This window comes from Corynebacterium sp. HMSC056E09, from assembly GCF_001813425.1.
GTDB lineage: Bacteria > Actinomycetota > Actinomycetes > Mycobacteriales > Mycobacteriaceae > Corynebacterium > Corynebacterium hesseae.
On sequence record NZ_KV812482.1, the window covers coordinates 1 to 93,550 of the forward strand.

Consider the following 93,550-nt stretch of genomic DNA (forward strand, 5'->3'; position numbering starts at 1 on the left):
GACAAAATCAACGCACTCTAAAACCGGAAGGGCCACGAAACCAGGAACGGAGGACACCCACTCAGGTCCGTGGCCGCCGTCCAGCGCGGCATAGGCGTCGACATAGAAGTCTCTCATTCGCCCTCCCCAATAAGAAACGCGGCGGTTCCCAATGGATCGGCAAGGAACTCGCGCGCGGCGTGGACAGCTTCCGTCGCTTCGGGAGCGACGGGCGCAATCCCCTTGTCGCCGAACGCGTAGACGGTCGCGCCTTGCATGCTGAGGAAGACTGGCGAGTGCGTCGCGAGGATGACCTGCGCGCCCTGGGCGGCGAGGCGCTCGAGCTGCGTGACAACCTCGACCTGCCGGGGATAGGACAAGCCGTCTTCCGGCTCGTCGAGAATGATCATTCCGTCAGAATGGAAGCGTCTCTCGACGAGGGCGAGCAGACCCTGGCCGTGGCTGAGAAACGGCAGGTCACTGAGCGGATCGGGATTCTCCGGGCTGTGGATCTGGTGGTGATACTCGCTCAAGTTGAGGAAGGTCTCGCCGCGCAAGAAGTACACGTCGCGCGGGTTGTGCGCCCGCGAGCAGATGAGCCACTCGGGATAGTCCTCGTCGCCGGTGGCAAACCGGGCGTGGCGCGAGCCGCCCTCGGGATTGACGCCAAGCCCCACGGCGATGGCCTCGAGCAGCGTGGATTTTCCGGCGCCGTTATCCCCCACGACGACGGTCACGGGCGTAGGCAAACGCAAGGCGCCGCCGGGCAGCGCTGCGATGAGCACGCCCAGGCGGCGCATGTGTTCCGGCACGCCGGGCAGTCCCTCCCCAATAAGCTCCGGGGCGGGACGCACACTCGTGAGGAACATGGCGGCGAAAGCGTGAGCCTACTTCTGGGCCGCGCGGCGCTGGCGGGCGAACTCCGAAAGGACCGCACCTGCCGCCACGGAGGCGTTGAGGGATTCAACCCAGTCGGTCATGGGGATGGACATGATGGCATCGCAGTTCTCGCGGACGAGGCGCGAGATGCCCTTGCCCTCAGAGCCGATGACGATGACGACGGGGTCAGTGCCGCCGTTGTAGGTGTCGAGCGTGTGCTCGCCTCCCGCATCGAGGCCGACGACCTGGTAGCCAGCCTTCTGGAACTCCTGAACCGTGCGGGTCACGTTGGTCACGCGAGCTACTGGCAGGCGCGCGGCAGTGCCTGCCGAGGTACGCCAGGTCACCGCGGTAACGGAGGCCGAGCGACGCTCCGGAATGATGACGCCATGGCCGCCAAAAGCGGCAACGGAGCGGATGACCGCGCCGAGGTTGCGGGGGTCGGTGATGTTATCGAGGATGACGAACATGCCCGGTTCCTGGGCATCGCGTGCGCGATCCATCAGGTCATGGACGTCGGCATACTTATATGGCGGGATCTGCAGACCAATGCCCTGATGCATGCCGTTGCCGGTCATGCGGTCCATCTCGTGGCGCTGGACCTCAAGAATCGGGATGTTGCGGGTATTGCACATGGCTACGGCCTCAGACAGGCGGGCGTCGTTGCGCGTTCCCTGCACAATGTAGAGCGACGTTGCCGGAACCTTAGCGTGGAGGCACTCGATGACCGGGTTGCGGCCGACGACCATCTCCGCGGTCTCCTTGTGGTGGCGGCCCGAGTTGCGGCGTTCGCGCTCCAGCTTCGCCTTGTGCTTGGCGTGGTAGACGCGGTCCTCCGCCTTCGGCGTGGGCCCCTTGCCGGCTAGGCCCTTGCGGCGCTGACCGCCAGAGCCCTTCGTAGCGCCCTTCTTATTCGTCTTGCGGATACCTGCGCCGCCGCGGCCATGGGTACGTGCCATAATTCTTCTCCTTATGTTGTCCTCGGCTTCTGTGCTGTCCTAGGCCTTTGCCAAGGACGTTAATCCGCCAAGGACCAGGTGGGGCCGTCGGCGGTGTCGGTGATGGTAATACCCGCGGCTGCAAGGCGGTCGCGCACAGCGTCCGCAGTAGCCCAATCCTTTTCTGCGCGGGCGGTAGTGCGACGCTCCAACTCGGCTCGGACGAGGACGTCCAATGCCGCATCAGCGCCGCTTTCTTCGCCACTATCTTTCCACTGTTCATCGAGTGGATCAAAGCCAAGAACCGCAGCCATGACGCGCACCGCCCCGGCAAGGCGCTCGGCTTCCTCACGGTTGCCTTCTCCCAGCGCCTTATTGCCCGCGCGCACCGTGGTGTGGATTTCCGCCAGCGCCTTCGGGACAGCAATGTCATCGTTCATTGCGTCCTCGAAGGCCGCGGTCCACTGGCCCTTCTCGACGCCCTCGAACTTGCCCACAAAGTCCTCAATACGACGGTAGCCCGCCGCGGCCTCGGTCAGCGCTGCCTCAGAGTATTCGAGGACCGAACGGTAGTGCGCGGAACCCAGGTAGTAGCGCAGCTCCACCGGGCGGACGATCTCCAGCATGTTGGCAATGGAGAGTACGTTGCCCAAGGACTTCGACATCTTCTCACCGGCCATGGTGACCCAGTGGTTGTGCATCCAGTAGTTGGCGAACTTATCCCCCGCCGCATGGGACTGTGCGATCTCATTTTCGTGGTGCGGGAACTGCAGGTCCAAGCCACCGCAGTGGATATCGAACTCGCCGCCTAGGTAGTAAGTCGACATGGCCGAGCACTCAAGGTGCCAGCCCGGGCGGCCCTTGCCCCACGGTGTGGGCCAGGACGGTTCGCCCGGCTTAGCCGCCTTCCACAGCGCGAAGTCCTGCGGGCTGCGCTTGCCCACGGCATCGGACTCACCCTGCTCCATATCCTCGACGCGGTTGCCAGACAACGCGCCATAGTCCGAGCCTTCCGTGGCATTCCACGCGGCGACATCAAAGTAGACGGAACCAGCACCGTCCTCGCCAGGCACGGCATATGCGAAGCCGGCGTCGATAAGCCGTTGCATGTACTCCACCATCTGCGTCACAAAGCCCGTCGCTCGCGGCTCCACGGAGGGCGGCAAAACGCCCAGGGTGTTATAAGCCTTGGTGAACTCGCGCTCATAGGTGGATACCCACTCCCACCAAGGGCGGTTATTCTCGGCTGCCTTGGTGAGGATCTTGTCATCGATATCGGTGACGTTGCGCACCAAGGCCACGTCATAGCCCTGCGCAAGCAGCCAGCGGCGCAGGATATCGAAGGCAACGCCGGAGCGCAGGTGCCCAATGTGCGGCTGGGACTGCGGGGTGGCACCACACAGGTAGATCGACGCATGGCCGGGACGAACCGGCTCGAACTCACGTTGGCTGCGGGTGGCGGTATCAAAAATGCGCAAAGTACTCACCCGGCCTAGTCTAATTGACCCGCAAGTAGGAATTCACCACGGCCGATGGTCACGCGTATGAGAAACGGACGCAGTGCCTGTCCACTCAACGGAGTATCCCATCTGCCGCAAGACTTGCGCAGCTCGCTCAGGATTATCAGCTACTGCTCCGCGCAACTGTTCATCGAGCCACTTTTCCCGACTATCTGTGAGAACGCTTTTCCAGCCGGGCCGCGATCGGAAACCGCATTCCGCGAAAAGGAAGAAAAAGTAATCCTCCAAAGACACCCGAAACCGTCTGCCGCCTACAGGAAAATGTATGTCCTCAATCTTTCCCTTCTTCCGCCGATTCTTCACTCCGGAAAAATTTTTCATTAACGCAGGACTCAACAAGCCAGCCACTCCTGAATGATGAATATGGGCAGTCGGAGCGACACGATTGTCTCGCTCGTACTCGAAACGCACGCCCGGAGCAGTCCCCACCCGTAGCTCAAACTTGCTCGATTTTACGCTGAGGGACAATTCATCAGGTGAAAGGACCGTGTGAAAGCGAACCACAGATTCGAAAAGGTCACTGTAGGAAACACTATGGCTACTATCGCTTCCTACGCCGTAAACCAGCGGTGCGTGCAATTCCAATAGTGCAGATCCATCGTCTGGGTTGAGATCCGTCCATACCTGAATATCGGAGTCTTTATTGAGGGGCAACACTTTCAGGTGCAAGGCATGCACCCAATTAAAGAATTCCGCTGTCAGCTGTTGCCCGATTCCCCCCCCAAGCAGACCACCGCTTAACGTTCAAGCATAAGCTCGACGCGTCGGAGCTCGTCATATAAAGCGCGCTCCGCTTTCGAAAAGCGACCGGACTCTGCAAGCATCCGCAAATCTTCAGAGCTAAGGTTTTCACCAACCGCAGCTTCCAAGGCGTGCAGGAGTTCGTCGTGCCGAGCACGAAGTGCCTCGGTATTGGTAATTCGCATTGTCAAAGCCACAGCGTCCTCCTTTTCTGATGACTTTACGTTAGGAATTGGGAGCGCGCCAGACCACGGCGGTGGCCACGGCTGCGCGGCCCTCCTTACGGCCGGTGAAGCCGAGGTGATCCGTCGTCGTGGCCGAAACAGACACAGGGGCGCCGAGGATGTCACTCAGCACGGACTCGGCTTCCTTCCGCCGCGGTCCCATCTTGGGGCTCTGCCCAACCAACTGTGCGGCGGCGTTGCCGATAATGAAGCCTTCCTTCTCCAGCAGCTCGCGGCACTCGCGCAGCAGCTGGGCACCGGAGACCCCGTCGTACTCTGGCCGGCCCACGCCGACGAAGGAGCCGAGGTCGCCGAGGTTGGAGGCGGAGAGCAAGGCGTCGACAAGCGCGTGGCTCACCACATCACCATCGGAATGGCCCTCGCAGCCATCCACGTCCTCGAAGAGGAGACCTGCGATCCAACAGGGTTTTCCAGGCTCGATCTGGTGGGCGTCGGTGGCGATTCCCACGCGCGGGATAATCGGGTTAGTCACTAGGCACCTCGAAGATGGTCGGTTCGGCCTCATCCGTCACGGCCTTGGCCAGGACGAGGTCAATGGGGGTGGTGATCTTGAACGCGAAGGTATCTCCCTGCACGGTCTCCACGCGCTCGCCGTGCCATTCCATGAGGCTGGCGTCATCCGTGGCGACGAAGTCAGGGTCCTGCGCCCAATAGTCTAGGTTGGCGCGGCGCAGCGCGGCCAGGTTAAAACCCTGCGGCGTTTGCACAGCGCGCAGACGGAAACGGTCTGGGGTGGACAGGACCGTCTGGCCCTCCACCTCTTTGATGGTGTCTGCCACGGGAAGGACCGGGATGACTGCGGTGGCGCCGTCGAGCACGCGCTTGGCGACGCGCGCGATCATCCCCGGCGGCGTCAATGCCCGGGCGGCGTCGTGGATGAGCACCACGGCGTCCTCTTCCGGGATTGCTTGCAATCCCGCCCAGACGGAATCGGCGCGCTCGCCCCCGCCGTGGACGATGCGAATGGGTACGTCAGAGCCGATGCGGCCGAGAATGCTGGAGGCATAATCTTCCATGGCCGGGCTGACCAGCACGATGATCTCATCAACGAATTCGGAGGTGATCATCGCCCGGACGGAGCGCTCCAAGAGGGTGCGCCCGCGTAGCTCCACGTAGGCCTTGGGAACATCTGCGCCGAGGCGTGTGCCCTGCCCGGCAGCCGCGACGAGAGCAATGACGCGGGGGGTGGGCTGGTCCTTAGTCTTCGTCGTCGAAGGAGAGGTCATCGAGATCGACGTCATTGTCAATGTCGGTGGTAATGGACTTGTCATCCACCAGGCCAGCGGCGCGGTGACGCTCGATGGTGGCGTTGATTTCCTCCATCATGGTGTCAGCCTTCTTCTCATCAACCGGCTTGGCCAGGGAGAGCTCACCGACCAGAATCTGGCGGGCCTTGGCCAGCATGCGCTTCTCACCAGCGGACAGGCCGCGGTCCTGGTCGCGGCGCCACAGGTCACGCACAACCTCGGCCACCTTGTTGATGTCGCCGGAGGCGAGGCGCTCCTGGTTGGCCTTGTAGCGGCGGGACCAGTTGCCGGCTTCCTCAACGTCTACTTCGCGCAGAACGGAAAAGACCTTCTCGAGGCCTTCCTTGCCCACGACATCACGCACGCCGACCATCTCAACGTTCTTGGAAGGCACACGGACCACGAGGTCGGACTGGTTGATTTGGAGAACGAGGTATTCGAGCTCCTCGCCGCCCATCTCCCGGGTTTCAATCGCCGTAATCTTGGCGGCGCCGTGGTGGGGGTAGACGACGACCTCTCCGACCTTAAATTCCATTGCCACTCCTTGTGAAGCCTTTGAGACGGTGCCCATCGTGTGCTCTCGGCGTACTCTCGGTGGGCCGCATATACAGGGAATCTATCCTAGCACGCAGCCATCGTGCCCCGCTCCCCCGCCCGGGTACCGCCTGCCCGCCGCTTTACACCACGGTGACGCCCTATAGAAAGCTCGGCTACCCCCGGTCTACCCAAGGGGTTTGCTGGAAACTGTGTGCTTTCTCCCCAGAGGTACTAGGCTAAAGCGTTGATAAGCTTTGTGATCGCAATTCAATGGAGGACACTCACAGTGCAGTCCCTGAAGTCCGCCGCTCGCTGCGGTGCCATCATGTCAGTTACCGCCCTCTCCGCGCTGGCCTTGGCGTCCTGCTCGGCCGGTCATGTTGCTCAGACCGCGGAAAAGGTGATTGCTGTCGACGGCGCATCCGCAAGCTCCGAAGATGGAAAGGTGGCCGTACGTGACGTCACCATTCAGGTTGAGCCGGACACCGGTGAGACCTCCCTCAAGTTCGTCGCCGTCAACCAGGGCTACAAGGTCAACGACGTCGTCCTCGAGTCCGTCAGCGTCGACGGCCAGGATGTTCCTCTGGAGGGCGTCGAGCCGCTCCCCCGCGATCATTCCCTCTTTGCTGATTCCCAGACGAACCTGGACCGCCTCCCCAAGGACGGCAAGGATAAGAACATCACTTATGTGACCACCTCCCTGGAGAACGAGGACTACGCCTTCGGCGGCTCCCGCCCGGTGACCTTCACCTTCAACACCGGCACCATTGAGGTTGACGCCACAGTGTCCGCCTCCCCGCTGCAGTCCGGTGACTTCGACCGCGACCCGCAGTCCACCGAAGGCTACGCTGAGAACAAGTAAGCCTTTTCTTCAAAGCGCAACCGCCCCAGCTGCCAAAGTTTTCCCGGATCTTCGAATCGGGGGATTCAACTTCGTCAGTTGGGGCGGTTGCGTTTCGTATTAGTGCTTCCGTAGATGCGCAAAGGCCACCGCATGAGATACACGCGGTGGCTTAAAGTCTTAGCAAACTTCCTAGAAGCGGATCCTTTTACTTAGAGGAACCACTAGCAATCAGAGCGAAGGCAAGGAAGCCGTAGCTCAAAGAGGAAATGCCAAACGGTACCAGCAGAGCGTTCGGCGCCTGCGGGCCACCGACCTCAACCATCTTGTCGATGACTTGGTTGAGCGGCTCCGGGTAGGTAGCTGCTGAAGCAGCCGGAGCGCCAGCAACGGTAACAGCAGTTGCCGCGGCAAGAGCAACGAGGGAACGACGAATCTTCTTCATAGTGACTCCTTGAGAAAGTGTTGACGTGCGAGTTGATTTAGCGGAACAGCAGGTTTCCCAGGAAGCCCAGGGAAGAGGTGAGAGCTGGAACGAGAATGATGTTCTGAGCGTGGTATCCAGCAGTGTTAGCAATCTGGGTAAGGACAGTTGCGAGCGGCTCCGGAGCCTCCGCAGCGGAAGCAGCAGGGGTACCAGCCGTAGCGATAGCAATAGCAGCACCGACAGCAACGAGAGAACGACGGATCTTCATGAAATCACCTTTGGGTAGGGAGACGATAGAAACCGGAACACACTTCATCAAAAAGCTAAGTATGTTACCTGCCAAATAGCTTAACCTCTTCGAGGCATCAGCGCTGGGCAACTCGAAGCATTCCATTCATGCGGGGGTAAGCCACATCGTTGCTAATACAAAGCCTTGCGGTGAGCAATTTAAGCCTGACTGTCCGGTGCGATTACTAGAGTGTGAGACATGGCAAAAAAGGTTCGTCCCGTCCACACGTGTTCTGAGTGTGGCTTCGTCTCCCCCAAGTGGCTCGGCCGCTGCCCTGAGTGTGGCTCATGGGGGACGCTGCAGGAAACCGCGGCGGCTCAAAGCAGTACCGCCGCCCAAGCCGCCGTGTCTGGGCGGCGCCCCACAGGCTTGACTCCGACGAGCCCGGCGGTGCCGATAACGAAGGTCGGCGCATCAGCGACGAAGGCCATCAATACCGGCATCGGGGAGCTCGACCGCGTTCTCGGCCGCGGCATCGTCCCTGGTTCGGTCGTGCTCATGGCGGGAGAGCCGGGAGTCGGCAAATCCACCCTGCTGCTGGAGGTAGCCTCCCGCTGGGCACAGTTGGGCCGCACCGCCCTGTACGCCACCGCGGAGGAATCCGCCGGGCAGGTCCGCGCCCGCGCGGAGCGCACCGGCGCACTGCATGAGACGCTCTACCTTGCGGCCGAGTCAAACCTGGACGTCGTCTTTGGCCATGTAGAGCAGCTTAAGCCCAGCCTGCTCATCGTGGACTCCGTCCAAACCATGCACGCCGCCGGGGTCGAAGGAGTAGCCGGTGGTGTAGCGCAGTCACGCGCTGTGACCGCAGCGCTGACCACGCTAGCTAAAACCACCGGCATCCCTATCCTCCTCGTCGGGCACGTGACCAAGGACGGCAACGTCGCCGGACCACGCGTGCTCGAGCACCTCGTGGACGTTGTCTTGAACTTTGAAGGTGACCGCCAATCCTCACTGCGGCTGCTTCGCGGCCTGAAGAACCGCTTTGGCGCTACCGATGAGATGGGTTGCTTCGAACAGACAGCGGCCGGAATCAGGGAGGTCGCGGATCCTTCCGGGCTCTTTCTTTCCCACCGCGGCAGCACCCCGGATGGCTCCGCGGTGACCGTCGCCATGGATGGTGTGCGTCCCATCTTGGCCGAGGTACAAGCGTTGACTGTCGATCCCGTGGCCAAGAACCCGCGGCGCGTGGTGACGGGGCTCGACGCCAACCGCGTCCCCATGGTGCTCGCGGTGCTGCAGGCCCGCGCGGGCGAGCGCACCAACGATAAGGACGCCTACGTGGCCACGGTGGGAGGAATGAAGATTCAGGAACCAGCCACGGATCTTGCCGTAGCACTCGCCACGTGGTCCTCCTTGCATGAGCAACCACTTCCGCCGAAGACCGTTGTCATCGGGGAAGTCGGCCTCGCCGGCGAGGTGCGCCGTGTGCCGAACCTAGACCGCCGCTTGGCAGAAGCGTCCCGTTTGGGTTACCGCTACGCCATCGTCCCGCCCGGAAAGGTAGAGATCGGCGGCGGCATGCAGGTGCGCCAAGCCGCAACGCTGAGCGAGGCGATTGCAGCGCTTAAAGCAAGTTAAACGGCAACGCTGGGGAGTAGTTTTCCCCGATGACGGTATGCAGGAAGTAAGCACCCGGCTCGGCTTCCTCACGCTCGGTACACTTGCCCGGTTCGGAGCGCTTGCGGGACCAATCCGCCTGGAAGTAGCGGGTCTCACCGGACTTGAAGGTCTGCTTGCCGGTTTCTACAGAGGCATAGCAGTCAGTATCGGCCCACACGCGCTCGTTAGAGCCCATCTTGTAAACCTCAAAGCGCAGCTGCTCTTCATCGAGGTCGATGGAGCAATCCTTTGTCGTCGGGTTAAAAACCTCCAGGTAGAAGGTCGGCATCTTACCGGCCGGGACGCTGTCCTCATTGGTCTTAGCCAGCACCTTGAGGTCCTGGAGGGAGCACGTCGTCTTGGACGGGTCCACGGTCAGCTCATCCGGCTTCGCCTCTGACGTTGGTTCTTCCTTGCCGGACTCGCCCGCCTCGGATTTCGCCGGTTCCGTCGAACCCGTCGCTTCGGCGGATTCCTTGGCTGAGGTGGGCTCCGTCGTTTCCGCTGCGGAGGTTGTTTTTTCCGAAGGTGCCAAGGTATCCGAAACCGCTGCCTGCTGCGACTCGGCCGCCGAGTCCTCCTTCGAACCGCCAAAGAGCGCGGTAGCAGCGAAGATAAGAACAACCACGAGTACCAAGATCGCCACGAGTGCGGCGACGCGACGACGCACGTAGATCTCTCGCGGCAGCTGCTTCGGGGTACGGGATGGCTCAGTCACAGGTCTTAGTTTAAGGGGACTCGAGCCCAACCCGGGCCAGCCCCAAGCCGCGTGTCTTGAGCAGCGGCTTCTACGCGCTTGGGGCCCGCCCAGCGCCCAGGGCTAATGAACTCCGTGCAGGACGACGGTTTCCACGCTGGAATCCTCAAGGAGGTAGCGCAGGCCGACGATGCCGAGCGTTCCGGCGTCGAGAAGCCGGCGTGCAGCCGGAATATCGGAGATGATCTGGGAAACCACCTGCGCGGTGTTTTCGCGCTCGAAGTCAGCGCGCTCTTCGCAGCCATCACGCTTGGCCACCATCGAGGCCGCGGCAACTTGCTCGATGATCGGGCGCTGCAGGCCCGTGGGCAATTCGCCACCATCCAGGAAGTCCTTGGCCGCGCCCACTGCGCCGCAGGACTGATGTCCCATGACAACGAGCAGGTTGGCGTGGAGGTTTTCTAAGGCATAATCCAGCGAGGCCATCACCGCGCTGTCCAAAATGTGGCCCGCGGTACGGATGACGAAGGCATCGCCGAAACCAATGTTGAACACGTGCTCGATCGGCGCGCGGGAGTCCGAGCAGGCCAATACGATGACGCGCGGATCCTGGCCCTGGGTCAGGCCAGCGCGCAGCTTCGCGTCCTGGTTAACGGCGATGAGGTTGCCCGTAACGAGGCGTTGATTACCTTGCTGGAGGGCTTCCCACACTTTCTGTGGATTTTGAGGAACTTTTGCTAAAGGCATGTTTCTTAGCTTAGACCTCAGCGCCCTACACTGAGGTGCCTATGGATACCCAAGCTGTCGTGGAATGGTTCGATGCCCATGAGCGCCCCCTGCCGTGGCGCCGACCGGGTACCTCAGCGTGGGGTGTGCTCTTAAGCGAGGTCATGAGCCAACAGACCCCCGTCGCACGCGTGGCCCCACAGTGGGAGGAGTGGATGCGCCGCTGGCCCACCCCACACGACCTCGCGGCGGCGTCCAAAGCGGACGTACTGCGCGCTTGGGGAAAGCTGGGCTACCCGCGCCGCGCGCTGCGCTTGTGGGAGTGCGCGAAGGAGATTGGTGAGGGGGCGGTTCCGGGAGACGTCGACAAGCTCTTGGCGTTGCCCGGGATCGGTGAGTACACCGCGCGCGCCGTGGCGTGCTTCCATTTTGGCTACAACGTCCCGGTGGTGGATACCAACGTGCGCCGCGTCTATGCCCGTGCCGAGGAGGGCCGCTTCCTCGCGCCGCCTCCCACAAAACGCGAGCTGGCACAGGTGGAAGCATTGCTTCCGGAAGAAAATGGGCCACGTTTTTCCGCCGCGCTCATGGAGCTCGGTGCACTGGTGTGCACAGCCAAGAACCCCGACTGCGCCGCCTGCCCCATCAAGGCCTCGTGCGCGTGGCAGCTCGCGGGCTGTCCGGAACCCAGCGAGGAGGAAGCGGCGCGGGCAAAGAAGCGCGTGCAGAAGTTCACCGGCACGGACCGGCAGGTGCGCGGGCTGCTTCTCGACGTCCTCCGCGGCTCACCCCACCCAGTGAGCCAAGCCGACCTGGATGCGGTGTGGCCGGACGCGGCGCAGCGCTCGCGGGCGCAGGCCTCGCTTATCGAGGATGGCCTAATGGACATCAACGAGCAGGGCCTGTTTCACCTGCCGCACTAGGCACGTGCGAGAAATCGATGAGGTGACCGAAGGTCCAATCGCGGTCAGTCAGCAGGCGGGCGAGGATGAGCCCGCAACCAATGGCCGCCACGGCCATCGAGGCAGTGGCGAAGTTGTTCAACGCCTGGTCCATGTTGCCAACATTAAGGTGATAAACCGTGCGGAACATGGAGGTTCCCGGGATCATGATGACGGACGCCGGCACCGTCGTGGTGATGCGCGGTAGATGCGCGCGCTTGGAGGCCACCGCGCCCAAAAGCCCCACGATGAGACCGCCGGCGAACGCGCCGACGTAGCTTGTGGCCCCGACCCCGATAAGGATAAGGCGAACGAGGTTGGCCACCGTGCCCACCGCGGCCGCCACGAGCACCATGCGGCGCGAGGAATTAAAGAGGAACGCGAATCCGGAAATGCCCAAGAAGCTGGCCGCCGCGGCGGCGAGGTACCACACCGGCGCATAGTCGGGGATGCCCGGTTCCGGAGTGAGCTCCGTGGTCCAGCTGACTAGGGCCACGGTAAAGGTGGCGGCGGTGATCACCGTCAGCGCATAGGTCAGGCGGGATAGCCCGGCCTCGAAGTCGAAGCGCGCGAGGTCAATGAGCGCGGAGAACAGCGGGAAGCCGGGAATGAGGAAGAGCACCGCGGCCACGTAGCCCGAGGAAAACTCTGACGGGTCCGCCACCCCGGCGGCGGCCACGGCCTCGGTGGTGAAGAAGTACACGAGACTGGCCACCGTTCCGGCTGCCACGATGCACCCCAGTTGGTGGACGTGCTTGCTGTGCAGAACCGCGCGGGTGAGCTGACCACAAAAGGCAGCGAGGGCCACCAGCAGAATCGCCAGCGGCGTAAAGAAGTTCAGGACCGCGAAAGAGGCGCACGCAATGGACGCCGCCGCAGCTAGGAGCCAGCGGTTCCACCGCTTGACCACGTTGGCCTCGATGACGTCGAGCATCTTTGTGAGTTCTTCCGCCGTGATGCCCGCGTACAGCCGGTGGTGGGTCAGGTCCTCTAGGGCTTCGATCCGGGAAGCATCGACAGCCGGTGAATGCTGCTGCGCCACCACCGTGCGGAAGTCGCGGCCACGGTGGAACGTACAGGTGATCTGTGTGACGCCAACGTTGGCGTCGAGCCGATCAAAGCCGAGCGCGCGAGCGGCACGTTTCATGCCGCGCAGCACGCGGTAGCCGGACGTTCCCGCACCCATGAGCATCATGCCTAGGCGCAGGACGACGTCGGCCTCGTACCCCATACGGACATAGTCGCTGCTGGGGTGAGAAGTCATTAGCGCCAGCGCCCCCGGAAGTTCAGTCCACCTGGAAGATTGACCCACATGCCGCCGCGGGAGTTAAAGGTCACGGGACCGACCTTTGTTGACATCGAGGCACCGGAGCCGGAGAGATTGATCCAGCTATTTTTTCCGGTCTTCTTGCGCTTGCGAAAATAAATGCCCATGCGCGCTAGCTTAGCGCAGCGACGTCTCAGCGCAGCGAAGTCGCTGCGCACCGGCGACAGAGCGATTACCCTTACGGCATGAATCTAATCTCTCCTCGCGCACTCGTGGCGGCCCTTACGCTGGCGGCTTCTGCGCTGCTGCCCGTCACAGCATCGGCTACACCCGGCACGCCGACCTCCGCCCATCCGATTGACCACCTCGCAGGCGTCTCCGGCGTCACTGCGGAGAAGATCTCCTATGAGTCCACGCTCATGGACGGCTCCCCCACCACCGTCACCGGCGTCATCTACGAGCCTTCCGCTGCCTGGAGCGGCCCGGGTGAGCGCCCCACCATCATCTTCGCACCCGGCACCCGCGGCGCGGGCGACCAGTGCGCTCCGTCCAATGCCACGCAGTCGGTGGGCAACGTCGCGCTGGGTCCGGCCAATCAGGTCACGCTCAATATGAACTACGAGTACGCGCTGTACCAATACGCCGCGCAACAGGGCGTGCGCGTGGTCACGACCGACCTGGTTGGACTCGGCACACCAGGTCACCACACCTATGTCAACCACATCGAGGAAGCACACGCGGTTCTCGACGCCGCCCGCGCCGCCCTCCGCCACGCGAACGCGCCGGCCGATGCCCCCGTGGGTTTTGCTGGCTATTCCCAAGGAGGCGGTGCGGCCGCGGCCGCAGCCGAGTACGCGGAAACCTATGCACCGGAGCTCAACGTCAAGGGCACCTACGCCGGTGCCCCGCCGGCCGATCTTTTCGAGGTCATGAACGCGGTCGATGGCTCCTCCATCGTTCACGTGTTGGGCTATGCCATCAACGGCTATGCGGAGCGCAGCCCTGAGTTTTATAACGAGGTCGTCACCGAGATGAACCCGCGCGGCATGCACTTCCTTGCCAGCGCCGCCCACGCCTGCATTGGTGATTCGATTGCGACGTGGGGCTTTACCCGCACCAGCCAGCTGACCAAGACGGGCGAGTCCTTCGGCGAACTTGTGCGCCGCAAACCGGCTGCCGCCCAGATGCTTGCGGAGCAACGACTGGGCCAGCGTGCCCTCAACGCCCCGATGCTGGTCATGAACTCCCCCACCGATGACCTCATCCCCTACGAGCAAGCTCGCGCGATGGCCGGTAGCTACTGCTCACTCGGCGGCACCGTCCAGTTTGACGCCGCCGACCCCGTCGACGTTCTTCCCCACTCCGGGGCCAACCACGCCGTTGGCATCATCAACTCGGTTCCGCGCGGCGTGGACTATCTGATCGATCGCTTCAAGGATGTCCCCGCACCCTCTAACTGCCAAGCTTCCTAAGGGCTTAGTGCAGGGGCTCTAGTGCAAACCACCCAAGGACGAGAATGGCTCCTCGGCCTGGATGTCGTGCAAGGGCACGCGCACCCAAGGCGAATCATTGTGTGCGAGCAGCTCGGTGATCCGTTGCGATTGATCCTTCATCGCAGCGGTGACGTCGGGCTCACCATCACTCGCCCAGATCATTCGACCCCACCAGAAACTTGCGGCTACGTCAGCCCACGACACGAAGTAGCGCTGCAACGCCGCCACGGCCTTGTCTGAAATCTGAAGGAACTCTTCTGGAGAGATCCACCCCAGCTCCGTTGCCGGGCCACCAACGGCGTGAACACGGATTATGTCCCATGCGCGCGTAGTGGTGGGCAGTGCCGGGGCCGCTGCTTTGGCAAAGCCCTCCGAGCGCAACATCCTCACGAGGTAGCGGAACTTATGTTCTCCAAGGCGCGGATCCGCGCCTTGGGCAATAAAGAAGTCTTTGAGGAACTCGACCTTTTCCTCCACTTCCGCATCTAGCTCGCGCTCGGGGACGTTCTTCACGGCGTATGCGAGGGGTAAAACCAGGTCATTTTCCACGTGCTGGCCACCTTCGAGCAGAGCATCAATAACCTGATACGCTTCCTGTGCACCAGTGACCCCCCAGTTTTGCTCGAGAGATGTTTTGTAGTACTTGGCCGCCCTTGCGTTGATGGCCTCAACCCCTAGCGGGGTCGCAAACGCCTTATTGCTCTTGTACGTCATTCCCCAAGAGTGTCGGCGCACCTCATCTTTGCTCGGCGCCGGTTCCGGCCACGGGAACTTTGTAAGGCGGTAGATCCAAGTATCATCAAACTTTGCTGGCGTGAACGTTGAGCTCATACCCACACAACGTACCGAGGTTTCTGGCACGGTTCCGTGGTGCCCCATCCATCACCCCTATGCTGGGGGTGATCTACACCATAATTCAGCGCACCCAGTCACAGTTTTTGATGTGTTGTTAGTCTCGTGTGCATGACAGGACCCCAAATTGCATTGACAGACCGGCCAGATCTCGGTGCTGCGCTTAAACGTGCTGGTGATTCCGAGATTGTGCACGCTGCCGCCGCAGCCGTTGTAGAAGGCCTTGGTGTCGACGAGATTGTGCTGGAAGCCGCCGCTACGAAAGCTAGCGGGGTGGATGGTGCCGCGTTTGTCACCAACCGAAGGATCCTCGTGACCGCCGATAAGAAGGATCCATCTCATTTTGAGTTCCTTGAACTTGACAACCTGGGCAACGTCACAGTTCTGCCCTACCAGGATGGCTGGGCCGTCGTGGCTCAACTCTACAACACATACAAAGTGTGGAGCGGGTTCACGGAAAAGGCCGCGCGTCGCGTGCAGTTTGCCGCCCAGTGGGCCCTGACCGCAGGCCGGGAGGCACGAACGGAGGCCTCGCGCGCGGTGTCTTCGGAGGAGCTTTTTAAGCGGTGGAAAGAAAACAAGCACCGTCTCAATCGCGACAGCGTGGAAGCGCGCGTTGAGTCGATGCGTTCCCTGTATTCCGACATTGATTCACGGTGGTGGCCTGAATAATGAGCCGACTTGCATACCCGGGTTCGCCCGATCACCTTAACGGGGCGGAAGACACATCACACATCAAAGAAGGCCAGACAGTTGCGGATAATGGCTACCGCCATTTCATCAAGCATGGCGAACTACTAGACCCAGGCGCGGCTTCGAAGAATGCATCAGGCACCGCCTCCACGTCAAACCCCACCGCGGGCACGACAGGCACCCACGCCGATGGCTCGAAGCAAGGCCTCAGTGTAAAGAAGCAGCTGTTGCTCCTTCCGCTGGTAATCGCGGTCATCGTGGTGGTAGCGATTGGTTACGTCGCAGCTAAAGACGCCCTCTTTGGTGACAAGTCTGAGGATTCCGCCGCGCCTGCGCAGCCCGCCGCTGAAGCACCTGCCGATTCCGGGGCTTCCAACGGTGACACCGCCGGCGAGACCGGTGGCGATACTGCTGGCGACGCTCAAAGCGGCCTCACTCCTACCGACCATGCGCCCGAGCCGATTGCTGACTTCGTGGAAGTGTGCACAGATTATGAAGTGATGTTCAGCTACTACGGCGCGGATAACTCCCCTGCCCCAGAAGCGAAGGGCACCAACTGTTCCGTGGATACTACGAAGGCGCCTGAGGTTGGTTATGTAGTCTTCACCGATGATCCTGCTGCCACCGCCGCCGTTCGTGACGGCAAGCCCGTCTTGGACGCCGCTGAGATTCCGGCAGAATCAACGCGCGGTTCCACATTCAAGGCACAGCGATTGGAGGCCATCTTCACTGTTCAGGAGATCCTCGCGGATGATAAGGGAATCGTTGAGTACATGATCAAGAGTGATGACCCTGAAGTAGCAAAGAAAGCTCTGGTAGACCTCGGCGTGGCCAAGTAGAGCTAGAACGCACACTTTTGCCCGCCGCCATACGTTTTCATTTTATTGTCAATAAGCGTTGGTGGTGATAGGCTGAGTGCATGGCACACGAGCACCACGACCATGATCACTCCAGCACGCCGCTGCGCGCGCTCCTGATTGCGCTCAGTATTACCGGCATTGTCTTCTTCGCGGAGCTAATCGGCGGATGGTTGGCGGGCTCGATGGCACTGATGGCGGATGCGATGCACATGCTTTCCGACGCCGCGGGACTCATCATTGCGGTGATCGCAGTGTTGGTTGGGCGGCGCCAAGCATCAGCCCAGGCCACCTACGGCTACCGGCGAGTAGAGGTACTTGCGGCGCTAGCCAACGCAGTAATGGTGCTGGCAATCTCAGTGTGGATTGTCGTCGAGGCGGTGCGCCGCCTGCAGAGCCCGGCCGAGGTACAGGGCAAGGCGATGCTGATCATCGCGGTGATCGGCCTGGTAGCCAATGCGCTCTCGGCGTGGGTGCTGCACCGGCACCGCGAGTCCTCGATCAACGTGGAAGGCGCGTTCTTACACGTACTGGTGGACTTGCTCGGCTCGGTCGCGGTGATCGTAGCGGGCATCGTGGTGCTGACCACGGGATTTGTGGCGGCGGACGTGATCGCCTCTTTAGTCATCGCGGCGATGGTGCTCCCACGCGCGTGGCAGCTCATGCGGTTGTCGGCAAGCGTTCTGCTCGAGCAGGTTCCGGCGGGCTTCGACGCCAGCGTGATCGAACCCGTGCTGCGTCGGGTCGAAGGCGTTGCCGACATCCATGACCTGCACCTGTGGAGCCTGGACGGAGTCAACGTTCTCACGACCGTGCACATCGTGCGCGACGGCACCGTCGACACCGGTCCGCTGTTAGATGCCGCCCAGCACGTTCTGCGCGAACATGGCATCGAGCACTCCACCATCCAAATCGAGCCCCCAGAACACGAATCCCACGAGACAGTGTGCTGATTCTGTTCTAGTTGTGGGCACGCCGCCCACCGGGCCGTCCCGCCCACCGGTCACGCAAAGAAAGCCCCGAACCGCACGGAGTGTCACTCGCATGCGGTTCGGGGCTAATCCTTATAGGCCCAGCGCGGGGCCCAAGTCAGCGCTTAGAGCGGCTGGCCAGCACCGGCACCAGCCGGCGGCGGATTGCCGTCATCACCATCGTTGTTGTGGGATTCCTCGGCGGAGTCGCTACCAGACTCATCGAGGACATCCGGGGTGACGGTGTCAGGACCATCGGAATTCGGACCGTGGGATCCCTCATCGATCTCGGTAGCTAGTTCCTCATCGGCCTCGCGCACGGCGGTTTCCTCGAGCTCCTTGTCGAAGGTGTCCTCCGGCAGCGGGCGCGGACGCGGGGTGAAGGTAAAGGTTGCGGAAGAGTTGTCCTTGGACTCACCATCCCAGCCTTCAACATCCACGGTGATGATCTCACCGGCGCCAATTTCACCGAAGAGGATCTTCTCGGAGAGCTGGTCCTCAATCTCGCGCTGGATGGTGCGGCGCAACGGGCGAGCGCCCAAGACCGGATCGAAGCCACGCTTGGCAAGAAGATCCTTGGCCTTCTGGGTGAGCTCGATGCCCATGTCACGCTCGGAAAGCTGCTTCTCGACGCGTCCGATGAGCAGCTCCACCATCTCGACGATCTGCTCCTGGGTGAGCTGGTGGAAGACCACAATCTCATCGATACGGTTGAGGAACTCAGGGCGGAAGTGCTTCTTCAGCTCGTCGTTGACCTTGTTCTTCATGCGCTCATACTGCGCATCCGAATCATTCTCCGAGGAGCCGGTGAAGCCCAAGCCCACGGCCTTCGAGATGTCCTGGGTGCCCAGGTTGGAGGTGAAGATGAGCACCGTATTCTTGAAGTCCACGATGCGGCCCTGGCCATCGGTCAGGCGGCCGTCCTCCAGCACCTGCAGCAAGGTGTTGTAGATCTCCTTGTGGGCCTTCTCGATCTCGTCGAAGAGGACCACGGAGAACGGCTTACGGCGGACCTTCTCCGTCAGCTGGCCGCCTTCCTCGTAGCCGACGTATCCCGGAGGAGCACCGAAGAGACGGGAGGCGGTGAAGCGGTCGTGGAACTCACCCATATCGATCTGGATAAGGTCATCATCCGAACCGAAGAGGAAGTTAGCCAAGGACTTCGACAACTCCGTCTTACCCACACCGGACGGGCCGGCGAAGATGAAGGAACCGGAAGGACGGCGCGGATCCTTCAGACCAGCACGGGTGCGGCGAATGGCGCGGGACACAGCCTTGACGGCTTCGTCCTGGCCAATGATGCGCTTGTGCAGCTCCTCCTCCATGTTGAGGAGGCGGTTGGATTCCTTCTCCGTGAGCTTGAGAACCGGAATGCCAGTCCAGTGAGCCAGGACCTCTGCGATCTGTTCCTCACCGACCTCAGCGATCTCCTCTAGGTCACCGGAACGCCACTGCTTTTCCTTCTCCGCGCGCTCTTCACCCAGCTTGCGCTCCTTATCGCGCAAGCCAGCGGCCTTCTCAAAGTCCTGGGCGTCGATCGCAGCTTCCTTCTCCTTGCGGACCTCAGCGATGCGGTCATCGACCTCGCGCAGGCCCTCCGGAGCGGTCATGCGCTTGATACGCATGCGGGCACCGGCCTCATCGAGGAGGTCCACGGCCTTATCCGGCAGGAAGCGGTCGTTGATGTAGCGGTCAGACAGGGAGGCCGCCGCCTTCAGTGCCTCGTCGGTATAGGAGACACGGTGGTGTGCCTCGTACTTATCGCGCAGGCCTTTGAGGATGAGGATGGTGTCATCGAGAGAAGGCTCTTCCACCTTGACCGGCTGGAAGCGGCGCTCGAGAGCGGCGTCCTTCTCAATGTGCTTGCGGTACTCATCCAGCGTGGTGGCACCGATGGTCTGCAGCTCGCCACGGGCCAGCTTCGGCTTCAGCAGCGACGCGGCGTCGATAGCGCCCTCGGCGGCACCGGCGCCGACCAAGGTGTGGATCTCATCGATGAAGAGGATGATGTCACCGCGCTGGTTAATCTCCTTGAGCACCTTCTTCAGGCGTTCCTCAAAGTCACCGCGGTAGCGCGAACCGGCCACCAGGGAGCCCAGGTCCAGCGAGTAGAGCTGCTTATCCTTGAGGGTCTCCGGGACCTTGCCGTTGACGATATCGAGAGCCAAGCCTTCGACCACGGCGGTTTTACCCACGCCGGGCTCACCGATGAGCACCGGGTTATTCTTCGTGCGGCGGGACAGCACCTGCATAATGCGCTCGATCTCGGAATCGCGGCCCACCACTGGGTCCAGCTTGCCATCGCGCGCAGCCTGGGTGAGGTTGCGGCCGAACTGGTCCAGCACCAGAGAGTTGGAACGCTCACCGGAGCCGCCCGAGCCGCCACGGCCGCCCTGGCCAGCGCCAGCACCAGCGCCAACCGGGCCGGCACCGCCCTGGGACTGGTTGCCTTCGCCCTCGTTGCCCTCATATCCGGAGAGCAGCTGGATAACCTGCTGGCGAACGCGCGGCAAGTCAGCACCCAACTTGGTCAGCACCTGCGCAGCCACACCATCACCCTCACGGATGAGGCCGAGGAGCAGGAACTCGGTGCCAATGTATTTGTGCCCCATCTGGAGGCCCTCACGCAGCGAGAGCTCGAGGACCTTCTTGGCGCGCGGGGTAAATGGGATGTGGCCTGTGTGCGGCTGAGAACCTTGACCAATGATCTCTTCCACCTCACGGCGGACATCCTCCAGCGAGATGCCCATGGACTCCAAGGCCTTGGCTGCTACACCTTCACCTTCATGGATAAGCCCCAGGAGGATGTGCTCGGTGCCGATGTAATTGTGGTTGAGCATGCGTGCTTCCTCCTGCGCCAAAACGATGACGCGGCGAGCACGGTCAGTAAACCTCTCGAACATTACCTCTTACCTTTCGCTTTAAATGTGTCATCCACTCTAACGCGCGGGGCGGACACTCCATTCACGATTTTTCTCCCCACTTCCCCTAAATCCCCGTTTCCGCAGGCAACGGCACTGTACGCCGGTAGCGAACAGGCAGTAGAAAGCCCGCATCACGCACCAGCCTGCCATGGAGGCTTCATCCCCTTAGAATGAAGAGGATTCTATAAATCTCATCGTCGACTCTCCGCGAAGGATTTCCCCTCACCGTGTCTATGCTCCCAGAATTTTTCACCACCCAGCACCAGCTGCGCCAAAAGGCAGTCTTGGACCAAGGAGCCGACTCCACGCTCTTCCTCGTAGAAGATCCCTCACACGATGAGATGCTCGTGGAAGTCTACGCCCCGGAGCACCGCGGCGTACTCCGCCAGTCCGGCATTATGGGGCAGCTACAGCACAGCGCCATCGCACCCATCGTGGGCACAGGCACGATGAACAGCGGTCAGGAATTCTTTGTGCGCCGCAGTCTGCCGGGCGAGCAGCTTTCTAACTTCACCTCCTCCGGCGTTGGCGCGCACCACCTGTCCCGGGAGGAAGCCCTCGCCGTCTTTGCTCCATTGGCAGACGCCACCGATTTTCTGCTCAACAAGGGCCGCGCCAACTACGCCATCCGCGCGCTCAATCCGCGTCGCATCATCCTGACCGATAACCGCTCGAATGCCTTCTTCGCTGCGGTCGGACCAGCCTCAACTAACGAAGCTCCCAACGCAACAGCGAAAGAAGCAATCGACCGCCTCGCGCGCATCGTCGCCGCCGCCTGCCCTTCCTTCCGCGCAGCTGCCGCCTACCCCTCGGCTGCTGCCGTCGTTGATTCGCTGCGTAGCGCGGGCACGACCAGCACGAACACGGCTGGCGCGAATACCAGTGGCACGAACACCGCCGCAACGGGCACACCGCAGTGGCAGCCAGAACAGCCTTACTCCCCCGCCCCGCAGGAGGGGTGGGGAACGCAGCCCCAACCGCAGGTCGCAGCTCCCGCTCCCGCGAAAGGCTCCACCAAGCGCAAGTCGACCTCGAAGAAGAAAGTCTTCGCCGGGCTCGGCGTGGGGCTTCTCCTCTTAGCTCTGATCGGCGGCCTACTGTGGTTCTCCTTGGGGCGGCCGACGTGGTCCGAGGCGGAGCAGGCGCTTGTCGACGACCACCCGGGACTCATCAGCTCCCGTCCCGGCGGGGAAGGCTTCAGCGGTGCCACCTGCGATGCCCGCGAACCGGAAGATGGTCAGGACGCGAAAATCACCTGCGTTGGTGACGGTGTGGGCTACTCCGTGGCGCGGTACGGGGACGTCGCCAAGCGCGATGCAGCCGCCCCGACGCAGGATGCACAGGAACTGTCCAACGGACAGTGCACCGTGCGCAGCTACGACGTTTCCGACACCGAGCCGGTGTTCTACATGGGCGCCGAGGACTCGACCGACGCCGTTCTCGTGTGGGGCGAGGATGCAGAGGAGCTTCGCCTGAACATGCCGCTGTGCTAATTCACGCGCTTGAGCAGCGGCGCAATCACCGCAATGGCGGTGCCGGCCACGCCAGCGAAGAGGAAAGCCCAGTGCGTTCCCTGTGCCGTCGCTGCGGCTGGTCCCATCCCCGCCGCGACACCGGCCTGGGTGCCGCGCGTGAGGAAGACAACGAGGAAGGCCGTTCCCATCGCACCCGCCAGTTGCTGGAAGGTGTTCATGATGGCCGACCCGTGCGAATACAGCTTCTCCGGAAGCGAGGACAGCGCTGTTGTCATCAACGGCGTCATCATCAGGCACATGCCGAAGGAGAAGAGAACGTGCATGCCCACAACCATCCACACGGCTGAGTTCTCGCCCAAGGTGGCCAAGAGCCACAGGCTGGCCACCATAAACAGCGAGCCCGGAATCATGAGCGGGCGCGGGCCATAGGAATCGAAGAGTCGGCCCACAATCGGGGAAAGAAATGCTTGGAGAATACCACCCGGCATCACCGCCAATCCCGTGGCAAAGGCGGTGACGCCCAGGGTGGTCTGCAGGTAGATGGGCAAGACCGTAACCATTCCCAGCATCAGGCCGAAAGACAATACCAGGATGAGCACCGCGAGCGTGAAGTTGCGAACGCGGAAGGGGCGCATATCCATTAGTGCACGATCCTCGAGCGCCAGACGCCGCTGCCGGCGGATGAAGACAATGAGCGCGATGACACCCACCACAGTGACGGCGATGTCTACCCAGGCACCACCCTGCAGCATCTTTTCAATCGAAGACAAACCATAGACCAGACCGCCAAATGCACAAGCAGAAAGGAGTACGGAGGGACCGTCGAGTGGGGTATCGCGGTTCTCACCCACATCACTCAGGCGCCAGAGACCAGCCACCAGGATGAGAGCGATGAGCGGCACCATGGCCCAAAAAATGACGTGCCAGGTGAAGCGGTTGAGGATTGCCCCGCCGACCGTGGGGCCCAGCGCCGGGGCGACGGAAATAACCACAGAAATAATGCCCATCACCGTGCCGCGGCGCTGCGGTGGGACCAGAGTCATGGCCACGGTCATGAGAGTGGGGATCATCAACGCAGTCCCGCCTGCTTGCAGGACGCGCCCGAGGAGCAGAGCGACGAAGCTCGGCGCAAGGGCCGCCACCACGGTGCCTGCCAGGAAGAACCCGGCAGAGGCGAAGAAAATCTGGCGCGTGGTGAGCCTCTCCAGCAGGTAACCGGTGGTCGGAATGACGACGGCCATGGTGAGCATGAATCCCGTCAACAACCACTGTGCGCTCGTGGCGGGGATGCCATAGTCCGCCATGATGGCTGGTAGTGCGACGGACAGCGAGGTCTCGTTGAGAATCATGACCATCGCTCCCAGCACCAGGATGCTGAGGTTGATGACTACCTTGGAGGGAATCTCAGCGGACATGCGGCCAGCCACACCTTTCTTTTCTCTGCTCTGGGGATACTCGCGCCAACGCTTCCGATGTCAGCGCGCAAGGAGTTTAGAGTACTCGCAAGCTAGCCGGGGATGCCACATGAGCCAGGGCAGCGAGGTTTCCTCGCTCCCCGGCAGGTGGTGGGGTTTTAAGGAATCGTTTCCATGTTGCGGGACGTGATGACCACGACGCTGCCACCGCTATCCAGGCTGCAGCCCAGCAGCCGGTTTTCTGGGGTATCCTCCCACAGTTTCGGCGCACCGTATGCACAGTGTCCTAGGTCAGTCTCGAGGTGGCCACGGCTTCCGCCCTCGCCAGCCTGCCAATCATGGTTGGCGTATTCATCCAACAATTCCATGGCGTCATTGCAATTCGTGCCGTCCTCTTGCACGTAGACCAAACCGGTGTCTTCACCACGCGTGCCGCTCTCACCACACACCGCACCGGTGTTGGCAATGCCATCCGCGTCCGGTTTCGCCGGGAAGGTATCGGAGTAGTACTGTCCATCATCCTTGACGGTGAAGTGGTGCCCGTTCGACTTGACCACGAACTCATTGCCGCTGTGCGCCTCAAAGGTTCCACCGTCAAAGCTCACGGTCTCGCCCTCGTTGAGCGTTTCAACCTCGGTGGGCCTATAGAACTCGATGGCCCACACAGGGAAGAAGCCACGGTCACTGCGGTAGCTCACCGCGTTTGACCTCCAGCTTTGCATGACTGGCCCCGGATAGATTGGCGGATCAGCAAACTCCACCTTGCAGTTTGGGCCGTCAGTCTCTTCGTGAATGAGGCAGAGGACGCGCCCATCAGGGCTCTTGACGGCCGGGATGGGGTTCGGAATACTCGCCCGATCACCGCCGGCCATAAAGTCCTTCGGATCGCGTTCCTTCAATCCGCCGGGTTTGTCTTTATCGGGCTTGGCGCTGCTCGACGCCGCGGCCTCAGTAGAGCTACTGGAGGCAGACTCAGAGCTAGTGGAGCTGGCTGAGTTCTGTTGAAACTGTGGCTCATCGCCCGCCGGTTCGCTCGTGGAAGAACACGAAGCCACGGCGCAGGCCATGAGGGAGGCAGAAAGGATAGAGAGAAGCTTCTTCATAACAATCATCGTCCCACGAATTAGTGCTGCGCTAGTAGTTATATGTGTATTTCGGAACATCTGGGTGTACAGCGTCGAGAAGAATGACCCGACCATTACCGGACAAATCACCGCAGTGCAGACGGCGTGCATCCGGATCCGGCATGTCAATGTACTCCGGTTCTCGGTAGGAACACTTCCAGCCGTCAAGCTCCAGGATTCCCCGGGTGTTCATTTCTTTTATGTCCCACTCGTAGTTGACGTACTTGTCCACGATCTCCATTGCAGTCGTGCAATTCGTTCCGTCTGTCTGCACAAAGACTTTCTGGCGGCCAAAATTGGTGTCGACCTCGCCGCAGACGGTACCCACGGGCGCATAACCGTTGGAGTCCGGCTTCAGCGGATAGGTATCCGCCGAAAACTGGCCGCCGTCCTTCACCGTGAAATGATGGTCTTCGACCCGAACGGTGAATTCTTCTGCGCTGGGGGCTTCAAAAATCACGCCGTCTATTTCGACTTTCTCGCCTTCCCCCAGCTGCTGTGACGGCACCTGGTCCCCGGGATCTACCACGCCGTTGGGGAAGAAGCCTGCGCCATCTTTGAAGGAAACCATGTTCGCTTCCCATTGCGGGTTCTCTGGGTCAGGCAGGATAGGAGGGTTTTCAAATCCAACGGTGCACCACGGCCCTTGAGAGCCCTCATGCAGAGAACACGACACCCTGCCGTCTGGGCTCCTCACTCCCCAGGCAACCGTGGTCTCATACCTGAACCCAGTCGCGCGGAAGTCCTCAGCATCGCGTTCTTTGAGGCCCGAAGGTTGAGAGCCAAACTCCGGCTCGCGATCTGTGGATTCGCTTTCTTCGGCGCTTTCAGAGCTTTGCGCATTGCTTTGCGAACCGGAGGACTCCACAACTTCGAATCGATGAGCTTCCTCGGTTCCTTCATCAGAAGAACACGCAACCAAGCCAGCCGTTACAAGCGGCAGTGTGAGAAGAGAGAGTAGCTTTTTCATGTTTTGTATTGTTCCACGCAGGCAGGCCTCTCGCTGAGTGATGTGCGCTGCGGCGACAAACTGAAAGCACCACCAAAACACAGCAACGCACAAGCCTTCAGCTGTGGGGCTGGTGGCTTGTGCGTTGCGCGCGGAATGTGCCGCGGGGTGTGCTCTGTGTGAGTTGGCCTCGGGCCTACTTCTCCGGCTTCACAATGGGGAAGAGCACGGTCTCACGGATACCCAGGCCGGTCAGGGCCATGAGCAGACGGTCGATGCCCATGCCAGCACCGGCTGTCGGCGGCATGCCCTGCTCCATGGCAGCGAGGAAGTCCTCATCCAAGACCATGGCTTCCTCATCACCGCCGGCGGCCAAGCGCGCCTGATCCTCAAAGCGCTCGCGCTGGATAACGGGATCCACCAGCTCCGAGTATCCGGTAGCCAGCTCGAAGCCGCGCACGTAGAGATCCCACTTCTCGGTCACACCCGGCAGGGAGCGGTGCTGGCGGGTCAGCGGAGAGGTCTCGACCGGGAAGTTCTTCACAAAGATCGGGCCCTCGAGCTGGTCCTCGCAGAGCACCTCCCAGATCTCTTCCACCAGCTTGCCGTGGCCCCAGCCGCCGTCCTTCGGGACGTCGAGCCCGATGACGTCGGCAAGCGCCTTCAGCTCCTCGACGGTGGAGTCGATGGTGACCTCCGGCTGGCCCGGGAACTTGCGTTGCAGAGCCTCGTTGAGTGAGGGGTACATTTCAATCTCCGGCCACTCTTCACCACCGAAGTCATACTCAGTGCCATCCGCCAAGGTGACGGTGGTGGAACCGAAGACCGCACGTGCCACCGACTGGATGGACTCACGGGTGGTACGGGCGCAATCGTTGTAGTCGCCCCACGCGGCGTAGGTCTCCAGCATGGCGAATTCCGGGGAGTGGGAGCGGTCGACGCCCTCGTTGCGGAAGTTGCGGTTGATCTCAAAGACGCGATCGATGCCGCCGACGACGGCGCGCTTAAGGAAGAGCTCCGGCGCGATGCGCAGGTACAGGTCAATGTCCAAAGCATTGGAGTGCGTTACGAACGGGCGGGCTGCTGCACCGCCGTGGAGGGTCTGCAGCATCGGGGTTTCGATCTCTACGAAGCCCTCATCCTCCAGGTAGTTGCGCAGTGCACGCATGACCTTGACGCGGGTCATGGCATTCTTGCGGGCTTCCTCGCGCACGATGAGGTCGTTGTAGCGCTGGCGCACGCGGGTTTCCTCATTCATGTCAGCGAAGGACACCGGAAGCGGGCGCAAGGACTTCGCCGCCATGGTCCATTCGCTAGCCATGACGGAGAGCTCGCCGCGGCGCGAGGCAATAACTCGGCCGCGCACGGAGATGAAATCACCCAAGTCAACGTCGGACTTCCACGCGGCGAGGCGCTCCTCCCCTACCTCTGCAAGGGACAGCATGGCCTGCACCTGGGTTCCGTCGCCATCCTGCAGGGTGGCGAAGCACAGCTTGCCGGTATTGCGCATGAAGATGAGGCGGCCGGCGATGGCCACCTCAACGTCAGTCTCCTCACCAGCGCTGAGGTAGGTGACGCCCTCTTCCGCGGCTGGCTCCTCACCTTCGGCCACCACCTGGAACTGCTGGCGAAGATCCCGCAGGGAGATCGTGCGGTCTACGGTCACCGGATAGGGCTCGGTGCCGGACTCCAACAGTCGGGCACGCTTCTCGCGGCGAATGCGCAGCTGCTCGGGGACGTCAGTAACTTCAGTATTCTTCTTCTCGCTCACGGTTGTCTAGGGTAGTCGATCCCTATACGCTGGCGCGATCCCGGTTCACAGAGTGTTCATCTAGCGGTTAGACAGGATCAACCGCGCGGTCATCTCAACCGTATTAACTCATGACGTCCGTTGCGACACTTCGTTGCGACATCCCCTTGCGCAACCAACGATTTTCGATTTTTGGAGCATAACTTTCATGGCACTCAACGGCCGTAATCTCTTGGCTAACATGTTCACCTCGTCTCGTTCTTCTCTTACCTGCACCTACAAGTGCGGTAATGCCTGTTTCGGCGAATGCGAGAACACCTCCGACAACCCTTACTTCGGCGACCAGTTCTCCCGCCGTACCGCCCTGCGCGCCGGTGGCTTGGCTGTCGTCGCCGTTGGTGGTTCCTCTGCGCTGGCTGCATGCGCTGCTCCGGATGACAACGGGTCTGCGGCGGGCGGCTCCTCCAACAAGACCAGCGAAGTTAAGGGCTCCGACATCGAGCTCACCTCCGCCGAAGGCATGCACTTTGAAGCCGTTGAGGCCAATACCAAGGATGAGGTCGTCATCCCAAAGGGCTATGAGCAGTCCGTTCTGATTGCCTGGGGTGACCCAGTCATCGAGGGCGCTCCGGAATTCGACGTCAACAACCAGACCGCCGAAGCGGCGGAGAAGCAGTTCGGCTTCAACAATGACTTCGCCGGCCTCATCGAGCACCCGGATGACAAGAACCGCATGATCTACATGTGCTCGCACGAGTACACCACCGAGCCGATGATGTTCCCGGACTACGACCCGGAGAACCCCACCGAGGAGCAGGTAAAGATCGGCTGGGCCGGTCACGGCCACACCATCCTCGAGGTGTCCAAGGTCAAGGACTCCGGCGAGCTCAAGCGTGAGTTCGGCCCGCTCAACCGCCGCATCACCGCCACCACCCCGTTCACCCTGGTGGGCCCAGCTAAGGGCACTGACCTGGTGAAGACCTCCGCCGACCCGAAGGGTGAGAAGGTCCTGGGTACCCTCAACAACTGCTCCGGCGGCGTGACCCCGTGGAACACCATGCTCTCCGGCGAAGAGAACTTTGATCAATACTTCGCCGGCGGCGACATCAAGGATCAGAAGGCTGCTGAGTCCTTGAAGCGCTTCGGCATCGAGGAGGGCCCGTCCGACCGTAAGTGGGAAAAGTACGATGACCGCTTTGATGTGACCAAGGAGCCGAACGAGCCGAACCGCTTTGGCTGGCTCGTGGAGATCAACCCGCTGGACCCGAAGTCCACCCCGATCAAGCACACCGCAGTGGGCCGCTTCAAGCACGAGGCCGGCAACATCCACATCACCAAGGATGGCACCGTGGTGTGCTACTCCGGCGATGACTCCCGCTTCGAGTACGTCTACAAGTTCGTCTCCACCAAGAAGTACAAGGAAGGCGATCTCGAGCACAACATGACCATCCTGGACCACGGCACCTTGTACGTGGCCAAGATGGAGGGCAACTCCCCGGAGAAGGAAATCGACGGCTCTGGTGTCCTGCCGGAGGACGGCGCTTTCGATGGCAGCGGCGAGTGGGTCAAGCTGCTGACCTCCGATACTGAGAACAACAAGTTCGAGTCCCACGTGGACGGCATGTCCGCCGAAGAGGTCGCCGTCTTTACCCGTGAGGCCGCCGACAAGGTGGGCGCCACCAAGATGGACCGCCCGGAAGACGTCCAGGTTCACCCGGAGACCGAGAAGGTCTACATCGCGCTGACCAACAATAAGTACCGCGGCGCCACCGGCGAGAACGCTAAGAAGAACAAGGAAGACGCCAAGGAATGGGCTCCGGTCAAGGAGAACAAGAACGGCCTCGTCATGGAGCTCGAGGATGACCACGCCGGTGAGAAGTTCACCTGGAACCTCTTCCTAGTCTGCGGTGACCCGCGTGAGGCCAGCACCTACTTCGGTGGCTTCGACAAGGAGAAGGTCTCCCCGATTTCCTGCCCGGATAACCTGGCCTTCGACAACCACGGCAACCTGTGGATCTCCACTGACGGCAACGCGCTGGACTCTAACGACGGCCTCTACGCCGTGACCACCGAGGGCGAGACCCGCGGCGAGCTCAAGTGCTTCCTCACCGTCCCGGCGGGCGCGGAGACCTGTGGCCCGATCGTCGACGATGACCGCGTCATGGTCAACGTTCAGCACCCGGGCGAGTCTGATGACGCCACCTTCGACAAGGCCACCTCCCACTGGCCTGATGGCGGTAAGTCCACCCCGCGCCCGGCCGTGGTTGTGGTGTGGAAGAAGGGCGGCAAGATCGGTACCGAATAAGGCACCGACGCTGCGCAGTGCGCACTCTTAGGCGGTGCGCAGCTGCGCCTCCAGCACCTCCTGTGCGAAGTCCCACAACGGGGTTGCAACCCCAGCTTTGACGCCCATGCGTCGGATCGCTCCGACCTGGGCGTCTAATTCGTTGGGCAATCCTTCCTTGATATCGCGCTGCATTGAGGACGTGCTGTCCGGGTGCTGCTGGCGGGCAAACTCCATGGTCTGTTCCACCACGTTCTCTGGTAGCTCCACGCCGAGTGCGCGCCCGACGGCCTCAACTTCCCGCATGAAGGCCTCGAGCTGGCCGGGGATTTCCTGGCAGAGGTACCCAATCGGTTTGTCCACCAAGGTGCCTAGAGTGCCTGTCGGGGTGACGAACATGGCTTTCGACCAGACGTCGACAAGCGCGGCGTCGTGGAACTTGCTGGAGGCCCCAGACTTTTTCAACGCGGCCGCCAGCTCCTCGCCCGTACGGCGCAGCGACTCCGGCGCCTCAGCACTCAGCGGACCAAAAGCCAAAGCCAAGGGCCCTGGGTTGCGCTTGATCTGAGCCGGTCCCAGGCGGGTGGCGTAAACGCGGGCGACACCGGCAAGGATGTTTTCCTCCCCGAATTCCTCGGCCGCCAGGTAGGGAATCTCAACCGAGTTGTGCGTGGTCACCACCGGGATCCCCTGCAGGGCCTCTCGGTCCTCCGCGCTGCCAAAGGTCTCGTTGCCCGGCAGCGCCTTCGACGCAATAACCGCCACGTCCAGCCCACCCAAGAGTTCTTTGACCTCAGCAAAAGTTTGGGCAGCCGGGACCTTAATGACCTCGGTGGTGGTGGGTTCCGCGTGGGCGTCGATCAGCGTCACGCCCGTCTCCCCCAACACCCGCAAGGTCTCACCGCGAGCGACGAAGGCGACGTCGTGGCCCGCTGCTTTCAGTTTTCCGCCAAAGTATCCGCCGATGGCGCCGGCTCCCAGAATTCCAATCTTCATGCCTCCAACCTAACTGGTGGAGACCTGCGCCACAGACTTTTATCCGCGCTGTTCTAAGTTACGGAAGCCAATGCCCAACGGCACGCCCGCGTTATCGATGAGCCGCACCCCACCCACGGTAGCGGCGATAAAGAGGCGGGCATCGCCCTCTGCGGGGGCCTCACCCAGGTCGCGTCCGCGCAGCTCGACGTACTCCGACTCCACGTTTGCTGCGGCCAACACTTCACGTGCCACGCGCACAACCTCTTCGGCTCCGGACTCCGCCGCGTACGCACCGGCGGTGAGTGCCGCCGACAGCGCGCTGGCTTGCTCGCGGGCCTCCGGTGCGACGTCAGCGTTGCGCAGGCTCATCACCACTCCGTCCGGCATGCGCACCGAGGGCACGCCCTGCACGCGCGCTGTGATGTGGAGGTCCGTAAAGGCCTGCTGGGTGGCCACGAGCAGCTCGTAGTCCTTCTCCCCCATGAGCACATCGCTGGGCCCCAGCGCACAGGTCAGCGCCACAATGCGGGTCAGCTCCGCGCTCACGTCCTCCATGCCGTGATCGGGTGCGAGGACCCGCGTGCGCTGGCTCTGCTCGCTATAGCGCCACACCACATCAACACCGTCGAGGGCAGAGATGTCCGTCTCTGGGTCCACAGCCACGACGACGATGCCGCCGCGCACGCGCTGCGCCGCCTGCACCAAGGCCAAGTGCCCCGCATGGATATCGCGGCCCAGCGGCACGAGCACCACACGCTTGCCCGTCTTGCGGTAGGCGCTACCAACCATGCGGATGCGCTCAATGTCCTCCACTAGGAGTTGTTCTGCCACGGCGCTTCCTTTCTTACTGCCCACAGTTCCAGTTCTTCAATCTTCTCCTGCCCGCCCACCATGCGGGCGACGTCGCGGTAGTTGCGCGCCATGCCCAGCTCCACGGCGGCAGAATAAGCATCGATGATGTCCCCGGCGTCGAGGTCGAAGGCGCCGCCCATAAAGTTTTCGATAATCCCCGCCTTTATCGCCGCCCACACGCTGAGTGCACCGAGCATCTCCGCGTAGTACGACCGTGCGGCACGTTCGGCGCGCTGCTCCTCCGGCACCGTTTCTGCGGACTGGGAAATCTCCGATAGCAGCAGACCAATGACGGTTTCCGCTACCTCATCGGGCGTGCTCACCGCATAGGAGTCAGCCAATGGTGCTGCGGCAATCGTCACACAGCCTCGTATTTCCAGCTCATCGAGTGCTTCTACCCCAACCAGCAACGAGGTATGAATAATAATCTGCCTAGGGCGCACGTGCTTGGCCACATCCCCAACAGCCGCCTCCAGCTCTCTCGCCGTTGCAGCGATAATCAGTGCATCGAAGCGGTCCAACTCGGAGGGGTCCTCAAGGCTCTCGATGGTGTGGCCGGCCCACTCGAGGCGCCGTGCGAAGTTAAGGCCGGCCCGGGAGTTACCCCAGACCGCCACCCGCATGCGTGGTGCCTTCATCTACTTCTTGTCGCCCTTGTTCTGCTGTTCCTGCTGACGCTTGCGGCGTGCCATGAGCTCCGCCACGGAGACCGCGCCCTCGCGGTGCTCATCGCTGCGGCGGCGGCCACGGGTGCTGGTCTGTGCGGTGTCTGCCTCCGGCTTGCGGTGGCGGTGGTGCGGCTGGGCCGGGGCAGAGTTCTCCTTGATGTGCTGCCCGCCCGCAGCACCCTGGTTCCACTGCACGGCCTGGAAACTATCGGTCTTAAACTCCGGCGCCTTCTGCTGCGGCTTCGGCTGTGGCTGGGGTTTCTCGGCCTTCGGCTTCGGTTGCGGCTTCTGCTGCGCCGCCTGCGGCTTAGGCTGCGTTTCGGTCATTGGGCGAAATGCCGGGGGACGGTTCTGAGAAGGCTGCGGCGCGCCGAAGGGCGATGGGGCTGGGCGGGCGCCCTGCTGATCTGCGGGATTCCCGGCGGGTTTCGTGGCGGGCTGCTCGGCTGGCTTCTGAGTGGGGTGCTGAGCAGGCTTCGCGCCTGGCTCCGCAGCCGGCTGCTGGGCGTTGGCACGGGCATTATCCGCCAACAGGTTGTCCAGCGGGTTGCTCACTGGGTGGGTGGGCTGCGAGCCGAGGCGGCCTGCCACGGCGTCGGCAGAAGGCGCGCCACCGGACTTCTGAGTGAAGTTCACGTTGGTGGCATCGCCACGCTCATCCACGCTCGCGCCGCCGGCCTTGCGCTCCAGCTCCTGGATACGGCGGGCCTCCGCGTACAGGGCGGCAGGTTCGTAGACCCACTCGCGCCCGGAGATCTCCTCGATCTGGGCGCGGATGGCTTCTAGTTCAGAACGGATCTCCGCCAGAACCTCGCTATTGTCTGCTGTGGAAGATCCGGAGGCGGTCAGTGAGGAAGCGGCATGGGCGCGCTCCACCGCCAGAAGCTCGTTGGCCTCATGGGCCTGACGGCGGTAGCGCACCACCAGGAAGAAGCCCAGAACCGCGGCCCACAGGGAGGCGAGCAAAGCGATCTTCAGCGCATTCGCTGAGCCCGAAATCAACATAACCAGGCTGGCAATGACAGCGAGAATGACCAAGACGATGAGCCCGATGGAACCGGCGTCCGTCTTCGAACCGGACTGGGAAGACTCCACCGACGTTGGCGGCTGTGAGTCCGGCTGTACAGAAAACTGGGTCGTCGGGCGATCATCCGGGGCCGACTCGTGCTGGGGCTCAGGGGCGTGGTTCGGACTCGTCATGCCCACTAACTTACCGCTTGTGCACCATCAGATGGAGGTGGCACCTCGCAGTGTCGCTCCAGCACCACTCCGGCAACGCACATCGCGGCACCACCCAGCGCCGAGGTCACCACCCCGGTCAGGTCACCGGACGCAGCAACGAGCTCGCCGGCGCGCGGCACGACATAGACCGCCATTCCCGCATAGGCCCCACCCACGATGGCGCCGGTCCACGCGGAGGCTTTACCGACGAGCAGGAATTGCGCGATAGTCATGGGATTCAGCTGCGAGTTATCCAGGCCGATGCCATGCTCATCGTCCTTGGCGCCGCGCACCTTGAGGGTCAACAGCACACAGACCAGCGCCATGGCCCACAGGGAAATCGACACCGTTGCCGGAATGGCCAGCATTGAGCCATAAAAGCGGGTGGTGAGGATGGCGGCCGCTGCGGCCACGAAGAGGGCCACGCCGACGAGCGCGCTGATCGACGTCCTCTTCATCGCCTACCCCACTTCCTTCACCGCTGCGACCTCGTCCTCATCGAGGCCCGCGATGAGCTCGCGCACCGGGGTGCCGTTGAGCTCCGCGTGCTCATCCGCAGCCAACCACGGCACGAGCACGAAAGCGCGCTCGTGTGCATAGGGGTGCGGGAGGGTGAGCTCCGGATCATCGGAGGTAACGCCGTCTATCTGCACGATGTCCACGTCTAAGGTGCGCGGACCCCAGTGCCGCACGCGTACGCGCTCGGCGGCTTCTTCCAACTTCTGGCCACGGCGCAGCAGCTCCAGCGGAGTGCAGTCCACGTCCACGATAAGCACTGCGTTGAGGAATTCATCTTGGTCAGTCACACCCCACGGCGGGGTGGCATAGACCGGGGAGGCCGCAACGGTCTCGGCGGCGAATTCATCGAAAACGGTCTGTAGGAGCGCGCGGCGGTCCTCCATGTTGGAGCCGATGGACAAGACAGCGCGCATTAGCCTGCCATCCGCTTCCGGGAGCGGCGCGCTACGACGGCGACGTCTGCAAAGGTGCGCGGGATGGGTGCCTTCGGCTTGTGGATCGTCACCTCGATGGCGTGGAGGATCTCGAAGCGCTTCATCGCGGTCTCGGCGACTTCAGCGGCCACCGTTTCGATGAGATCGCGGGAGGGGCCTTCGACGATGTTTGCGGCGACGTCGGCAAGCTCGGCGTAATTCACCGTACGGGACAGGTCATCCTCGATGCCCGCGGTGTCCAACCAACATGTGACGTCCACGATGAAGGGCTGCCCCGTCTTCTTCTCTTCCTCGAAGACTCCGTGGTAGCCAAAGCATTCCAGACCGGTGAGCTCGATGCGATCCGCCATGGGCTTAAGCCCTCCCCAGCGAAGTCGAGACCACGGTTCCTCCATCGGCGCCGTTGGCATAGCTGCCGGAGGCATGCTCGCCGCCGGTATACGCCGCGCCCGCATTCCAGGCGGCGGCCACATCCACAGCATCGCGGGAGACGTCGACCTCGTGCACGCGCACGCCCCACGCTCCCATCTGCGCGGAGATGGCGGTCACGGCCGCGGTGGCCGGATCCGCGAGCAGCGGGCTGGACTCGGCACCGCGATCCTCCCGGATGGCGGCGAGGAAGCGCTTGCGGGAAGCGCCCACGAGCAGCGGGAACTCGCCCTGCAGGAACTCCGGCAGCGCCTTGAGCAAAGCCCAGTTATCCTGCGGGGACTTGGCAAAGCCCAGGCCCGGATCCACGACGATATTGTCGTGGCTGACACCTGCCTGCAGGGCGTTATCGGCGAGCTTCGCCAGGGACTCGTGGACATCGCGCACGACGTCCCCGCCGTGGTCGGCCACTCCGGCCGCGCTGCCGAACTGGACGGTGCGCCAGTGCATGAGGCACACCGGCAGGCCGGTGGCGGCCATGGTGCGGTACATGTCCGGGTCGGCCGCACCGCCGGAGACGTCGTTGATCATGTCGACACCGGCCTCCGCGGCCGCTGTGGCAACCGAGGCTCGCATCGTGTCCACCGAGGTCTTGATCCCCTCCTCGTGCAGCGCCTTGATGACGGGCACGACGCGGCGCTCTTCCTCTTCGGCCGCGACACGCACCGCACCTGGGCGGGTGGACTCGCCGCCCACATCGATCATGTCCGCGCCGGAGGCCACCAAGTGCCGGGCGTGCGCGATGGCGTCGTCGACATTAATCCAGCGTCCGCCGTCGGAGAAGGAATCTTCCGTGACGTTGACGATGCCCATGACCAGCGTGCGGCCGGGAACGGTAAGGTTGCTGACTGCCATGGAAACTAGCTCCTAATGAGGCTCATGACCTCCGCACGGGAGGCCGCATTCTTCTTGAAACCGCCGCGGACTGCGGACGTCGTCGTCGTGGCCCCTGGCTTGCGGATGCCGCGCATGGCCATGCACAGGTGCTCGCACTCGATGACCACGATGACGGACTGTGCGTGGAGGACGTCCACGAGGGCGTCTGCAATCTGAGAGGTCAGGCGTTCCTGGACCTGCGGGCGCTTGGCGTACATATCCGCCAGGCGGGCCAGCTTAGACAGTCCGGTGACGTGGCCGTCGGGGCCCGGGATGTAGCCGATGTGTGCCTTGCCGTAGAAGGGCACAAGGTGGTGCTCGCACGTGGAGTAGATGGGGATATCGCGCACGAGGACGAGTTCCTGGTGCTCCTCCGCGAAGGTCTTGTGGAGGACCTCGGTCGGGTCCTGGTGGAGACCGGCAAAGACCTCCGCGTAGGCGCGGGCCACGCGGGCCGGGGTTTCGCGCAGGCCCTCGCGGTCGGGGTCCTCGCCCACGGCGATGAGAAGCTCGCGGACAGCGGCTTCGGCGCGCTCGTGATCGAACTCGCGCTGCGCCGGGATGTTATCGCTCATTATTCTCGCCGTCCTTGTACGGGTTGTTGCGGTATTCGTTGTCTCCCCAGCCGGGCGCGCCCCAGGCGTGATCCTCCGGCTTGGCGTGGCGGCCGCGGCGCTCTTGCTCGCGTTCGCGTGGCTGTGCTTGAGGCTGTGCCTGTGCTTGCGGTTGCGATTCCGGCTGTGCTTGTTGCTGCGGTGCAGCGGACTCCGGCACGCGCGGAATCTCCTGGGTGACCTCGTTGCTGGGGCCCTTCTGCTCTTCAGCCGGTTGCTCCGCAGCCGGCTGGGCCTGCTCTGGGGCCACGGTCTCATCGTGTGCTCCATCGCTTTCGGCACGGTCCTCGCTGAGCTCGCGGCCGGTAGGTTCGGTGATCTCGGATTCACCGAAGAAGGTGTTGCCCTTCTCCGGATCCACGTAATCGCCGGCGTGCTGGCCAAAGCTGAAGCCGATCTCCTCGACCGGCGCCTCCGATGCAGCGCCAGCGAGCTCGCCGCCGTTCTCCTTTGCTCGCTCCAGCTCCGCGTGGCGGCGCTCGCGGGCGGCACGGGAGGCGTCGAGAAGCGTCATGCGTTTCGGCAGTTCCTCACCACGCTCCTGGGCCAGCTCCACCGGGGTCTTCACCGGCTCGCGACCAGCCTGGCGCGGGAAGCGGGCGTCCTCGTTCGGGAAGACGTCGAAGGCCTCGCGCGGCTCAATGCCCTCGAAGATGCCCTCGAGATCCGGGCGGCGCAGGGTTTCCTTCTCCAGCAGCATCTCGGCGAGCTTATCCAGGTAGTCGCGGTGCTCGGACAGGATGTCATAGGCCTGCTGGTGCGCGCGGTCCAAGAGGTACGCCATCTGCTCATCGATCTTGGTGGCCACGGAATCCGAGTAGTCAATGGTTCCACCGCCGCCGGCATAGCTGAAGGGATCGCCCTGTTCCTGGCCGTACTTGACGGTGCCCAGGTCCGGGCTGAAGCCGTATTCGGTCAGCATGGAACGCGCGATCTTGGTGGCGTGCTCGATATCGGAGGAGGCACCGGTGGTCGGTGCGCCGAACACGAGCTCTTCCGCGGCACGCCCGCCCATGGCGAAGACGAGGCGAGCGAAAAGCTCGTCGCGGGTGTACATGCCCTTGTCGTCTTCCTGCGCGGTCATGGCGTGGCCGCCGGTGCGGCCGCGGGCCAGGATGGTCACCTTGTAGACGCGCTCAATGTCCTTGAGCGCCCACGCCGACAAGGTATGGCCGCCCTCGTGGTAGGCGGTGACCTTCTTCTCATGCTCAGAGATGATCTTGCTCTGGCGGCGCGGGCCGCCGACGACGCGGTCGGTGGCCTCCTCCAGCGCGTCGTAGGTAATGACGTTGCCGCCAATGCGCGCGGTGAGCAGGGCAGCCTCGTTGAGAACGTTGGCCAGGTCCGCACCGGACATGCCGGCGGTGCGCTTGGCCAGCTGCGCCACGTCCACTTCCTTGGCCAGCGGCTTGTCCTTAGCGTGCACGCGCAGAATCTGCTCGCGGCCGGCCAGGTCCGGATTGGTCACCGGGATCTGGCGGTCGAAGCGGCCCGGGCGCAGAAGCGCCGGGTCCAAGATGTCGGGACGGTTGGTGGCGGCGATGAGGATGACGCCCTCACGGTCACCGAAGCCATCCATCTCCACGAGCAGCTGGTTCAGGGTCTGCTCGCGCTCATCGTGTCCACCGCCGGTGCCGGAGCCGCGCTGACGGCCCACGGCATCAATCTCGTCGACGAAGATGATGCACGGGCTATTTTGCTTGGCCTGCTTGAACAGGTCGCGCACGCGGGAGGCACCGACGCCGACGAACATCTCCACGAAGTCGGAACCAGAAATGGAATAGAAAGGCACGCCGGCCTCACCCGCAACGGCGCGGGCCAGCAGGGTCTTACCCGTGCCGGGAGGGCCGTACAACAGCACGCCGCGCGGGATCTTCGCGCCCAGCGCGTGGTAGCGCTCCGGATCATCCAGGAAGTCCTTGATCTCCTGGAGCTCATCCACCGCTTCATCCGCACCGGCAACATCCGCAAAGGTGTTGGTGGGCATGTCCTTGGTCAGCTCCTTGGCCTTAGAGCCACCAATGCCGAACATGCCGCCCGCGCCCTGCTGCATGCGGGTCATGAGCCAGAACAGCAGCGCGAAGAGGATCAGCATTGGCAGCAGGAAGCTGATCATGGAACCGATGAAGGAATCCTGCGTCACCTTGGTCTGGTACTTCTCCGCACCAGAGCCCTTCACCGCATTGAAGACCTGCTCGGAGGCGCGGGCCGGGTACTTGGCAATGACCTCCTCGATGCCCTCCTGCTCTTCCACCGTTACCGGCTTCTTGAGCTTGAGGCGCAGCTGTTGCTCGCGGTCATCGATCTGCGCTTCCTCGACGTTCTTATCCGCCAACTGCTGCATGGCCACGGAGGTGTCGACCTGCTTGAAGCTGCGGGCATCATTGCTAAAGAACGTAAAGGCGTACAGCAGAATGAGAACCAGGCCCGCAATCGAGCCATAGCGGATGATGTTCTTGTTTTTCATTAATTACCTTGCGAATTCGAGGCCTCAAACCAAAGAGGGCAAGAAAAGACTAGTCGTTGCTGTAGACCGCAGGCTCCAGCGTGCCCACATAGGGCAGGTCACGGTAGCGCTCCGCAAAATCCAGACCATAGCCCACGACGAACTCGTTGGGGATATCAAAGCCCACGTCGAAGAGATCCAGCTCCGCCTTGACCACCTCGGGCTTGCGCAGCAGCGTGACCACTTCCAGGGAACGCGGCTGGCGGCCCTGCAGGTTGCGGATGAGCCAGGACAAGGTCAGGCCGGAGTCGATGATATCTTCCACGATGACCACATCGCGGCCCTCGATATCGCGGTCCAGGTCCTTCAAAATACGCACCACGCCCGAAGAGGAGGCCGAGTTGCCATAGGAGGACACCGCCATGAACTCCAGTTGGGACGGAATGGTGAGCTTGCGGGCAAAGTCCGTCAAGAAGAAGACCGCACCCTTAAGCACGCACACCAGGATGAGGTCATCATCGGCGTTGCTGTATTTCTCGGAAACGCGGTCCGCCATCTCTTGGACGCGCGCCTGAAGATCGTCTTCGGCGACGAGTACGTTTCTAATGTCCTCTCCATAAGGATTGGCGGGGACGGCTGAATCATGGTTGTCGTGCACGTGAGCGCTCCTTTGCTGACCGAGGCAATAGTGACAGTTTGCCACCAACGCGTGCGACTTCCAACCTTGTACCTCTCTTTTCACCACGGACGGCGATTGGCCCCTGCCCGTGCCACCGCGTACACAGGGCATCGATGCCGCGCACCGCCTCGCGCGTAACCTCTACCCCTTCCTCGCGCAGCCACGCGGCAATCGCCCGGCGGCGCTTCGGCTCGGGAAGGGCGGCTAGCTCGGCGCAGTCGGGGGTGGGGTGGGTGGTGAGAAGGGCGTCGTCAAGCGCGGCGTCATGGGCGGCCTGGGCCAAAGCCGGCACGGGGTCACCGCCTAGGATCTCCTGCAGGCGCGGGAGGATCTCGCGGCGCAGCGCCACGCGGCGAAAGGCCGGGTCCTGGTTCTGGGGATCGTGCCAGACGTCCAGCCCTAGCTCCGCGCAGGCGGCCTCGGTCTGGGCGCGGCGCACGTTCAGCAAGGGGCGCAGCACGCGCACGCCCTCGACATCGGAACGCTCGCACATGCCCGCCACCTTCCCCCGCAGGGCGCTCAGCAGCAGGGTTTCGGCCTGGTCATCAGCGGTATGAGCCACCGCCACCTCGCCCCAGGGCGCGAAGGCACGGTACCGGGCGGCGCGGGCTTCGGCTTCAACGGAGCCTTGCTTGGCGACGTCCACCGGCAACACCTCCGCCCCCGCTCCCAATCCACGAGCCTGGTCGGCAGCCCGGCGCGCCTGTGCGGCCGAGCCTTCCTGTAGGCCATGGTCGACGCAGAGCGCTGTGACCTCGTGCCCCTCCGCAACGAGTGCGGCGGTCAAAGCGAGCGAGTCGGCCCCGCCGGACAAACCCACCGCGATGGCGCGGGGGTGCTGCCCCACCACGGCGCGGGCGGCCACCCGGCAGGCCAAGAAGTTGGGGCTTTTACGTGGCCAAAAAGGTTTCTTAGAAGTCATGGAGTGCGGCGGCGAGGGCGTCTTGGGCCTGGCGAGCGGAGGTGACTTCGCCGTCGTTGACCAGGAAGGCGAAGGCATAAACCCGGCCCGACTGGCCTTGGGCGGTGCCGGTCAGCGCGGAGGTTCCGGTGAGTGTGCCGGTCTTGGCGCGCACGAAGCCGCGGGCGGGCGAATCGGAATAGCGCTCATAGAGGGTTCCTTCGCCGCCGGCGAGGGGGAGGTAGCCCAACAGTGGGCGAAGCTCTTCGGTGGCCACGGCTTGGTCCGCGATGTGCGCGAGGAGGCCTGCCGGGATGCGATTATCGCGGGAGAGACCGGAACCGTCCTTTAAGGTGACGCCGTTGACGTCGATGCCGGCGCCGCTGAGCGTGTCGAGGGTGGCCTGCGCGGCACCGTCAAAACTTGCCTCCGCATCTTGGCTGATGGCCAGCTCGCGGACGATGGCCTCTGCCATGACGTTGTCGGAGTCCTTCGCCGCTTGCTGCGCGCGCAGGGCCAGCGGCTCGGACTCGCTGGAGGCGATGGCCTCCGCGTTGTCGGGTGCGGGGGCCATGTCGGCTTTATCGGTACCCAGGCGGTTGGCGAGCGCGCGGGCGACGTCGAGTGCCGGCTCATGGGAGCGCGGGACGTCCCCGGTCTTCTCCCCGATGCGCCCGCCGTAGAGCATGGCCGGCTGGATGGGGGCGACATAGCCGCCGTCGATATTGTCATCGTCCCAGCCGGGAGCCTGGTCGGGGCCGGCCCAGACGGAGGTATCAATGGATACTCGGTTGACGGTACTCATGTGCTTCTTGATCTGCTCCGCGAGCTCATCGAGGCGCTCGTCCGTCAGCCACACATCGCCGGAGGCTTTGATGACCACGTCGCCATCGTTATCGCCTTTGACCACTTCCGTGGTGAGGCGTTCTTCTTCATCGAGCGCGAGCGTTGCTGCGGCGAGGGTGAGGACCTTGGTTGAGGAGGCGGGCGTGAGCGGCTTTGCGGGTTCGCGCTCCCACAGCACCTCGTGGGTGGTGGTGTCGATGACCTGACCGCCGAAAGTGGCGAGAGCCTTGTCTTTGCCCAGCTCATCCAACTTCGCTTTAAGCGCGGCGGTGTCTATCTCACCAGGCTCGACGGGTTGGAGCAGCGTTTCGGGTTCTGCCTGCTTATAGGGCTGGCCGTGGTCCAGTTGATCGTAGGTGCGCTGGACTTCTACGCCCACTGCGGCCGTCGCCGCCACGACGCCGGCCGTGACGAGGGCCGCAGTACTCCACCAGACATGCTTAGCTTTCATCGCCCTTTAGACTAGCGCGGTAGACTATGCGGAGCACATGCCAACCTATTAGTTATGGAGGATTCAGCCGTGAGCGTTGAAGTAACCATCGAGATCCCGAAGGGCTCCCGCAACAAGTACGAGGTGGACCACGAGTCCGGCAAGGTTTACCTGGACCGCTACCTGTTCACCCCGATGGCTTACCCGGCTGACTACGGCTTCATCGACCACACCCTCGGCGAGGACGGCGACCCGCTCGACGCACTCGTCATCCTCCCGGAGCCGGTCTTCCCGGGCGTTGTCGTGGAAGCTCGCATCCTCGGCGTATTCAAGATGACCGACGAGGCCGGCGGCGACGACAAGCTGCTCGCCGTCATCGATGACCCGCGCTGGGAGCGCTACCAGGACATCAACGATGTGGAGCAGCACATCAAGGATGAGATCGAGCACTTCTTCGTCCACTACAAGGACCTGGAGCCGAACAAGGAAGTTACCGGCTCCGGCTGGGGCGACAAGGCTGAGGCAGAGAAGATCCTCGAAGAGGCTAAGGCTCGCTTCAAGTAATTCGCGTTTCTAGGGACGTTTCGATCAAATAAGACCCAAAATCCGAGGGTTTGAGAGGCCTTAGTTGATCGAAACGTCCTTTTTCTTTGTCACCGCGACAACTCCGCATTCGTGACGTACGATTCGATCAAATAGGGGGCCGAAAACAGCGGTTTCTGGGGGCTTATTTGCTAGAAACGTACTCATCGGGGGCACATGAAAATTTTCGAGGGACGCGCGGGCACTCGCCGTGCGGCTAATGGCCAGGCAATCAAGATTTGTCGCGGTCTGTATTTATCTGCGGTGCCAACGCCGCGCGAGCTCGCTGAAATCGTCTCACGACGCTGGCCGGATTCAGCTCTGGATGGCTACACCGCCGCCCAGCAGTATCTTGGCCAAGAACTGACTTTTCCGCTTCACTTCCTGCGCGCAGGAACGATGGCACCGAGCACGTACTTCCGGAGCCGACGGGCGCGGCCCAAAGCGCTGGGCAGCATGAATGGGGTAAACGTGTGTAGCCCGCTGCAATTCGTTGAGGCGATGGAGCACGAGGATGCCGTGGCCTTCATCGAGGCCTTCTTCGCTGGGCCGCATGGGCGCTCTCGCATCGAGACGGAACAGCTGGACTTTCGCCGCCTGCCCAAGCACACGCGTGAGGTGTTGGAAAAGGCCATCGTCGGGGCGGATAGCAAGCCGGAGCGCGACCTCACCCGGGGTCTCGATCCCCACGTCAAAGTCCGCAACAACGTGCGGATTGGCCCCTACCGCTGGGACTTGCTCCTAGAGGAACACAAGGTGGCCATCGAGGTGGACGGCTATGCCTATCACAAAGGCGAGAACCGGCAGCGTTTCGAGATCGACCGCCAGAAGCTTAACGACGCCATCCAGCGCGGCTACCGGCCCCTCCACTTCACCGCCGCCACAATTGAGCACCACCTCGACGTCGCGGTTCACCAGGTCCTCGCGGTCATAAAAGGGCGGGGCGAGCTCGTTCCTCCGCCGTGGAAGTGGCATCACTATTGGCGGTGGGAAGGCGAACGTTGCGGCTAGGTCGCCGCAGCTTACTTAGGAGCCGCAACGTGCCTAGGAGCCACAGTGGGAGGCGAGCCAGCCGTCGAGCTCCGATTCCGGGGCATCGGGGGCGATGGGGTCCTCGGCGAATTCCTCGCCCGTGCGGGCCTTGTCCTTGGCCGTGGTGAGCATGAGCGAGCGGCCGTCCGGGTAATCCAGAACCACGTTCGCAGAGGCGTAGCCGGCGGTCGGCTCGCCGAAGGTGCGCGCGTTATCCAGGCCGCGGAAGGCCAGGAGGGTGGCCTCGCCGGAGGACGCGGTTTCGTCGTCGGTGAGCACGGCGACGGGGACCTCAAGCTTGCCGCCCGACGTGGTGGTGGGTGTGCCGCCACCGGTGACGGAATTGCCATCGATGACCACATCAGATGTGCCCATGCGGCTAACGAAGGAGAGCGCGGTGCCATCCGGTAGCAGGGGGCTTAAGCCCGCGTACATCGGGCCCATGTCACCGCCGCCATTGCCGCGCAGGTCCACCACGGCAGCACAGGCCTCCGGGTGGGCGGTCAGACCTTGAGCGAGCGTGTCGGCGTAGGCCTGGCCATCATCGTGGCGGCCGATGGACGGGACGGTCGCGCGCAGGACGCCATCCTCAAAATCGACCAAGGGCTCAGTGCTTTCGATGGCCTTTTCCTTCTCGGTGCTAAAGACTTTGGAGTGCTTGCCGCCGGCGGCATCAATAGCGGCATCGAGGAGCTCGGCGTTCGTGGGGTCCTCCTTAAAGGCCTCACGGGCGCGCTGGAATTCTTCGCTCTCGCCATAGATTCCGGAGATCGCTGCGGTATCCACCATCGCGGTATTGATGCGCTTCTCGCTGGCGTTAAAGAGGAAGTAGGGCTTGCCCAGCAGCGCCCCGCCATAGGAGGGGCCGAAGAAGTACACGGCCGCGACCACGGCGATGAGAGCAACGACGAACAGGCCACCGAAGATTTTCAGTACCGTTTTCATTCTTTTCGCCGTCCCGTGCGCAACACGTAACCGCGGAGAGGCTCCACAATCACGATGGCAAGGAGCGTAACCAGCCAGCCCACTGCCAAGAAGCCGAAGGCCATGAGCAGGCGGGCGAGTACATTGACGTCGCTTGACTCGACGCTGGAGAAGAACATCAGCGAGGCAATCCCGCCGCCAAAGAGGAAGCCGAAGAAACTCAATCCCACGACGGGCCCCATGACCGCAAGCGCGCCGGACCGGAACTGGAAGCCACGCGGCACGCCCATGAGATCCAGGGAGCGGATGAGCTCCTTGTCTTCAAAGATTCCGGAGACCTGTCCCAGGATGATGGACATGGTGGTCAGCGTGAAGCCAAAGATGAGGGTTAACACGACACCGGTGGAGATGTCTTTGAACACCACGTTCGTTCCGGGGTCTTCCTTGAGCGACAGAGCCAGGGCATCGGAGCCCAAGGGCGCGGTAACGAGGAATCCCGCCAAGTAACCGAAGAAGCCGATGGCAGCACTCCGCCTCCACGCGGGGCGCGCATTACCCGCCACGCGCTGGCAGGCCACGAAGTGCGCGGTACCCGGGAAGAGGGACAAGATGTGCGCGCCGAGCTGCAGGATGAAGGGAGCGATGAGGTTGATGCTCATCAGCATGCCGAACATAACCACGATGACCATAGCGGTGGGCGGGCCCGCCTTGCCGAAGAGGAAAGCCCCGCCGACCGCCACGATGACAAGGAAGACGATGGCGCGCCACCAGCGGTAAGCCGCGGGCATCTGACGCTTAGCCACGCCCAGCGGGCTCACCCGCACCCGGCGCATGCCGACGAGTGCTGCGCCGATGGCCAGCAGGAAAAGTACGCCGGCCACGGCCAGATAACCCCACCAGGGCAGCAGAATCTCAGGCAAAGAAATGGAGCGCATCTGGAAGTCCAGCTGGGTGAAGACCGGCGCGATGAGCTGGCTGATCAGCCCGCCGAGCACGATGCCAATGATGGCTTGCAGGCCCGTCTCCACGATGGCCATGCGCTCCACCTGGCGGGAGCTCAATCCCAACAGGCGCAGGGTGGCCAGGCGCTGCTCCCTGCCTGAGGCGCCGAGGACAGCGGCTTGGGCTGTGAGGTTAAACAGCGCCGGAAGAATGAAGGCGCAGGCCAACAGGGCCAGAGCAAACCACGAATACAGGAAGAACTCAATCTCGTTGCCGAAGGGCTCCTTGAGAGCCGGGGCGGCGTCCTCGACGTGCTGGGCGCGCTCCCAGAACATCCAGGTGCCACCCGCAACGAGGAAGGCAATGGCGGAACCAATGGTCAGGCTCACAATCGCCAGCACCGAGACAATTCCAGTACCGGAGCGCGCGCGTATCGATTCGCGCTGCAGGTCAAAGACCAAGGTTGCGGTGTTCATCGAATCACCCCAAGGCGGCGGTCGTCGTGGATGATGCCATCGCGAATCTCCACGCGGCGCTGCATCCAGTCGGCCACCTTCGGGTCGTGCGTGACCATGACCAGGCTGGCACCCGACTGGCGCACGATGGTGGTCAGCATCTGCATCACCTCATGACCGGTGGACTGGTCCAGGGCACCGGTGGGCTCATCGGCGAAGACCACGCCCGGATTCGCCACCAGCGCACGCGCGATGGTCACGCGCTGCGCTTGACCACCGGAAACCTGCGCCGGGCGGCGGTCCGCCAAATCGCCCAGGCCCAGTTGGTCCAGCAGCTCCAGTGCTCGCTTGCGGGCGGCACTCCGCCCCATACCGTTGAGCATTGCGGGCAGCGCCACGTTGTCCACGTTGCTCAGCTCCGGCAGGAGCTGGCCATCTTGGAAGACGAAGCCGAAGTTGCGAAGGCGGAGGCGGGAGCGGTGGGCGTCGGAAAGCGCGGAGAGCTCCTCGTCCCCGTAGCGCACGCTGCCGTGCGTGGGGGTGAGCACGCCGGACATGCAGTGCAGCAGCGTGGACTTGCCGGAGCCGGACGGCCCCATGACGGCCACGAGCTCGCCCGGCGCGATGTCGAGGGAGATTCCAGCGAGCACCGGGCCGCCGCCGAAATCCTTGGTGATGTCTGTCAGGGAAAGTGTTTGTGCCATGTCTCTCATTTCACCGTCTCGAGCCCGCGTTCAGAACAGTCCTAGCGTTGCTTTTTAAGGTAGTGCCAGCACTACCCCTCGCGCGGCCACCGCCCGATATGCTGTGAGGCGTGTTCCGAAGAAAAGCCCAACCGACCACCCACGAGCAGCAGCAGGCGGAGAAAATCGCGCAGCTGACGGCCTCGCGCCGCGCCATCGCGGATGCCTACGAGGTGGAGCGCGCCCGCATCGAGCGCGACTTGCACGACGGCGCGCAGCAGTATCTCGTGGCCGCGAGTATGAAGCTGGGCGAGGCGCTTCTCGACGCCCCCTCTGACCTCACCGAGCTCCTCACCGCCGCCAAGCAGGACGTGGACCGCGGCCTGAATTCCCTGCGTACGACGGTGCACGGCATCCACCCACAGGTCCTGCAGGACCACGGTTTGGTGGCCGCGCTTGCCGACGTCTCCTCTTCCCATGGCCCCCACGTCAGCGTCTTCGCCCCGCATCCGCTGCCGGAGCTCTCCGCCTCCGTGCTGGCGTGTGGCTATTTCTTCGGCACGGAGGCGTTGACCAACGCGGCGAAGTACGCACCGGGTGCCCCGGTTTCTGTTTTGGTGACCGCAGATGCCTCCTTGAAGATTGCGGTGGTGGATGAGGGCCCCGGCGGTGCGCAGGTGGTGCAAGGCCATGGGCTGGCCGGGATGGCCGAGCGCCTCGCCGCTTTTGGCGGGGAGATGACTTTATCTTCTCCCCCGGGCGGGCCCACCAGGGTGGCGTGCTCGATTCCTCTTCTACTCGATCGCGGACAGTCAGGAGTTTAAAGAAATGAGTTTGAGAATTGTGGTGGCGGATGATTCCGCCATTCTGCGCGAGGGCCTCGCCGGCCTTCTGGAGCGCCGCGGGCATTCAATTGTGGGCCAGGCGGACTCTGCCCCTTCGCTCGAAGCGGTGGTGGATACACTCCGCGACGAGCTTCCGGACATCGTCATCACAGATGTGCGCATGCCGCCAGGCATGGGCGACGACGGTTTGAAGGCCGCCGTGAACTTAAGAAACGCATACCCGGGTCTGCCCGTTATGGTGCTCTCTCAGTATGTGGCCCCCGCATACGCGGTGGAGCTCTTCGATTCCCCCGATGCCGGCACCGGCTACCTTTTGAAGGACCGCGTATCTGAAGTGCGGGACTTCCTCTCCAGCCTGGACGTGGTGGCTCAGGGCGGCACCGTCATCGATCCCACCGTGGCGCAGGCGTTAATGAGCTCCGGGCGCAGCGGTCTGGGCGAGCTCACTCCACGCGAGCGCGAGGTTCTCGAATTAATGTCCCGCGGCAAGTCCAACAAGGACATCGCCGCCGAGCTCGTCCTGTCTTCCGCCGCGGTGGCCAAGCACGTTTCCAATATCTTCACCAAGCTGCGGCTGGACCCCAGCGAGGACAACCGCCGCGTGAAAGCCATTCTGGAATACCTCTCAGCACACCGCTAAAGCCCGCGCCCGCCCACCGTCCCACACGAGCGCCCTGACAGAGACCGTCCACAGGATCCCAAGGAAACTGTGACGCAAGACGCATAAGCTTGTCCGTGCCCTTACCCAACCCACTCTGGAAGGACCCCGCTTAATGGACGTGCAGCTCAACATCGTGCGCTTTAACCGAGAAAAGATTGCTGACCATGACTATTTTCTGGAGTTAATTCAGACGGAAGGGCTGGACTCCTTCCGGAAGCCGGATCCAGAAATGGAAGAAGCATCGGCCGCACTCTCCAAACTCTTCGGACAGGACGTGCCCGCGCATTCGGCCGTCACGGTCACGATGGATTCGAGCAATTTAGAACTCCAAGAAAAGCTAGCTTTGCTGGCGTATTACCACGGCTTGGTGGTCTTCATTGGAACCACGGACATCCTCTTTAATGCGACTGGAATCCCCACGAGCAGCAATGGCCTTTCCTCCATCAGGAACTGCATGGGAACTATGTGGCGACAGGTCAGCAGACCGATGCTTGATCGCGCCTTTGAGGACGCCCTGCGCCTGCCGGTGTCCGAGCAAACGTGGCTTCAGGTAGTCAACTATGGCTCGGAAGAACGCAGCTACGGCCTCGATATGTCCATGCACGTGCGCGCAAGCGGGCAGTTCGAACTGATATGGTCCAGCCTCCCTCCAGAGGCCACTGAACCAGTATTCCGCACGCTCACTGTCGATACTTATGAAGAAGCACGAGAGATTCTGCTTTCTTTCAGCGACCACAACCCGTTGATCGAAGAACTTGCGTGGGAACCGTTGCCTCAACGTGAATCTAAGCCAATCCTGGATGCTTCAGTCCGCCACGAAACACCCTGGCGCCGGCTGGACGCAGTGAAGGAGCTCCCCGCAGGCGTGATGGTCCACCTACACAAATGGCCAACGTTTTCCCTGGCCTACGGCCGCAATGCTCAAGGACAGTGGACCGCGAAGGTTTACGATAACCTCGGCACCGACAATGTGCAGACCTTCGACATCGCAGACGAAGTCATCGCAGTGGCGGAGCACTATTTGGACGGCAACGGCGAGATGATTTCCACAGTCTTCCCGGACTCTTCCTTGTCGGACCCGGCGCCGTACACCACGGTCACCGCAATGGAGCTTCCAGAGCGCGAGGAGCAGTGGACAGAAGCATCAGTATGCATGATGCACCGCATCCGTGCTGACCATAATGGCGAGCCCAGCCCTCGGATGCAGAAATATACTGAGAGGATTAACGCAAAGCTCGGAAGCGAAATCCTCCTCGCCGAGGAGCACGTGGAAGCACAAGCACTCACTCGGCTGCTCATCCCTGCTGATGTCAGGTCGGTCACGATAGAGAGGCTTACTCATCTGGCGCAGGATCATGGCATTTCGCTTGTTGTCGATGATTCCCTGGCACTGTACAACCCGTCGGGCAAGCCGCTTCCAGGGGCTGAGAGCTGCCAGTTGAAGCTACTCGCGGATAAGTTGTATGTGAACACCTGGGAGGTGGCCACATCCTCCTCCGTACTCGAAGCAGGGCTTCGCCTCTTCACAGGATGGAGGCTTGAGGTTCGATCCGGGAGTCAGGTGGACTTCCAGGAGCGTTATACCTTGGAAACAACCTATACGGGCGACAACGTTTCGCTTGACCTTGTCACCCCCGACGGGAACCTACACGAAATCCCATCCATCCCACTGCCCCTTGCTCTAGATTTGATGGTTGAATTCACCTACTCCCCGGCGCAGTTGGTGGACAAAGTGAATTGGCAAGATCAGAAGTCGTCCTCAGATATCCCTGAGGATGAGCGCTTCATGGTCAACGCCACGGTCTTCGGCTCAGCTGCGTATCTTTTCAACGATGACCTTCTCGAGGCAGTTCGCCAGGACGGCTTCCCCGAAGTGGGAGCGTGGGTAGCAGCCTTTGACCGAATAGTCCCGGGCGACTACTGCCAGGTCGACCGCGTGCAACCCTCAGAAACAGGAGCGGCACGCTACCTCGTCGAATGGGGCCACAACAACGGTGAGGAAGAAAACTTCCAGATGCTCCTAGAGGACATCGACGAAGCCTTGTCCCTCCTTGAACGGTTTGTGAACGGGGACCGCGCAGAGTTTGAAGCCCTTCCCTGGACGCGGCGAGTGGAGTAACAGCACTAGGCCCTATGCGTGACTAGGGTATGGGGCATGAGAAACGTAACGCCACAGGAAGTACCTGAGAACGCCCAGCTTATCGACGTCCGCGAGGACCACGAGTGGAACACCGAGCACGCCCAGGGCGCCACGCACATCCCGATGGGCGAACTAGTTGATCGCATCGACGAGATTGACCCGGACCAAGACATCTACGTCATCTGCCACCTAGGCGGGCGCAGCATGCAGGTCTGCCAGTACTTGGAGCACACCAAGGGCTGGGACGTCATCAACGTCGAGGGTGGAACGGATGGTTGGAAGGCCCAAGGCTGCCCTATGGTTTACCCAAACCACTAGTGGTACCATTTGCGGTACCATACAGGTGTGGTTTCCAAGATAGAAAAGATCCTCACAAAGATGCGGACCTCACGGACAAACGTCCGCTTCTCAGAGCTGCAACTTGTATGTGACTTCTATTTCGAACGCCAAGAAAGCGCCGGAAAGAAACGGCGTGGAACTTCGCACATCGTTTATAAAACCCCATGGCAGGGAGACCCCCGAGTCAATATCCAAGAGGGCCACAACGGGAAAGCGAAGCCCTTTCAGATTCGCCAAGTTTTAACCGCCATCGACCGCCTCCCCTAGGAGCAGATCATGAATCTCGCAGACAAATACACCTACCAAACCGCTTGGTCAGAAGAAGATGGCGAGTTCGTTGCCACAGTCCTAGAGTTCCCTTCCCTGTCATGGCTGGCCACAACCGCGGCCACCGCAGAAGCCGAATTGCGCAGCGTCGTCGAAGAAACTCTAGAAGATATGCAACGCAACAATGAACGCATCCCGGAACCATTCGGGCAGCGAAGCTTTTCGGGGAAGTTCAACCTCCGCATACCTCAGTCACTTCACCGAGACCTGACCATCGAAGCAGAACGGGAAGGCGTTTCCCTCAACACACTCATCGTGCAGAAGCTAGCCTCTGCCTAAAACTAGTGGGCCGTAACCCATAATTTAGGAATGCCACCGTAGGCGCGTTAGAATCATCGGCATGCCTTCATTGAATTCTGTTTCCATCCCTACCGCGCTCCTGGAGTCCCCTTCCTTCCAGCTGGAGCGCCTCCGCCGCCGCACCCGCGAAGGCGTCGAGGCCGCGCTGCAAACGCAGCGGACCACCCTGCGCGAATACTGGGTTCTCACCTGCCTCGTTGCGGAGACCGCGTCCTCCCAGTCCGCCCTGTCGGAGACCCTGGCCATTGATGCCTCCGACATGGTGCGCCTCCTCGATTCACTGGAGTCCCGCCACTGGGTCAAGCGTGAGCGTGACTCCAAGGACCGCCGCCGCCAGATCATTGCTTCCACCAAGAAAGGCACCAAGGCCCACAAGGAGCTTGCGGTCTTGGTGGCGAAAGCGGAGGACGAGGCCCTCGACGAGTCCACCAACAAGCAGCTCAAGCACCTGCGCAAGCTGGCCACCGCCATCATCGCGGCCGACGCGCCCGGTGATGCAGAAAGCAGTGATGCCTAAATGACGGAGCCCGATAATCTTCCTAGTACCGGAGGCCGCCACGCCCTCCAGGCGGACGAGCCCGAGACCCCAGCAACGCCCGAGGTTCCCGCGCACTACCTCCTAGGCTCCGAGGCCGCCCCCGCGCGCACTCTGTGGGACGTCGTGCGCACCACAGCAGAAAACTATCCAGAGGCTGCCGCCCTGGATGACGGCGAGATCCTGACCTACGCCGAGCTGCTTGCCGACGTCTCCGCCTGGGCCACCGAACTCCACGCCAGCGGTGTGCGGCGCGGGGACCGCATCGGCATCCGCATGACCTCCGGCAAGCGCGAGCTCTACCTGGCCATCCTGTCCACGCTCGCCGCCGGCGCGGCCTACGTACCCGTCGACGCCGACGACCCCGATGAACGCGCCGAGATGGTCTTCGGCGAGGCCGACATCGACGGTGTCTTCACCGACGAGGGCTTCCGCATGCTCCGGGAAACATCAGCCTCCCGTAGCGGCGAAGGCGACACCACCCCCTTCGACGAACCGCGTCCAGAAGACACCGCGTGGATCATCTTTACCTCCGGTTCTACGGGCAAGCCCAAGGGCGTGGCGGTGAGCCACCGTTCCGCGGCCGCCTTCGTTGACGCCGAGGCAGCCCTCTTCCTGGCGGATAACCCGCATGGCCCGCTCGGCCCGGACGACCGCGTTCTCGCGGGACTCTCCGTAGCTTTCGACGCCTCCTGCGAGGAAATGTGGCTGGCCTGGGGCCACGGTGCTTGCCTGGTCCCGGCCCCGCGCTCCCTAGTGCGCTCCGGCATGGACCTAGGCCCCTGGCTCATTCGCCGTGACATCACGGTGGTCTCCACCGTGCCAACCCTGGCTGGCCTGTGGCCCGCCGAGGCCCTGGATAATATCCGCCTCCTCATCGTCGGCGGCGAAGCCTGCTCCCAGGAGCTGGTGGACCGCTTAGCCACCGAGGACCGCGAGATGTGGAATACCTACGGCCCCACCGAGGCCACCGTCGTAGCCTGCGCGCAACGCATGCTGCCGGGCCAGCCCGTGTCGATCGGGCTGCCGTTGAAGGGCTGGGACCTGGTGGTCGTCGACAAGCACGGCGTCCCCGTGAACACCGGTGAGGTGGGCGAGCTCGTCATCGGTGGCGTGGGCCTGGCCGCCTACCTGGACCCGGTCAAGGACGCGGAGAAGTACGCGCCGCTGGAGTCCCTGGGCTGGGAGCGCGCCTACCGCACAGGTGACCACGTGCGTCTTGAAGAGGACGGCCTGTACTTCGTGGGCCGCGTTGATGATCAGGTGAAGATTGGCGGCCGCCGCATCGAGCTCGGTGAGGTGGAGGCCAACGTGGCGGCCCTTCCCAACGTGTATAACTCCGCCGTGGCCGTGCAGAAGACACCGGGCGGCGAGTCCGTGCTCGTCGGTTACGTCTCCCTGGATGACCCGGATGCAGGATTCGACCACGAGGCGGCGCACGTCCGTCTCGCGGAATCCATGCCGGCAGCGCTCGTCCCCCGCATCTGCGTCATGGATGAGCTGCCGATTCGCACCTCCGGCAAGGTAGATAAGAAGGCCCTGCCGTGGCCACTGCCCGGCGTGGGTGTGGAGGCATCCGGCCTCAACCCCACCGAGCAGTGGTTGGCGGAGCTGTGGGTGGACACCCTGGGCGTGTCCGTCGAGGACGTCAACGCCGACTTCTTCTCCCTCGGCGGCACCTCGCTGGCCGCGGCGACCCTGGTCGGCCGCATCCGCGAGCGCTTCCCCACCGTGGCCGTGCGTGACCTCTACGACCACCCTCGCCTGGGCTCGCTCGCGGAGCAGCTTGCCGACGCCGAATCCGTCGAGGACTCCGGCCCCGCCCGCGAGGTAGCGCCCGTGCGCGCCGGCACGCGCATCGCGCAAACGCTCATCCAGATCCCGGTGATGACCATGGCCGCCACGAGCTGGCTGGCGTGGTTGCTCTTGGGCTCCAACGTGGCGAACCTGCTGGGCGTGGACTGGGCCATGACCACCCCGTGGTGGCTGGTGGCCATCCTGCTCGTTGTGTTCGTCACCCCGGTTGGGCGCATCCCGCTGGGTGGTTATGGCGCGCGGCTTATCACCGCCGGCATCACGCCCGGCGAGTACCCGCGCGGCGGTTCAACACACCTTCGCATTTGGGCTGCTGAGCGCTGGGTTAATGCCATAGGCGCCAGCTCCCTGGCGGGCGCCACCCGCGTCAATAACTACGCCCGCACCTTGGGCGTGAAGATTGGCCGCGGCGTGGATCTCCACTCATTGCCACCCGTCACCGGCCTGCTGACCTTGGGCAAGCACGCCGCTATCGAACCGGAAGTGGACCTCACCGGCTACTGGCTGGACGGCGACATCCTCCGCGTCGGTGCCATTGAGGTCAAGGAAGGCGCGCGCGTGGGTGCGCGCTCCACGCTGCTGCCGGGCACCGTCGTGGGCAAGTACGCCCACGTAGAGGCCGGCTCCACCGTGACGGGGCGCAAGAAGGTCAAGGACGGTCAGCGCTGGTCCGGCTCCCCTGCAAAGAAGGTGGGCCGCTCCAAGCACCGCTTCCCGTCCCATGCCCCGAAGCGCCGTCCGCTATGGGTTCCTGTGTATGACTTCACGTCCGTCCTGCTAGCCGTGCAGCCCATTGTGGCGCTGGCGGTCGGCGCGGCTGTCGTCGTTAGCCTCATCGCGCTGACCGATGGCTCCGCCTTCGTCGGCTCCATCTTCTTCGCGCCGCTCGGCGCCCTGGTGGCATTTGCTACCTATATGCTGCAAACCTGGCTGGGCGTGCGCTTGCTTTCCATTGGCATCACGCCCGGTGTTGCACCGGTGCGCTCCGCCAAAGGTTGGCGCTTGTGGACCATCGAGAGGCTCATGGATGAAGCTCGCACTCAGCTCTTCCCCATCTATGCCTCGCAGCTCACCCCGGCGTGGCTGCGTTCGCTGGGTGCGACGATTGGCAAGGACGTGGAGATTTCCACGGCCGTCATGGTGCCCAAACTCACCGAGGTCAAAGACGGCGCCTTCCTGGCGGATGACACCATGATCGGCGGCTACGAGCTCGGCGGCGGTTGGATGCTCACGGGTGAGACCAAGGTGGGCAAGCGTTCCTTCGTGGGCAACTCCGGCATCACGGGTCCGGGCCGCAAGCTGTCGAAGAACTCGCTGGTTGCCGTTCTCTCGTCGACGCCGAAGAAGACTAAGTCCGGCGCCAACTGGTGGGGTTCCCCGCCGGAGCGCATGCGCCGCGTCGAGGCCCACGTGGAGGGCGTGCAGGGCGAGTCCCTCACCTACTCCCCGGGCTTTGGGGTCAAGGCCGCGCGCGGTGCGATTGAGACCATGCGCCTGTTGGCGCCGATGACCTCGGCCATGCTGCTGGCGGGGACCCTGGCATCGCTCTACGCGCTTGCCGACGCCCTCGGCGTCGCCGCCGCCTGGGCCCTCGGCGGCCTCATCCTCATGGTGGCGGGCGCTATCGCGATGACGGTCACAGTAGCCGCGAAGTGGATCTGCGTGGGCACGCAGACCGCCGGCGACCACCCGCTGTGGTCTGCCTTCGTGTGGCTCAACGAGCTGCAAGATACCTTCGTTGAGGCGGTTGCTGCGCCGTGGTTCTTTAGCCACACCTATGGCATGGGTGAGATCAACCTGGGCCTGCGCGCGCTGGGCGTCAGGATTGGCCGCGGCGCGTGGATCGACTCCTACTGGTTCCCGGAGACCGATCTCTGCGTCGTGGGTGACGGCGCGTCCGTCGGCCCGGGCACCGTGGTGCAGACCCACCTGTTCCAGGACCGCGTGATGAGCCTGGACACCGTGACCATTAAGGCCGGCGCGACACTTGCCTCGCATTCGGTGGCGCTGCCCGCCTCAGTCATTGGCAGCGTGGCGACGGTTGGCCCCGGCTCCTTGGTGATGCGCGGCGACCAGGTCCCGGGCAATTCCGTTTGGCAGGGCAACCCGATTGAGCCTTGGAAGAAATAGATAAACAGAAAGGAGGCGGCAGGTTTTCCTGCCGCCTCCTTTTATGCCTGACTCGCTAATGAGCGGTCGGGGTGCCGTGACTAGTCACCGATCTGGTCGCGTCCGCGCTTCACGATCTTGTCATCCACCTGACCAACGACCTCGTGGTCCTTGTTGGTGTATTCAAACTTCGAGAGCACGTAGCGCATAGCGTTGATGCGGGCGCGCTTCTTATCGTTGGACTTAATGGTGATCCACGGCGACTCTTCGGTATCCGTGTATCGGAACTGCTCTTCCTTCGCGCGGGTGTAGTCATCCCACTTATCCAGGGAGGCCAGGTCCATGGGTGACAGCTTCCACTGGCGGACCGGGTCGATCTGGCGGATGGCGAAGCGGGTGCGCTGCTCCTTGCGGGTCACGGAGAACCAAAGCTTGGTCAGCGAAATACCCGAGCCCAAGATCATGTTCTCCAGCATCGGCACCTCACGCAGGAACTCTGCGTGCTGGGACTCCGTGCAAAAGCCCATGACGCGCTCAACACCGGAGCGGTTGTACCAGGAGCGGTCGAAGAAGACGATTTCGCCGCCACACGGGAAGTGTTCGATGTAGCGCTGGAAGTACCACGAGGTGGACTCGCGCGGGGAGGGCTTCTCGAGTGCCACGGTGCGGGCGCCACGCGGGTTGAGGTGCTCGTTGAAGCGCTTGATGGTGCCGCCCTTACCAGCGGCATCGCGGCCTTCGAAGAGAATGATGTGGCGCTGGCCGGTTTCCTTGGTCCAGTTCTGCCACTTCAGCAGCTCAATCTGCAGGGAGCGCTTGATGGACTCGTACTCGTCACGCGTCATGCGCTCCTCGTACGGGTAGTTCTCGCGCCAGGTTTCAACCGGTGAGCCATCCGGCATGATGAGCGAGGGATCGTCCTCATCGGAGTCATCGACGACGTAGCCGTCGGTCTGCGCAAGGTCGATCTCGGGGAGTTCGTCGTCTTTAATGTCAGCCATATCATTAATTCTATCTAGGAAGCAGGCTTCTGGCGCGATAAACGACTCGAGGCCGCTCAATTTACCCCCGTAATGCCCGACAGGTGGCAGCAGCCGCCCAGGATGTACGTTTCTAACAAATAGTGCCCTCAGAATTCGACGATCTGGGGGCTTAAATGATCGTTCCGTACCACGCCACCGCTTCAGCCAGGCTGGGCGGGCGGATTCTGGAAATGAGAAACCCCGCTGCCCACAAGGGGGTCAGCGGGGTTAACGCTTAGTTCTGCGTGAGCAGCGTGCTGTTTAGAGCAGGCCGATCAGCTTGGAAGCGCCGCCAGCCATGTCGCCAAGGCCGTAAAGAATGTCGAGCAGAAGGCCGATGATGCCGGTGGAAGAAAGGGTACCCATTTGAAATCTCCTTGGGATTGAAAGTGTGTGTTTAGTGCTGCCCTAAAGGGAAGCTAGTTTACTTCTTGGAGGACAGGCCCTCGAGAACGGAGGTGTTCGGCTTGACGTCGAAGCTGTCAGAGGTAGCAGCGCCGGCGATCTTATCGAAGACGGTAGCGAAGCCACCGAAGAGCTTCTCGATGCCGCCAGCAAAGGTGGAGAAGTTACCGAGCTGCTCGCCGATGAAAGAAAGATCCATTGTGGTCTCCTCTTGTGAAGTCCGGGTCAAGAGATTGCCCGGAGGGGGTTTGCGGTTTTGCAGACACCCTCAGCGGGCGTCACACGAAACTATTTTGGCACACCACTAAAACATTGCAAGTGGATTCGCGGATGACTTTTCGATCACAGCGCTTCGAAAATCAGATTCACTTTTCAGGTTATTTATTCATCTTTTGTTAACGCAGCCAGCAACAACGCGCCTAACTGCAGAAATAGACAGCGCCCGAAACGAAGGCTCAGGAAATCTTCATTGGAACGTAACGTCAGCCCCCGAAACCACGATTCATAGGCTCGCTTTACAAAGTAAACCCGCGAAATATTTTTCGCAGGAGCGCTCCAAATTACCCCTATTTGGGGTGGCATAAGGACACAAAAGGGTCTCGAGACAAAGAAAGCTCCCCACGGTCAACCGTGGGGAGCTCGTAATTTGCTAGGGGCTGAGGCGACGAAACGCCTCAACCCGGGAAATCGCTTCAGGCTGGGAAGCTAAGGAAGCTAAGGACTAGAAGCCCATACCGCCCATTGCGTCAGCATCCGGCATACCAGCGCCTGCACCAGCCGGTTCCGGCTTATCAGCCACAACCGCCTCGGTGGTCAGGAACAGAGCCGCGATAGAAGCAGCGTTCTGCAGCGCGGAGCGGGTGACCTTAACTGGGTCATTGATGCCCGCAGCCATCAGGTCCACGTACTCGCCAGATGCGGCGTTGAGGCCCTGGCCAGCCGGCAGGGACGCAACCTTGTCGGCAACAACGCCCGGCTCCAGACCAGCGTTCTGAGCAATCTGCTTCAGCGGAGCAGACAGTGCCTCGCGGACAATCTTGACGCCGGTTGCCTCATCACCAGTGAGGTCGGAAAGGGAATCCAGTACCTCGGCTGCCTGCAGCAGAGCCACGCCGCCACCGGCGACGATGCCCTCCTCAACAGCAGCCTTAGCGTTGCGCACGGCATCCTCGATGCGGTGCTTGCGCTCCTTGAGCTCGACCTCGGTAGCGGCACCGACCTTGAGGACTGCCACGCCGCCGGCCAACTTGGCTAGGCGCTCCTGCAGCTTCTCGCGGTCGTAGTCGGAGTCGGAGTTCTCAATCTCGGCGCGGATCTGCTTGATGCGGCCGTCGATCTGCTCCTGGGAACCAGCACCCTGAACGATGGTGGTCTCATCCTTGGTCACAACAACCTTGCGTGCCTGGCCGAGGTACTCGAGCTCGGTGGTCTCCAGGGAGAGGCCGACCTCCTCGGAGATGACCTGGCCGCCGGTGAGGATAGCCACGTCCTGCAGGGTGGCCTTGCGGCGGTCACCGAAGCCCGGAGCCTTCACGGCAACAGACTTAAAGGTGCCGCGGATCTTGTTGACCACGAGGGTGGACAGGGCCTCGCCCTCAACGTCCTCAGCGATAATCAGCAGCGGCTTGCCGGTCTGCATGACCTTCTCCAGCAGCGGGACGAGGTCCTTGATGTTGGAGATCTTGGAGGAAACCAGCAGGATGTACGGATCCTCGAGGACTGCCTCCTGGCGCTCCATGTCGGTAGCGAAGTAACCGGAGATGTATCCCTTGTCGAAGCGCATACCTTCGGTGACCTCGAGGTCAACGCCGAAGGTGTTGGACTCCTCAACCGTGATAACGGAGTCCTTGTTCACGGAACCGTTGCCCACGGTGTACATGGCCTCGGCGATCTTCTCGCCGATTGCCGGGTCAGCGGCGGAGATACCTGCGGTGGTGGCAATCTCTTCCTGGGTCTCTACTTCCTTCGCGGAGGAGAGCAGGGAGTCGACAACCTTCTTGGTGGCGGCCTCGATGCCGCGCTTGATGCCCATTGGGTTGGAACCAGCGGCTACGTTGCGCAGGCCCTCACGCACGAGAGCCTGTGCCAGAACGGTAGCGGTGGTGGTGCCGTCACCGGCGACGTCATCGGTCTTCTTTGCAACTTCCTTGACCAGCTCAGCGCCGATCTTCTCGTACGGGTCCTCGAGTTCGATCTCGCGCGCGATGGAGACACCGTCGTTAGTAATGGTCGGGGCGCCCCAGGACTTCTCCAGGACGACGTTGCGGCCCTTGGGGCCGAGGGTGACCTTGACGGCGTCGGCAAGCGTGTTGAGACCACGCTCGAGGCCGCGACGTGCCTCTTCATCGAAGGCAATGATCTTTGCCATGTGTTTGTGCTCCTTAAGCTTTGTTGAGGACGACACTCACGTCTGATCTATGACGGACGCCCGCGACGGCACGGCTGGCGAGTGTTCTCCAGCCCCAACCACATAGATGACTCTGTTTATTTCTGGCACTTGCCATGTGGAAGTGCTAGCGACCATTCTGGCACTCAGACCTAGCGACTGCAAGGTTCAACACGAACGCTATAAGCGAACGGGCGGTGCTTTCGCACCGCCCGCTAGATCGAACCGTCCGCTAAACCAAAACCCTAGCTCCGCTTAAGCCTCGGCCTTCTTCGCCGTCCACTTGTACGCCGCAGCAATGCCGCCGACGAAGAGGATGACGCCGACGATCTTGGCAGCGGTTCCGCCCTCGAAGATCTCCAGCGGGGACTCGCCGCCCGACGCCGCGATAATGCCAGCGTTGACCACGCCGAAGAGGGACTCACCGACGATGAGGCCGGTGGCCAGCAGCGTGCCCATGCGCTTAGCAAAGTCCGGCTTGGACTGGCGCGCCGCCCAGCGGTTGTAGAAGGCACCCAAGATGGCGCCAATCGGCACCACAATCGTGATGGCCGCTGGCAGGTACATGCCCATGCCCACCGCCAGCGGGGACAGGGAGTACTTGTCGGTGAAGTGACGCAGGCACTCGTCGACGATGATGATGACGGCGCCGATCGCCGCGCCCAGGCCGATGAGATCCCACGGCAGCGAGTTATCAAAAATACCGGATGCCACCGAGGACATCAGCGCGGCCTGCGGTGCAGCCAGTGCGTCCTCACCGGCACCCTCCATGCCCTGAAAGCCAAAGCCGGTGAGCATGACCTGCAGAATCGGTGGAATCACCATGGAGCCGAAGAGGACACCGATGATGAGCGCTACCTGCTGCTTCCACGGCGTCGCGCCAACCAGCTGACCGGTCTTGAGGTCCTGCAAGTTGTCATTGGAAATGGTCGCGATACCGAAGACGATGGCCGCGGTAAACAGCGTGTAGGCCACCAGCGAGAGCGGCTCCGCTTCCGTACCGCGCGTCACGGCGGCAATCAGCAATGCGGCGGCGATGACCGCGATGATGCCGATAGATGAGATCGGCGAGTTGGACGCACCAATAAGGCCAGCCATGTAGCCGCAGACCGACGCGATAACGAGGCCCACAAGCAGAGTGAAGAGCACGGACACGGTGATGAGCACGCCCATGTGCTCATGGATGTCGGTGCCGCGCACGAAGTTCCACAGCAGCAGTCCAATCGGAACCATGAGCAGAAGGATGGTGCCAACGACATACGGTGCCGGAATATCGCGCTCCTCCACCGCCACCTGGTGGCCGTCCTTGCGGTTACGGGAGGACGCGAAGGACTCAGCCATGCCCTTGATAATCGGACCGGAAATCTTAATCAGCGTCCAAATAGCGGCGATGGCCATGGTGCCCACGCCGATGAAGCGGATCCTGTCGGAGAAGACCGTGTCGACGGTGTCCATGATCGTGGCCGGGTCACTCAGTGCCTCCCCACCGGTGAGGATGGGAAGCAGGATGAGGTAGGAAATGACCACGCCGACGAGCATGGCAATACCCACCGCCAAGCCCACGAGGTGGCCCACACCGACCAACGCCAGGGACAGGGAGGTGCCGAGAGTCGTCGCACCCGAGCCCAGCTTGAAATAGGTGGCCACCTCAGAGGCCGCAGCCTTCATCGCGGCAAGCAAAGCCATGACGGCGGAAAGGATGCCACCGAAGACGATGACGCGCAGGCCCTTCGCGTTTTCCTCGTGCGCGGCCTCGCCGTCCTCGCCGGAGCTATCGCCCACCTTGAGAACCTCGGCCGCGGCCACGCCCTCCGGGTAGGGCAGATCGGAGCCCGTCACCAGCGCACGGCGCAGCGGGATGGAGTACATCACGCCGAGCACGCCACCGATGGCGCAGACAGCGGCGGTATCGATGAAGGAGAAGCCCTGCCAGTAGCCCACCATGACCAGGCCGGGGAGCACGAAGATGATGGCGGACAGAGTGCCGGCTGCCGACGCGATGGTTTGCACAATGTTGTTCTCTTTGACGTTGTGCCCGGCGAAGCGGCGCAGCACCGCCATAGAAATCACGGCAGCGGGAATGGACGTGGCAAACGTCAGACCCACTTTGAGGCCCAGATACACGTTGGCGGCGGTAAAAATGAGAGTGATGAGCCCACCAATGATGATGCCCCGGAGCGTAAGCTCGCGGACCGTGGACTGGGAACCTTCGGCGGTGGTAGTCGCCATGTCAGGTCCTTTCTAAAAGAATTTGGACTAGAACCATGAATATATTACTACCTAACGCTCGGCAGGCCGATTCGAGGATGCGAGTAGGTTGGAGGGCATGAGCAACATTTCTGAGTTTGTCAGCAACGACCGCGATACCATTTTCCAGCAACTCAAGGAGCTCGTCTCCTTCAATTCCGTCCACAACGAGCCGGGCCTCGAGGACCAGCCCGCGAAGGCTGCCGAGTGGGTTCAGGCCGCGCTTGTCGACGCCAACTTCACCCCCGAAGCCATCACCACCGCTGATGGTTCCACGGCGATCGTCGCCAAGCGCCCCGGCAAGGAGGGCGCGAAGACGGTGCTGCTGTACTCGCACTACGACGTGGTTCCTGCCGGAAACCCCGACGCGTGGGACTCCGATCCTTTCACCCTGACTGAGCGCGAGGGCCGCTGGTACGGCCGCGGCGCCGCGGACTGCAAGGGCAACGTGGCCATGCACCTCGCCGCGCTGCGCGCGCTCGATGCTCACGGTGGAACCGATCTCAACCTCACCGTGCTCATCGAGGGCTCTGAGGAACGCGGCGGCGAGGGCCTGTCCGCGCTCATCGAGGAGCGCCCGGAGCTCTTCGCCGCCGACGCCATCCTCATCGCCGACGCCGGCAACGCCAAGGCAGGCGTGCCGACTTTGACCACCTCCCTGCGCGGCGGCTCCCAGATCAACGTCAAGGTCTCCACCCTCAACTCTGCTGTGCACTCCGGCCAGTTCGGCGGCGCGACTCCCGACGCCGTCAAGGCCCTCATGCGTGCGCTGGATTCCTTAACGGATGAGTACGGCCGCACGACTATCGACGGCGTCGATTGTGCGGGTTCCTGGCCGCTGGCCGAGGGCCAGGACACCGCCTACCGCGAGGAGAACTTCCGCGCCGACGCGCAGATGCTTGAGGGCACCGAGGTCATGGGCGCGAAGGATCCGGCCGGTGCCACCGCCATCGCGGATATGATTTGGGCCCGCCCCGCCGTGACCGTGACCGGCTTTACCTCCACCCCGGTGGCCGAGGCCGTCAATGCCGTGCCCGCTACCGCCGAGGCCAACATCAACCTGCGCACCCCCGCCACCATGGATCCCCGCACCACCGCGGAGGCCGTGGCCGAGCACCTAAAAAAGCACGTCCCGTGGGGCGCACACATCGAGGTCACCATCCTGGAGGCCAACCTGGGCTTCGAAACCGATCCGTCCAAGCCAGCCGTCGCCCTGCTCGGTGAGTGCCTGGGAGAGGCCTACGGTTCCGAGACCATCACCCAGGGCATGGGCGGCTCCATCCCGCTGACCGTGGAGCTGCAGGAGAAGCACCCGAACGCGGAAATTGCGCTCTTTGGTGTCGAGGAGCCGCAGTGCACCATCCACTCCGCTAACGAGTCGGTCGACCCGACTGAGATTGAGAACATTGCGATCGCTGAGGCCCTCTTCCTCCAGCGTTTCGCTTAAGCGGCACTATCCCGCCCGGCAGAGCCATCCGCCGGGCGCGGGCTCGCTTACTCCTGGATGCGTTGGTGACGACGTGGCGGAACGCCAACAGGAGACACAGATATAACTGTATGAAACGAAAATGTGAAAATTGGGATTTCAGACTGTATCGTGAGCACTAGTGAACGCCCGCCGCTGCGGTGGGGTTTGCCCAGTCCCCGACAAGGAAAGGACGCCACCGCAACCTCGTGCTCACTCTCTTCAGCGCCTTGGTACTTACTACCATCGTCGCTCCATTCCTCCTTTTCTATCTCGGCCGCCGCGCCTTCGGCCTCCTTGCCGTCGTGCCCGCGGTGGGATTCTTCTGGGTGCTCCAACAGCTCACCACCGGAACACTGCGCGACGGCAACCAGCTGGCATACGACCTCAACTGGATGCCCGCCGCGCACCTAACGATTAACCTGCGCATGGACGCGCTTTCCGCGCTGTTCAGCCTCATCATTTTGGGTGTGGGCGCGCTGGTCTTGCTGTATTGCTGGGGTTATTTCGACCACTCCCGGCGCCGCCTTGCCCTCTTCGGTAGCCAGATGGTGGGCTTTGCCACGGCCATGTATGGCCTGGTCATTTCCGATAATTTCCTGCTGCTCTACGTCTTCTGGGAAATCACCTCCCTGCTCTCCTTCCTCCTGGTGAGCTATTACGGCGAGCGCGCCTCATCCCGGCGATCAGCGCAGCAGGCACTCATGGTCACCGTCCTCGGCGGCCTGGCCATGCTCGTGGGCATTACCCTCCTCGGCCGCCAGACCGGTGCGTGGTCCTTCAGCGATATCGCCGCCACCGAGGATCTGGCCAACACGCCTTTCCTCACCGTGGCCATCGTGTTGATTCTCTGCGGTGCGCTCTCCAAATCCGCCATCGCCCCCGCCCACTTTTGGCTGCCCGGCGCCATGGCCGCGCCGACCCCGGTCTCTGCCTACCTACACTCCGCAGCAATGGTGAAGGCCGGCATCTACCTCGTCGCACGCCTAGCACCCTCGGTGCATGACATCCCCACCTGGCACCTCGTGGTCATCCCCTTGGGTGCCTTCACCATGCTGCTCGGCGGCTGGATGGCGCTCAAGCAGCGTGACCTAAAGCTGGTTCTGGCCTACGGCACCGTCTCGCAGCTGGGTTTTATCACCGCCATCATCGCCATCGGCTCCCGCGAGGCCATGCAGGCAGGCCTGGCGCTGACCTTTGCGCACTCCCTCTTCAAAGCAGCGCTCTTCATGATCGTCGGCGCCATTGACCACTCGGCGGGCACGAGGGACATCGACAAGCTGGCAGGCCTGGGCAAGAAGAAACCCGCGCTGTACATCCTGGCCATCCTCCCCGCGATGTCGATGGCCGGTATCCCGCCGCTGCTGGGCTTTGTGTCCAAGGAGGCCACGCTCGAGGCGATCATGCACGAGGAGCTCTTGGTCGGCATGCCACGCAACATGCTGCTCGTAACCGTCGTCGTCGGCTCCGCGCTGACCATGGCCTATGCGCTGCGCTTCCTATGGGGTGCGTTCTCCTCGAAGGGGCAGGAGGAGCCCTCTGAGGCAGTAGCGAATATGCACCACATCGGCCCCTTCCTCTGGGTTCCTCCGACGGCGCTGACTCTGCTGACCATCTTCTTTGGTCTGCTGCCGCTGCCTTTGTCCCACGGCATCACGCAGCACCTAGACAACACATTTGGGGCGGAGCAGACCTCCGAACTAGCGCTGTGGCATGGCTTCACCATCCCGTTGCTGCTCTCCGTGCTCATCATCGTGGCCGGTTCTCTCTTGCACTGGCAGCGCCAGACACTCACGAAGGCCCAGTTCACCTACCCGGCCTTGGGCTCGGCCGACGACTCCTACGACGCCGTCATCAACACCCTGCGCCAACTCTCTCTGCGCATCACCGCCTCCACGCAGCGCGGTTCGCTGCAGTTCAACCTCACGGTCATCTTTGCCACGCTCATGGTGCTGCCCATCGTCATGCTCATCAACGGCGATATCACCAACGTGCACATGATCGTTGCTGAGAACCCCTGGCAGGCTATCGCCGCGGCGATCATCATCATCGCCGCTGTCGCCGCCACGGTGCTGAATAACCGCCTCTCCGGCGTCATCCTGGTGGGCGTGACCGGCTACGCCTTGTCCTTCATCTTCGCGCTTCACGGTGCCCCGGACTTGGCGCTGACGCAGCTCCTCGTGGAGACCATCATCATGGTGCTCTTCATGCTGGTGCTGCGCCGCATGCCGGCGAATACCGAGTGGAAGCAGGACCCCAAATCCGGCCGCCTGCGCGCGTGGCTGGCGGTGGGCGTGGGCCTGGCCGTCACCGTGGTGGGCATGTTCGCCATCAACGCCCGGCGCGAGGAACCCATCTCGCAGTACATGCCGGAATTGGCCAAGGAGATCGGCCACGGCGCCAACACGGTCAACGTCTTGCTCGTGGACCTGCGCGCGTGGGATACCTTCGGCGAAATCACGGTGCTCATCATCGCGGCGACGGGAATCGCCTCACTGATCTACCGCACGCAGAGCTTCACCCGCTCCTCCCGCCGCCCGACTTTGCAGGTCACCGGCCGCCGCTGGCTGGCCGCGGGTGTGGAATCGGAGAAGGCGCTCAACCGCTCGCTCATGGTGGACGTGAGCACCCGCATCCTCTTCCCCTCGATGATGGTGCTCTCCCTCTACTTCTTCTTCGGCGGCCACAACGCCCCCGGCGGCGGTTTTGCCGGCGGCCTCGTGGCGGCCTTGGCGCTGATTCTGCGCTACCTGGCCGGCGGGCGCGCGGAGCTCGATGAGGCGCTGCCTCTCGACGGCGGCCGCACCATGGCGGTCGGCCTGCTGCTCTCCCTCAGCGCAGTCATCACCCCGATGCTCTTGGGCTACCCGCCGCTGACCACCGGGTACACGAAGGTCGGCGTGCCACTCATCGGTGATGTGTCCCTGCCTTCGGCGCTGATTTTCGACGCCGGCGTCTACCTCATCGTCGTCGGCCTCACACTCTACGTCCTGTCCTCCTTGGGCGCCAAGCTCGATGAGGAAGAAGAGATGCGTAAGCAACGCGCCCGCGACCGCGCTCGCTCCTTGGCACGCCGCACGAAAGAAAAAGAGAAAGAAAAAGAGAAAGAAAAAGCTGCCACCGCAGAGAAAGGACACGCCTAATGGATGCCAACCTCATGCTCCTGCTCGCTGCGGGCGTGCTCTGCGGCGCCGGGGCCTACTTGTTGCTGGACCGCGCGATGACCAAGATGCTGCTCGGCATCTTGTTGCTGGGCAATGGCGCGAACCTCTTCGTGCTCATGGCCGGCGGCAAGGCGGGCTCGCCGCCTATCGACGGCCGGACCTCCCTGCCTTATGGCGAAGAAATCGCCGATCCGCTGGCCCAGGCGATGATCCTCACCGCGATCGTCATTTCGATGGCGCTGACCGGCTTCATCCTCACCTTGGCCTACCGCCAATACCGCTACCGCACCGCGGACGTGATTGAGGATGACACCGAGGACACCGCCATCGCGGCGATTGCCTCGCGCCCGGGCAATGCCTCGGCCGCCCCCGACCACGACGCCTCCAATGATCCGACCACCGGCCGCACCACTAAGGAAGGCGATAAGTTTGGCCCCGAGTTCTTCGAGGCTCCCGTGAAGGAGGCCACCGATGAGTGAAACTATCTCACCCCTGGTGAACCTGCTGCTGCCCTACGTCAGCTTTCTGATCCCCCTTCCGATCATCATCCCCGCCCTGGCGGCCGCGCTGGCGATGCTCTTTGCGCGCAATGCTCATGCGCAGCGCCGCATCGCCTTCTTCTCCCTGCTCACGCTGGCCGCGGTCAACGCCGCACTGATCTTCATCGCGGATACCACCGGCATCCAGACCCTCCAGGTGGGCGGCTGGGACGCCCCGGTGGGTATCACGCTCGTGGCGGACCGTTTGTCCACGGTCATGCTCTTTACCTCCTCCGTCGTCCTGTTCTCCGTCATGTGGTACGCCATCTCGCAGGGCGTGCGCGACGGCACCAAGGACGAACCGGTGGCGGTATTCCTGCCTAACTACATGTTGCTGACCATGGGCGTGAACGTGTCCTTCCTGGCCGGTGACTTGTTCAACCTCTACGTAGGCTTCGAGATCTTCCTCGTGTCTTCCTACGTGCTGTTGACCCTCGGCGCATCGCCTGCGCGCGTGCGGGCGGGCGTGGGCTACGTCATGGTCTCCATGGCTTCCTCGCTCATCTTCGTGCTGGCCTTGGCCTATGTGTACGCCGCGGTGGGCACGATGAACATGGCCCAGATCGGCCTCCGGATGGAGGACATCCCGGCCGGTACCCGCTCCGCGGTCTTCTCCGTGTTGCTCATCGCCTTCGGCATCAAAGCGGCCATCTTCCCGCTCGATGCCTGGTTGCCGGACTCCTACCCCACCGCGCCCTCGCTCGTTACCGCGGTCTTCGCGGGCCTGCTCACCAAGGTCGGTGTCTACGCCATCATCCGCGCGCGTACCTCCATCTTCACCGGCGGCGGGCTCGACGGCCTGCTCATGTGGGTCGCACTGGCCACGATGCTCGTGGGTATCTTGGGCGCCATCGCGCAATCGGATATCAAGCGCTTGCTGTCCTTCACCTTGGTCAGCCACATCGGTTACATGGTCTTCGGCGTTGCCCTCGGTACCGCGCAGGGCTTGTCGGGCGCCATCTTCTACGCCGTGCACCACATTCTGGTGCAGACCGCACTCTTCCTGGTGGTAGGTCTCATCGAGCGCCAAGCCGGCACATCCTCGCTGCGGCGCTTGGGCTCGCTGATTTATTCCGCGCCACTCATCGCCATTTTGTACTTCATCCCGGCCATGAACCTGGGCGGCATCCCGCCCTTCTCCGGCTTCCTGGGCAAGATCATGTTGATCCAGGCCGGCGCGAACGAGGGTTCCTGGATGTCGTGGGTGCTCATCGGCGGCGCGGTGGTCACCTCACTGCTGACCCTTTACGTCATGATCCTCGTGTGGACCAAGGGCTTCCTGCGTGACCGCAGGGATGCCCCCGAAGGCAACCTCGCCATGGCGCGGCCCTCCCCGCTCGGGGAGGTCACCGAGTACGTCGAATTGGAGGAGCGCGCCGATGTCGGTCGCGTGCCCTTCGGCATGCTGGCCTCCACGTCCCTGCTCGTCATCGCGTCGGTATCGATGACCTTCCTCGCCGGCCCGATCTCCGGTGTCACCACCCGCGCGGCGACGTCCGCGCAGGATGACTCCATTTACCGCTACGCGGTACTGGGAGATTCCGCCGAGGACCCAACGCGGCACTTGGACCCCGCCGAACGCTACGAGGAGGGCGCCGATTCGCGGAAGAACCGCAGCGAGCCCCTCCCGGATCCGGAGCCGGTGGCGCCGACAACGAGGACGTCGCCAAGCGCCACGCCCACATTGCCCACCTCCGTGGATAAAGAAGAAGAGGAGGTGTCCCGATGAGATTCTCCGGAATTAAGCACCGTTTCCGCCCGTGGTTCATGGTGTGGATCATCGTCATGTGGTGCATGCTCATGGGTGAAGTCACCGTGGCGAACCTGGTGGGCGGGCTGATAGCCAGCCTGTTTATCGTCTTCGCGCTGCCGCTGCCGGCGATGCCCGTGGCGGGGATTTCGGTGAGCTGGGGCAAACTTTTCATCTTTATGGTGCAGTGGTTTGTGGAGCTGATGGAAGCTTCCGTCAAGGTGGGCTGGCTGGCGGTGCGCCCGCAGGAGGTGCCCAAGACGGCGATTGTCAGGCTCCCGATGCGCTTGGAGAATGAGTTTGTTCTGGCGCTGGCGGTCAGCCTGTACAACCTGCAGCCGGGCGGCACCGTGTCTGATATCGACATTGCGAACCGCATGCTCACCATCCACCTGCTCGACGCCGATTCTGAAGCCCACCTGGAGCGTGAGATCGCGGCGGTGCGCAAGCTGGAGGCCGATATGATTGCCATCTTCGAAAGGAGCCACCCCTGATGGATACTGACGTGTATAGCATCCTGCTCACCGTGGCCGCAGGCTTCCTCGTGGTGGCCTTCCTCATCACCACGTGGCGCATCGTCATCGGGCCCAACTCGCTCGACCGGCTCATCGCCATGGACGGGCTCGTGGCCATGTTCCAATGCGCCCTGGCCACCTATATCTGTTGGACGCTGGACACGACGGTCTCCAACGCGATGTTGGTGGTGGCGCTCCTCGGATTCATTTCGACGGTCTCCGTTACTCGCTTTAGGAAGAGGGACTCATGAGTTACGCAGTAGTTGCCGATATCCTCTCCATCATCCTCATCCTCCTTGGCTCAATACTCACCTTGGCGGCCGCGATTGGAGTGGCGCGTTTTAAGGACACGATGGCGCGCGTCCACGCCATTGCCAAACCTCAAACTACCGGGCTCATCTTCACGATTTTGGGTGCCATCATCAAGGTGACGGGTTCGGAGAGCTTCAGCGTGGCTGAGCGCGGCGACTTGGGTATCCTGGTGCTGCTCGTCCTTTTCGCCATGATTACCAGCCCGGTGACTGCACAAAGAACCACGCGTATCGCCCGCCGTGAGGGCCTGTACGGCCCGCCGGAGTCAATGCTGCGCAATGAGGCCCCTGCCGCGCGCTCCATGCGCCGAAAGTAGGGACACGGGCGCCTTCTCCCAGGAAATGAAGGGGAATTAATATAAGCTGCAAAAGGCAATAATTGGTGGTCATCCGAGGAGAGTCGACGTGAAGAAGCTGCAAGGCGTACCAACGATATGCGCTGTCCTCGCGCTGTGCATCGCCGTGATGGCGTACAAGTTCAGCCAGTTCGATGGGCCCCATGCCTTCATCAATATCCTCCCCTTCGACCTCTCCATCTACCGCATGGCGGGCGAAGACCTCAACGCGGGCGGCCTGCTTTACGACGCCCCCTATATCTTCGAGTTTCCCTTCACGTACCCGCCCTTTGCGGGTTTGCTGTTCAAGGTTTTGCCCTTCTTCAGCAAGGGTGCGCTGACCTTTATGTGGCCCTCGCTCATGTTCCTGGCGGTGTTGGCGATCATCATCATGATCTTCCGTGAGCGGGGCATGAAGGTGACCCCGGCGGCCGTCCTGGTAGCGGTGCTGCTCACCGCCCTGACCCCGGCGAATGAGGCGATGCACGGCTCGCTGTACTACGGGCAGGTCAACGTATTCTTGATGCTGCTCGTGGCCCTAGATTTCCTGCCGCTCAAGCGCCGCCTGCCGGGCGTTGGCATCGGCTTGGCCGCGGGAATCAAGCTGACCCCGGCTTATATGGGGTTGGCTTTGCTCTTTGAGAAGCGCTGGTGGGCAGCCCTGGGAGCGGTCATCACCTTCTTGGTGACCGTGGTGCTCGGTTTCCTCTTCGTGCCTGATGCGATGGTTTTTTGGACAGATGCCATGTTCAATTCTTCCCGCGTGGGCGAGCATGCCAACCCGGGGGCGAAGTCGCTGCGCTCGCTTATGTACCGCGTGCTCGGCGTGGACGGCGGCATCTGGTGGATCCTGGCGGTCATCGTGGTCTTTGTGCTGACCTGCCTGGCGCTGCGCACCGCATACCTGCGTGGCAACCGCTCGGCGGCTTTCGCGTTGACGGGACTGAGCACCTGCTTGGTCTCCCCCTTCTCGTGGTATCACCACTTCGTGTGGACCATCCCCTTCGTGGTCATGGTCTTCGTATCGGTCAACCAGGCGCTCAGCGCGCGCCTGTCCGGTAAGTTCGGCGAGCAGCTAGCCGGCCTCGCCTCCGTGGCGGCGCTGTTCGTGGTGTCGCTGCCGTTTATGTCGGTGCCGGTGTGGTTCACCATGTCCACGGCCAATCTCGATGCGATCGAGTCCTTCCAGCCGTGGGCGACCTCGCTGTGGACGCTGTCCTGCGTTGTCTTCATCGCCGTCTACGCGGTGTGGGGATTCGTCGCGCCACGCAAGCGCGCGGTGGCGGAGAGCTAGGGGACGTTTCGATCAAATAAGGGGGCAAAACCCGCCCGTTTTAGCGCACTATTTGATCGAAACGTCCTCGTCGAGGCGAGGCAGCTTCCCAAAAGGACGTTTCGATCAAGTAAGGCCCGGAAAACCATCAGTTTCCGGGCCTTGATTGATCGTTCGGTACTCAGGCTAGAGCGGCAAGAGCTGCTCCATCTCATCCGCGGTGGCCTTGACCACCTTCTGCCAGCTGCCGGTTTCCTCGTACAGGCGGCGCTGGCGCTCATAGCCCGCCCCGGAATCGATGATTTCCTGCACCAGCTGCAGCTCCCGGGCACAGCCCAGCTCCTCGGACAGCGGGGCCAGCTCCACTAAGAGATCCGTCAGCTCATCCTTGAGCCAGCGCTCATCGGTCTCGCGTGAGGTGATGACCAGCGCGTCCATGCCATAGCGCGCACCGCGCCACTTATTCTCCGCCACGTGCCACGGCTGGAGGGTCGGCAGCTTCTCCCCCGCATCGATCATGCGGTCATAGTGCACCACCAGGCAGTGCGTCAGCGCCACAATGGCGGAGAGCTCGCGAAGGTTGGAGGCGGCGTCGGAAATGCGCACCTCCACCGTGCCCCACTTGGAGGCCGGGCGAACATCAAAGTGCATCGATCCCGTGTGGTTGATGACACCCGAAATCGCCTGGTCCCGCATGTAGGATTTCCACTGCTCCCAGTTCTCAAACTGGTAGGGCATGCCCGCAGTGGGCAGCTGTTGGTAGAGCATCGTGCGGTTGGAGGCATAGCCGGTATCGAGCCCTTCCCACCCCGGCGAGCACGCGGAGATGGCCAGCAGGTGAGGGTACTTCGTCATCAGCGCATTAATGATGGGCCACACGCGTTCCTCGTGGCTGATGCCGACGTGCACGTGCGTGCCCCACAGCAGCATCTGCTGGCCCCAGTACTGGGTGCGGTTGATGATTTCGGAATAGCTCTCCTTCGCGGAGACGGGGTTCTTCCGGAAGTCCGTGAAGGGGTGCCCACCCGAGGCCCACAGGCGCACGTCCATGGAATCGGCCGCCTCACGCACTGCGCTGAGCGACGCCCGAAGGTCCCCCATCGCCTCCGGCACCGTCCGGCACACCCCGGTTACCAGCTCCACCGTGTTTTGGAGGAATTCCTTTTCCAGGTGCACGGAGGGGTGGGAGGCGCGGACAACGTCGATAAGCTCGGCGCCGCGCGGCACGAGATCCCAGGTCACGGGGTCAACGAGGGCAACTTCCCACTCGACACCCAGCGTGGGCTCGGGCGAACGGGCGAAGTTCTCTTCCGGAATATTCACCCATTCATCCTATCCACCAACAGGGTGAATTTAATAAGTTTTTATTCCCTAGGCTTGGGGAACGGCGAGGACCACGACGACGGCATCGCCCTTGGTGTAATCCCCGGTCAGCTCGGCCGGGTACGGCGCGATGGCTTCCGCCGGAACGTTGCCGCCGTAGTACTGGGCGGCGACTTCCTTGGCCAGGTTCTCGGCCGCGGCATCACCCTGCGGGAAGAAGATGGTGGTCTTCGGTGCGACGAGGACCTCATCGCTGATGTTTCCTACCTCGGCGACCTTAAACTTTTCGCGCTTGAGGCGCTCAGCCTCATCGGCGGCGTAGTTGACGCGGCCGGAGTTGTTGTAAACGTTGACGGGGATCTCCGCCTGCGGGCGATCGGCATTGCCTGCGGGTGCACCGGCCTCGGCGTTCTCACCATGCTCAGCGCCGGCCTCAGCAGCGTTCTCCGAGTCAGCGTCGGCATCAGCCGGGCGCTCGTTCTCGTCGGCGTCCTTATTCTTGTCGGCTTCGCCCGCAGCGCCGCCGGTATGGGCGTCGCCCTCGGCGCCACCGGTGGCGGGTCCGGACACGGCGGCGTCGTTGGCGGGCGCGTCCTGGGCGGTGTCCTCGGAGCTATCCGAGGTCATGGCGTAGAGAGCCCACATGCCGAGCATGACGGCCACGGCGATGAGCACCATAGCGACACCACGCAGCGGGAGCTTGCTAGCGGAGGCCGGGGCGGCGGCCGAGTCGGACTCGGCGGCGTGGCGCGCGCGGTCAGCGGACGAGGCAGAGTTTTCCGGATTCACATTAGTCACATTGGTCACTCTAGTATCTGTGGGCCCTAGTCCGGCGCATTGTCGCGTGCGGCGCGCCGGATGTCCTCGCGGGCGTCGCGAAGCCGGCGCAAACGGGTGACCAGCAGCGGGTAGGAGGCGTGCGCGGCGGGGTTGTCGAGCAGCACATTGAGGCGCTGGTGATAGCGCACCGGAGTAATGTCCAGCTGCGTGCGGATGGCCTCCTCCTTCGCGCCGATATCGCGCGGGGCGTGGGACTCGAACTCCAAAATCGCGGCGTCTAGGTCTGACAGGGAATGCATGCTTAAACTGTATTCCATGACTATTCGTCCCATCGTTATCCACGGCGACCCGGTCCTCCACAACCCCACCGATCCGGTCACCGAGCCCATCGACTCCCCCGAGCTGCAGGAGCTCATCGCAGACATGCACGAAACCATGGATGCCGCGCACGGGGTCGGTCTAGCCGCAAACCAGATCGGCGTGAACAAGCGCCTCTTTGTCTACCACTGCCCCGACACCGACGGGCCAGATGGCACCGAGCTTCCCGAAGGCGGCATGCGGCGCGGCTGCGTGATCAACCCGGTGCTGGAGACCTCCGAGATTCCGGAAACCATGCCGGCTGACGACGGCTCCGAAGACGAAGGCTGCCTCTCCGTTCCGGGCGAGGGCTTCCCCACCGGCCGCGCCGACTGGGCCCGCGTGACCGGCAAGAATGAAAAGGGCGAGGACATCTCCATCGAGGGCTATGGCTTCTTCGCGCGCATGCTGCAGCACGAAACCGGCCACCTCGACGGCTTCGTTTACACCGACGTGCTTACCGGCCGCTACAAGCGCCAGGCCAAGAAGGCCATTAAGCGCAACGGCTGGACCGAAGCCGGGCTTACCTGGCTGCCGGGCGAGGACGAAGACCCCTTCGGGCACGAGGACTAATGTCCCGCATCTTCCGCTCCGATGCCGTCCAGGTGGGCGAGCGCGTGGTGGCCCGGCGCGATTTCGGCGGCGTGCACAGCGATGTCATCGGCCACGTGCTCAGCGTAGATCCGCTGGTCATCCGTCCACAGGAGGTGGGCGGCTACCCGTCTTCACTCGACGCAGTAGAGATTCCGCCGGAGCAGCTCAAGATTATTAAGCGCCTCTCCCCGCGCACGGTGCGCAATTCCGATATCCGCGCCGTGGAGGTGGCCACCGCAGCCGCCTTCCCGGGCAAGGAGCACACGTGGACCTCCGATGGCCAGTGGCTCATGCGCGCGGGCGATGGCGTGACGGGCCGCTCCAATTCGGCGGTGCCGCTGGGACCTTCTGCGGGTTTCCTGCCGGTGCCTTTCGATGAGATTGAAGCCTACTATGCGCGCCACGATCTTCCGGTGTGCTTGGCCATCCCGGAGCGCATCGGCAAGTCTGCTGAGAAGCTCGTGGCGGCGCAGCCCGAAGCGTGGGAGCTCGAACCGGAAATCCTGGTGATGGTCCGAGACCTGGATGAGCTGCCCGTGCTTTCCGACGTCCACTTCGCCATCGATGAGCAGCCCGATTCCGAGTGGCTCAACCTCTACCACTTCCGCGGCCAAGCTCTGCCACCGCTGGCACTGGAGTACCTACGCAGCCACATCGAGGGCACGATGGGCTTCGGACGTCTCCTCTCCCCTGCGGGCGAAACTATCGCTATTACGCGCGGCACGCTCACCGAATCCGGGGACGGCACCGTGTGGCTGGGTTACTCCGCCGTGGAGGTGGCCGAAGGCTGGCGCCGCAAGGGCCTGGGCACCGCGCTGGGCGCGCACATGCTGGCCTGGGGCAAGGCACAGGGCGCGGAGAAGGCCTACCTGCAGGTCGTAGCGCACAATACGGCAGGCATTCGGCTCTATGAGAAGCTCGGCTTCTTAGAGCAGCACCGCCACCGTTACGCCCGCCGCCTGCCTCAAGTACCCTAAACTACATGCGCATAGCTTCGTGGAACATCAACTCCGTTCGCACCCGCCCGCAGCGCGCGGTGGATCTTCTGGCAAAGCACGACATCGACGTGCTCTGCCTGCAAGAAACCAAGGTGGCGGATGCGAAGTTCCCCCGCGAGCCTTTTGAGGAGGCCGGCTACCACGTCACCTGCCACGGGCTGAACCAGTGGAATGGCGTGGCCATTGTGTCTAAGGAGGAGCCGGAGGAGGTCCAGACCTTCTTCCCCGGTCAGCCGGGGTTCCACAAGGACCCCGCCAAGGAGCAAGCGCGCGAGGCTCGGGCGGTATCGGCCCGCATCCGCGGGATTGAGATCTGGTCCCTCTACGTTCCCAACGGACGCGAGATCACGGACCGCCACTTCGACTACAAGCTGGACTTCCTCTACTCTTTGGCGCGCTATGCGGAGACTCGGGCGCAGTCGAAACTCTTGCTCACGGGTGACTTCAACATTGCGCCGCGCGATGAGGACGTCTGGGATATGTCCCTTTTCCGCGGCAAAACGCACGTCACCGAACCGGAGCGCGCGGCCTTCCAGATGTTGGAGGAAGCCGGGCTTGAGGAGGTCACACGCCGCTTCACCGAGGAAGACCGCTGGACCTACTTTGATTACAAGTCCTTGCGCTTCCAGAAAAACGAGGGCATGCGCATCGATTTCCAGCTGGCCAGCGAGCCGCTTGCACGTCTGGTCCAAGGTGCCCAGGTGGACATGGTTGAGCGCGCCGGCGACAAGACCTCCGACCACGTGCCACTGATCGCGGATTTCGATGTCCCCGATTTCGCGTCGGTGCGCTAGCCTGCCATGAACCTCAACATCGATCTCTCCGTCTGGCAGCTTGTGCTGCTGATCATTGACTACGGCATCAAAATCATCGCCATCGGCGTGGTCCCCGAAGGCCGCCGCCCGTCTAGCTCCACCGCTTGGCTGCTGGCCATTCTGGTGCTGCCGATCGTGGGCCTGCCCCTGTTCTTGCTCATGGGCTCGCCCTATATCAACCGCCGGCGCCACCGCATCCAGCAAGAGGCCAACGCGCTGCTTAACGACGTCACCGCCTCCACCCCCAACCACCCCTCGGGCCGCCTCTCCCCGGAGGTGGAATCCCTCATCCAGCTCAACCGCAACCTCACCGGGCACCCGGCTCTGATTGGGCATAACAAGGGCTTGCACGCCTCCTATGAGGAGGCCATCCTGGCCATGGCGCGGGCCGTGGACCGCGCTGAGAAATACGTGCTCATTGAAATCTACATCCAGTCCTGGGATGAGGTGACCGATGTCTTCTTCCAATCCCTCGCCCGTGCCCGCCAGCGCGGCGTGGAGGTCAAGCTGCTGCTGGATCAGATCGGCAGCCTGAAGTACAAGGGTTACTTCACGCTGGGCAAGCGCCTTACCGAGATTGACGTCGATTGGCGGCTCATGCTTCCGCTGCAGCTGCACAAGGGCCGCTTCCGCCGCCCGGACCTGCGCAATCACCGCAAGATCGTGGTCATTGACGGCCACACGGGTTTCTTGGGCTCGATGAACATGATTAAGCGCGAATACAAGACGAAGGACCGCGCATGGATCGACTACATGGTCGAGATGACCGGCCCTGTGGTGACGTCTTTGGCCTCGGTGTTCGCGGTGGATTGGTACCTGGAATCCGAGGAACAGCTGTCCTTGGACATGCAGCCCTATGACGACGCCATGACCGCGGACTCCAACCACCTCCAGTTGGTCCCCTCTGGCCCCGGCTACACCACGGAGCCCAACCTGCGCATGTTCAATTCGGTGGTGCACCACGCCAAAGAAAGGCTCATCCTTTGCTCGCCCTACTTCATTCCGGACGAGTCCCTCTTGGAAGCGGTCACCACCGCGTGCTACCGCGACGTTGAGGTGGAGCTCCTGGTTTCAGCGAAGGCGGACCAGTTCATGGTCAACCACGCGCAGTCCTCCTACTACCAAGCGCTTTTAGAGGCTGGCGTGCGGATCTTCCAATTCCCCGAGCCCTTCGTGCTGCACTCCAAGTTCATCCTGGCGGACCCGAATCTTCCGGAGCGCGATCCACTGTGCATGTTTGGTTCCTCCAACATGGACATGCGTTCCTTCGGCCTCAACTATGAATCAACGATGCTGGTGGCCAAGGGCGACCTCATCGAGAATTTCACCCAGCTGGCCAGGAATTACAAGAAGGTCTGCCACGAGCTCACCCTCGAGGAGTGGAACGAGCGCGGCCTGCTGCGCCGCTACGTGGACAACGTCATGCGCCTGACCTCGGCGCTGCAGTAGCAAGCATATGCGGGCCCACACCTTGCTGCGGTAGGGCAGCATGGACCTGCAGATGGTTCCAGCCAGAAGTCTCCAGTCAAACGGTTCCAGTCAAACGGTTCCTCTGAACCTTCTGCGAGGCGGTAGATGGTTCGTTTGGGGGCAAACGAACCATATGACTAGAACCATCTCTGAGAATGACAAGGCGCCATCTGGGAGATGCCTTATGCTCAATGGCGTACGCTAGGCGGCGCCGCGGGCCAGCCGCGTGGACACTGCAAGGCCGAACAGCGAGATGAAGCTGCAGCACACCATTCCGGTGGCCATGGTCAGGGCCGCATTTGAGCCCCAACCCATGAGCGGGCTGATGGCGCTGGCCAGCAGGGACTGCCCAAAGCCCATGATGGCGGACACGCTGCCCGCGCGCGGGCGCATCAGACCAGTGGCCAGCGCGGTGGCGTTGCCCATGATGAAGCCGGTCGGCGCCACACACGCAAAGAGCACGAGGAGGCACACCCACACCGGGGCGCCGAGCAGCACCGACAGCAACAAGAGCACCCCACACGCAAGAACGCCACAAACACCAATGCGCAGCATGACCGCCGGGGAGACCGAATCCATGGCTCGCGAATTCACCAGCGTGGCCATAAAGAGGCCCACGGAGTTGATGCCGAAAACCAGCGAATAGCCCAGCGGCGAAAAGCCCCACTGGTCTTGCACCACGAAGGCCGAGGCCGCGATGTAGCAGAACATCGAGCAGAAACCGAAGGCCATGGTCACCAGGTAGCCCCACACCCGGGCATTGGTCAGGACCGCCCAGTAGTTGCCCGCCACCGTGCGGAACAGCCCGGCGCGGGAGCGCCCACCCGCGGTTTCCGGGACGATGGCAATCGCCAGCACCAACTGCACCGCATGCAGCCCGGCGAGCACCCAAAAGATGCCGCGCCAGCCCAGCGGCTCCGCCAGGACACCGCCGAGCACCGGGGCCACCGCCGGCGCGATGCCCTGCAGCGCCATGAGCAGCGAATAAGCCTTCGCGGCAGCCGCGCCGTGCACGAGGTCAGGTACCACCGCGCGGGCGAGCACCACGCACGCGCCGCCGCCGAGGCCCTGCAGCACGCGGGCGGCCACGAGCACGGTGGCGGTCGGAGCCAGCGCCGCCAGCACGGAGGCCACCAGAGCGAGGGAGGCACCGGCGATGAGGAGGCGTTTGCGCCCGATGGCGTCGGAAAGCGGGCCCATCACCAGCTGTCCCACGCCCATGCCGATGAAGAAGCCCGAAATGGTCAGCTGGACCATCGCCCGGGTGGTGCCCAGATCGGAGAGGATCTCCGGCATCACCGGCAAGTACATATCAGTGGCAAAAGGCGCTGTTGCGGACAACAGCGCCAAGGTAGCCAGGAGTGGAAAAGGAATCACGCGTCGCGCTGCTCCAGCACGATGACGCCGAAAATCCACAGCACCGCGGCCCAACCGAAGAAGACGAGGGCCTCAAATCCTACCGATGACCACGGCGCGTTCTCATCGACATAGTTCACCGCCCAGTTTTGGAAGGCGGTAAAGGGCATGAAGTGAATGGCCTTATCGCCCACCGTCGGCAGCACACGCACGATGTTTTCCAAGCCCAAGTACAAGATGAGGGAAATCGCCACCGTGCCGGCGGTCTGCCGCAACAGCATGCCCAGGCCCTGCACGAAGGCAACCACGCCGAAGGCCGCGAGCGGGAAGGACCACAGCATGTATTTGCCGTCCTCGCTGGCAAAGGGCTGGAAAGCCTCCGCCGCCGATTCATTCGTCGTCATATCCGCCAACGCGAAGATGTACACCAGGCTCAAGAAAGCAATAATGGCCGCGATGACGCCGTAGAGCAGCAGCTTGGCGCAGGCCACTGTCCAGCGCTTCGGGTTGGTCATGAAGGTCAAGGATTGCGTCTTATAGCGGTATTCCGTGGTCACCACCATCGCGCCCTGGATCATTATGATCGGCATGCCCATGAGCAAGAGGATGGAGGCCAAGGCCCGCTCCTGCAGCGGGCTAATGCCCAGCACCGCCTCGCCCGCGTTCAGCGAGTTCAGCAGTGTCCAGCCCGTCACGATGAGAATGATGAGGGCCGTGGTCCACCAGAAGGACTTCGTCGTGCGCAGCTTCGTCCACTCCGCATGCACAGTGTTGAAAAACATTAGCGCTGTACCCCTTCCTTCGGTGCCGCCGCCTGGTACTGCACCGCGCGTTCCGTCATAGTCACGTAGGCCTCTTCCAGCGAGGCGCGGTGGAGCGTCAATTCCGTCAGCGGCACACCCGTGGAGTAGGCCAGCTGACCCACGTAATCCGTGGTTTGGTTCGGAATAACCAAGGTGCGGCGCTGCTCCTCATCGACCGACTCGCTATACGTGATGCCGGCCTCCTTCAGCGCCGAGCCGAACTCGCGCAAGTGCTCCGAGCGCACGATAACCGAGGCACTGGAGTTTTCCTTGACAAAGTCATAGGTGCGTTGATTAGCCAAGAGCCTGCCGCGGCCAATCACCACGAGGTGGTCCGCCGTCTGTGCCATCTCCGCCAGCAGGTGGGAGGAGATGAGCACCGTGCGGCCCTCCGCGGCCAGCGCGCGCACGAGCGAGCGCACCCAGCGAATACCTTCCGGGTCTAGGCCGTTGACCGGCTCATCCAGGATCAGCACGCCCGGATCCCCCAACAGGGCGGCCGCCAAGCCGAGGCGCTGGCCCATACCGAGGGAGAAGCCGCCGGCCTTCTTGCCGGCAACATCGGCCAGGCCCACAAGACCCAGCACCTCGTCGACGCGGGAAGTAGGAATGCCATTAGCCTGCGCCATCCACGTCAGGTGGTTGGCGGCGGTGCGGTTGGCGTGGACCGCTTTGGCGTCGAGAAGCGCGCCCACCTCACGCAGCGGGTTCTTCAGCTCGCGGTAGGGCTTGCCGTGCACCAGAGCAGTGCCAGCGGTGGGCTTGTCCAAACCCAGGATCATGCGCATCGTCGTTGATTTTCCAGCGCCGTTAGGCCCCAGAAAGCCGGTCACTTGTCCCGGCTTCACCTGGAAGGTGAGGTCATCGACGGCGCGGACAGACTTGTACTGTTTGGTCAGTCCGGCTACTTCAATCATGCCCTACAGCGTGCCACAGGTTCCCGCCGCGCGCCTGTATCAGCTGCTGATTTCCTCCCAGCGCTCCAGCAGCCGCGGCAGCGCTTCCCGGAAGGGAGCCAAGAGATCTAGCTCTTCTACCTGGTTAAACGGCACCCAGCGCAGCTCGGCGGATTCCGCATTGGCGGTCGTCTCCAGCCGCTGGCCCGAGACAGTCCGCGCCAACACCGTGGTATAGGTCCAGCCTTCCTCGAAGGGCCCGGAGGTGACCAGCGCATCCAGCACCTCGACGTCTGAGGCCGAGATTCCGGTTTCCTCCGCCGTCTCCCTCAGCGCTGCCTGCTCCGGGGACTCCGGCTTATCCCGCGCCCCGCCCGGGATTCCCCAGGTCCCGCCATTATTCGTCCACGTGGCGCGGTGCTGGAGCAACACCTCATCCCCCGCCACCAAGAAAAGGCCAGCAGCTCCAAACTTGCCCCATACCGGCACCCCGCCCGGCCCCTTAGACCAGCCATCACCGGAGAGTTCTGGGTTTACGCGTGTACACATGCCTTCCACGATACGTCAGAAGCAGCCCGCGCCACCCTGCCCCAAATCATCGCGCGACGCGGTCGAGGGCGCTATCCTAAGGGAATGACCGGCCCGGCCACCGAACTGCGCGAGCACTCCCCCGAATCATGGGGCGATCACTGGCTCGATGAAGTCACCGAGCCCGCCAGACCCGCGTTTAGCCGCCCGACGCAGCTGGCCATGAGCTCCTTCGCCGGCCCCGCGCGCGTCATCCGGCGCCTCTATGGCTTCGCGGCCACCACGCCCGGCAAGCTTTTTACGGTCACCGTCATCCTCACCGTCGCGCTCGCGGCAGCCGGCTTTTCTATGTCCTCTTCCTCAGCCGCCCGGCACGATGACCTGGATACCTTGCTGACCTCCACCGAGCCGATGTCGAATGCGGCGCACCACCTCTACACCAACCTATCCCTGGCGGATACCGTGGCCACCACCGGCTTCGTGCAGGCGGGTGTGGAGCCGGAGGTGAACCGCAACCGCTATAACGAGGCCATCGATGCCGCCTCCGTCGCCGCCACGCAGGCCATCGTGGGCACCTCCGCGGAGGATGAGCGCGTGCGCGAGCTCGTCACGTTTATCCAACGCAAGCTGCCGGTGTATACCGCGCTCGTGGAAAAGGCCCGCGTCAATCACCGCGCGGGCCACGCCGTGGCGAACTCCTATATGTCCAATGCCTCGGCGCTCATGCGGACCCAGATCCTCCCCGCCGCCGCGGAGCTGTTCACCTTGACGTCGGAAAAGGTGAGCCAACAGCAGCAGCGCCTGACCCGCCCGCAGTGGGTGCCACTATCTGGTCTGGTCGCCGCTCTCATCTTCCTCGGCCTGGCGCAGTGGTGGCTGTGGCGGCTGACCCGCCGGCGCTTCAACCGCGGTTTCGTGGTGGCCACGGGCCTGTTGTTCCTGGCGCTGGTGTGGGCCTCCGCCTCCAACTTCGCCACGTGGGCCTCGGGCCACCAGGGTTTCGAGACGGTATCGCGCCCCTGGGACTCGCTGACCGCCTCCCGCATCGAGGCCCAGCAGATGCGCACCTCGGAGACCCTCGCCCTGGTCCTGCGCTCCTCCCAGCAGGACATGTCCGTGCACTTTAATTCCACGGTGTACTCCGTCAACCAGGCCCTGCGGGACTATGAGCAGGCGCTTGACGACGACGACTTCCCCTCCTCCGATCCCACCCTCATTCCCCGCGCGAAGCAGGCAGTGGAAGATTGGACGACCACGCACGAGAACTTCATGGAGGATCTCTCCATGGGTGACTACGATGCCGCGCTGTATCAGGCCACCGCCATCGATCCGGATGGTGACCCCACCGCCGCCAGTGCTTTCAACGCCGTGGATAATTCCTTGGCCGCGCTCATTGACCAGGCCCGCGACGCCATGCGCACCTACCTGGTCCAGGGGCTCAACGCCATGACAATGGTGTCCACTGGCGTGCTCCTGGCTACCTTCGGCGCGATTATCGCCGTGTGGTTGGGAATCCGCCCCCGTCTGCAGGAGTACCTGTGATGCGCCGCCCTACCACGAAACGCCCAGCCTGGACCGTGTCCCTGCTCGTGCTCAGCAGCGCCGTGGCACTCAGCGCTTGCGAGCCGGAGCCGCCCAGCGCGCCGGATCCCATCCTGCCGTCTACCGCGAACCTCGATTCCACGCCGGGCCCGCCGCTGCCGGAGGACGCCATCATCGAGCCCGCAGGCAGCGGTGAGGTGTCCAAGCAAAGCGATGCCGAAGCCTACGGCTCCTACCGCCCGGACGATAAGACGCCGAAGGAGCGCGTGCCCGAGATCCTGGAGCGCGGCCGGCTCATCGTGGGCGTGGACCGCTCCAATAACCTGCTCAGCTACCGCGATACCGCCACCGGCGAGGTCCGCGGCTTCGAGGTCGACATCGCCCGCGAAATTGCACGCGATATCTTTGGGGATCCCAACAAGGTGGACTTCCGCTTCGTGGAAGCTTCCGAGCGCGCGCGTGCCCTCAACGACCGCACGGTGGACATCGTCATCCGCACCATGACGATCAGCCCCACACGCCAGCGCGAAGTCGCCTTCTCCATTCCCTATATGCAAACGGATGCCCGCTTGCTGGTGCTGAAGAACTCCGGCATTCACTCCATCGCGGATACCGCCGGGTTGACCTTGTGCGCGACAAAGGGCTCCACCATGGTGGACGCGATACGCAAGCACGCGCCCACCTCCGACATCTTGGAGACCCGCGCCTGGGGCGATTGCCTCATGGCGCTGCAGCTGGGGCAAACGGACGGCATCGTGGTGGATGATGCCCTGCTCTCCGGCATGCTGGCCCAGGATCGCTACACGGAGATCGTCGGCGATCCCCTCGAAAGCCAAAGCTACGGCGTAGCCGTGCGCAAGCCCGATGGCTCTTATGACTCGCGCCCGCTCATCCGCCAGGTCAACTCCACGCTGGAGCGCATCCGCAAGGACGGGACCTGGCAGCAGCTCTTTAACGAGTGGCTCGGGGATTACATGGATCAGCCCGTGCTCCCGGCGCCAAAGTACCTCGACGAAACCCCGCCCGCGACGGAATCGCAGCCGAGTTCCCCAACCAGCAATCAGCCCGGCGAGAAGAAGGAGGGGCACTAATGTCGCACCGCTTCAGCGAGGATGAGCTCGACCACCTCACGCCCGAAGAGCACGAGACTGCGCAGCCCGAAGCCACAGATCCCGGAGCCGTGGAGCCCGAAGCTGCTGCCGACGCCACCCAGGCCGTGCGCTTCGATCCCTTCGCCGATGAGGAGGACGATTTTTCGGAGGACCACCACCTCACCACCTCGCCTGCGGAACCAGGTGATCCGGGAACAACGGCTTCCGGCGCCGACAACACGGATGCCTCCGACCGCACCGCGGCCGTACCTTTCGATCCTTTCGCCGATGACTACGAGGAAGATGACCCCACTGCCACCGGCGCCGTCCTATCCCCTTCCGGTCAGCCCGGCACGCACGGCACCGCGACGGGCAAACCCGACGACGGCGAATACGTCGATTCGGATAACATCGCGGCACTCATCGAGGAGCTGGGGCAGCTACGAGACCGCCGCAAAGCAGAGGACCCCTCGCGGGCCTCGCGACGCCGCGCGCTCGATACCTTCCGCCAGCGCCGCGCCACCAAGCGCACCGACCGCGAGGTGGCCGATGGCATGGCCACCTTGCCCTTCGTGGTCCCGGTAGATCCCAGCGAGGCGCTCATCGATCCGCAGGATGCGCCCCGCGCCGCCCCGCCGCAGCTCAAGCCGGGCGACATGGTGGCCGGGCAGTATGAAATCCTCGGCGTGCTCGCGCATGGCGGGTTGGGGTGGATCTACCTGGCCAATGACCACTTCGTCTCCGGGCGCATCGTGGTGCTCAAGGGCATGCAATCCACCAATTCCGCGGAGGAAACCGCCACCGCGGAGGCGGAGCGCGAGTTCCTCGCGGACATCACGCACCCGAATATCGTGAAGATTTTCAACTTCATCGATGACCCCCGCGTCCCCGGCGGCTTCATCGTCATGGAATATGTGGGCGGCCCCTCGCTCAAGCAGCGCCGCAACGACCAGGTCAATGACCGCTTCCCGGTCGACACCGCGATTGCCTACATCCTGGAAATCCTGCCCGCCCTGGACTACCTGCACGCCCGCGGCGTGGTCTACAACGATTTGAAACCCTCCAACATCATCGTCACCGAGGACCAGGTCAAGCTCATCGATCTGGGGGCTGTCTCCGGCATCGGCGCCTTCGGCCACATCTACGGCACACAGGGTTTCCAGGCCCCGGAGATCGCCACTCAGGGCCCCTCGGTGGCCAGCGATATTTACTCGATCGGCCGCACACTGGCCTGTTTGACGTTGAAGCTGCCGGTGGAGGATGGCGTCTACAAACCCGGCCTGCCCTCCCCCACCGAGGAGCCGCTGCTGCGCCGCTACCTCTCCTTCTACCGCCTGTTGTTGCGCGCTACCGATCCGGACCCGGAGCAGCGCTTCGCGTCCGTGTCCGAGCTACGCAACCAGCTCTTCGGAGTACTGCGTGAGGTCATCGCGCTGCGCGACGGCATCCAGCACCCAGCCCAGCACTCTGTCTTCTCCCCGCAGCGTACGACCTTCGGCACGAAGCACCTGGTCTTCCGCACCGACCAGCTCATCGATGGCATCGACCGCACCGTGCGCATCACCGCCCCCGAGGTTGTCTCCGCGCTGCCCATCCCGCTCATCGTCCGCTCCGATATCGGAGCACCGCTGCTGCAGGGTTCCTCCTACACCGAACCGCAGGAAGCGCTGGAGACCCTGCGCCAAGCCATGCAGACCCCGGAGTACGAGGAGTCCGCGGAGATTCCCCTCGGCGTGGTGCGCGCCATGATTGATCTGGGATACATCGGCCAGGCCCGCGAGTGGCTGACCTCCATCGAGGAGCGCTTGGGCAAGGACTGGCGCTTCCACTGGTACTCGGGCGTGACCGAGCTGCTGCTGGATAAGTACCGCGAGGCTCAGGCCCATTTCGCCCACGTCCTCGACGTGCTGCCCGGTGAGGCCGCCCCGAAGCTGGCCATCGGCGCGGTCAACGAGCTCATCCTGCAGCAGCTGGGTTTTTCGGAAGCCGCGCTTATCGACGCCTCCGTCGCCCGCGCCTGCGCCAACCTCACTACGTCGCTGGCGGATCTGCCCAACGATGCTTTCGAGGATCAGCCCGGCATCTGGGATCACGTCACCGATGATCCGGCCCACCTGCGCTTCAACTCTCTGCGCCTCTACGGCATCGTGTGGGCCACGAACCCGACGACGGTCTCCTCCGCCTTCGGCCTGGCCCGCCAGCTGCGCGCCGAGCACCAGGTTGAGCTCGCCGTGGCCACCTTGGATAAGGTGCCCAATGCGTCGCGCCATCACCGCATGGCCCGCTTGACCACGGTCCTGCAGCTCATCGTGCACGATCTCTCCGAGTCCCGCATCCGCCGTGCCGCCCGCCGCTTGGAGGAGATTCCGCAGAACGAGCCGCGCTTCTTGCAGATCAAGATTGCGGTCATCTCCGCCGGGCTGACCTTCCTGCGCGAGGCAGACCTCGACGCCGCTGCCTCCCCCAACGATCTCTTCGAGTTCCCCTTTACCCAGCGCGGCCTGCGCTATGGCCTGGCGGATACCCTGCGGGCACTAGCCCGCCAGGCACCGTTCGCCCGCCACCGCTACGCGCTGGTGGACTTGGCCAATAAGGTCCGCCCGGTCACGATGTTCTAGGTGCCGGCTTTCGCCGGCACGTAGAACTAGTACAGGCCCGCCTCCCGGGCCATGGCCGCGATGCCCGCGGACTTCTGCGCGATGGCCAGTTCCTCGTTGGTCGGCACCACGAAGACCTTGACCTGGGATTCCGCGGTCGAAATCATGCGCGGCTCCTTCGAGCGCACGAGGTTGGCTTCCTTGTCGAAGTCAATGCCGTACATGTCCAGGTTGTACAGCGAATCCTGGCGGACCTCGGTATCGTTCTCGCCCACGCCGGCGGTAAACGTAATCGCGTCCACGCGGCCCAGCGCAATCATGTATGCACCGATGAAGCGGCGCAGCTGGTGGATGTAGATGTTATAGGCCAGCCAGGCGTCCTGGTCCTCGTTGTTGATGCGCTCGCGCAGCACGCGGAAATCGTTGACACCCGCAATGCCCTTCACACCGGAGCGCTTGTTCAGAAGGTTATCGATCTCATCGATCGACATCCCTGCCTCACGGGAGAGGTGGAAGATAATACCCGGGTCAATATCGCCCGAGCGCGTGCCCATGGCCAGACCCGCCAGCGGGGTCAGGCCCATCGAGGTATCGATCGGGCGGCCGTTGCGAATCGCCGCCGCCGAGGCACCGTTGCCCAGGTGCAGCGTGATCTGGTGGACGTGCCCCGGGTCACGGTCCAAGAGCTTCGGCACCTGCTGCGAGACGAACTCGTGGGAGGTTCCGTGGAAGCCGTAGCGGCGGATATCGTACTGCGAGGCCACATCGTTATTGATGGCATAGAGCGCGGCCGCCGGCGGCATGTGGTTGAAGAAGGCCGTATCGAAGACCGCCACGTGCGGGATATCCGGCAGCAGCTTGCGCGCCACGCGGATGCCGTCCAGGTTCGCCGGGTTGTGCAGCGGCGCGAGCGGGATGAGGTCCTCAATCATGGACTCGATCTGATCCACGATGAGCTGCGGCTCGCTGAACAAGCGCCCGCCGTGCACAACGCGGTGACCCACGGCGATGACCTCCACATCCGTCGGGCCCACGCCGTGCTCGTGCATGATGCTGAAGGCGCGGTCGAGGCCGAAGGAGTGGGTGGGAATCTCCAGCTCTTCCTTGTATTCCTCCCCGCCCGTCTTGACGGTCACCGCCCCCTGCGGCTCACCGACCTGCTCCACCAAGCCGGAGACCAGCGGGGTATCCGTGGCCGAGCTTTCCGGGTCCACCAGCTGGAACTTAACCGAGGAGGAACCCGAGTTGAGAACGAGTACGTACGCCATCTACTTCACCCCTGCCTGGATAGCGGTGATAGCCACCGTGTTGATGATGTCCGGAACGGTCGCGCCACGCGAGAGGTCATTGACCGGCTTGTTCAGGCCCTGCAGAATCGGGCCCACCGCCAGCGCGCCACCGGTGCGCTGCGCCGTCTTATAACCAATGTTGCCGGCCTCCAGGTCCGGGAAGACGAAGACCGTGGCCTTACCCGCAACGTCGGATTCCGGTGCCTTCTTGGCGGCCACGCCGGGGTCACAGGCAGCGTCGAACTGCAGCGGGCCGTCCACCGCCACGGGGGAATCGATGCCGCGAGCTACCTCGACGGCCTGCGTCACCTTCTCCACGTCCGGGCCAGCGCCCGAGGTACCCGTGGAGTAGGACAGCAGCGCCACGCGCGGGTCCAGGCCGAACTGTGCTGCGGTCTGCGCGGAGACGATGGCGATCTCGCCGAGCTGCTCCGGGGTCGGGTTCGGGTTCACCGCGCAATCACCGAACGCCCACAGGCGGCCCGGCATCACCATGAGGAAGATGGAGGAAACCACGGAAGCCTCCGGCTTGGTCTTGATGATCTGGAAGGAAGGCTTAATGGTGTGCGCCGTGGTGTGCGCCGCACCGGAGACCATGCCATCGGCCAAGCCCTTGTGCACCATCATCGTGGCGAAGTAGGACACGTCCTTCATGGTCTCGCGCGCCTGCTCCAGCGTCACGCCCTTCTTCTTACGCAGCTCCGCAAAGTCCGCAGCGAATTCCTCCGCCAACGGGGATTCGAGGTGGTTGATGATCTCCACACCGCTCAGGTCGATCCCGAGTTCCTGGGCGCGCTTTTCGACGCCCCCGTCACCCAGAATCGTCAGCTTCGCCACCTTGCCCTTGATGAGCTCCCCCGCGGCCTGAAGGATGCGGTCATCCTCGCCCTCCGGCAGCACGATGTGCGCCCCGATTTCGCGGGCCTGATCCAGAAGCTGCTTCTGGAAGAGCTCGGCGCACATATAGGGCTCGATGTCCTCCAGGGAAGAAATCGCACTGGGAACGGAGGAGACGTCTCCCACCGCGCCCACCACGGTGGCGCCTACCGAGCGCGCGTGCTCCAGCGCCAGCTCCGCGGCGCGGTCAGGCGCATCGGAAACCAGCACGAAGGGCAGGCCCAGAGCGGCCGCGGCCTTGGCGTCAAAGTCCATAACACCTGTGCCCTGAAGGACCAGGTTGCCCGCGGGGGCGTTGTCCAAAACCTCGCTGAGCGTGGTTCCCAAGTCATCGACCTGGGCGAAGGTGGCTCCTAGTTCCTGAGCCACAGCAGCAACGTCCAAGCCGTCGAAGCCGCGCCCGATGACGCTGATAAAGGCAGAATTGCGTGAGGACTTGGCGGTCATGACCAACCTTTCTCTGCATAGAAGGTGTGTACCCGGGGTCACAATTTGGGACACACAGTGACACTACGACACTTTCACAGTACGGGAACACATCCCTGCTCGCCGCCCGCTTGACGCTTTTCCTCATCAACTTCCCAGGCCACCGACACCTAAGCCGGGGCCACAGTGTGCTATCCCACAGTAACTTGTCTCCCGTGAGCACCCCGGAGTAGGCTCCTAACCAGGATTGTTACTTCGGGCAAGACCTAGGCTCCCCACTCTTAGCCGCGTGGGGATGGTTCGCTATGAACCATTGTGGCCTAGGTCTTTTGTGGTTTTCACAGGCCCTTAACTCGCGAAAGGATTCTCATGTCGACTGACATTCGCTCGGCAGCCGAGGCCATCCTGGATGGCATCGGCGGGGCGGAGAACATCACCTCTCTCACGCACTGCGCCACCCGCCTGCGCTTTGAGCTGGCTGATGCCTCCAAGGCAGACAAGGAAGCACTCGAGGCCATCCCCAAGGTTATGGGTGCCGTGCCCCAGGGCGGCCGCAACTACCAGGTTGTCATCGGCGGTGACGTGGCCACGGTCTATGACGAGATCAAGGCCCTCCCGCAGATGAAGAACCGCAACCAGTCCGGCGGCCAATCTAATGACGATGTCAAGGCCGCCGCCCGCGCCAAGTCCAAGGGCAAGCTGCCGTGGATGGACGCCTTCTTCGAGTACCTCTCGGATTCCTTCCGCCCGATTCTGGGCGTGCTGCTGGGCGCTTCCCTCATCATCGCCTTCGCCTCCGTCCTGGACGCTTTCGGCGTCGTGGACTTCCGTTCCCCGGACAAGCCGGCCTCCTGGTTCTTCGTGGACGCCATGTGGCGCTCCGTGTTCTACTTCCTGCCGGTGATGGTGGCCTACAACGCTGGTAAGAAGCTGCGCATCGACCCGTGGGTCCCAGCCACCATCATGGCGGCGCTCTTCACCCCGGAGTTCCTGAACCTCTCGGAAAACCCCGCCGTCCAGTGCGTCACCAACGACACCCTCGGCGCTGAGCAGTGCTCCATTGAGATCTTCGGCATGACCATGCAGCTGCAGGACTACGGCGGAAACGTCTTCGTCCCGCTCATCATGGCGGCCGTCGCCGCGCTCTTCTACAAGGGCTTCCAGAAGATCATCCCGTCCGCGGTGCACATGGTCTTCGTTCCCTTCCTGACCCTGCTCTTCCTCATCCCGCTGACCGCCTTCATCATTGGCCCGTTCGGCGTGTGGGCCGGTAACGGCATTGGCGCTGGCCTGTCCTGGATGAATGACAACGCCCCGTTCGTCTTCGCCCTGGCCATCCCGATGCTCTACCCGTTCCTCGTCCCGCTGGGCCTGCACTGGCCGCTCAACGCCCTCATGCTGGTCAACATCCAGACCTTGGGCTATGACTTCATCCAGGGCCCGATGGGCGCATGGAACTTCGCCTGCTTCGGCGCCACCGCTGGCGTGCTGGCACTGTCCATCCGTGACCACGACACCGTGATGCGCCAGACCTCCGGATCCGCCCTCCTGGCTGGCCTGCTCGGCGGCGTGTCTGAGCCTTCCCTCTACGGTATCCACCTGCGCTACAAGAGGATTTACCCGCGCATGCTGGTGGGCTGCTTCGCTGGTGGCCTGACCGTGGCCCTGTTGACCCTGGGCACGAACGGCATTACTACCGACGCCTTCGTCTTCACCTCCCTGCTGACCATCCCGGTCTTCACCCCGATGGCCAAGTACGCCATCGCCATTGCAGTGGCCTTCTTCGTGGCCTTCTTCCTCATCCTCTTCACCGACTACCGCACCCCGGAGGAGCGCGCTGAGGCTAAGGCCGCCCGCGAGGCCGCCGAGAAGGCCGAGCTCGACAACGCCAACGCCGCCGACAACGCCGCGCTTGCCGACGCCCCCGCAGCAACCGCCGCTGCCGGCGCTGGCGCCGGTGCCGCCACCGCAACCTCCACCAAGGCTGACGCCCCGGCCAAGGCCGCTGAGCCTGCCGCTGGCACCACCACCGACATCGCCTCCCCGGCTGCCGGCAAGGTTGTCCCCATGGCTGAGATCAATGACCCGGTCTTCTCCGCCGGCACCCTGGGCGACGGTGTGGGCATCGTCCCCGAGAACAACGAGGTCTACGCCCCCGTCAGCGGCACCGTGATGAGTGCCATGAAGTCCGGCCACGCCTACGGCATCAAGACTGAAGACGGCGTGGAGGTCCTCGTCCACATCGGCATCAACACCGTGAAGATGAAGGGCGAAGGTTTCGCCCCAGCCGTCAAGAAGGGCGACACGGTCAAGCAGGGCGAGCTGCTTGCCACCGTTGACTTTGCCAAGGTCACCGAAGCCGGCTACGACACCACCATCGTCTTGGCCGTCACCAACACCAAGGCGCTGTCCGCCGTCACCCCGGCTGGTCTGAACCACGCCGCCGCTGGCGATACGGTCATCACCACGACCCGCTAAAGGACCCACTAGGGAACCTTTAGCACGCCTCTAACGAACCCTGACTAAGCTGGCTCGATGGAACCACCATCGTGGCCGGCTTTAGTCGTTTTAGCCCCAACCGGCTAGCCTTAACCGGTTAACCCCAACCAGAAAGGTGCCTTGTGCAACTGTTGCGAGTGTTCAATAACAACGTCGTGCTCGCACGCCGCGGCGCGGAGGACGTCATCGTCACCGGCCGCGGAATCGGCTTCCAGGCTCACCCCGGCACTGAGGTTGACCCGGCGAAAGTGGTCAAGGTCTTCGTCCCGGATTCTGGCCGCGACCCGGACCACCTGGCCGCCATGATCGCCGGCATCCCCGGCGAATACGTTCAGCTGGTCATCGACGCCATGCACTCCGTCGACATGTCTGAGGCGCTGCGCAGCAAACTCACTTTGGTCGTCGCGATTGCGGACCACATCCATGGTGCCGTCAACCGCGGCAACGCCGTGTCTTATCCCCTCGAAGCCGAGGTGCGCCACCTCTACGCCGAGGACTTCGCCCTCGCGCAGCAGCTACTCACGGCCATCAACGGCGGGCTCCATAAGCCCCTGGCTCCCGACGAAGCCGTGGCCATCACACTGCACTTGGTCAACGCCGGCTTCGCAGTGGGGGATCTCTCCGGCACCTACCGCATGACGGGTCTGATCCAGCAGATCCTGGCCGTTATCGGCTCGCACATCGATACGGAGCTCATTAGCGAGGACATCTCCGTCGCCCGCTTCATCACGCACCTGCGCTACCTCTTCGTGCGCATGGCGGAGCACCAGCAGCTGGACTCGGACGACCGCCAAGTAGCCACCGCCATCTCCGCGCGCTACCCCGATGCCGTCGAGACCGCCCAAATGGTAGCTAACCTCATTGAGCTGCGCCTCGACAGCGCTCTAACCCCCGATGAGGTCTCCTACCTGACGCTGCACATCGCGCGCCTGGAGGAGGCCTCCGCCTAAGCCATCACCCCGCTTAGGCGATTCACCAACCAACCTAAGCCGCCGGCGCCTCAACAGCGCCCTCAGCGGGCGCGTCAACAGCACCATCGACCGGTGCCTCAGCGCCGCCTTCCACTGGCGCCACCGGCTCTGCCACGGTGATGATGTTGTCCTCGTAGCCCAGCTCGCCGCCGACGAACTTGCCGCCGCAGGTGATGAGGACCAGGCGGTTCTCTCCCTGGGCGTCATTGACCACGTCCGGGAAACCTGAGCCCTTCGGCAGACGGTACGGCGCCTCCGTCACGCGGAACTGGCGCTCCTCGCCGTCGATGAAGACGGTGAATTCCTGGCCCTGCTCCAGGGTGGTGAACTTCTCTGCAAAGCCCGTGCCCTGACCCTGGTAGTTGATGTGGCCGGTGATAACGCTGGAGCCAACCGGGCCAGCCTCGCCCGGTACTGCGGAGGCGGAGTACCAACCCAGGCGCTGCACATCGCGCGGCGGAATCAGCATGCCGGTATCCGTAACCTGAATCGGGTCCACGGCGGCGAACTCATCGTTGATGCCCAAGGACATAGCACCGAAGCCACGGAACTCACCCGGTGCCGCATCAATCTCCTGATCCTGCTCACCGGAGTCATCCACGAAAGGATCATTGTTCGTCGTCGGGGCGGCAGACTCAGCGCTTTGCGACGTCTCCGCCGAATCCCCCGCATTGTCTTCCGCGGAATCATCGCCATTGCGGCCTGCATAGATCACCAGCTGCACGATGACCAAGATGACCGCGATGAGCGCCACCAGACCAATGAGGAGCTTCTTATTGCCCTTCTTCGATTCGCCCGCTGACTGCTCCTCACCGGCACGGTGCTTCGCCCCGGCGGCCTCCCCGGCAGTCTCACCCGTGGAATCGGCGGGGTATTCCGGAAAATCGTTCTGTTGGCTTTCGTCAGCCATAATCTCTGCTCCTTGTTCCTGTCTTCTAATTATGGGCGTCTAGCTTCTAAAAGTCTTCGCTATGGGGTTTCGAAGTAAACAATAGTCTAAGGATCATATGACGAATCCCCTCCAGCGTTTTCACCCTGGAGGGGATTGTCCTAATCATTGTCTGCCCCTACCACGCCCGGCCGGTGAGGGCCGGGATGGTGTTGCAGTGCGGACTACTTGATGAAGTCCTGCATGCCTGGGTCAAGCTGGGTTGCACCGGAAGGTACGTGCTTGATCTCCACGCGGTGCGTGTTGGACGGCACCGGCTGACCGAAGTCCTGCGGCTGGTTAGCAGCATCCTCCGGCGGGGTTGCGTCCAGGACGGTAACCTCGCGGTCATCGCGGCCGGTGTTGTCGTGGGACTCACCGTGGTTGTTGCCACCATCGTGGCCACCGTTGCCACCATCATGTCCGCCGTTGCCACCGTTGTGGCCACCGTCGGTGATGATCTTGATCAGGCCCAGACCCGGGATGAGCAGCAGCCACCACGGCAGGTCCTTCTTCGAGCTGCCCTTGTCTCCATCATTGTCCTTGCCGTCGCCCTTATCCGGGGTATCGGAAGGCTTGTCGGAGTCAGAGGTAACCGTCTGGTTCTTGTCGTTGATGTCCTTGTGCTCAGCGATGTGGTTCGGGTTCTCCGGATCAGTATCCGGAGTGTCCTCGCCCTTGTCGTTGACCTCAACGGAGGTCAACTCCTCGAAAGCAACCGCAGCCTCAACCG

85 protein-coding genes and 1 pseudogene are annotated in these 93,550 nt (G+C 62.9%); 35 read left to right on the top strand and 51 right to left on the bottom strand.

Annotated features, from left to right (window positions below; all coding sequences use genetic code 11):
* Positions 1 to 113: 113 nt before the first annotated feature.
* Genes HMPREF2912_RS01555 through HMPREF2912_RS01585 form a run of 8 tightly spaced genes read right to left on the bottom strand, consistent with a single transcriptional unit; the run spans position 114 to position 6,084 of the window.
* Positions 114 to 848, bottom strand: coding sequence for an AAA family ATPase (locus tag HMPREF2912_RS01555; RefSeq protein WP_010188884.1), 735 nt, complete (start codon positions 846 to 848; stop codon positions 114 to 116).
* An 18-nt stretch (positions 849 to 866) separates the two neighbouring features.
* A complete protein-coding gene (gene rlmB, locus HMPREF2912_RS01560) occupies positions 867 to 1,817 on the bottom strand; it encodes a 23S rRNA (guanosine(2251)-2'-O)-methyltransferase RlmB (protein ID WP_070522812.1) in 951 nt (316 codons plus the stop codon).
* 59 nt (positions 1,818 to 1,876) lie between these two features.
* A complete protein-coding gene (cysS, locus tag HMPREF2912_RS01565; protein ID WP_070522808.1) occupies positions 1,877 to 3,283 on the bottom strand; it encodes a cysteine--tRNA ligase in 1,407 nt (468 codons plus the stop codon).
* 33 nt (positions 3,284 to 3,316) lie between these two features.
* Positions 3,317 to 3,994 (bottom strand): hypothetical protein, encoded by a 678-nt coding sequence (locus HMPREF2912_RS12815; RefSeq protein WP_144676663.1) that lies wholly within the window; start codon positions 3,992 to 3,994, stop codon positions 3,317 to 3,319.
* A 59-nt stretch (positions 3,995 to 4,053) separates the two neighbouring features.
* Positions 4,054 to 4,254 carry a hypothetical protein gene (locus HMPREF2912_RS01570; protein WP_144676665.1) on the bottom strand — a complete coding sequence of 67 codons (201 nt, stop codon included), beginning with the start codon at positions 4,252 to 4,254 and terminating at the stop codon, positions 4,054 to 4,056.
* A gap of 28 nt (positions 4,255 to 4,282) precedes the next feature.
* Positions 4,283 to 4,774 carry a 2-C-methyl-D-erythritol 2,4-cyclodiphosphate synthase gene (ispF, locus tag HMPREF2912_RS01575; RefSeq protein ID WP_070562317.1) on the bottom strand — a complete coding sequence of 164 codons (492 nt, stop codon included), beginning with the start codon at positions 4,772 to 4,774 and terminating at the stop codon, positions 4,283 to 4,285.
* A complete protein-coding gene (gene ispD / locus HMPREF2912_RS01580; protein WP_070683087.1) occupies positions 4,767 to 5,528 on the bottom strand; it encodes a 2-C-methyl-D-erythritol 4-phosphate cytidylyltransferase in 762 nt (253 codons plus the stop codon). The genes ispF and ispD overlap by 8 nt, the downstream gene beginning before the upstream one ends.
* On the bottom strand, positions 5,500 to 6,084 hold the full coding sequence (locus tag HMPREF2912_RS01585) for a CarD family transcriptional regulator (protein ID WP_070522798.1): 585 nt from the start codon (positions 6,082 to 6,084) through the stop codon (positions 5,500 to 5,502). Before HMPREF2912_RS01585 ends, ispD begins: the two co-directional genes overlap by 29 nt.
* 288 nt (positions 6,085 to 6,372) lie before the next feature.
* Between HMPREF2912_RS01585 and HMPREF2912_RS01590 the strand changes: the two genes are divergently transcribed.
* A complete protein-coding gene (locus HMPREF2912_RS01590) occupies positions 6,373 to 6,948 on the top strand; it encodes a hypothetical protein (RefSeq protein ID WP_070564066.1) in 576 nt (191 codons plus the stop codon).
* A 187-nt stretch (positions 6,949 to 7,135) separates the two neighbouring features.
* On the opposite strand, the gene HMPREF2912_RS01595 is transcribed toward HMPREF2912_RS01590, so the two are convergent.
* Positions 7,136 to 7,372, bottom strand: coding sequence for a hypothetical protein (locus tag HMPREF2912_RS01595; RefSeq protein ID WP_070522792.1), 237 nt, complete (start codon positions 7,370 to 7,372; stop codon positions 7,136 to 7,138).
* Between the two features lie 37 nt (positions 7,373 to 7,409).
* On the bottom strand, positions 7,410 to 7,622 hold the full coding sequence (locus HMPREF2912_RS01600; RefSeq protein ID WP_070522789.1) for a hypothetical protein: 213 nt from the start codon (positions 7,620 to 7,622) through the stop codon (positions 7,410 to 7,412).
* 219 nt (positions 7,623 to 7,841) lie between these two features.
* On the opposite strand from HMPREF2912_RS01600, the gene radA reads away from it, so the two are divergent.
* On the top strand, positions 7,842 to 9,224 hold the full coding sequence (gene radA / locus HMPREF2912_RS01605; RefSeq protein ID WP_070683088.1) for a DNA repair protein RadA: 1,383 nt from the start codon (positions 7,842 to 7,844) through the stop codon (positions 9,222 to 9,224).
* Here radA and HMPREF2912_RS01610 read toward each other — a convergent pair.
* Entirely contained in the window at positions 9,211 to 9,963 is a 753-nt protein-coding gene (locus HMPREF2912_RS01610) for a hypothetical protein (RefSeq protein WP_070522784.1), read from the bottom strand. The genes radA and HMPREF2912_RS01610 overlap by 14 nt on opposite strands.
* 102 nt (positions 9,964 to 10,065) lie before the next feature.
* Positions 10,066 to 10,689, bottom strand: coding sequence for a carbonic anhydrase (locus HMPREF2912_RS01615; RefSeq protein ID WP_070683089.1), 624 nt, complete (start codon positions 10,687 to 10,689; stop codon positions 10,066 to 10,068).
* Between the two features lie 41 nt (positions 10,690 to 10,730).
* Here HMPREF2912_RS01615 and HMPREF2912_RS01620 point away from each other — a divergent pair, with 41 nt between their 5' ends.
* Positions 10,731 to 11,591, top strand: coding sequence for an HhH-GPD family protein (locus HMPREF2912_RS01620; RefSeq protein WP_070596947.1), 861 nt, complete (start codon positions 10,731 to 10,733; stop codon positions 11,589 to 11,591).
* Here the strand turns inward: HMPREF2912_RS01620 and HMPREF2912_RS01625 are convergent.
* Both HMPREF2912_RS01625 and HMPREF2912_RS12500 read right to left on the bottom strand, forming a co-directional pair.
* Positions 11,557 to 12,873 carry a threonine/serine exporter family protein gene (locus HMPREF2912_RS01625; RefSeq protein WP_070522775.1) on the bottom strand — a complete coding sequence of 439 codons (1,317 nt, stop codon included), beginning with the start codon at positions 12,871 to 12,873 and terminating at the stop codon, positions 11,557 to 11,559. The genes HMPREF2912_RS01620 and HMPREF2912_RS01625 overlap by 35 nt on opposite strands.
* Positions 12,873 to 13,043 carry a DUF4236 domain-containing protein gene (locus HMPREF2912_RS12500; protein WP_083299135.1) on the bottom strand — a complete coding sequence of 57 codons (171 nt, stop codon included), beginning with the start codon at positions 13,041 to 13,043 and terminating at the stop codon, positions 12,873 to 12,875. The genes HMPREF2912_RS01625 and HMPREF2912_RS12500 overlap by 1 nt, the downstream gene beginning before the upstream one ends.
* 78 nt (positions 13,044 to 13,121) lie before the next feature.
* Between HMPREF2912_RS12500 and HMPREF2912_RS01630 the strand changes: the two genes are divergently transcribed.
* Positions 13,122 to 14,348 (top strand): lipase family protein, encoded by a 1,227-nt coding sequence (locus tag HMPREF2912_RS01630; RefSeq protein ID WP_070522772.1) that lies wholly within the window; start codon positions 13,122 to 13,124, stop codon positions 14,346 to 14,348.
* 18 nt (positions 14,349 to 14,366) lie between these two features.
* Here the strand turns inward: HMPREF2912_RS01630 and HMPREF2912_RS01635 are convergent, their stop codons facing one another.
* The gene (locus HMPREF2912_RS01635) at positions 14,367 to 15,083 is read right to left on the bottom strand and encodes a DUF1266 domain-containing protein (RefSeq protein ID WP_246816449.1); all 717 of its coding nucleotides are present in this window, start codon (positions 15,081 to 15,083) and stop codon (positions 14,367 to 14,369) included.
* Between the two features lie 249 nt (positions 15,084 to 15,332).
* On the opposite strand from HMPREF2912_RS01635, the gene HMPREF2912_RS01640 reads away from it, so the two are divergent.
* The 3 genes from HMPREF2912_RS01640 (at position 15,333) to HMPREF2912_RS01650 (ending at position 17,724) form a co-directional block, all read left to right on the top strand.
* Positions 15,333 to 15,893 carry a hypothetical protein gene (locus tag HMPREF2912_RS01640; protein WP_070683090.1) on the top strand — a complete coding sequence of 187 codons (561 nt, stop codon included), beginning with the start codon at positions 15,333 to 15,335 and terminating at the stop codon, positions 15,891 to 15,893.
* Positions 15,893 to 16,753 (top strand): hypothetical protein, encoded by an 861-nt coding sequence (locus HMPREF2912_RS01645; protein WP_070683091.1) that lies wholly within the window; start codon positions 15,893 to 15,895, stop codon positions 16,751 to 16,753. The genes HMPREF2912_RS01640 and HMPREF2912_RS01645 overlap by 1 nt, the downstream gene beginning before the upstream one ends.
* Before the next feature lie 80 nt (positions 16,754 to 16,833).
* Entirely contained in the window at positions 16,834 to 17,724 is an 891-nt protein-coding gene (locus HMPREF2912_RS01650) for a cation diffusion facilitator family transporter (protein ID WP_070522760.1), read from the top strand.
* A gap of 143 nt (positions 17,725 to 17,867) precedes the next feature.
* Here HMPREF2912_RS01650 and HMPREF2912_RS01655 read toward each other — a convergent pair whose 3' ends face one another.
* Positions 17,868 to 20,645, bottom strand: coding sequence for an ATP-dependent Clp protease ATP-binding subunit (locus HMPREF2912_RS01655; RefSeq protein ID WP_070522758.1), 2,778 nt, complete (start codon positions 20,643 to 20,645; stop codon positions 17,868 to 17,870).
* 254 nt (positions 20,646 to 20,899) lie between these two features.
* Between HMPREF2912_RS01655 and HMPREF2912_RS01660 the strand changes: the two genes are divergently transcribed.
* Entirely contained in the window at positions 20,900 to 22,159 is a 1,260-nt protein-coding gene (locus HMPREF2912_RS01660) for a serine/threonine protein kinase (protein ID WP_070683092.1), read from the top strand.
* Here the strand turns inward: HMPREF2912_RS01660 and HMPREF2912_RS01665 are convergent.
* The 4 genes from HMPREF2912_RS01665 to lysS all read right to left on the bottom strand — a co-directional run bounded on the left by HMPREF2912_RS01665 (position 22,156) and on the right by lysS (position 27,400).
* Positions 22,156 to 23,556 carry an MDR family MFS transporter gene (locus HMPREF2912_RS01665; protein ID WP_070683123.1) on the bottom strand — a complete coding sequence of 467 codons (1,401 nt, stop codon included), beginning with the start codon at positions 23,554 to 23,556 and terminating at the stop codon, positions 22,156 to 22,158. The two genes, HMPREF2912_RS01660 and HMPREF2912_RS01665, sit on opposite strands and share 4 nt — an antisense overlap.
* A 158-nt stretch (positions 23,557 to 23,714) precedes the next feature.
* Positions 23,715 to 24,659 (bottom strand): hypothetical protein, encoded by a 945-nt coding sequence (locus tag HMPREF2912_RS01670; RefSeq protein WP_070532269.1) that lies wholly within the window; start codon positions 24,657 to 24,659, stop codon positions 23,715 to 23,717.
* Positions 24,660 to 24,690: 31 nt separating this feature from the next.
* Complete coding sequence (locus tag HMPREF2912_RS12820) at positions 24,691 to 25,650, bottom strand: hypothetical protein (protein ID WP_070683093.1); 960 nt, start codon at positions 25,648 to 25,650, stop codon at positions 24,691 to 24,693.
* Positions 25,651 to 25,825: 175 nt separating this feature from the next.
* Positions 25,826 to 27,400: a lysine--tRNA ligase gene (lysS, locus tag HMPREF2912_RS01680; protein WP_070683094.1), complete on the bottom strand. Its 1,575-nt coding sequence runs from the start codon at positions 27,398 to 27,400 to the stop codon at positions 25,826 to 25,828.
* Between the two features lie 187 nt (positions 27,401 to 27,587).
* Here lysS and HMPREF2912_RS01685 point away from each other — a divergent pair, with 187 nt between their 5' ends.
* Positions 27,588 to 29,684 (top strand): PhoX family protein, encoded by a 2,097-nt coding sequence (locus tag HMPREF2912_RS01685; protein WP_070683095.1) that lies wholly within the window; start codon positions 27,588 to 27,590, stop codon positions 29,682 to 29,684.
* Between the two features lie 27 nt (positions 29,685 to 29,711).
* Here the strand turns inward: HMPREF2912_RS01685 and HMPREF2912_RS01690 are convergent, their stop codons facing one another.
* From HMPREF2912_RS01690 to dacB, 13 genes are read right to left on the bottom strand one after another with little or no spacing between them, the layout of a single operon-like run.
* Complete coding sequence (locus HMPREF2912_RS01690; RefSeq protein ID WP_070564111.1) at positions 29,712 to 30,659, bottom strand: 2-dehydropantoate 2-reductase; 948 nt, start codon at positions 30,657 to 30,659, stop codon at positions 29,712 to 29,714.
* A gap of 39 nt (positions 30,660 to 30,698) precedes the next feature.
* Positions 30,699 to 31,472, bottom strand: a complete 774-nt coding sequence (locus HMPREF2912_RS01695; protein ID WP_338025102.1) for a pantoate--beta-alanine ligase — start codon at positions 31,470 to 31,472, stop codon at positions 30,699 to 30,701.
* Positions 31,454 to 32,131 carry a Rossmann-fold NAD(P)-binding domain-containing protein gene (locus HMPREF2912_RS01700; protein WP_083312470.1) on the bottom strand — a complete coding sequence of 226 codons (678 nt, stop codon included), beginning with the start codon at positions 32,129 to 32,131 and terminating at the stop codon, positions 31,454 to 31,456. Before HMPREF2912_RS01700 ends, HMPREF2912_RS01695 begins: the two co-directional genes overlap by 19 nt.
* The gene (locus HMPREF2912_RS01705) at positions 32,132 to 33,361 is read right to left on the bottom strand and encodes a DUF6779 domain-containing protein (protein WP_070683125.1); all 1,230 of its coding nucleotides are present in this window, start codon (positions 33,359 to 33,361) and stop codon (positions 32,132 to 32,134) included. It lies immediately after the preceding gene.
* Between the two features lie 5 nt (positions 33,362 to 33,366).
* The gene (locus HMPREF2912_RS01710; protein ID WP_070532256.1) at positions 33,367 to 33,840 is read right to left on the bottom strand and encodes a DUF3180 domain-containing protein; all 474 of its coding nucleotides are present in this window, start codon (positions 33,838 to 33,840) and stop codon (positions 33,367 to 33,369) included.
* A 3-nt stretch (positions 33,841 to 33,843) separates the two neighbouring features.
* A complete protein-coding gene (gene folK, locus HMPREF2912_RS01715; protein WP_070532253.1) occupies positions 33,844 to 34,314 on the bottom strand; it encodes a 2-amino-4-hydroxy-6-hydroxymethyldihydropteridine diphosphokinase in 471 nt (156 codons plus the stop codon).
* On the bottom strand, positions 34,314 to 34,685 hold the full coding sequence (folB, locus tag HMPREF2912_RS01720; protein ID WP_070522732.1) for a dihydroneopterin aldolase: 372 nt from the start codon (positions 34,683 to 34,685) through the stop codon (positions 34,314 to 34,316). The genes folK and folB overlap by 1 nt, the downstream gene beginning before the upstream one ends.
* Before the next feature lie 4 nt (positions 34,686 to 34,689).
* On the bottom strand, positions 34,690 to 35,619 hold the full coding sequence (gene folP / locus HMPREF2912_RS01725; protein WP_070522729.1) for a dihydropteroate synthase: 930 nt from the start codon (positions 35,617 to 35,619) through the stop codon (positions 34,690 to 34,692).
* Positions 35,620 to 35,624: 5 nt separating this feature from the next.
* Positions 35,625 to 36,215 carry a GTP cyclohydrolase I FolE gene (folE, locus tag HMPREF2912_RS01730; RefSeq protein WP_070522726.1) on the bottom strand — a complete coding sequence of 197 codons (591 nt, stop codon included), beginning with the start codon at positions 36,213 to 36,215 and terminating at the stop codon, positions 35,625 to 35,627.
* Positions 36,205 to 38,721 carry an ATP-dependent zinc metalloprotease FtsH gene (gene ftsH / locus HMPREF2912_RS01735; protein ID WP_070683096.1) on the bottom strand — a complete coding sequence of 839 codons (2,517 nt, stop codon included), beginning with the start codon at positions 38,719 to 38,721 and terminating at the stop codon, positions 36,205 to 36,207. Before ftsH ends, folE begins: the two co-directional genes overlap by 11 nt.
* A 49-nt stretch (positions 38,722 to 38,770) precedes the next feature.
* Complete coding sequence (gene hpt, locus HMPREF2912_RS01740; RefSeq protein WP_070683097.1) at positions 38,771 to 39,358, bottom strand: hypoxanthine phosphoribosyltransferase; 588 nt, start codon at positions 39,356 to 39,358, stop codon at positions 38,771 to 38,773.
* Entirely contained in the window at positions 39,342 to 40,301 is a 960-nt protein-coding gene (tilS, locus tag HMPREF2912_RS01745) for a tRNA lysidine(34) synthetase TilS (RefSeq protein ID WP_070622970.1), read from the bottom strand. The genes hpt and tilS overlap by 17 nt, the downstream gene beginning before the upstream one ends.
* On the bottom strand, positions 40,291 to 41,577 hold the full coding sequence (gene dacB / locus HMPREF2912_RS01750) for a D-alanyl-D-alanine carboxypeptidase/D-alanyl-D-alanine endopeptidase (RefSeq protein WP_070622967.1): 1,287 nt from the start codon (positions 41,575 to 41,577) through the stop codon (positions 40,291 to 40,293). The genes tilS and dacB overlap by 11 nt, the downstream gene beginning before the upstream one ends.
* Before the next feature lie 69 nt (positions 41,578 to 41,646).
* Between dacB and HMPREF2912_RS01755 the strand changes: the two genes are divergently transcribed.
* Positions 41,647 to 42,120, top strand: coding sequence for an inorganic diphosphatase (locus HMPREF2912_RS01755; protein WP_039676644.1), 474 nt, complete (start codon positions 41,647 to 41,649; stop codon positions 42,118 to 42,120).
* Positions 42,121 to 42,315: 195 nt separating this feature from the next.
* Entirely contained in the window at positions 42,316 to 43,149 is an 834-nt protein-coding gene (locus tag HMPREF2912_RS01760; RefSeq protein WP_070683098.1) for an endonuclease domain-containing protein, read from the top strand.
* 33 nt (positions 43,150 to 43,182) lie between these two features.
* On the opposite strand, the gene HMPREF2912_RS01765 is transcribed toward HMPREF2912_RS01760, so the two are convergent.
* From HMPREF2912_RS01765 to HMPREF2912_RS01775, 3 genes are read right to left on the bottom strand one after another with little or no spacing between them, the layout of a single operon-like run.
* Entirely contained in the window at positions 43,183 to 44,115 is a 933-nt protein-coding gene (locus tag HMPREF2912_RS01765) for a S41 family peptidase (protein WP_070683099.1), read from the bottom strand.
* Positions 44,112 to 45,512, bottom strand: coding sequence for an FtsX-like permease family protein (locus HMPREF2912_RS01770; RefSeq protein ID WP_042532379.1), 1,401 nt, complete (start codon positions 45,510 to 45,512; stop codon positions 44,112 to 44,114). The genes HMPREF2912_RS01765 and HMPREF2912_RS01770 overlap by 4 nt, the downstream gene beginning before the upstream one ends.
* Complete coding sequence (locus HMPREF2912_RS01775; protein ID WP_070622958.1) at positions 45,509 to 46,195, bottom strand: ABC transporter ATP-binding protein; 687 nt, start codon at positions 46,193 to 46,195, stop codon at positions 45,509 to 45,511. The genes HMPREF2912_RS01770 and HMPREF2912_RS01775 overlap by 4 nt, the downstream gene beginning before the upstream one ends.
* A 110-nt stretch (positions 46,196 to 46,305) precedes the next feature.
* Here HMPREF2912_RS01775 and HMPREF2912_RS01780 point away from each other — a divergent pair, with 110 nt between their 5' ends.
* The 7 genes from HMPREF2912_RS01780 (at position 46,306) to HMPREF2912_RS01810 (ending at position 55,266) form a co-directional block, all read left to right on the top strand.
* Complete coding sequence (locus tag HMPREF2912_RS01780; protein WP_070622955.1) at positions 46,306 to 46,998, top strand: sensor histidine kinase; 693 nt, start codon at positions 46,306 to 46,308, stop codon at positions 46,996 to 46,998.
* A 4-nt stretch (positions 46,999 to 47,002) separates the two neighbouring features.
* Entirely contained in the window at positions 47,003 to 47,659 is a 657-nt protein-coding gene (locus tag HMPREF2912_RS01785) for a LuxR C-terminal-related transcriptional regulator (RefSeq protein ID WP_070622952.1), read from the top strand.
* 133 nt (positions 47,660 to 47,792) lie between these two features.
* Positions 47,793 to 49,799, top strand: a complete 2,007-nt coding sequence (locus tag HMPREF2912_RS01790; RefSeq protein WP_070622949.1) for a hypothetical protein — start codon at positions 47,793 to 47,795, stop codon at positions 49,797 to 49,799.
* 36 nt (positions 49,800 to 49,835) lie between these two features.
* Positions 49,836 to 50,138: a rhodanese-like domain-containing protein gene (locus HMPREF2912_RS01795; protein WP_070522692.1), complete on the top strand. Its 303-nt coding sequence runs from the start codon at positions 49,836 to 49,838 to the stop codon at positions 50,136 to 50,138.
* Between the two features lie 297 nt (positions 50,139 to 50,435).
* Positions 50,436 to 50,765, top strand: a complete 330-nt coding sequence (locus HMPREF2912_RS01800) for a type II toxin-antitoxin system HicB family antitoxin (RefSeq protein ID WP_070683100.1) — start codon at positions 50,436 to 50,438, stop codon at positions 50,763 to 50,765.
* A 61-nt stretch (positions 50,766 to 50,826) separates the two neighbouring features.
* Positions 50,827 to 51,303: a MarR family winged helix-turn-helix transcriptional regulator gene (locus tag HMPREF2912_RS01805; RefSeq protein WP_070522684.1), complete on the top strand. Its 477-nt coding sequence runs from the start codon at positions 50,827 to 50,829 to the stop codon at positions 51,301 to 51,303.
* Positions 51,304 to 55,266, top strand: coding sequence for a Pls/PosA family non-ribosomal peptide synthetase (locus HMPREF2912_RS01810; RefSeq protein WP_070683101.1), 3,963 nt, complete (start codon positions 51,304 to 51,306; stop codon positions 55,264 to 55,266).
* 80 nt (positions 55,267 to 55,346) lie between these two features.
* Here HMPREF2912_RS01810 and ppk2 read toward each other — a convergent pair whose 3' ends face one another.
* From ppk2 to HMPREF2912_RS01830, 4 genes are all read right to left on the bottom strand, one after another.
* A complete protein-coding gene (gene ppk2 / locus HMPREF2912_RS01815) occupies positions 55,347 to 56,246 on the bottom strand; it encodes a polyphosphate kinase 2 (protein ID WP_070522677.1) in 900 nt (299 codons plus the stop codon).
* A gap of 445 nt (positions 56,247 to 56,691) precedes the next feature.
* Positions 56,692 to 56,871, bottom strand: coding sequence for a PorH family porin (locus HMPREF2912_RS01820; RefSeq protein ID WP_070683102.1), 180 nt, complete (start codon positions 56,869 to 56,871; stop codon positions 56,692 to 56,694).
* Between the two features lie 522 nt (positions 56,872 to 57,393).
* Complete coding sequence (gene groL / locus HMPREF2912_RS01825) at positions 57,394 to 59,040, bottom strand: chaperonin GroEL (protein WP_070683103.1); 1,647 nt, start codon at positions 59,038 to 59,040, stop codon at positions 57,394 to 57,396.
* Between the two features lie 273 nt (positions 59,041 to 59,313).
* Positions 59,314 to 61,287 carry an OPT family oligopeptide transporter gene (locus tag HMPREF2912_RS01830; protein WP_070683104.1) on the bottom strand — a complete coding sequence of 658 codons (1,974 nt, stop codon included), beginning with the start codon at positions 61,285 to 61,287 and terminating at the stop codon, positions 59,314 to 59,316.
* 97 nt (positions 61,288 to 61,384) lie between these two features.
* On the opposite strand from HMPREF2912_RS01830, the gene HMPREF2912_RS01835 reads away from it, so the two are divergent.
* The 8 genes from HMPREF2912_RS01835 to HMPREF2912_RS01870 all read left to right on the top strand — a co-directional run bounded on the left by HMPREF2912_RS01835 (position 61,385) and on the right by HMPREF2912_RS01870 (position 70,678).
* Positions 61,385 to 62,752 (top strand): dipeptidase, encoded by a 1,368-nt coding sequence (locus HMPREF2912_RS01835; RefSeq protein ID WP_070683105.1) that lies wholly within the window; start codon positions 61,385 to 61,387, stop codon positions 62,750 to 62,752.
* A 227-nt stretch (positions 62,753 to 62,979) separates the two neighbouring features.
* The gene (locus HMPREF2912_RS01840; protein WP_070683106.1) at positions 62,980 to 65,913 is read left to right on the top strand and encodes a Na+/H+ antiporter subunit A; all 2,934 of its coding nucleotides are present in this window, start codon (positions 62,980 to 62,982) and stop codon (positions 65,911 to 65,913) included.
* On the top strand, positions 65,913 to 66,413 hold the full coding sequence (locus tag HMPREF2912_RS01845; RefSeq protein ID WP_070532196.1) for a Na(+)/H(+) antiporter subunit C: 501 nt from the start codon (positions 65,913 to 65,915) through the stop codon (positions 66,411 to 66,413). Before HMPREF2912_RS01840 ends, HMPREF2912_RS01845 begins: the two co-directional genes overlap by 1 nt.
* On the top strand, positions 66,406 to 68,202 hold the full coding sequence (locus HMPREF2912_RS01850; protein WP_070683107.1) for a Na+/H+ antiporter subunit D: 1,797 nt from the start codon (positions 66,406 to 66,408) through the stop codon (positions 68,200 to 68,202). The genes HMPREF2912_RS01845 and HMPREF2912_RS01850 overlap by 8 nt, the downstream gene beginning before the upstream one ends.
* Positions 68,199 to 68,717 carry a Na+/H+ antiporter subunit E gene (locus tag HMPREF2912_RS01855; protein ID WP_070683108.1) on the top strand — a complete coding sequence of 173 codons (519 nt, stop codon included), beginning with the start codon at positions 68,199 to 68,201 and terminating at the stop codon, positions 68,715 to 68,717. Before HMPREF2912_RS01850 ends, HMPREF2912_RS01855 begins: the two co-directional genes overlap by 4 nt.
* Positions 68,717 to 68,989, top strand: coding sequence for a monovalent cation/H+ antiporter complex subunit F (locus HMPREF2912_RS01860; protein WP_070683109.1), 273 nt, complete (start codon positions 68,717 to 68,719; stop codon positions 68,987 to 68,989). The genes HMPREF2912_RS01855 and HMPREF2912_RS01860 overlap by 1 nt, the downstream gene beginning before the upstream one ends.
* The gene (locus tag HMPREF2912_RS01865) at positions 68,986 to 69,366 is read left to right on the top strand and encodes a monovalent cation/H(+) antiporter subunit G (RefSeq protein WP_070522648.1); all 381 of its coding nucleotides are present in this window, start codon (positions 68,986 to 68,988) and stop codon (positions 69,364 to 69,366) included. The genes HMPREF2912_RS01860 and HMPREF2912_RS01865 overlap by 4 nt, the downstream gene beginning before the upstream one ends.
* 88 nt (positions 69,367 to 69,454) lie before the next feature.
* Positions 69,455 to 70,678: a glycosyltransferase 87 family protein gene (locus HMPREF2912_RS01870; protein ID WP_070683110.1), complete on the top strand. Its 1,224-nt coding sequence runs from the start codon at positions 69,455 to 69,457 to the stop codon at positions 70,676 to 70,678.
* A gap of 165 nt (positions 70,679 to 70,843) precedes the next feature.
* Here HMPREF2912_RS01870 and HMPREF2912_RS01875 read toward each other — a convergent pair whose 3' ends face one another.
* From HMPREF2912_RS01875 to HMPREF2912_RS01885, 3 genes are read right to left on the bottom strand one after another with little or no spacing between them, the layout of a single operon-like run.
* Entirely contained in the window at positions 70,844 to 71,980 is a 1,137-nt protein-coding gene (locus tag HMPREF2912_RS01875; RefSeq protein WP_070683111.1) for a glutamate--cysteine ligase, read from the bottom strand.
* Between the two features lie 48 nt (positions 71,981 to 72,028).
* Positions 72,029 to 72,778: a LytR C-terminal domain-containing protein gene (locus HMPREF2912_RS01880; protein ID WP_070562489.1), complete on the bottom strand. Its 750-nt coding sequence runs from the start codon at positions 72,776 to 72,778 to the stop codon at positions 72,029 to 72,031.
* A 26-nt stretch (positions 72,779 to 72,804) separates the two neighbouring features.
* The gene (locus HMPREF2912_RS01885; RefSeq protein WP_070522640.1) at positions 72,805 to 73,059 is read right to left on the bottom strand and encodes a DUF3263 domain-containing protein; all 255 of its coding nucleotides are present in this window, start codon (positions 73,057 to 73,059) and stop codon (positions 72,805 to 72,807) included.
* A gap of 16 nt (positions 73,060 to 73,075) precedes the next feature.
* On the opposite strand from HMPREF2912_RS01885, the gene HMPREF2912_RS01890 reads away from it, so the two are divergent.
* From HMPREF2912_RS01890 to HMPREF2912_RS01905, 4 genes are read left to right on the top strand one after another with little or no spacing between them, the layout of a single operon-like run.
* Entirely contained in the window at positions 73,076 to 73,690 is a 615-nt protein-coding gene (locus HMPREF2912_RS01890; RefSeq protein ID WP_070562492.1) for a peptide deformylase, read from the top strand.
* Complete coding sequence (locus HMPREF2912_RS01895) at positions 73,690 to 74,688, top strand: N-acetylglutamate synthase, CG3035 family (protein ID WP_070562437.1); 999 nt, start codon at positions 73,690 to 73,692, stop codon at positions 74,686 to 74,688. The genes HMPREF2912_RS01890 and HMPREF2912_RS01895 overlap by 1 nt, the downstream gene beginning before the upstream one ends.
* Before the next feature lie 5 nt (positions 74,689 to 74,693).
* Entirely contained in the window at positions 74,694 to 75,503 is an 810-nt protein-coding gene (locus tag HMPREF2912_RS01900; protein ID WP_070683112.1) for an exodeoxyribonuclease III, read from the top strand.
* Between the two features lie 6 nt (positions 75,504 to 75,509).
* On the top strand, positions 75,510 to 76,973 hold the full coding sequence (locus HMPREF2912_RS01905; protein ID WP_070683113.1) for a phospholipase D-like domain-containing protein: 1,464 nt from the start codon (positions 75,510 to 75,512) through the stop codon (positions 76,971 to 76,973).
* Positions 76,974 to 77,195: 222 nt separating this feature from the next.
* On the opposite strand, the gene HMPREF2912_RS01910 is transcribed toward HMPREF2912_RS01905, so the two are convergent.
* From HMPREF2912_RS01910 to HMPREF2912_RS01925, 4 genes are read right to left on the bottom strand one after another with little or no spacing between them, the layout of a single operon-like run.
* Entirely contained in the window at positions 77,196 to 78,371 is a 1,176-nt protein-coding gene (locus tag HMPREF2912_RS01910) for a multidrug effflux MFS transporter (protein WP_070683114.1), read from the bottom strand.
* Positions 78,368 to 79,132, bottom strand: coding sequence for an ABC transporter permease (locus HMPREF2912_RS01915; protein WP_070564185.1), 765 nt, complete (start codon positions 79,130 to 79,132; stop codon positions 78,368 to 78,370). The genes HMPREF2912_RS01910 and HMPREF2912_RS01915 overlap by 4 nt, the downstream gene beginning before the upstream one ends.
* The gene (locus tag HMPREF2912_RS01920; protein ID WP_070622906.1) at positions 79,132 to 80,070 is read right to left on the bottom strand and encodes an ABC transporter ATP-binding protein; all 939 of its coding nucleotides are present in this window, start codon (positions 80,068 to 80,070) and stop codon (positions 79,132 to 79,134) included. Before HMPREF2912_RS01920 ends, HMPREF2912_RS01915 begins: the two co-directional genes overlap by 1 nt.
* A gap of 39 nt (positions 80,071 to 80,109) precedes the next feature.
* Entirely contained in the window at positions 80,110 to 80,598 is a 489-nt protein-coding gene (locus HMPREF2912_RS01925; protein ID WP_070596813.1) for an NUDIX domain-containing protein, read from the bottom strand.
* An 84-nt stretch (positions 80,599 to 80,682) separates the two neighbouring features.
* Between HMPREF2912_RS01925 and HMPREF2912_RS01930 the strand changes: the two genes are divergently transcribed.
* Genes HMPREF2912_RS01930 through HMPREF2912_RS01940 form a run of 3 tightly spaced genes read left to right on the top strand, consistent with a single transcriptional unit; the run spans position 80,683 to position 85,828 of the window.
* Complete coding sequence (locus tag HMPREF2912_RS01930; protein ID WP_070683115.1) at positions 80,683 to 82,119, top strand: hypothetical protein; 1,437 nt, start codon at positions 80,683 to 80,685, stop codon at positions 82,117 to 82,119.
* Positions 82,119 to 83,210: a glutamate ABC transporter substrate-binding protein gene (locus HMPREF2912_RS01935; protein WP_070683116.1), complete on the top strand. Its 1,092-nt coding sequence runs from the start codon at positions 82,119 to 82,121 to the stop codon at positions 83,208 to 83,210. Before HMPREF2912_RS01930 ends, HMPREF2912_RS01935 begins: the two co-directional genes overlap by 1 nt.
* The gene (locus HMPREF2912_RS01940) at positions 83,210 to 85,828 is read left to right on the top strand and encodes a tetratricopeptide repeat protein (RefSeq protein WP_070683117.1); all 2,619 of its coding nucleotides are present in this window, start codon (positions 83,210 to 83,212) and stop codon (positions 85,826 to 85,828) included. Before HMPREF2912_RS01935 ends, HMPREF2912_RS01940 begins: the two co-directional genes overlap by 1 nt.
* Before the next feature lie 26 nt (positions 85,829 to 85,854).
* On the opposite strand, the gene HMPREF2912_RS01945 is transcribed toward HMPREF2912_RS01940, so the two are convergent.
* Complete coding sequence (locus HMPREF2912_RS01945) at positions 85,855 to 87,075, bottom strand: acetate kinase (RefSeq protein WP_070564202.1); 1,221 nt, start codon at positions 87,073 to 87,075, stop codon at positions 85,855 to 85,857.
* The gene (pta, locus tag HMPREF2912_RS01950) at positions 87,076 to 88,440 is read right to left on the bottom strand and encodes a phosphate acetyltransferase (protein WP_070683118.1); all 1,365 of its coding nucleotides are present in this window, start codon (positions 88,438 to 88,440) and stop codon (positions 87,076 to 87,078) included. It abuts the gene before it with no gap.
* A gap of 348 nt (positions 88,441 to 88,788) precedes the next feature.
* Here pta and HMPREF2912_RS01955 point away from each other — a divergent pair, with 348 nt between their 5' ends.
* A complete protein-coding gene (locus tag HMPREF2912_RS01955) occupies positions 88,789 to 90,897 on the top strand; it encodes a glucose PTS transporter subunit IIA (protein ID WP_070683119.1) in 2,109 nt (702 codons plus the stop codon).
* A 143-nt stretch (positions 90,898 to 91,040) separates the two neighbouring features.
* Complete coding sequence (locus HMPREF2912_RS01960) at positions 91,041 to 91,868, top strand: PRD domain-containing protein (RefSeq protein ID WP_070683120.1); 828 nt, start codon at positions 91,041 to 91,043, stop codon at positions 91,866 to 91,868.
* A gap of 34 nt (positions 91,869 to 91,902) precedes the next feature.
* On the opposite strand, the gene HMPREF2912_RS01965 is transcribed toward HMPREF2912_RS01960, so the two are convergent.
* Both HMPREF2912_RS01965 and HMPREF2912_RS12955 read right to left on the bottom strand, forming a co-directional pair.
* Positions 91,903 to 92,799 carry a class F sortase gene (locus HMPREF2912_RS01965; RefSeq protein ID WP_070683121.1) on the bottom strand — a complete coding sequence of 299 codons (897 nt, stop codon included), beginning with the start codon at positions 92,797 to 92,799 and terminating at the stop codon, positions 91,903 to 91,905.
* 203 nt (positions 92,800 to 93,002) lie between these two features.
* A pseudogene (locus tag HMPREF2912_RS12955) lies at positions 93,003 to 93,550 on the bottom strand (adhesin); the annotation flags it as partial.

Bases quoted from the DNA above. Each gene is read 5' to 3' on its own strand.
- HMPREF2912_RS01645 (WP_070683091.1), top strand. From the start codon at position 15,893: ATGAGCCGACTTGCATACCCGGGTTCGCCCGATCACCTTAACGGGGCG.
- HMPREF2912_RS01900 (WP_070683112.1), top strand. From the start codon at position 74,694: ATGCGCATAGCTTCGTGGAACATCAACTCCGTTCGCACCCGCCCGCAG.
- HMPREF2912_RS01615 (WP_070683089.1), bottom strand. From the start codon at position 10,689: ATGCCTTTAGCAAAAGTTCCTCAAAATCCACAGAAAGTGTGGGAAGCC.
- HMPREF2912_RS01635 (WP_246816449.1), bottom strand. From the start codon at position 15,083: ATGACGTACAAGAGCAATAAGGCGTTTGCGACCCCGCTAGGGGTTGAG.
- HMPREF2912_RS01915 (WP_070564185.1), bottom strand. From the start codon at position 79,132: ATGTTTTTCAACACTGTGCATGCGGAGTGGACGAAGCTGCGCACGACG.
- HMPREF2912_RS01555 (WP_010188884.1), bottom strand. From the start codon at position 848: ATGTTCCTCACGAGTGTGCGTCCCGCCCCGGAGCTTATTGGGGAGGGA.
- HMPREF2912_RS01925 (WP_070596813.1), bottom strand. From the start codon at position 80,598: ATGTGTACACGCGTAAACCCAGAACTCTCCGGTGATGGCTGGTCTAAG.
- HMPREF2912_RS01585 (WP_070522798.1), bottom strand. From the start codon at position 6,084: ATGGAATTTAAGGTCGGAGAGGTCGTCGTCTACCCCCACCACGGCGCC.
- pta (WP_070683118.1), bottom strand. From the start codon at position 88,440: ATGACCGCCAAGTCCTCACGCAATTCTGCCTTTATCAGCGTCATCGGG.
- dacB (WP_070622967.1), bottom strand. From the start codon at position 41,577: ATGAAAGCTAAGCATGTCTGGTGGAGTACTGCGGCCCTCGTCACGGCC.
- folB (WP_070522732.1), bottom strand. From the start codon at position 34,685: ATGGCGGATCGCATCGAGCTCACCGGTCTGGAATGCTTTGGCTACCAC.
- HMPREF2912_RS01785 (WP_070622952.1), top strand. From the start codon at position 47,003: ATGAGTTTGAGAATTGTGGTGGCGGATGATTCCGCCATTCTGCGCGAG.
- HMPREF2912_RS01685 (WP_070683095.1), top strand. From the start codon at position 27,588: ATGGCACTCAACGGCCGTAATCTCTTGGCTAACATGTTCACCTCGTCT.
- HMPREF2912_RS01670 (WP_070532269.1), bottom strand. From the start codon at position 24,659: ATGAAGAAGCTTCTCTCTATCCTTTCTGCCTCCCTCATGGCCTGCGCC.
- folP (WP_070522729.1), bottom strand. From the start codon at position 35,619: ATGGCAGTCAGCAACCTTACCGTTCCCGGCCGCACGCTGGTCATGGGC.
- HMPREF2912_RS01705 (WP_070683125.1), bottom strand. From the start codon at position 33,361: ATGACGAGTCCGAACCACGCCCCTGAGCCCCAGCACGAGTCGGCCCCG.
- HMPREF2912_RS12500 (WP_083299135.1), bottom strand. From the start codon at position 13,043: ATGGGCATTTATTTTCGCAAGCGCAAGAAGACCGGAAAAAATAGCTGG.
- HMPREF2912_RS12820 (WP_070683093.1), bottom strand. From the start codon at position 25,650: ATGAAAAAGCTACTCTCTCTTCTCACACTGCCGCTTGTAACGGCTGGC.
- HMPREF2912_RS01665 (WP_070683123.1), bottom strand. From the start codon at position 23,556: ATGTCCGCTGAGATTCCCTCCAAGGTAGTCATCAACCTCAGCATCCTG.
- HMPREF2912_RS01955 (WP_070683119.1), top strand. From the start codon at position 88,789: ATGTCGACTGACATTCGCTCGGCAGCCGAGGCCATCCTGGATGGCATC.
- HMPREF2912_RS01845 (WP_070532196.1), top strand. From the start codon at position 65,913: ATGGATGCCAACCTCATGCTCCTGCTCGCTGCGGGCGTGCTCTGCGGC.
- HMPREF2912_RS01655 (WP_070522758.1), bottom strand. From the start codon at position 20,645: ATGTTCGAGAGGTTTACTGACCGTGCTCGCCGCGTCATCGTTTTGGCG.
- HMPREF2912_RS01775 (WP_070622958.1), bottom strand. From the start codon at position 46,195: ATGGCACAAACACTTTCCCTGACAGACATCACCAAGGATTTCGGCGGC.
- groL (WP_070683103.1), bottom strand. From the start codon at position 59,040: ATGGCAAAGATCATTGCCTTCGATGAAGAGGCACGTCGCGGCCTCGAG.
- HMPREF2912_RS01760 (WP_070683098.1), top strand. From the start codon at position 42,316: ATGAAAATTTTCGAGGGACGCGCGGGCACTCGCCGTGCGGCTAATGGC.
- HMPREF2912_RS01630 (WP_070522772.1), top strand. From the start codon at position 13,122: ATGAATCTAATCTCTCCTCGCGCACTCGTGGCGGCCCTTACGCTGGCG.
- HMPREF2912_RS01700 (WP_083312470.1), bottom strand. From the start codon at position 32,131: ATGAAGGCACCACGCATGCGGGTGGCGGTCTGGGGTAACTCCCGGGCC.
- folE (WP_070522726.1), bottom strand. From the start codon at position 36,215: ATGAGCGATAACATCCCGGCGCAGCGCGAGTTCGATCACGAGCGCGCC.
- HMPREF2912_RS01660 (WP_070683092.1), top strand. From the start codon at position 20,900: ATGCTCCCAGAATTTTTCACCACCCAGCACCAGCTGCGCCAAAAGGCA.
- HMPREF2912_RS01885 (WP_070522640.1), bottom strand. From the start codon at position 73,059: ATGCATTCCCTGTCAGACCTAGACGCCGCGATTTTGGAGTTCGAGTCC.
- HMPREF2912_RS01890 (WP_070562492.1), top strand. From the start codon at position 73,076: ATGACTATTCGTCCCATCGTTATCCACGGCGACCCGGTCCTCCACAAC.
- HMPREF2912_RS01790 (WP_070622949.1), top strand. From the start codon at position 47,793: ATGGACGTGCAGCTCAACATCGTGCGCTTTAACCGAGAAAAGATTGCT.
- HMPREF2912_RS01935 (WP_070683116.1), top strand. From the start codon at position 82,119: ATGCGCCGCCCTACCACGAAACGCCCAGCCTGGACCGTGTCCCTGCTC.
- HMPREF2912_RS01795 (WP_070522692.1), top strand. From the start codon at position 49,836: ATGAGAAACGTAACGCCACAGGAAGTACCTGAGAACGCCCAGCTTATC.
- HMPREF2912_RS01650 (WP_070522760.1), top strand. From the start codon at position 16,834: ATGGCACACGAGCACCACGACCATGATCACTCCAGCACGCCGCTGCGC.
- HMPREF2912_RS01820 (WP_070683102.1), bottom strand. From the start codon at position 56,871: ATGGATCTTTCTTTCATCGGCGAGCAGCTCGGTAACTTCTCCACCTTT.
- HMPREF2912_RS01930 (WP_070683115.1), top strand. From the start codon at position 80,683: ATGACCGGCCCGGCCACCGAACTGCGCGAGCACTCCCCCGAATCATGG.
- ftsH (WP_070683096.1), bottom strand. From the start codon at position 38,721: ATGAAAAACAAGAACATCATCCGCTATGGCTCGATTGCGGGCCTGGTT.
- HMPREF2912_RS01770 (WP_042532379.1), bottom strand. From the start codon at position 45,512: ATGAACACCGCAACCTTGGTCTTTGACCTGCAGCGCGAATCGATACGC.
- HMPREF2912_RS01940 (WP_070683117.1), top strand. From the start codon at position 83,210: ATGTCGCACCGCTTCAGCGAGGATGAGCTCGACCACCTCACGCCCGAA.
- HMPREF2912_RS01600 (WP_070522789.1), bottom strand. From the start codon at position 7,622: ATGAAGATCCGTCGTTCTCTCGTTGCTGTCGGTGCTGCTATTGCTATC.
- HMPREF2912_RS01835 (WP_070683105.1), top strand. From the start codon at position 61,385: ATGAGCAACATTTCTGAGTTTGTCAGCAACGACCGCGATACCATTTTC.
- folK (WP_070532253.1), bottom strand. From the start codon at position 34,314: ATGCGCGCTGTCTTGTCCATCGGCTCCAACATGGAGGACCGCCGCGCG.
- HMPREF2912_RS01765 (WP_070683099.1), bottom strand. From the start codon at position 44,115: ATGAAAACGGTACTGAAAATCTTCGGTGGCCTGTTCGTCGTTGCTCTC.
- HMPREF2912_RS01810 (WP_070683101.1), top strand. From the start codon at position 51,304: ATGACGGAGCCCGATAATCTTCCTAGTACCGGAGGCCGCCACGCCCTC.
- radA (WP_070683088.1), top strand. From the start codon at position 7,842: ATGGCAAAAAAGGTTCGTCCCGTCCACACGTGTTCTGAGTGTGGCTTC.
- HMPREF2912_RS01895 (WP_070562437.1), top strand. From the start codon at position 73,690: ATGTCCCGCATCTTCCGCTCCGATGCCGTCCAGGTGGGCGAGCGCGTG.
- HMPREF2912_RS01920 (WP_070622906.1), bottom strand. From the start codon at position 80,070: ATGATTGAAGTAGCCGGACTGACCAAACAGTACAAGTCTGTCCGCGCC.
- HMPREF2912_RS01690 (WP_070564111.1), bottom strand. From the start codon at position 30,659: ATGAAGATTGGAATTCTGGGAGCCGGCGCCATCGGCGGATACTTTGGC.
- HMPREF2912_RS01855 (WP_070683108.1), top strand. From the start codon at position 68,199: ATGAGATTCTCCGGAATTAAGCACCGTTTCCGCCCGTGGTTCATGGTG.
- HMPREF2912_RS01800 (WP_070683100.1), top strand. From the start codon at position 50,436: ATGAATCTCGCAGACAAATACACCTACCAAACCGCTTGGTCAGAAGAA.
- HMPREF2912_RS01945 (WP_070564202.1), bottom strand. From the start codon at position 87,075: ATGGCGTACGTACTCGTTCTCAACTCGGGTTCCTCCTCGGTTAAGTTC.
- HMPREF2912_RS01905 (WP_070683113.1), top strand. From the start codon at position 75,510: ATGAACCTCAACATCGATCTCTCCGTCTGGCAGCTTGTGCTGCTGATC.
- HMPREF2912_RS01620 (WP_070596947.1), top strand. From the start codon at position 10,731: ATGGATACCCAAGCTGTCGTGGAATGGTTCGATGCCCATGAGCGCCCC.
- ispD (WP_070683087.1), bottom strand. From the start codon at position 5,528: ATGACCTCTCCTTCGACGACGAAGACTAAGGACCAGCCCACCCCCCGC.
- HMPREF2912_RS01860 (WP_070683109.1), top strand. From the start codon at position 68,717: ATGGATACTGACGTGTATAGCATCCTGCTCACCGTGGCCGCAGGCTTC.
- HMPREF2912_RS01850 (WP_070683107.1), top strand. From the start codon at position 66,406: ATGAGTGAAACTATCTCACCCCTGGTGAACCTGCTGCTGCCCTACGTC.
- HMPREF2912_RS01625 (WP_070522775.1), bottom strand. From the start codon at position 12,873: ATGACTTCTCACCCCAGCAGCGACTATGTCCGTATGGGGTACGAGGCC.
- rlmB (WP_070522812.1), bottom strand. From the start codon at position 1,817: ATGGCACGTACCCATGGCCGCGGCGGCGCAGGTATCCGCAAGACGAAT.
- HMPREF2912_RS01965 (WP_070683121.1), bottom strand. From the start codon at position 92,799: ATGGCTGACGAAAGCCAACAGAACGATTTTCCGGAATACCCCGCCGAT.
- tilS (WP_070622970.1), bottom strand. From the start codon at position 40,301: ATGACTTCTAAGAAACCTTTTTGGCCACGTAAAAGCCCCAACTTCTTG.
- HMPREF2912_RS01640 (WP_070683090.1), top strand. From the start codon at position 15,333: ATGACAGGACCCCAAATTGCATTGACAGACCGGCCAGATCTCGGTGCT.
- HMPREF2912_RS01710 (WP_070532256.1), bottom strand. From the start codon at position 33,840: ATGAAGAGGACGTCGATCAGCGCGCTCGTCGGCGTGGCCCTCTTCGTG.
- HMPREF2912_RS01830 (WP_070683104.1), bottom strand. From the start codon at position 61,287: ATGGCGACTACCACCGCCGAAGGTTCCCAGTCCACGGTCCGCGAGCTT.
- ppk2 (WP_070522677.1), bottom strand. From the start codon at position 56,246: ATGGCTGACATTAAAGACGACGAACTCCCCGAGATCGACCTTGCGCAG.
- HMPREF2912_RS01865 (WP_070522648.1), top strand. From the start codon at position 68,986: ATGAGTTACGCAGTAGTTGCCGATATCCTCTCCATCATCCTCATCCTC.
- HMPREF2912_RS01805 (WP_070522684.1), top strand. From the start codon at position 50,827: ATGCCTTCATTGAATTCTGTTTCCATCCCTACCGCGCTCCTGGAGTCC.
- HMPREF2912_RS01595 (WP_070522792.1), bottom strand. From the start codon at position 7,372: ATGAAGAAGATTCGTCGTTCCCTCGTTGCTCTTGCCGCGGCAACTGCT.